Here is a 115,343-nt window from a genome sequence, read left to right on the forward strand (position 1 = left end):
GAAAGATGGCTCGCAGCGTGGGCGGCCAATCCCTTCAATTTTACTGCCCACCGCGCTGCGCAGGCTGCAATCGCGGCTTTGCCAGTAGTCCATAAATACAGAGTTTTGCGGATCGACCACGGTCAACTGAGTCGGATGGCCCTGATAACGCAAATAGCGACCAATCGTTGCGGATGTCCCGCCCGTTCCCGCACTCATGACGATATAATCCGGAACCGGATGCGGCTCATGTTCCATCTGGCGGAAAATACTGTCGGCGATATTGTTATTCCCGCGCCAGTCGGTGGCGCGTTCGGCGTAGGTGAACTGATCCATATAGTGGCCGTTCAGCTCACGCTCCAGCATTTCTGATGCGGCATAGATTTCGCACGCGCTCTCCACGAAATGGCAGCGCCCGCCGTAGAATTCAATTTGCTCCACTTTGCGTTTGGCGGTGCAGGCGGGCATCACGGCAATAAATGGCAGCCCCAACAAACGGGCGAAATAGGCTTCAGAAACCGCGGTTGAACCCGAAGAGGCTTCAATGATCGTCGTGCCTTCTTTAATCCAGCCGTTACACAAACCATAAAGGAACAACGAGCGGGCAAGGCGATGTTTCAGGCTGCCCGTTGGGTGCGTGCTTTCATCTTTTAGATAGAGCTGAATACCGGGAAAACCAGGCAGCGCCAGGCGAATCAAATGCGTATCGGCAGAGCGTTGGTAATCGGCGTTAATTTCGCTAATGGCGTGGTTTACCCAGGTACTGGTCATGATGGTGTTCCGTTTGTCTATTTGTGCTTAGGATAATGCAAAAGAAAGATAAAAAAGTTGCCTTTTAACCTTCAGTAGCGATTCAATGGAGAAAAATTTTCTCCGGTAGGCCGCCATGTTAGATAAAATTGACCGCAAGCTGCTATCCTTGCTGCAAAATGACTGCACCCTCTCTTTGCAGGCTCTCGCGGATGCCGTTAATCTGACCACCACACCCTGCTGGAAACGCCTGAAAAGGCTTGAAGACGAGGGGATCATTCGTTCAAAAGTGGCGTTGCTGGATCCAGAAAAACTTGGCCTTGGGCTGACCGCTTTTGTCCTTATCAAAACCCAGCAGCACAGCAGCGAGTGGTACTGCAAATTTGTCTCAGTCGTTGCAGATATGCCCGAAGTGCTGGGTTTCTGGCGCATGGCAGGGGAATACGACTACCTGATGCAAGTACAGGTCGAAGACATGAAACGGTATGATGATTTTTACAAACGGCTGGTGAACGGCATTCCTGGTTTAAGCGATGTGACTTCGAGTTTTGCCATGGAACAGATAAAATACACTACGGCTTTGCCATTAGAGCGTTAAGCCCTCAGCCCCACTCGTTTTTCACTTTTCTGCCAGGCCTGGCAGACAGGACTTCAGGAATCTGACTGCGTGCGATTATTTGCTCAATTAAGCTGGTACTTCACCCGCGAATGGCGACGCTATCTCGGGGCGGTCGCCTTGCTTATTATCATTGCTATCTTGCAACTCGTGCCGCCTAAACTGGTGGGCGTCATTGTGGATGGCGTCAACCAGCAGCGCCTGTCTGGAACGACCGTGCTGATGTGGATTGGTGTGATTCTGACTATCGCCATCGTGGTTTACATGCTGCGCTACGTCTGGCGCGTGCTGTTATTCGGGGCAAGCTACCAGTTAGCCGTTGAGCTGCGTGAAGATTATTATCGTCAGCTAAGCCGCCAACATCCAGAATTTTACCTGCGCCACCGCACGGGCGACCTTATGGCGCGGGCGACCAACGATGTTGACCGCGTGGTCTTTGCCGCAGGCGAGGGCGTATTAACTCTGGTGGATTCGTTGGTCATGGGCTGCGCGGTGCTGATTGTTATGTCGACGCAAATCAGTTGGGAGCTGACGCTCCTCGCGCTGCTGCCAATGCCGGTGATGGCGATAGTCATCAAGCGCTATGGCGACCAGTTGCACCAGCGCTTCAAACTCGCCCAGGCGGCGTTCTCCACGCTCAATGACCGCACCCAGGAAAGTTTATCCAGCATTCGCATGATCAAAGCTTTTGGCCTGGAAGATCGCCAGTCCGCTCTGTTTGCCGCCGAAGCCAAAGATGCCGGGGCGAAGAACATGAAGGTTGCGCGAATTGATGCGCGTTTTGACCCGACGATTTATATCACCATCGGCACGGCAAACCTGCTGGCGATTGGTGGTGGCAGTTGGATGGTGATTCAGGGCTCGTTGACGCTTGGGCAATTGACCAGTTTTGTGATGTACCTCGGCCTGATGATCTGGCCGATGCTGGCGCTGGCGTGGATGTTTAATATTGTTGAACGTGGGAGTGCGGCGTACAGCCGTATCCGCAGTATGTTAGCCGAAGCGCCGTCGGTTACCGATGGTGATAAAGAAGCGCCAGCCGGACGCGGCACGGTGGAGGCCAATATTCAGGCGTTCCACTATCCACAAACCGAGCGACCGACTCTTGAGAATGTTTCATTTGTCTTAAAACCGGGCGAAATGCTTGGCCTTTGTGGGCCAACCGGTGCCGGGAAAAGTACCGTCCTGTCGCTTCTTCAGCGCCACTTTGATATCGGCCAGGGAGAGATTTGTTTCCACGGGATTCCGCTCCCACAGATGCAGCTCGATTCCTGGCGCAGTCGTTTAGCCGTGGTGAATCAAACCCCGTTTCTGTTCTCTGACACCGTTGCCAGCAACATTGCGCTGGGTAAACCGGGCGCGACGCAGGAGGAAATCGAACATGTCGCAAGGCTTGCCAGCGTACATGACGATATTCTGCGTTTGCCGCAGGGTTACGAAACCGAAGTCGGCGAACGGGGTGTCATGCTCTCCGGCGGTCAGAAACAGCGTATTTCTATCGCGCGTGCATTGTTGCTCAATGCAGAAATTCTGATCCTCGACGATGCGCTTTCTGCGGTTGACGGGCGCACCGAGCACCAAATCCTGCATAACCTGCGCCAGTGGGGTGAAAACCGCACAGTTATCATCAGCGCGCACCGGTTATCGGCATTGACAGAAGCCAGCGAAATTCTGGTGATGCAACACGGTCATGTGGTGCAGCGTGGTAACCACGATGCGCTGGTGGGGACGCCGGGCTGGTATCGCGACATGTATCGTTATCAGCAACTGGAAGCGGCGCTGGATGATGCGCCAGAAACAACGCCAGACGAGGAACCCGCCAATGCGTAAGTCAATCCAGCAATGGCCAACCATCAAACGCCTGCTGGCTTATGGCTCTCCGTGGCGCAAACCGCTCGCCGGAGCGGTTGTAATGCTATGGATTGCCGCGGCTGCGGAAGTGAGCGGCCCGATTCTGGTGAGCTATTTCATCGATAATATGGTGTCGGAACATCGCTTGCCCATCGCCGCTGTTGCGGGGCTGGCAACAGCCTATCTGCTGCTGTCTATTTCGGCTGCGGGGCTGCATTACTGGCAGGCGCTGCTGTTTAATCAGGCCGCCGTTGGCGTGGTGCAAAAGTTGCGTACTGATGTGATGGATGCGGCATTACGTCAGCCGCTCAGCACGTTTGATACCCAACCGGTAGGGCAGCTTATTTCCCGCGTCACCAACGATACCGAAGTGATCCGTGACCTGTATGTGACGGTTGTGGCGACGGTGCTGCGCAGTGCCGCGCTGATTGGTGCCATGCTGGTGGCGATGTTTAGCCTCGACTGGCGCATGGCCTCGGTGGCGGTGACCATCTTCCCTGCGGTTATCATCGTGATGTTTATCTACCAGCGTTACAGCACTCCCATTGTGCGTCGCGTGCGTAGTTACCTGGCCGATATTAACGATGGCTTTAACGAAGTCATCAACGGTATGAGTGTTATCCAGCAGTTCCGCCAGCAGGCGCGTTTTGGCGAACGTATGGGGGCGGCGAGCCGTTCGCATTATCTGGCGCGCATGCAAACTTTGCGGCTGGATGGTTTTTTACTCCGCCCTCTGTTGAGCCTGTTTTCCGCGATGGTGCTTTGCGGCCTGCTGATGCTGTTCGGTTTTACCTCGGTCGGCACCATCGAAGTCGGCGTGCTGTACGCGTTTATCAACTATTTAGGGCGTCTCAATGAGCCGCTTATCGAACTCACAACTCAGCAATCCATGCTGCAACAGGCGGTGGTTGCCGGGGAACGCGTGTTCGAATTAATGGACGGCAAACGCCAGGATTACGGCAATGACAATCGCCCGCTGGAAAGCGGTCATATTGAAGTTGATAACGTGTCGTTTGCTTATCGGGGTGACCGTCTGGTGTTGCAGGATATTAATCTGGATGTCCCTGCGCGTAGCTTTGTTGCGCTGGTGGGCCACACCGGCAGCGGGAAAAGTACCCTCGCCAATTTGTTGATGGGCTATTACCCACTTACTCGCGGTGAAATTCGTCTTGATGGCCGCCCGTTGGACGCGTTAAGCCATAGCGTGTTGCGCCAGGGCGTGGCGATGGTGCAACAAGATCCCGTTGTGCTCGCTGATTCGTTTTTTGCGAACGTGACGCTTGGGCGTGACATCAGCGAAGAAGCGGTCTGGCAAGCACTGGAAACGGTGCAGCTCGCGGATCTGGCGCGCACCATGAGCGAAGGTATTCATACGCGCCTGGGCGAGCAGGGGAACAACCTGTCCGTCGGTCAGAAACAGCTACTCGCCCTGGCTCGTGTGCTGGTAGATGCCCCGCAGATTTTAATCCTCGATGAAGCGACGGCCAATATCGATTCCGGTACCGAACAAGCGATTCAACACGCCTTGGCAGCCGTGCGCGAGCACACCACGCTGGTGGTGATTGCTCACCGTTTATCGACTATTACCGATGCAGACACCATTCTGGTTTTGCACCGTGGACAGGCGGTGGAGCGCGGGACTCACAGCGAGTTGCTGGCAGCGCAAGGGCGTTACTGGCAAATGTATCAGCTTCAACTGGCGGGCGAAGAATTAGCCGCCACCACCCGCGAAGAACCCGCGACGGCGTGATGCACCAAAATCACGCATAAATCCAATGGTTATCGCCATTGGTGCAGAAGCGAAACGCACCATGCACTGAAATGGTGCGTTTTTCTTTTCTAAGAACTTTCTTAAACCCAGTCATCGTAATTTCTCTCTCTTGGATCCCGATTCGGCGCGGCTTAACGCGCTGAAAATAGCTGCTTTCCATTTTTGGCATGGCCTTTGCTTTATCTATCTCGTGTTGTTGAGGCAATTACCCATTTCTGACTGGAGGGGATTTATGAAGCTGGTTACCGTGGTGATCAAACCGTTCAAACTCGAAGACGTTCGCGAAGCGCTGTCTTCTATCGGTATTCAAGGGCTGACCGTCACCGAAGTGAAAGGCTTTGGTCGCCAGAAAGGTCATGCAGAGTTGTACCGCGGTGCAGAGTACAGCGTCAATTTCCTGCCTAAAGTGAAAATTGATGTGGCAATTGCCGATGATCAACTCGATGAAGTGATTGATGTCATTAGCAAAGCTGCCTACACCGGTAAGATTGGCGATGGCAAAATTTTCGTTGCTGAGTTGCAACGCGTCATCCGCATTCGTACCGGCGAAGCCGACGAAGCTGCACTCTAATCGTCTTGCCACTCGTGAAAGGGATGGAAAAAATGAAGAAATTAGCCTCTATCTTTGGCGCTGTAGCCCTGGCGGTTGCGCCATCAATTGCTCTGGCTGCACCGGCTGTGGCCGACAAAGCAGACAACGCCTTTATGATGATTAGCACCGCACTGGTGCTGTTTATGACAATTCCTGGACTGGCGCTGTTTTACGGCGGCCTGATTCGCTCCAAAAACGTGCTGTCGATGCTGACGCAAATTACGGTCACGTTTGCCCTGGTTTGCGTGCTGTGGGTGGTCTACGGCTACTCGTTGGCCTTCGGTACCGGCGGCAACTTCTTTGGTAATTTCGATTGGGTGATGCTGAAAAACATTCAACTCACCGCGTTGATGGGATCTTTCTATCAATATATCCACGTTGCGTTCCAGGGCTCTTTTGCCTGTATTACCGTCGGGCTGATTGTAGGGGCACTGGCTGAACGTATTCGCTTCTCTGCGGTACTGATCTTCGTGGTTATCTGGCTGACGCTCTCTTATATACCGATTGCGCACATGGTGTGGGGTGGTGGCTTGCTGGCAACGCACGGCGCGATGGACTTTGCGGGCGGAACAGTCGTACACATTAACGCCGCAGTAGCAGGCCTGGTTGGCGCTTACCTGATTGGCAAACGTGTGGGTTACGGTAAAGAAGCGTTCAAACCGCACAACCTGCCGATGGTCTTTACCGGCACGGCAATTCTTTACTTCGGCTGGTTTGGCTTCAACGCCGGTTCTGCCAGCGCAGCTAATGAAATTGCGGCTCTGGCCTTTGTAAACACAGTAGTTGCCACGGCGGCGGCGGTTCTCGGTTGGGTGTTTGGCGAATGGGCATTACGCGGTAAACCGTCTCTGCTGGGCGCGTGTTCTGGTGCCATTGCAGGCCTGGTCGGTATCACCCCTGCATGTGGTTATGTGGGCGTCGGCGGCGCATTGATTATCGGTATCGTTGCAGGTCTGGCGGGTTTATGGGGTGTTACGCTGCTGAAAAAATGGCTGCGTGTGGATGACCCTTGCGATGTGTTCGGTGTCCACGGCGTGTGCGGTATCGTTGGCTGCATCATGACCGGTATCTTTGCGGCGACCTCTTTGGGTGGTGTGGGGTACGCAGAAGGTGTGACTATGGGCCATCAGGTACTGGTGCAGTTAGAAAGTATCGGCGTGACGATTGTCTGGTCTGCGGTGGTTGCCTTCATCGGCTTTAAAGTTGCCGACCTGACTGTGGGTCTGCGTGTACCAGAAGAGCATGAGCGCGAAGGCCTGGATGTGAACAGCCACGGCGAAAATGCTTACAACGCATAAGTCATTCAGCAATAAAAAAGCGGAGCCGGTGCTCCGCTTTTTGCATTTAAACAGTGAGTTAACCGCGCTTGCGCATCACGCCTTCTTGCACCGTTGACGCAACTAAAACGCCATCGCGTGAATAAAATTCTCCGCGAACAAAACCCCGTGCGCTGGAAGCTGAAGTGCTCTCCACGCTATAGAGCAGCCAGTCATTCATATCGAACGGGCGGTGGAACCACATGGAGTGATCGATCGTCGCCACCTGCATACCTGGCTCGAGGAACCCGATACCGTGCGGCTGCAACGCCGTCGGCAGGAAGTTAAAATCGGACGCGTAGCCCAACAAATATTGATGAACGCGTAAATCAGCCGGCATCTGGCCGTTTGCCCGCATCCACACCTGGCGTACCGGTTCATCAACATGACCCTGCATTGGGTTATGGAAAACGACCGGGCGAATCTCCAGCGGCTTTTCGCATAAAAACTTCTCTTTGAGCGTCTGAGGTAGAAGCTTTTCAAACGCCATAGCGATTTCTGTTTCAGATTTCAGATTTTCCGGAGCAGGGGCCGCAGGCATGGTTTTTTGATGCTCAAAACCCGGTTCGGGCGCCTGGAAAGAGGCGGTCATGTAGAAAATCGGTTTGCCATTCTGGATTGCCGCCACGCGGCGAGCGCTAAAACTATTGCCATCGCGCAGTGTTTCGACGTCATAAACAATCGGTTTTTGGCTATCGCCGGGGCGCAGGAAATAACTGTGGAATGAGTGCACCAGGCGATCCACCGGCACGGTTTCTTTGGCGGCATATAACGCCTGACCCACCACCTGCCCGCCGAAAACCTGACGTAAACCTAAGTCCTCGCTCTGGCCACGAAAAATACCTTCTTCAATCTTTTCCAGATTGAGTAATGCCAACAAATTGCTGAGCGCCTGACTCATAAAAAGTCCTCAATAAAAAAATAAAAATCGGGCAATTGGCCTGATTATAACAGGTTTCTAACACATTCCACGCAGTGGCCCGACCTGACGATCTCTTCCACTTTTGGGCAAAAATCAGTGATATGTGCCACACTTAGCGTGATAAGTATGTTTAACCACTCATTACTTGTGGGCCTGCGGCCCGCTGGTGCATTGATAATAAGGAGAACAAATCAATGAAACTTGTGCACACGTTAAGTGGTTTAGCCATTGCTGTAGCGATGGTGGGATGCGCGCAGAAAAGTGCCGATATCCCAACGCCTGCCCCTGCTGCAACGACCTCATCGTCTGCAGCGACGGCGCAGTCGACTATTGCGCAGCCGAGCGTTACCGGTACGGTGTGGATTCGTCAGAAGGTCGCATTGCCACCTGATGCGGTGCTCACTGTCACCTTGTCTGATGCCTCTTTAGCGGATGCTCCGTCGCGAGTCCTTTCGCAAAAAGCGGTTCGAACCGATGGGAAACAGCCGCCGTACAGCTTTGTGCTGCCATTTAACCCAGCGGATATTCAGCCCAACGCGCGTATTATCCTTAGCGCTGCGATCAGCGTGAATAATCAGTTGATGTTTATTACCGATACTATTCAGCCGGTGGTAAACAGCGGTGGGACAAAAGCGGATCTGACATTGGTTCCCGTACAGCAAACTGCGGTGCCAGTGGCGAACAACGGTGGGGCGGCAACAACGGTTCCATTGACTTCACCGACTCAGGTGAATCCTTCCTCAGCGGTGCCTGCGCCTACGCAATTCTAATGATAAGCGCCTCTGTGGAGGCGCTTTTTAGTAATTCCAGCGATAACGTTCCATATCAATATGCCCGTCGCCAGAAACCACAATTCCTTCTGAAAGCAAGGCTTGCCGCTGGCGTTGTAAATCGGGCCCCGTCAAGGAAATCTGACCATGACGATTTACTACGCGATGCCACGGTAATTTGCTCCCCTCCGGTAAACGCTTGAGTACGCCGCCCACTTGCCTTGCTGCGCGAGGTGAACCTGCCAGATGCGCAACGTCACCATATGTCGTGACATGGCCTTCAGGAATCGCGGCAATAATCTGATAAACCCGCTGTGGAAATGAGTCTTGGGTATCCATAAAAAACTCCCTGGCACGATGCGAGTTAGAATAATCGCCATGGTCTAAACTGAAAAGAAAAACAGGGGCTGCGTAATAAAGCAACACCTGACCGCCAGCGGCTTGCAATTGCCTGGGGCAACATGGATAATGCGCCAGCGCGTTAGGTAACTAGCGCTCTCAATGGGGGCTCTGTTGGTTCTCCCGCAACACTAATTTGTGAATTCGGTCAGGTCCGGAAGGAAGCAGCCGCAGCAGATGACGTGTGTGCCGGGATGTAGCTGGCAGGGCCCCCACCCAATTCTGCCCCGTGCTAAACAACCGCTTTTCTCGCATATTCATTTCCGGCTTGCACCAAATTTTCCCAAAGCGGTTTCAATCGCTCCAGGGCGGCGCGCATTTGCGTCGGTTCAAGCGTAAACGGCAATCTCAAATAACGCTCAAATGCCCCTTCAGACCCAAACCGCGGGCCAGCGCCAATGCGGATACCAATCGATTCTGCGCTTGCGGCAAATACCGTCGCCAGAGGTTTTGGTAACTCAATCCACCAGGATAGCCCTCCTTGCGGCACTATCGTGATTTTCCAGTCCGGGAATAATTCTCGTATCGCTTCCCCGCAGGCATCCCGTTGCTGGCGAAGCATTTCGCGGCGCTGAGGCAGAAAATTTTCAGCTTCATTAAACAAATTGATAGCGGCAAGTTGTTCGAGCAGCGGCGAGCCGAGGTCTAACGAATCCCTGGTCTGAATGAGTGAGGCTATCGTGCGCGTGCTGGCGCGAATCCATCCGATACGTAAACCACCCCAGAATGTTTTCCCGGCGGAACCCAGAGTTATCACCCGTTCGTCGTTATCGAAAGCAGCCAGAGGCGGTGGGGGCGGGGTGTCGTACCACAAATCGACCATCGTTTCATCGGCAACAATCGTGGTGCGGGTGCGGGCGGCGATATCCGCAATGGTCTGGCGTGTGGCTGCATCCATACAGCGCCCGCTCGGATTATGAAAATCGGCAAGAAGATAGGCCAGGCGCGGTGAAGTTTGCGCGATCGTTGCCGCCAGGCCTTCGGGATCCCAGCCTTGTTCCGTCAGGCTTACGGGAACAGCACGACATGACGCGCCCTTAATGGCGGTGAGCGCCATCGGGTAAGTGGGATGGTCGATCACCACGCGATCGCCGGGCCCCGTCAGCATACGCAGAATCAGGCCGAAGCCGCTGAGCGCGCCATTCACGATCATTATCTGATCGGCGCTCGTCGGCAAACCACGGGCTGCGTAACGCTTTGCGATAACCTGGCGCAGTTCCGGCAAACCCTGCTGGTCGTATCCGGTGCTACCCAAATACTCTGGCAAAGCAATCAGCGCGCTGGCGTAAGCCTGATGAATTTCTGGCCCGGCGGTGAGCGCGGCGGTTGAGAGATCCAGCGTCGTTGCGCGGCCCGGCAGAGGAGACACTTTTTGCCCACCTTCCGGCAAAATAGTGACCGAGCCCGACCCTTGTCGGCTGGCGAGATAACCCTCATCCCGCAGTTGTGCCAGTGCGGTGGCGACAGTCGTGCGGCTCACGCCCAGCGCCGCAGCTAATTCACGTTCACCCGGCAGGCGGCTATCAAGCGGCAGGCGTCCATCCAAAATCAATAACCGCAAACCATCCGCCAGTTGCCGATAAACCGGCGTACGCGGTAAATCCTGATGCCAGTTTCCCAGCAGTTTTACCAGAGAAGCTGAACCCGTTCTGCGCTGTGCCATAGCAATCCACTTTTTCATAACTGGACCTTAATATCAGTGCCATTTTGCGTAAAAGTAAAGCCACAAAAGAATGTTGAGGTTAAAGATAATGATCGCTCGTCGCTTGCTGCAACTCTACACCGGGCTTGTGCTATACGGTGTTTCCACGGCTATGTTTGTGCGTGCCAATTTAGGTGCCGATCCCTGGAATGTGTTCCACCTTGGCGTTGCGCGGATATTCTCTTTGAATATTGGCATGGTGATGATTTTGGTTGGGGCGCTGGTGCTTTTGCTGTGGATCCCGCTGCGCCAGAAACCCGGTCTTGGCACGATAAGCAATGTTATTGTGCTGGGTCTTGCCGCCGATGCCGCGTTGGCGTTAATGCCGCCGCTTGAGTCGCTGGTTGCCCGCAGCTTCTTGTTATTCTGCGCAATTTTAGTGAATGCGATCGCGACCGGGATGTACATCGGGGCGGGTTTTGGCTCCGGCCCGCGTGACGGTTTAATGACCGGCATTAACGCCCGTACCGGCTGGTCAGTGCGCAGCGTGCGCACGGCGATTGAAGTCACGGTCTTACTGGCCGGTTGGTTGATGGGCGGCACATTTGGCGTGGGTACGGTGCTTTACGCGCTGGCTATTGGCCCGCTGATTCAGTTCTTTTTACCCTGGTTCCGCATTCAAAAACAGGCACAAAAAAACCTGGTTGAACCGACAATCGTGCCCTAAGGTTGAAGCCAAAACCCATGATGGATGAGGTAATGATGAACAGCACGGTCATCAGTAAAGCGGCGGCGCACTGGAGTAGTCATCAGCTAGCGGACATTCTCTCTTACTGTTTTGAAGGATATCTGGTTTCGTTCACCATTGATGGCGAAACGTTTGCCTCGCGTTTTGGGGCTGAAGACATCAGTCTTAATGACAGTAAAGTCTGGGTGCAGGACGGGGAGCCGAAAGCGCTGGCGGTTATCACCCGTCGGGGGCAAAGCAGCCGCCTGGGCGCGTTTGCGATTCGTCCGGAATTGCGCGGGCAGGGATTGGGTAAACAGTTTATGCGCCAGCTCATTGATGAAGCGCGTGCGCGTGGCGACCGAAATATGTGGCTGGAAGTGATTGTCGGGAACGATAGCGGGCAGGCGCTGTATGAGCGGATGGGATTTGTTTGCCAGCAGACGCTGGTTGGGTTTCATGCCACGGGCTCTACGCAGTTTCGTGAAACCGGCGAACTGCTGGAAATCGACCCGCTCACTATGGCTAAAAAAATGCTGGTCGATACCCATTTGCGGCTACCGTGGTTAAGTACGGCTGAAACCCTCTATAAACTACCGGGCAAAGCGTTTGTGCTTAATGATGTGGCTTACGCGATGATTATTCCGGTTCCTCATTCCCGGCAATTCCGGTTGCGCATGTTGTATGTTGATCCTGCGGCCCGTGGCAGAGGTCATGCCAAAGAGCTGCTTATCCAGTTGCAAGAACGCTTCCCCGGCCTTTCAACCGCTACGGCAATTCCTGAACAGATCGCGCCCCTTTTTCTGAGTAGCGGCTACCGTCAGGATCCCGTTACGCAATATGAAATGCTGCTTAAATTCTAAGTAAGCACTTTTCGTTCTTAACGACTAAACTTATCAATCGCAATCATCACGGGTGGAAATTATCTGCCCGTTCTCCTCACTTCGTGGAGGTTCACAATGAACTACGTTGATGGTTTTGTGGTTGCTGTACCGGCAGAAAATAAAGAGGCATATAAGCAGTTGGCTGCGAAAGCGGCACCGTTGTTTAAAGAATTTGGTGCATTACGCGTCGTGGAGTGCTGGGCGAATGATGTGCCCGACGGGAAGCTCACCGATTTTCGTATGGCGGTAAAAGCCGAAGAAAATGAAGAGGTTGTCTTTAGCTGGATTGAATATCCGTCAAAAGAAGTGCGTGACGAGGCTAATGCCAAAATGATGTCTGACCCGCGCATGAAAGAGTTTGGCGAATCCATGCCGTTTGATGGCAAACGCATGATTTATGGCGGCTTTGCGCCAATTCTGGATGAATGATTGGTGGCGGGCAAGGTCACCCTCACCCAGACCCGCTCCCTGAGGGTTAGGAGGAGAAGGTTAGGGTGAGGGTGATTGATTCAAAATCTACAGCACTAATTCCCGCAGCAAACCAAACGCCAGTTTCATATGCGCTTCACTGACAATAAATCCCCGCAACTGCTGTGCTTCATCAAAACCTTTAGCAATCAGACCCTGCGGATCTGCGGTGATTTGCCAGCTTAAATCCGCGCGCTGCGTTTCGCCTGCCAGATGCAACGGCAGTTCAGGGGTTTTCACCTTGACCAGCATTGCTGGAAGTGCCAGACCATCGGCGGCACCGAGTAGATTTTTAGCAAGCGTCATGGCACTAAACTGAATCGGCTGCAGGAACGGCAGCACTTTGCCGTCGATTTCTGCGCAATCGCCTAATGCGTAGATATTTTCATCCGACGACTGCAACTGACGGTTAACCTGAATACCGCGATTCACCGAAAGCCCGGCATGCTGCGCCAGCCCAACGTTTGGACGCAGGCCGATAGCCGCAACCACCGCATCAACTTCAACAATTCGTCCGTTGCTCAGAGTTGCGCTGACGCCCTGTTGCGTTTTAGCCAGGGACTCAAGGCGCTGATTAAACAGCAGCTCGACGCCCATTTGATTCAGGCGATGCTGAAGGCGACTGCTCACCTCTGCAGGCATCAGCGAGGCGAGCAGGCTTGAGGAGTTATCCACCACAATCACCTGTTTACCCGCGCGGCAGAAGTCCATCGCCAGCTCCGTACCAATCAGGCCGCCACCTAAAATCATCACGCGCTTCGCATCACGCAGTGACGATTCACAGGCCAGGTACTCCTGCTGGCTGTTTAGCGTCAGCATCAGCTCTTTGCCTGGGATTGGCGGAAGCAGAGCGCTTGAGCCGGTTGCCAGAACCAGTTTGTCGTAGGAGAACTGCTGTTCGCCACATTTAACCACGCGTTCACGTGGGTTGATGTCCGACACCCAGGTATTGGCGTTTAGCGTCAGATTAAACTGTTCAGCAAACTCCCCGGCACGCTGCCGGGTGAGGTCTTCTGCACGTTGATTAAGGCTGATAACGTGGCTGAGATCGGGCTTGTTGTACTCATCCATGCTATCAGCGGCAATCATGCGCACAGGAACCTGGGCGTCATGTTTACGGATGTTTTTCACCAACTGGCGGGCGGCGAAGCCCGAGCCAATGATTACAATGCCATGATTCATTTTGCCTCCGTAGCCAACACGTCAAATACGTCTTTACCGAGTGAGCATTCCGGGCACAGGAAATTATCAGGTACGTCGCTCCACGGTGTGCCAGGTGCTACATCTTGCATAGGTTCGCCGGTTTTTGGATCGTAGATCCACTGGCAAACGCTGCACTGCATGCTTGGACCAAAGTCTGCGCAGGTTTTAACTTCTGCAACGGTTTCCTGAGGTGCTGCTGCTTCCACCGTTGCCGCTGGCAGCGGTGTCAGAGCCCATTGGCGAGCAATTTCACGACCGTGCGCGCGGCAGATTTCCAGCGCGTCGCCATCCGGACGCCATTTGGCTTTCAGGCTCAGAGACATTTCAAAGCCAGCATCTTGCAAACGTGTAGACAAACGGTCTACCGCCCCGCCGCTCCAGCCGTGGGAACCAAATGCGCTACCGCGTTTGTTGCGAAAACGCAGGCCGGTCATCTCTTCAACCAGACCAGCAATTTTCGGCATCATCACGTTATTCATGGTTGAAGTACCTACCAGCACGCCTTTAGAGCGGAATACGTTGGTCAGAACTTCGTTTTTATCGCTGCGGGCGACGTTAAAGATTTTCACCGCGACACGTGGATCAACTTCGGTGATGCCCTGCGCGATGGCGTCCGCCATCATGCGGGTGTTGTTGGACATGGTGTCGTAGAAAATCGTGATGCGATCTTCCTGATAATCCGCAGCCCATTTCAGATACAGTTCAACGATTTGCGTTGGGTTTTCGCGCCATACCACACCGTGAGAGGTGGCAATCATATCCACTGGCAGATTAAAACCGAGGATTTCGGTAATTTTTGGCGTTACCAGGCGGCTGAACGGTGTCAGAATGTTGGCGTAATAGCGTTGGCACTGTTCGAACAGTTCGCCCTGATCCACTTCGTCATTAAACAGGTGTTCGTCGCAGTAGTGCTGACCAAAGGCGTCGTTACTGAACAGTACTGCGTCGCCGGTCATGTAAGTCATCATGCTGTCAGGCCAGTGCAGCATTGGGGTTTCAACGAAGATCAGTTGTTTACCGTTACCGATGTCCAGGCTGTCACCGGTTTTCACCACGTTGAAGTTCCATTCTGGATGGTGGTGGTGACCGTTGATAGAATCCACGCCGTTTGCGGTGCAGTAAATGGGTGTGTTCGGAATGTGGGACATCAGCTCGGAAAGCGCACCCGCGTGGTCTTCTTCCGCATGGTTGATGATGATGTAATCGATTTTGTTCAGATCGATTTCACGTGCCAGGTTCTGAACAAACTCGCGGCTAAATTTATGATCGACGGTGTCGATCAGCACATTTTTTTCTTCCTGAATCAAATAGCTGTTATAGCTGCTTCCGCGCAATGTTTTGTATTCGGTACCGTGAAAATCGCGTACTTCCCAGTCACGTTGACCAACCCATTGAATGTTGTTTTTAACTAAAATAGCCATTTGTCAGTACCTCAAAAAGAAATTAAAAAATGATGCTCGTACCTGACATAATACAAATGGCGTGCCAACTTTTTATTTTATTGATTTATAACGATTTTTAAAAACAACGGTCAAATGGGGTTGTCAAAAAGACAGTCTCAAATAATGTCAATTTAACAATGTCATTGTCTTTTTGACTATCGAAAGCTAGAGTGATTGCCTCTCTTTCTGGAGCTTTTTATGAGTCTTTCAATTACCTCCCTTGCCAATATTGCCATTGACCTGCAAAGCGGTATTTCTCATCAGGACCGATTTGCCCGTTTGATACGTACGCTGCGCCAGCTTTTAGGCAGCGACGCTACGGCGTTACTGCGTTATGAATCGCGTCAGTTTCGCCCGCTGGCTATAGATGGCCTGGCGGCCGATGTGCTGGGGCGGCGTTTTGATCTCGACGAACATCCGCGCCTGGAAGCCATTGCTCGTGCGGGGGACGTGGTGCGGTTCCCGGCGCAGAGTGAATTGCCCGATCCTTACGATGGCCTGATCCCCGACCATACCGATCTGAAAGTCCATGCCTGCCTGGGCCTGCCACTGTTTGCCGATCAGAACCTGATCGGGGCGCTCACGGTGGATGGTATGGACCCCGCGCAGTTCGACCATTTCAGTGATGAAGAATTGCGGTTAATCAGCGTATTAGCTGCGGGGGCGCTAAATAATGCCTTGCTAATGGAACAGCTCGAGAATCAAACCTCTGCGGTTACTGCCGCACCGATCATGGCCAAAACAGGCAGCGGCGAAATGGTCGGGTTGTCTGCGGGAATTATGCAGCTCAAGAAAGAGATAGAAATTGTTGCGGGTTCCGATCTGAACGTGCTGATCACCGGGGAAACCGGCGTGGGCAAAGAGCTGGTGGCGCGTGCGATTCACAGTGGTTCGGCCCGTGGGGCAAATCCGCTGGTCTATCTAAACTGCGCAGCACTACCGGAAAGCGTGGCGGAGAGCGAACTGTTTGGCCACGTAAAAGGGGCATTTACCGGCGCGATTCACCACCGAACCGGAAAGTTTGAAATGGCGGATAACGGCACACTCTTTTTGGATGAAATAGGGGAGTTGCCTTTAACCCTGCAAGCCAAACTGCTGCGGGTTTTGCAGTATGGCGATATTCAGCGTGTGGGCGATGACAGCAGCCAGCGTGTAAATGTCCGCGTGCTGGCGGCGACAAACCGCGATCTTAAACAGCACGTGCTGGCTGGCGAATTTCGCGCCGATTTATTCCACCGTTTAAGTGTATTTCCGCTGCACGTCCCGCCGTTGCGCGAGCGTGGGGATGACATCATCTTACTGGCTGGCTTTTTTTGCGAACAAAGCCGCGTAAAAATGGGTTTGAAGCAGGTTTCTTTGAGCGATGGCGCACGGGAATTACTGCGTCGTTACGACTGGCCGGGTAATATTCGCGAGCTGGAACATGCGCTTTATCGCGCCACGGTACTGGCTCGTTCAGGAAAGCCGGATGGCGAAATTTGGCTTCAGCCGCAACATTTCCAGCTCGCGGAAGCAGACGTTAAACCTGCGAATCCAAACCAGCAGGACGCCCCGCTGCCGTTAATTGATAATTTGCGTATCGCCACCGATGATTTCCAGCGCCAGATAATTACCCGCGCGCTAGCGGACAACAATGGAAACTGGGCGGCAACCGCGCGGCAGTTGCAACTTGATGTCGCGAATTTGCACCGCCTCGCCAAACGGTTGGCGGTGAAATAGCCCTCAGGGTTTATTTTGCGCTTTTAATCCCGAACGGCGGTCATTCGCCACCCACGCTATAAACTCCTGTTTTGCCAGGGCCTTACTGAAAAGCCAGCCCTGGCCGTACTGCACGCCTTGCTTACGCAGCCATGTGGCCTGGCCGGGCGTTTCAATGCCTTCGGCCACCATTAAAACACCCAGCGAATTTGCCATTTCAATAATGTGCGGCGTAACGTTTTTATATTCGAGCGCATCGACGAACGACTTGTCGATTTTAAGAATATCAATGTCCAGATCCTGCAAATAGCTGAGGCTTGAATAACCCGTACCAAAATCATCGATGTAGACGGGATGCCCGGCTTCACGATATTGCGCGATCATCGGAGCGGTGATTTTAGGATCGGCGAAACCGCGTTCGGTAATTTCTAAGGCGATTTGTCCCGGTTTAACGGAATAACGGGTCAGATAAGGCGCAATGACTTCAAGAATATGCAGGCTGTGCACATCACGTGCACCAAGATTAACCGAAATATGGAAGTCTGGGTGCTGGTGAAGCCACTCGCCTAGCTCAAGGAAAATAAGCTCAATGACCAGTTCAGTTAATTGCGTGACCAGCCCCGTTTGCTCCGCTAAAGGAATAAACACGTCCGGACTGAGCATGGAACCATCTTGTTGCTGCCAGCGGATTAAGGCTTCAGCGCCGACGCATTTGCTATTTTGCAGTTGCACGATGGGTTGATAGACCACACTGATTTCACGATTTTTGATCGCATCCATTAAACGATTTTGCGGCGATAACAGCCTGCGCAGGATACGAATTAAAAATCCACCAAATGCGAGGCTTATCAGCAGACCAACCGGTAGCCAAATAAATAATTGTTGATACCAGGCCGTCGTCAATGGCGTGGTAGAGGCCCAGACAATCATTGCCAGGCCAAGGTCATTGTCTCGACGAATAACGTAGAGATTATTGTCGCTTTCAAACTCTTCTAAACCTTGCTCCAGCGGCTCGCGCCACTCTTCAGAAACATACTGATTATTGCTGACGATAATCAGTTTCTTATTCAGACCGACCATAACAATATTGAGCGTGTAATTCCCCCAGGGGAGCACATCGATAAATGATATTGGATCGAGCAGGGCGAGATGGTTTTGTTTGCCGACATAGACCATTTTGCGTGGAAAACCGCGCAGCAGAGGTGTGCTATACCATGCATTAAAACCATGTGGGCCGTACCTGTCAGGCTTACCAAGTGTTTCGTTGTGGGTAAATGTTTCCAGCGAACTACAAAGAATGCGGTTATTTTGCTGGAACATCACTTCCTGCACATAGCGATATTCAAGCGCCACGCGGTGCATCGCTTCAGCGTGCGCAGGTGAGCAGGTATCATCTTTAAACCGGTTAATATCATCAATGGCGAAAATAGCCTGATCGACAACTTCCCCAGTGCGCTGCAGAGCTTGCTCGGCAAACTCTCCGAGTTCGTCATGAAATACCTGTTCGGCCTTGCGGTGCGCAAAATAGACGCTTAATAAAATGGGCAGTAAAACTGCTACCACAAGTACACCGCTGACCAGGTTGACGAGTTTTCGGGATGTCATTCTTTGTGACCCAGTGAGTGGTGAATTTTTATAAAAGATTAATGAGGTTAGTCTATCCCACCTGAACGTGGGATTATACCCGTCATATTTTAAGTGATGGCGAAAGAGTGCTAAAGCGCGTCTGGTGGGCAATACATGAAGAAAAAAGAGTTTGTTATCCAGGATCTGTTGAGCAAAATTTACCAGCATAACGATTCACAACGACGTAAATTGCCGCCTGAACGCCAGCTTGCGGTGGAATATGATGTTTCGCGTTTCACTATTCGCAAAGCGTTAGAAAAACTGGTGAGTATCGGCGTCATTGAGATTATTCAGGGTTCCGGTATTTGGATTAATCCGCAGGCGCGTAATAATCCGCTGGTTTATAACTCCATCACCGAGAAGCGTTTTGACCAGATGGCTTTTCGCATGGTGAACTTACATAAAAAATTACCCAGTCGTGAAGAGCAGCAGGTATTTGGCCTGGGGGCCGAGGAGTATATTTGGCAGTTTTGCCGGGTGCGTTATGTGGATGCTCAAAAGGTACAAATTGAAACCTCGCGCATGCCGGTGCAGGATTTCCCCGATCTTAACCAACAGGTAATTGAACGCTCTATTCAACAATATGTGCTCGGAAAAGGATTGCGGATTTCGCATTTGCTCACCAGCTATCAGGCTGTTGCGGTGAATAAAGAGCAGGCGGCGCTGCTGGAGTGTAAAAAAGGTATCCCGGCGATGCACATCATCAACCGGGGGATCCTCGAAGGGGGTCGGGTGTTTGAAATTAGCGATATCATTGATATCAATTATTCATGCACCTATGTTATCCCTTTTAATCACGACAACCTTGCCTGGCGCCAGAGTAATCAAGGGGTGTGAATCGCCCCGTTCGGCAAACGGCTTTGTGTCCATTCATGCGGGCGATATTCCACCGGGAAGGCTTCCGCTTTTTGTTGGTCGAAGCCAACGCCAATTCCGGGCCTTTCCAGCGGATAAATATAGCCTTGTTCGGCCACCGGTGCGCCGGGAAATACCGATTCGGTATTTGGTTTATTCGGGATAAACTCCTGAATCGCGGCGTTATGAAGGTGGATATTTAAATGGGTATTCACCGCAACACCAATCGGCGTCATATCACCGGGGCCGTGCCAGGCAAGACGAACGCCGAAAGCCTGGCAAAGAATGGCGAGTTTAAGCGCAGGCGTAATCCCGCCAATTTGTGATACGTGGCAGCGGATAAAATCGATCCGGCGATTTACTATCAAATCATGCCATTCCGCCGGGTTATTAAATAGCTCGCCCGTGGCGAGTGGAACGGATGAATGCGCGCGAACCTGTTCTAACCAGGCGCTTTGCTGTGGCGGTAAAATATCTTCGATAAACCACGGCTGATACGGCTCAAGCGCTTTTGCCAGTTGTACCGCCTGCTGGGGGAATAAGCGCTCATGCACGTCGTGAAGAATATGGAACTGATTGCCGTATTTTTCCCGCAAGGCCTTAAACATGGCTACGGTATTCGCCATATATTCATCCTGATCGTAATAGGCACCGGCAGTTGGCGATTTAGTGGCATGTAAGCCCTGCGGTGTGCCGCCGTAAAATCCTAACTGGCAGCGGATGTAGCGGTACCCTTGCGTCAGAAGTTTATCCACTTCCAGATACAACCCTTCCAGCGTTTCACTGGCGGCGTGGCTGTAGGCGGCAATCGCGTCTTTCGATTTCCCCCCGAAAAGCTGATACAGCGGCATTCCGGCAAGCTGGCCCTTGATATCCCAAAGCGCCATATCCACCCCGGCGATGGCATTGTTGATAACCGGGCCGTTGCGCCAGTAGGCATTGACCGTCATCATCTGCCATAAATCTTCAATGTTGTTCGCATCACGCCCGATGAGCAGGGGTTTGAGATATTCATCGACCATGGTTTTTACCGCCAGCGGACGCTGCTGGAAGGTGGCGCAGCCGAGCCCCGTCACGCCTTTATCGGTAGTGACACGCACGGTAATCAGGTTGTGCCGATCGGGGCGCGTAATAAAACATTCAATATTTTTAATAAGTGTTGGGTTCACGAGATAACTCCACAGACCGTGAGATAACAGGCTTCTGTTATTTACTATCACCTTATTTTTGAGGGTGGGTAAATCATTTTTTTTGCTTATTTTTATTGGTCAGAAAAAATCGCATTGTGAAAGTAAAAACCATACCAATTTGGGTTGTTGTGATGTTTTTGGGCTTTCTTGTCGGCTAACTGTGATGGCGTTCAAAGTTTATTGGTTTGTTTTCGTGTGTACGATTCCCTACCATGCGTTGGCATTCAACACATAATAATTAGCCATTCTTTGGGAGTGACAGATGGGGACTCGTGATGCCATTAATAATATTATTAACCTTGTAGGTGGTGCGGATAATATTAGTAAAGCCTGGCACTGTATGACGCGCTTGCGTTTCTCTTTGGTTGATGAAAATAAAATTGATCAATCGGCGATCAAAAAAATACCCGGCGTATTAGGGGCGCAAATTCAGAGCGATCAATTCCAGATTATTATTGGCCCGCAGGTAAATACCTGGTACGAACAATTGACGACGGCGCTGGGAGGTTCTGCGGCGCAACCTGCTGCGGGTAGCCAGAAGAGCGCGCGTAAAAGCTTGGTGTCGATGTTTATGGATACCGTGTCGGGCGTATTTGGGCCGATTGTTCCCGCTATTGCGGGTGCCGGGATGATTAAAGGCCTGCTGGCCGGTTTAATTGCTTTAAAAGTGGTTTCTGCGAAAAGCGATACGGTTATCGTTATCGACCTGATTGCCAGCGGCGTGTTCTATTTTTTACCGTTCTTTCTCGCCATCTCCGCCGCACGTATTTTTAAAACCAATGAATATCTGGCCGCGGCGGTGGCCGCGTGTTTGATGTATCCGTCGCTGATTGAAGCGGCGAAAGCCCTCGCAAGCCATGCGCCGGATGCGGTTGATGCATTCTATTTTCTGAATGTGATCCCGGTTTCGGTGTTCAACTACGCCTCAAGCGTTATTCCGGTCATCTTCTCGGTTCTGGCGCTCAGTTATATCCACCGTTGGGTGGACAGATTTATGCCTGACGTGCTGAAAACGGTATTCACGCCGACACTGACGCTGTTCATTGCCGCGTTAGTGGCGTTGGTGGTGATTGGGCCGCTGGGAATTTATCTGGGTAAAGCACTGGCGTGGTTTATCGAAGGGTTATTTGGTGTTTCGGCGAGCTTTGCGGGCCTGGTCGTCGGGGCGATTCGTCCGGTGGCGATTTTAACCGGCATGCATCACGCCATGACGCCAATCGCCCTGCAAAACTTTACCGATCGCGGCTACGACATGCTGATGCCGATGATGTTTATGGCGAATATGGCGATTGCGGGTTCCACTTTCGCTATCTGGAGGCAAAGCAAATCACGCGAAGAGCGTGCGGTGGTTTTGCCTGCGGCAATTTCAGCTCTGTTAGGCATTACCGAACCGGCACTGTTTGGTGTACTGACGCGCTATAAGAAAGCCTTTATTGCCGCCACGGTAGCCAGTTCCATTGCTTCCGCGTTTATTGCCTTCTTCGGCGTGCGTTTGTATGGCTATATTTTGTCGAGCATTTTTAGTTTACCGGCATATATCGGGCCGTATTTTATCTTTGCTCTGATGGGCGTTGCGCTGGCGTTGGGGTTGTCGTTTACGTTGACTACCGTGCTGGTGCGTGAAAGAACGTTGAAGTGAAGTTTTTGGATTTGGATTTGGATTTGGATGTCAAATGTCGGGTGGCGCTGCGCTTACCCGACCTACGCGCTGTTGACCCCACCCCAACCCTCCCCTGACAAGGTGAGGGAGGTTTATCCGACCCACGCGCCGGGTTTTGTAGGGTGGATAAGCGATAGCGCCATCCACCATTTTTATTAACGTCGGTGCGCCAGACGGCGTACCAGACGATCGCCAACACTTTGTACCAGTTGTACCATCGCGACCAGAATCACCACGGTGCCGATCATCACCTGATCGTTGAATCGCTGATAACCGTAGCGAATCGCCAGGTCACCTAATCCCCCGCCGCCAATCACCCCGGCCATCGATGAAAAGCCAATCAACATGACGACGGTGAGCGTGATCCCCGCCAGCAGCGCCGGGAGTGCTTCAGGTAACAGCACTTTGCCGATGATATGCCAGACATTTCCACCCATAGACAGAATGGCTTCGATACGGCCTTTATCGACTTCATCTAGCGCATTTTCAACAACGCGGGCAAAGAACGGGAAAGCGCCAATCGTAATGGGAACCACCGCCGCCGTACTGCCAAGCGTGGTGCCGATGATAATGCGGGTGAAGGGGATCAGCGCAATCAACAGCACGATAAACGGCAGCGATCGCCCAACGTTCACAATGCTGCCGATAACCTGATTAAAAACAGGAGCAGGTAAAACGCCATCGCGGCGGGTGAGAAACAGTAGCACGCCCAACGGCAAGCCGATTATCACCGTAAACAGTGCGGCAAGGCCGACCATGTACAATGTGTCCAGCGTGCCATCAAGTAGCAATGGCCATAAATCTTCCCAGGCTAAGCGACTTCGCATAACACTCTCCCTGAAACGCCGATGCGGCGTAAAAATGCTTTTTCTGCTTCGTTGCCCGGAAGTAACGCCTGGCGCAGACGGGAATAAGGTTTAACCAGTAATTCAGACAGCGCACCGCTCTCTACAAGCCTGCCGTTTTCCAGCAGCGCCGCGTGGTCGCAGATAGCTTTCACCACTTCCAACTGATGAGTGATCAGCACGATGGTGACGCCCAGTTTGCGGTTGATGTCCATTAACAGCGCCAGCACGGAGGCCGTGGTTTCACTGTCCAGCGCGCTGGTCGCTTCGTCACAAAGCAGCACATCAGGATGGGCTGCCAGGGCTCGTGCAATACCCACACGCTGCTTTTGCCCGCCGGAAAGCTGGGACGGAAATGCCTGGGCTTTATCGCTCAGCCCCACTAATTCGAGCAGTTCAGCAATGCGGGCCTGGCGCACGTCACGTGGCTGTCCGGCGATTTCCAGCGGCACGGCAATATTGTCGGCCACATTGCGGGCGTGAATCAGATTGAAATGCTGGAAGACCATGCCGGTGCGCTGGCGGTGTAGCCGCAATTCACGATGATTAAGGGTAGTGATATCCACGTCATGCATCAGGATACGGCCCGACGTGGGCCGCTCCAGCAGGTTAAGGCAGCGGATCAAGGTGCTTTTCCCGGCACCGCTGCGCCCGAGAATGCCGTAGATTGCGCCATCCGGCACCGTCAGTGAGACATCATCCAGTGCCGGTTGGCCTCCTCCGGCATACACTTTGCTCAGCCGCTCAAGGGTGATCATGATTGTGGTGTAGCAACCGGGATCACGGAGCCGTTGAACTGCTTGCGAATAAAGTCGGCAACCTGCGGGGATTGCAGATCTTTCGCCAGCTCCTTGATGCGCGGGTCGTTAGCCAGATTCGGGTTGGTGACCAGAATATTGGCGTACGGGTTATGGGTAGCGCTTTCCAGCCCCAGCGCATCTTTCGATGGCGTTAAACCGGCCTCCAGCGCGTAGTTTCCGTTAATCACAGCCAGATCCACATCATCCAGGGATCGCGGCAACTGCGGCGCTTCGATTTCGATAATTTTCAGCTTCTTCGGATTGCTGGCGATGTCTTTCGGCGTGGCCTGGTTTGTGGCGGCGTCTTTAAATTCGGCCTTCAGGGTAATCAGCCCTTTGTCCTGCAACAGATAGAGCGCCCGGCTCAGGTTGGTGACATTGTTCGGCAACGCGATAGTGGCATTTTCCGGGACGGATTTAAGGTCTTTATATTTGTGCGAATAAATCCCCAGCGGTTCGATATGCACCGTTGCGGCAACGGTGAATTTTTTCCCCAGCGCTTTTTCCTGATCTTGCAGATAAGGCACGTGCTGGAAATAGTTGGCGTCAACGTCGCCGTTTGCCAGGAGTTCGTTTGCATTCACGCCGTTACTGAGCTCAACGATTTTTAATTTCAGATTCGGATCGAGTTTTTGCACAAAGGCGAGGATCTCCGCGTGCGGAACCGGATCGGCTGCGATACGTAATGTTTCGGCGGCCTGAGCGCTGAAAGCCAGAGTCAAAGACAGCGCGATCCCTGCCAGTTTAAAAGAGGCATTTTTCATGGTGTTTTCCTTCAAAGTTTAAGCGATGAGTTCAGTGCTGTTACGCAAGACATCCGGGTAATAACGTTCCGCTACGTCAGGATGTGAACGCAGACGGCCTTTCAGGTAATTCCAACCGACATCACGCAGTAGCGGATTGTGCGGGTCGCTTTCCGGGCCATGAGCCTGTTGCGCAAGCTGTGGCGGAAGTGCGTAAATCGGGACGACGGCATCTAATTGTGCGCCGAGGAAAAATGCTACCGACTGGCGTTCCTGACCGGGCGGAGGGGAGACCACGCGGTGTACCGTGGCACGTAAATATCCATTGGTTGCCAGCTCCAGCAACTCACCGATATTCACCACAAAACTGCCGGGTAAAGGGGCGGCATCTATCCAGTTGTCAGGCGTGACTTCGACCTGCAAACCTTGCTGCTGATCTTGTAGCAAGAAGCTCAGGAAGCCGGAATCTTTGTGGGCGCCCACACCCTGATTTCCTTCAGTAGCCTGCTGACCTGGGTAACGAATCAGTTTGATATGTTCGTTAGGCTTATTGCCATACAGGTTATCGAAGCTGTTTGCCGGAAGCTCCAGCGCTTGCGCAAAAGTGCGCAACAGTTTCAAAGCGACCGCCGTCATTTCGCGCTGGAATTGCAGCAGAGTCGGTTTGAGCGTGGGTAATGAATCAGGCCAGAGATTAGGTCCTTGCAAACGCAACCAGCCGGGTTGCGATTCATTGACCGAAAGTGCAGGGCGTTCAGCGCCAATATCAAACTGTTCGCGCCAGTCTGGTTTCCCGCGGGTGAGTTCGCTGGCAGCGCGGTTGTAACCACGAAAATGGGGGGAGTGAATCATCGCAACTTTTTGTTTTTCTTCATCTGGCAAAGAGAAAAACTGTTGGGCTTCATCCTGAACGGCCTGTTGCAGTTCGGGGCTAATTCCATGATTGATCAAGTAGAAGAAACCGATATCCCGAGCAGCGTGGCGTAATTGCTCCAGAAACGCAGCGCGATCGGTGGCTGTACCTTCAAGGGCTAAAAGATCGAGTATTGGCAAGGCTTGGGTCGTTGTTCTGCTCATTTTGAACTCCGCATAATTCAGATTTTTTTTCGAAACGTTCTGATTTTTTTGCCCAACAATATGTTTCACAACGACAGCGCTGACTCATGATTTATCCCTTTTGGAATGATGTGGATTTCGTTGAAATTACATTGCCGTAACTGCGGCATGCAGCCCAATATTGTTATCTTCTAAGTTATGGCTGGAGCAGGTTCTAAGCTTTTGCAGAATTTGGATTTGCCGGTTTCTGCTTGCCTTTTACGCGTTTCTCTTTTATTTTGTTGTTATGTTATATTGTAACAATTAATAGAAATAAAAGAGGCTTAAATGAAGGTATTAAATTCGTTACGGAGCGCGAAACAACGTCACCCGGATTGCCAGATCGTAAAACGCAAAGGGCGGCTGTATGTGATTTGCAAAAGTAACCCGCGGTTTAAAGCGGTGCAGGGCAGGAAGAAGCGGCGTTAAAACAAGGGTAGATGAAGGGCAGCGGTCGGGTTTCGCTAACGCTAACCCGACCTGCAAGCAGGGTTATGCGCGGCCTAAAGAGAAGATGTCGTAAAAAGAGAGTTCGCCTTTCGTCGTTATCATTTTATGCAGCAGCGATTTTTGTTGTTCATCCACCTTTGGGGAATGGAGGATTTTCTCGATTAATGTCGCAGGCACGTTGCGCGTGTTGTACCACTCGCCGTTATAGCAAACGCGTAAATCCAGCACATCGATATCATCGTAGCGATAGCGCGGATTCACATCGAAAAAGAAGAAACCGTTCAATAGAGCAAACAGCACGACCAATAACCAGACCGAACCCGCCAACGTGTCCGATTCCAGCATTACCCATAGCGTGGCAAACCAGCCAATCCACATTCCGACAAACAACCCCGGATGTTTGCGAATAAAGCTGATGCTAAAACGCGGGCGATTATCGCGTTTTTCTTCGGCATTAAGTTGCTCGATGGTATCGGTGAGCAGACGCTGAATTTCAGTCATGATGGGCCTTCTGAACGGGAACGCGACAGGCGGAGAACTGTTATTTTAAGAAGCCCTGAGAGGGTAAAAAAGTAACAGTTCTGCCAAAAAAAACCATAACAGTTACTGAGCGGCAGCGGGAACCATTTTAATTAACCGCGCCGGGTTTCCTGCCACTACCGAATTTGCCGGAATATCTTTGGTGACCACCGAGCCTGCGCCAATCACCACGTTATCGCCAATCGTTACGCCTGGGTTTATCACCGCCCGCCCGCCAATCCAGACGTTATGGCCGATGGTAACGGGTTTGCCAAATTCCACACCGCTATTGCGGGTTTCGGCATCCAGTGGATGGGTTGCGGTATAAATATGAACGCCTGGCGCCAGCATGCAATTATCGCCGATATAAACGGGGCAAACATCGAGAATCACACAGTCAAAATTAGCGTAGAAGTTTTTGCCGAGGAAAATATTGTAGCCATAATCGCAGCGAAACGACGGTTCAATATATGCGTCCTGGCTTTGGCCTAACAGTTGCGCAAGTAATTCCGTTCGTACGGCCTTTTCATCAGGGCCTGTGTGATTAAAGCGGTGAATCAAATGACGCGCTTTAATACGGTCTTCACGAAGTTCCTGGTCGGCAGGGCGATAGAGTTCACCTGCGATCATTTTGTTTTTTTCTTCACTCATGGCGATGCCTTTAATCAATAAACAGGACACCAGTTACCCTAAGCGATTAGCGTGTTATTAATGAGAGCGCTCTTTCATTTTGTGACGTGAATCACGCAGTTATATTCAGTAATGCAATTACCGATAACCGGAATCAGTCCATAGGCGCGAAGAGCACCGTGTGTCACGCACAACTGCGCTTTTCAAGACCACACTATTCACCACACTATTTAGTGACGATAGGAATCACAGTGTGAATTGAGTGCCGTTTGAAGTAATAACTGAGTGAGGGTTTAGCGAATAAATTTCCATACAGAAGGTGGTATTTTATCGTAAAGCTTATTCATGGTCAGTTCTGCCAGACGGTGGTCTGCTGCTGAATAAAATACCGCCAATTCATTATCTGATAATTCGTATTTATTCTTTTCAATCACGCGCTCTAATGTATCAATTGTTTGGCAACGTCGCAGGCGCATCAAATAATCGGTCTTGGTTAATGGTTTTGTTGTCATAAAATCACCTTTATACATCTTGTAATAGTTCTTAGAAGGAGAGGCTTACAGGGTTAGCGCGGCTCTCTGAAACGAAACATCGGAATAATCGGTTTCCGGACTTACGCCATTTCTGTAAGTCTTGGGCATTGATGCCGTAGTTACTGAAAAGCATAAATGTATCGTCTAAATATTCATCAATCTGTTCAATCAATTTACTCTCATCATCGTACTTAATTTTGTAATTAAGTGCGAAGGCAGCTATATGCTCAATCAATTCATTTAACTGCAAGTTAATGGCTGAAGTAGGATCATTAACCCAACCATGATTACTCTCTCCAAGGTTGGCAAGGCAATCATGATACAGGTTTTCGCAGAGAAATTTAAGCTGCGCTATATCATGCCGTTTTGGTGAGTATTCGTCCATAATGCAGCCCCTTTTATCGAAGAAATTTGATAAACACAACGCGTTGGGGTGGACACACCTGGATGAGGTGGGGATCGGTACAACGATTATTCCATATGCTTTTACTATAAATCAATCTCCCCCAGATTTCCTTCCACTATTACGAAAAATTACATTTACAGCAAAGCATTTTACTCTAACGCAATGTTTATTAAGACTTTCACGTTTTTCAAAAGATTGTTCCTATAAATTAACTTATAACAGATTGTTGAGAAATAGTTTATTTTCAAACAGTTAATTTTTTGTTACAGCGCTTAATGATTTTATCTCCAGGAAATAAATATCAGGTTCAGAATAATCCTAATAAATAAGTAGAGCTGTAATCTTTTTTACCTGTAATTTAAGAAATATCTTGTCATGATATTCTGGGTTTCTTAGCCTTTTTTAGCAACATCCTGACACGTATCGTCGAAAAAATCAGCGCCCATAGTTATTCATTAATATGACAAATATGGATTAAAGATATAAAAAAGGCCGCTTGCGCGGCCTTTAGATTGTCGTATCAAGACTTACTTGTGATGCTCAACTGCGTGAGTGTGCTCGATATCTTCATTCTTACGACTGAAGCGACGGCGAACCACGACGAAGAACACCGGTACGAAGAAGATAGCCAGGATCGTCGCTGTCACCATCCCGCCCATTACGCCCGTACCTACGGCGTTCTGTGCACCGGAGCCAGCACCGGTGCTGATTACCAGCGGCATTACCCCGAGGATAAATGCCAGCGATGTCATCAGAATCGGACGCAGACGCATACGAACGGCTTCCAGCGTCGCTTCGATTAAGCCTTTACCCTCTTTTTCCATCAGGTCTTTGGCGAATTCTACGATAAGTATCGCGTTCTTCGCCGACAAGCCAATGGTTGTCAGCAGGCCTACCTGGAAGTACACGTCGTTAGTCAGACCACGGAATGTTGCGGCAAGCAGGGCGCCAACAACCCCCAATGGAACCACCAACATGACCGAGAATGGAATTGACCAGCTCTCGTAAAGCGCTGCCAGACACAGGAATACCACTATCAGGGAAATGGCATACAGGGCAGGGGCCTGGTTTCCAGACAGACGTTCCTGATATGACATGCCCGTCCAGTCATAGCCGATACCGGTAGGCAGTTTGCTGGCCAGGTCTTCCATCATGTTCATTGCTTCACCGGTACTTTTACCAGGTGCAGCCTGACCAAGGATTTCCATGGAAGGCAAGCCGTTGTAACGTTCCAGACGCGGGGAGCCATATTCCCAGTGCGCAGAAGAGAACGCAGAGAATGGCACCATTTGCCCGGAAGAGCCGCGAACATACCAGTTATTGATATCCGCTGGCAGCATACGGAATGGCGCATCAGCCATCAGGTAAACTTTCTTCACGCGACCACGGTCGATGAAGTCGTTCACATAGCTACCACCCCATGCGGCACCCAGCGTGGTGTTGATATCGCTAATAGAAACACCCAGCGCCTGCGCTTTTTCCTGGTCGATATCAACTTTAAACTGCGGCGTATCTTCCAGACCGTTTGGACGCACGCCCACTAACAGCTCAGGGTGTTTAGCAATTTCACCAAACAGTTGGTTACGCGCCTGGGTCAGCTTCTCGTGCCCAAGGTTTGCCTGGTCAATCAACTGGAAGTCGAAGCCCGTTGCCGTACCTAGTTCAACAATCGCTGGCAGGTTAAATGCAAAGACCATTGCGTCTTTGATTTTCGAGAATTCGCCGCTGGCGCGTTGTGTAATCGCCCCGACTTTATTCTCTTCACCTGGACGTTCATCCCAGTTTTTCAAGGAGACGAAGGCTAAACCGGTGTTCTGCCCACGACCCGCAAAGCCGAAGCCGTTAACGGTAAATACCGAGTTAACGTTAGCTTTTTCTTTTTCCAGGTAATATTTGGTCACATCATCAAGAACGGCTTGTGTACGCTCTTGTGTGGCACCCGCAGGCAACTGCGCCATGGTCAGGAACACGCCCTGGTCTTCATCTGGCAAGAAGGAACTTGGCAGACGAATAAACAGGAAGGCCATGCCAACCACAATCAGAAGATACAACAGCAGGTAACGACCGGTGCTACGCAAAATGTTACCGACGCTGTCGGTATAGTGATGCGTGCTCTTGTCGAACATGTTGTTAAACCAGCCGAAGAAGCCTTTCTTCTCGTGGTGTTCGCCTTTCGCAATGGGTTTGAGCATGGTGGCGCAAAGCGCTGGCGTAAGGATCATCGCGACCAGTACCGAAAGCACCATTGCCGATACGATGGTAATGGAGAACTGACGATAAATAGCCCCTGTGGAACCGCCGAAGAATGCCATCGGGATAAATACCGCTGACAGAACCATTGCGATACCCACCAAAGCGCCCTGAATCTGCTCCATGGATTTACGTGTGGCTTCTTTCGGTGGCAATCCTTCTTCCACCATCACACGCTCAACGTTTTCGACCACCACGATGGCGTCATCTACCAGCAGGCCTATCGCAAGCACCATCCCGAACATCGTTAGGGTGTTTATCGAATAGCCAAATATGGCAAGGATGGCAAACGTCCCAAGCAGTACCACCGGCACGGCAATCGTTGGAATCAGTGTGGCGCGGAAGTTCTGCAAGAACAGATACATTACCAGGAACACCAGCACGATCGCTTCAACGAGGGTTTTTACTACCTCTTTAATGGAGATTTTAACGAATGGCGTGGTGTCATACGGATAAACCACTTTCAAACCTGCCGGGAAGAACGGCTGTAGTTTTTCCACGGTGGCACGTACCGCATTTGCGGTGTCCAGGGCGTTAGCACCGGTTGCCAGTTTGATACCCAAACCTGATGCAGGCTGGCCGTTATAACGTGCGATAACGTCGTAGTTCTCGCCGCCCAGTTCAACTTTTGCCACATCTTTGAGCAGAACGCGTGAGCCATCCAGATTCACTTTCAGCAAAATTTTGCTGAATTCATCGGCAGATTTTAGACGGGTCTGCGCAATGATAGAGGCGTTAAGTTGCTGGCCTTTCACTGGCGGAGTACCGCCTAACTGACCTGCCGCAACCTGGGCGTTCTGCGCTTTGATAGCGGTAATAACATCAACCGGCGTAAGCTGGAAGTTGTTAAGTTTGTTGGGATCCATCCAGATACGCATCGCGTACTGCGCACCGAATAGCTGCACGTCACCCACGCCGGTTGTACGGCTGATTGGGTCTTTAATGGTTGCGCCAACGTAATCTGAAATATCTTCCTGCGTCATGGAACCATCGGTATTGATCATACCGAGAACCATCAGGAAGCTACTGGAAGATTTCTCAACGCTAACACCTTGCTGTTGTACTTCTTGCGGTAATAGCGGCATGGCCAGTTGCAGTTTGTTCTGCACCTGAACCTGCGCGATATCGGCATCAGTACCGGAGTTAAAGGTGATGGTAATTTGAACAGTACCAGAAGAATCACTGGTAGAAGACATGTACAGCAGGTTGTCGATGCCGTTCATGTTCTGTTCGATTACCTGCGTAACGGTATCCTGTACCGTTTTCGCATCCGCACCCGGATAGGTCGCTGTGATCGAGATTGCCGGTGGCGCAATAGTTGGATACTGCGCGATCGGTAATTTCATGATCGCAAGCCCGCCCGCCAACATAATAATGATGGCGATTACCCAGGCAAAAATCGGGCGATCGATAAAAAACTTAGCCATGTCTTAACGGCTCCTGTTTAAGTTAAGACTTCGTTTGTTCAGACTGTGCGCCAGCGGCTGCTTGATCTTGGCCTTTATTTTCTGCCGCCACTTCCTGCACTTTCACCTGAACACCGGGTTTCACTTTTTGCAAACCGGTTACAATAACGCGATCGCCATCCTTCAACCCGCTGGTTACCAGCCATTTATCGCCGATAGCTTGTGAAGCGGTTAGCTCGCGAACTTCCACTTTGTCATCTTTGCCTACAACCATCGCTGAAGCATCACCGCGCGGTGTACGAGTCACACCTTGCTGCGGTACTAACAGTGCGTTTGGATTCGTTCCTTCTTCCAACTGTGCACGAACAAACATGCCCGGCAGCAGGGTTTTATCTGGATTTGGGAAGATAGCGCGCAGAGTGATAGACCCGGTGGTCTGGTCAACTGTCACATCAGAGAACTCTAAAGAGCCTTCCTGCGGGAAAGTGATACCGTCATTGGTGACTAATTTGACTTTAGCTTTACCGTTTTCTTGCTTCAGTTTGCCTTCCGCAAGTTCTTGCTTGAGACGCAAGAAATCATTGCTGGACTGGGTCACATCAACATAAATCGGGTCGAGCTGTTGCACGGTTGCCAATGCAGCAGACTGCCCGCTGGTGACCAGCGCGCCTTCTGTTACAGAAGACTTACCGATGCGTCCGCTAATCGGGGAGGTAACTTTGGTATAAGCCAGGTTAATGCGGGCAGACTCAACCGCCGCTTTAGCCGCAACGACAGAAGCATTTGCCTGTTGAGAATCGGCAAGTGCTGTGTCGTAGTCTTGTTGACTGATGTACTTAGTACCCAAAAGTTTCTGATAACGTTTAAGCGTTAGCTGAGCAATATTTGCACTAGCCTGTGCTTTCGCGAGGTCGCCTTTAGCGCTGTCATAAGCGGCCTGGTAAGTAGCAGGATCGATTTGATACAGCGAAACGCCCGCTTTAATTTCACTTCCTTCTTCAAAGTTGCGTTTCAGAATAATACCGCTGACCTGGGGGCGAACTTCTGCAATACGATAAGCACTGGTACGGCCTGGAAGCTCTGTGGTTATCTGCAAAGGAGCACTTTTCAAAGTTACCACACCCACTTCCGGGGTATGCGGCGCACTCTGTTGTGTCTCTTTGTCATTACATCCTGTAAGCACTAAGCTGCCTGAGAGCATCAGAACGGCCGCCAGAGGCGTAAACCCTCTGTTTTTGTTCATATGTAAACCTCGAGTGTCCGATTTCAAAGTTGTTCAATGGATCACGTGTCCACAAACCCATTGCTGCGTTTATATTATCGTCGTGCTATGGTACATACATTCACAAATGTATGTAAATCTAACTACCTTACTTTCACCCACTTATGGCACGAAAAACCAAACAACAAGCACTGGAGACTCGCCAACATCTTCTTGACGTTGCAATCCGCTTGTTTTCTCAACACGGTGTCTCAGCAACTTCGCTTGCGGATATCGCAAAAGCGGCCGGCGTCACCCGTGGTGCAATCTACTGGCATTTCAAAAATAAGTCGGATTTGTTTAATGAAATCTGGGAGCTAACCGAATCCAGCATCGGTGACTTAGAAATTGAGTATCGGGCAAAATTTCCTCACGATCCACTTTCTGTTGTCAGAGAGTTACTAATTTACATACTGCAAGCAACTGTCACGGATGAACGCCGTCGGTTAATGACGGAAATCATCTTCCATAAATGTGAATTTGTTGGAGAACTTGCTGTTTTACAACAGGCTCGCCGCGAACTTTACATGGAAGGTAATGAGAGAATTGAAAGCAGTTTGCAGCGCTGTATTGATGCAGAAATGTTACCAAAGAACTTACGACTTTCCCATGCCGTTATACTTCTTCGTAGTTATATTACCGGGCTTATTGAAAACTGGCTGGTGGCGCCTGAAAGTTTTGACCTTCACGGTCAGGCGGAAGACTATGTGGCTATCTTGTTAGAAATGTTTCAGAACTGCCCAACTCTGCGTACAAACCCTCATTAGGAATATGCTTATTCAGCGAATTCCGGACATAGTTGACCAAGGATTTTCCGAAAAGACGTGCTAATCTTGCGGCACGTATTTCGTCTTTAACTCGCCACTCTTTCGGCCTGTTCTCAAACATTGTCAAACTATGCCGCAACTCTTGTGTTCACTGTATTCACGTCGCCTGTCTGCACGTTTTTTACTTATTACCTTTATTAGCCTGTTTTGCTTATTGGCCCAGCCGGTTTGGGCGCAAAAAAATGGGAGTGACCTTCCTGGTCGCGAGGAAATTCAAAACCAACTTTCTGCTCTCAATAAGCAAAAGACACTCTCATCGAACGATAAACTGACCCAGCAAGATCTTACTGAAACGCTAGAGGTTCTGGACAAAATCGATCGGGTCAAAGATGAGGCAGACAAGCTCCATCAGCAGATCGCAGAAGCTCCAAAAGCGCTTCGCAAAGCCTCAGATGCATTAAACGAGCTTAAAAACCAACAGGTAAACTCGGCCAATGAAGAAGCCGAAATTCAAGCGCTGAGTTTGCGCCAGCTTGAAGCCCGTTTGAGTGAGCTGGTAACGAATTTACAGAACGCGCAAAGCGATTTAGCGACCTGGAATAGCCAACTTATTTCCCTGCAAACGCAGCCGGAACGTGTTCAGAATGCGATGAATGCGGCATCGGCCCAGCTTGAAGCGATTCGTAATCGCCTGAATGGCGTGACGCCGGGGGCGGGGGAGCTACGCCCAAGTCAGCAAACGTTATTGCTCGCCCAACAGGCCTTGCTCAACGCCCAGCTTGAGCAGCAGAGCGACAGCCTGAAAAGCAACACGACATTGCAAGATGCGCTGCAAAAGCAACGTGACTACACCAATGCGCATATCAATCAGATGGAAATTACGCTGCAACTGTTGCAAAAAGCGGTCAGTAGCAAGCGCTTAACGCTGACGCAGCAGACCGCGCAGGATGCCATCGACTCCGAAGACACGGTTAAAATTCAGCAAAACCCGCTGGTAAAACAAGAGCTGGATATTAACCATCAGCTCAGCCAGCGCCTAATTGATGCCACTCAGCACGCCAATGAAATGGTGCCGTCGAGTATTCGTATCAAAAATACGCTGGATCGCGCCCTACAATCTGAACGTAACCTGAAAGAGCAAATTGCCGTTCTGAAAGGCAGCTTATTGTTATCGCGCATTCTTTATCAGCAGCAACAGCAAAACTTGCCGTCTGCGGAAGATACTGAAGACCTGACTAACCGCATCGCCGATATTCGTCTGGAACAGTTTGACGTTAACCAGCAGCGTGATGCGCTTTTCCAGCCGGATGCGCTGGTGGCAAAAATTGAAGACGGGCATACGGCGGATGTCACGCCGGAAGTTCACGATGCGTTATTACAAATTCTCGATACTCGCCGCGAATTGCTCGACCAACTCAACAAACAGCTCGGCATGCAGCTCATGCTGGCGATCAATTTGCAGAATAATAAACAGCAACTGCAAAACGTCACTAAGTCCCTCGACCAAATCCTGACGGAGCAAATTTTCTGGGTAACCAGTAACAAACCGATGGATTGGGAATGGCTGAAATCACTGCCTTCGTCACTGCGCGATCAATTTAAAAACGCCCACATCACTTTTAAATGGCCGGATAATTCGTTAAGGATTATTGCCGTCCTGCTGCTGATGATTCCCGCACTGCTGCTGGCAGGCGTGATTCGCTGGCGCTTTAAAGCGATAGATCGTTATCTGGAAAAACAGGCGAGCCGGGTAGGGCAACTGCGCAACGACAGCCAAATGCTGACGCCAAAAGCCATTGCACTGACGCTGGTGAAAGTTCTGCCAGGGGCGCTGGTCATCTACGCCATCGGGTTGGCTTTTGCCGCCATTGAAATGAATATCAGCGAATCGATGCTGGCGTTCTGTAAACAGCTCTCTCTGTTCTGGTTAGTCTTTGGCTTAACCTGGCAAGTGCTTTCGCCTGATGGCGTGGCCGTCAGCCACTTTAATATGCAACCGCAATTGTGCAGCCATTATCGCCGCCAGTTAGTGCGCGTCGGTTTTGCGTTGCTGCCGTTGCTATTCTGGTCGGTATTGGGTGAACGCTCGCCGCTCCATCTGGTGGAAGATGCGTTAGGCCAACTGATTATCTTCTTCAACTTATTGCTCATTGCGGCACTGGTTTTCCCGATGTGTCGCGAAAACTGGCGCAATAAAAATAACCATACCATGCAGCTCTTTACCGTGACGGTGATGGGGGTGGTGCCGGTGGTGTTAATGGTGCTAACGGCGATGGGGTATTTCTATACCACTTTGCGCCTGGCGGGCCGTTGGATTGAAACCCTTTATCTGGTGCTTATCTGGAACCTGGTTTATCAAACCATTTTACGTGGGCTGAGCGTGGCGGCGCGTCGAATGGCTTATCGCCGCGCCCTGTTGCGCCGTGAAAATCTGGTGAAAGAGGGGGCTGAAGGTGGCGAGCCGGTAGAAGAGCCGCCGCTTGCCTTGGATCAAATCAACCAGCAGACCATGCGCCTGGCCATCATTGCGTTGTTCGCGCTGTTTGCCATCGTGTTTTACACCATTTGGTCAGACTTGTTCGGGGTCTTCGGTTACCTCGATAGCATCCAGCTCTGGAGCTATAACGTCACGGAAGCGGGGGCTGCGGTGGTGAAAAATGTCACCATGGGCAGCTTGCTGTTTGCGGTGATCGCCTTTGCTATCGCCTGGGTGCTGATTCGCAACTTACCGGGTTTGCTGGAAGTGCTGGTGCTCTCGCGTCTGCAAATGCGTCAGGGGGCCTCCTACGCCATCACCACCATTCTGAACTACGTGATTATTGCCGTCGGCGCGATGACTATTTTTGGCTCGCTCGGCGTGTCATGGGATAAGTTGCAGTGGCTTGCCGCGGCGCTGTCGGTGGGTCTGGGCTTCGGTTTGCAGGAGATATTCGGTAACTTTGTTTCAGGCCTGATCATCCTGTTTGAACGCCCGGTGCGTATCGGCGATACGGTAACAATCGGTACCTTCTCCGGGAGCGTAAGCAAAATTCGTATCCGCGCCACAACGATCACTGACTTTGACCGTAAAGAAGTCATCATTCCGAACAAAGCGTTTGTTACCGAACGGTTGATCAACTGGTCGCTGACCGACACCATTACCCGCGTTGTGATTCGTCTTGGCGTGGCGTATGGTTCGGATCTGGATAAAGTGCGTGAGATTCTACTCAAAGCCGCTCACGACCATCCGAAAGTGATGCACGATCCTGAGCCGACCGTGTTCTTCACCACGTTTGGGGCCAGTACGCTGGATCATGAACTGCGTCTGTACGTGCGTGAACTGCGTGACCGCAGTTACACCGTTGATGAGCTGAACCGTAGCATCGATAAACTGTGTCGTGAAAATGACATTAATATCGCGTTCAACCAGCTTGAAGTGCATCTGCGCAATGAAAAGGGCGATGAACTGACGGAAGTGAAACGCGATAATAACGGTAAATCGAACGGCGGTGACATCGTTCCGGCGTAATAAAAATTAGCGGGAAGCGTTCTCTTCCCGCTTCCGTAAAAAATCCTGACGGACAATTTCAAGCGCGGCAAGCGCCGTTTCCGTCGGGATTTCATGTTGTTCCAGCAGCATTATCAAATCGACAGCCAGTTTCACTTCATCGGGTGCATTTTCCAGCGACATAGCGTTAATCTCGTTGATCTATATTTTGATGAAAATACCCAAAATAATTCGAGTTGTGGGGGTGTTGACTGCACTCACAAACCCCACAACTTGAAGTAGACGGGTATTAGCTTAGCCCACGTTCCCGGCGCTCAATGGCGCGTTCAATCCTCGCCAAAGCCTGGCGGCAGCGTTGCAGACGGCCCTCAAGGGCGGCAATTTCCTTCTGAATTTTTTGCTGCCCGACCAGCGTGGTTTGAATTGCAAGCTGGCTGTCACGGTCGGCGATCATGCTTTGAAGGCGGCGCTCATAATCCTGGTGAGTGGAGAGTTTTTCATACAAATTTTCGACCACCGGCGGTTGTGGGTCGTTTTTGCGCATTTGCCAGGTCGCCAGTTCACGCTGTAACGCCGCAATCTGGGCTACCAGTTTTTCGGCAAGATAAGCAACTTGCTCCGTTTTGCCGACTTTCACGCTAAGCTGTAACTGTGCAAGATTTGCCTGAACTTCGGTCAGATAATCTTTGAGTTGCGTGCTGTGAGTCGAAAAGAGCTTACGATCAAAACGTGCTTGCGAGGCGCGTTGCAACGATATTGGCGCAATAGCCTCCGCGAGTTCCGCGACGCGAACATCCAGGGCTTGTAACAGCGAAGCGGTTTTCACAAAATGACTCTCCAGTGCTGCACGTGTTTAAGTGCCAGATTATTGACGGAATAAGGAATGAAACGGACTATTTTAATCATCATTGGTTGGCTGGCGGTAGTCCTTGCCACGCTGGGTGTCGTTTTGCCTTTACTTCCCACTACGCCTTTTTTGCTGCTGGCTGCCTGGTGCTTCGCCCGTTCTTCGCCGCGCTTTCACCACTGGCTTCTGTACCGCTCATGGTTTGGCAGTTATATCCGGCACTGGCAGGATCATCGCGCGCTGCCACCGGGAGCAAAACCCAGAGCGTTGATTTTTATTGTCATTACCTTTGCGGTATCGCTCTACATGGTCAACATCCTTTGGGTCAGACTACTATTATTGCTGATGATGTGCGCGTTGCTGTTCTTCATGTGGCGCATGCCGGTCGTTGACGAAAAGCAACAAAAGCCCTAAACCGCATTTGCGGTGGTTGCAATTGTTGATGCCAGCCAGTAAATTCGACCGTTTTCGAGCACGGCATGACTGATTAATGAATCATCAGTAACTTGGTTATTAACCTGTCACGTGCTTTGTTAGAATCTTGTTTTTAGCAGGCATTAATTATGACCGCGACTGCGCAGCAGCTTGAATATCTGAAAAACAGCATCAAAAGCATTCCAGACTATCCAAAACCTGGGATCTTATTCCGTGACGTTACCAGCTTGCTTGAAGATCCGAAAGCCTACGCCACCAGCATCGAATTATTAGTTTCACGCTTTAAAGACGCCGGTATCACGAAAGTGGTTGGCACCGAAGCGCGTGGTTTCTTATTTGGCGCACCGGTTGCGCTGGAATTAGGCGTCGGATTTGTGCCGGTGCGTAAGCCAGGCAAACTGCCGCGCGAAACTATCGCTGAAAACTACGAGCTGGAATACGGCACCGATCAACTGGAAATCCACGTTGATGCTATCCAGCCTGGTGACAAAGTTTTGGTAGTGGACGATCTGCTGGCAACCGGCGGCACTATTGAAGCAACGGTAAAACTGATCCGCCGCCTCGGTGGGGAAGTGAGCGATGCCGCGTTTATCATCAATCTGTTTGATATTGGTGGTGAGCAGCGTCTGGAAAAGATGGGCGTGAAAAGCTACAGCCTCGTGCTTTTCCCTGGCCACTGAGTTTTAGGCCAAATCTGGTGGATGGCGCTTTCGCTTATCCACCCTACAACGGCTAAAAACGGGTGAATAATGCATTCGCTTTTTCACCTTACAAAGGCCTTTTGTAGGTCGGGTAAGCGCAGCGCCACCCGACATTGTCTGGGCTACACCCCTGACCCCGCATCACAGAAGCCTCGCCCATAGGGCGGGGCTTATGTTACATTATCCCTCAATTCACACCCGCGATGTAGAGCCTATCTCGAATGAGCTACCAGGTCTTAGCCCGCAAATGGCGGCCACAAACTTTTGCTGATGTCGTCGGCCAGCAACACGTGCTGACTGCGCTGGCTAATGGCTTATCCATGGGCCGAATCCACCACGCCTATCTCTTTTCCGGGACGCGCGGCGTGGGTAAAACATCCATCGCTCGCCTGCTGGCGAAAGGGTTAAATTGCGAAACGGGCATTACCGCCACCCCTTGCGGCGTGTGCGATAACTGCCGTGAAATCGAACAGGGTCGCTTTGTCGATCTGATTGAAATTGATGCCGCCTCGCGTACCAAAGTTGAAGATACCCGTGATTTGCTGGACAACGTTCAGTACGCCCCGGCGCGTGGTCGCTTTAAAGTCTATCTGATCGATGAAGTCCATATGCTCTCCCGCCATAGCTTCAACGCCCTGTTGAAGACGCTGGAAGAGCCGCCATCGCACGTTAAATTCTTGCTGGCGACCACCGACCCACAAAAACTGCCGGTCACCATTCTTTCTCGCTGCCTGCAATTCCACCTGAAAGCGCTGGATGTCGAACAGATCCGCCATCAGTTGGAACACATTCTTGGCGAAGAGAAGATCCCAAGCGAAACCCGCGCGCTGCAACTGCTGGCCCGTGCCGCAGACGGTAGCCTGCGTGATGCGCTAAGTCTCACCGATCAGGCGATTGCCAGCGGCGACGGGCAGGTGACTACCGCCGCTGTCAGCACCATGCTCGGTACCCTCGACGACGATCAGGCGCTTTCGCTGATTGAAGCAATGGTGCAGGCCGACGGCGAACGCGTGATGAGCTTACTTAATGAAGCCGCCGGGCGTGGCGTTGAGTGGGAAGCGTTGCTGGTGGAAATGCTGAGTCTGCTGCACCGCGTCGCGATGGTGCAACTTTCGCCTGCTGCATTGGGCAGCGAAATGGCCGCCATTGAACAGCGTATGCGTGAACTGGCGCGAGTCGTGCCGCCCGCTGAAGTACAGCTCTATTACCAGACGCTGCTGATTGGCCGCAAAGAACTCTCCTGGGCGCCGGATCGCCGGATGGGCATAGAAATGACGCTCTTACGGGCGCTGGCGTTCCATCCGCGCAAACCGTTACCAGAACCTGAGCAGCCGCGCAGTGCGCCGAGCATTCCGGTGGTTAATCCTGTTCCTGTTCGTCAACCTGTGGCCCCGCCGCAACGGCAAGCTGAAACACCGCTACCAGACACCACAAGCCAGGTGCTGCAAGCGCGAACCCAGCTCATGCGCCAGCAGGGAGCCAATAAAGCAAAAAAGAATGAGCCGGCAGCGCCAGATCTAGCGCGGCCGGCAAAGAGTACCGCTCTGGAACGTTTAGCTTCGGTGACCGAACGGGTGCAGTCCCGCCCGGGTGCTGTTGCCGAAGAAAAACCGGCGGCGAAGCCAGAAGCGTATCGCTGGAAATCGCAAAACGTTTCTGACGCTATCGAAGAACCTGTCGCAACGCCAAAAGCCTTAAAGCGCGCGCTGGAGCATGAAAAAACGCCTGAGCTGGCGCAGAAACTGGCGCTGGAGGCCATTGAACGCGACGGCTGGGCGGCTGAAATTAGCCAGCTTGTGTTACCAAAACTTGTGCAGCAACTGGCACTTAATGCATGGAAAGAGCAGGACGGCAGCCGGGTTTGTCTGCATTTACGCCCTGCACTGCGGCATTTGAATTCGCCATCGGCGCAGAAAACGCTGGCTGATGCGATGAGTTCTTTTAGCGGTGAAACAGTTGAGCTGACTATTATTGAAGATGATAATCTCGCACAACGCACCCCGCTTGAGTGGCGTCAGGCTATCTATGAAGAGAAGCTTGCCTGCGCGCGGGAATCCATGAGTACTGACAATAACATCCAAACGCTGCGCCGTTTCTTTGACGCCGAACTGGATGAAGACAGTATTCGACCTATTTGACAGACCGGCATATCCGGTTTGTTGTAAACCCTGATAGCCGTTAATCGTTATGTACGATTAGTCGGCCCGAGCAAAAGAGAGAAGACTATGTTTGGAAAAGGCGGTCTGGGCAACATAATGAAGCAAGCCCAGCAGATGCAGGAAAAAATGGCCCAGGTTCAGGAAGAAATCGCCCAAATGGAAGTCACTGGCGAATCTGGCGCGGGTCTGGTTAAAGTGACCATCAATGGGGCTCACAACTGCCGTCGCGTGGAAATCGATCCAAGCCTGATGGAAGACGACAAAGAGATGGTTGAAGACCTGGTTGCAGCGGCCTTCAACGATGCGGCTCGTCGTATCGGCGAAGCGCAGAAAGAGAAAATGGCTGGCGTTTCCAGCGGGATGCAGTTGCCGCCAGGCTTTAAAATGCCATTCTAATTATCCCGTCATACTTCGCGCTGCCAGGGTGTTGGCTGCACTCACAAACCCCAGTCACTTACTTTAGTAAGCTCCTGGGGATTTGCTCTCTTGCCGCCTACTTGCAGCACGAATTATTTAGGGATACAGAAGTCATGTTATTTCTTTCTCCCGTGGAGTTTAGTTCGTCGGGTAAGCGTAAGCGCCACCCGACATTTCTCTTTAACAATTTACTCCTCCTCAAACGTCCCGTAACACTCCGCAAGAAAATCAATTAATGCCCTGACCGCCGGAAGCTGGCCGCGCCGCGACGGAAACACCAGATGAATCACCTCCCGTCTCGCTCGCCATTCTGGTAACAAATTTACCAGGCTGCCGTCCGCAATCTGTTTATTCACCATCAACATCGGTAACTGAACCATCCCCACGCCTGCCAACGCCGCTGCCCGTAGCGCGGCCATATCCGTGGTCACGAAACGTGGCTTGTGGTGCAGCGTCACTTCCTGATTATCCGGCCCGAACAGGCACCAACGATAAACCTGCTGAGGCTTGGATAGCGCCAGGCTCGGCCAATGCTGAAGATCAGCGGGAGATTCAGGCCGTGAAAAACGAGTCACCAGTATTGGGCTTGCGACCAGGCACATGCCGCGGTCGGCCAGTTTACGCATCACCAGATCGCTATCTTCCAGCGGGAGCGGGCGAACCCGTATCGCGATATCAACATTTTCATTCAGCACATCAACCTGGCGATTTGTCTCTTCAAGTTGTACGGTGACCTGCGGGTAGAGCGCCATAAACCGCGCCAGCATATCGCCAATATGCACATGGAGTAGGGCAATCGGGCAGGTCAGGCGAATCAGCCCGCGCGGTTCGGCACGCAATGTATTAATGGCCTCCTGCGCGGCTTCGGCTTCAATAATCATTGCTTTGCAATGGCGATAAAAAATCTGCCCGGCCTCGGTGACCGTAAAACTCCGGGTCGAACGCTGAATCAATCGTGTTTCCAGACTCTCTTCCAGCAGGGCAATTCGCCGACTCAGGCGGGATTTCGGAATGCCGATTGCCCGGCTAGCAGGAGAAAATCCCCCGTTATCCACTACTTGCACGAAATACCACAGGTCGTTGAGATCTTGCATGGCTATTGTCCTGTTAATGGAACACTGAGTTCATTTTCACAGTCTACCGGGCGTTTCGTCTTATGCGTAAGCTCTATCTCAACAGAAATCGAGACTCAATGGAGATAACGATGAAATCAATTCTTGGCGTTTATTCCGCACCACAGTCACACTGGGTGGGGGATGGCTTCCCGGTTCGCTCCCTGTTTTCTTATTCCAAATTTGAAAAACAGCTCAGCCCATTCTTGCTGCTGGACTACGCAGGGCCCGCTGATTTTAAACCGAGCAACAACGGGCAACGCGGCGTTGATGTTCACCCGCACCGTGGTTTTGAAACGGTCACTATCGTCTACAAAGGGGAAGTGGCGCACCGCGACTCCACCGGCAGTGGCGGTGTGATTGGCCCGGGCGACGTGCAGTGGATGACCGCCGGGAGCGGTATTTTGCATGAAGAGTTCCACTCTCCGGCGTTTAGCGAGAAGGGCGGGACGCTGGAAATGGTTCAACTGTGGGTTAACTTGCCGGCTAAAGACAAGTCAACGCCACCTAACTATCAGTCCATCACCGATGCGGATATTCCGGTTGTGACCCTGCCGGATAACGCCGGTCAGGTACGCGTTATCGCCGGTGAAATGGCGGGTGAAAAAGGCCCGGCGCGCACCTTCTCGCCGCTGCGCGTGCTGGATATGCGTCTGAATGCGCACAGCATCACGCAATTGACGCTGCCAGATGGCTGGAACACCGCGCTGGTGGTGCTTAAAGGCACGGTTCAGGTCAACGGTCAGGAAGTGGTTCGCGAGGCGCAACTGGTAGTGTTGGATGCCAAAGGTGAAACCGTCACGATTGAAGCCAATAATGACGCCGTTGTGCTGGTGTTGAGCGGCGAACCGCTCAATGAGCCAGTTGTCGGTTACGGACCGTTTGTGATGAACACTCGGGAAGAGATCAAAGAAGCTATCGACGACTTTAACCAGGGGCGTTTTGGTCAGACTTTAGCGTAAAAAATTCCCCCAGTGCGAGGCATCGCGCAGGGGGAATATCTTTTTCTATACCCATCATGAGCGCTAATGTTAGGCTATGGCCCACTCTTTTTTCAGAAGTCTGAGCGATGCAAACCAGCCCTTTACTTACTGCCCTTATGGAATCCCTACGCTGCCTGCCTGGTGTTGGCCCCAAGTCAGCCCAACGTATGGCATTTGCGCTTTTACAACGCGATCGCAGTGGCGGCATGCGCCTTGCTCAGGCGCTGACTCGCGCCATGTCTGAAATTGGTCACTGTGCGGACTGCCGTACTTTTACCGAACAAGAAGTCTGTGCTATCTGCTCGAACCCTCGCCGCCAGGAAAATGGTCAGATTTGCGTGGTGGAAACGCCTGCGGATATTCACGCCATCGAAGCGACCGGTCAGTTTTCCGGGCGTTATTTTGTGCTGATGGGCCACCTTTCACCCCTCGACGGCATTGGACCGCAGGATATTGGACTCGACAGACTCGAACAGCGCCTTGAGAGCGAAACCATTAAAGAGCTTATTCTCGCGACAAACCCAACCGTTGAAGGTGAAGCCACCGCTAACTACATCGCTGAGCTATGCGGGCAATATGGCGTAGATGCCAGCCGTATCGCGCACGGTGTGCCGGTGGGTGGCGAGCTGGAAATGGTCGACGGCACCACACTGTCACATTCGCTCGCAGGGCGTCACAAGATTAATTTCTAATTTTCCCGTCATGCTTGAAGCTGCATCTGCGTTGGCTGTACTCACAAACCCCAGTCACTTACCTAAGTAAGCTCCTGGGGGGCACTCCCTTGCCGCCTTGATGCAACTCCAATTATTTAGGGTAAAGAAAAAGAGATATTCATTTCCCCGCTTGAAATCTCGCTTTCTTATCCTCATATCACTCTCAACGTTTTAAACCCCTGCGTATTTTGATTTTGTTGAGGTATCAATGACCATGAAAGGACAAGAGACCCGTGGCTTCCAGTCTGAAGTGAAACAACTTCTGCACCTGATGATCCACTCCCTCTACTCAAATAAAGAAATTTTCCTGCGTGAGCTGATCTCCAACGCCTCTGATGCGGCAGACAAATTGCGCTTCCGCGCCCTGTCTCAGGCTGATTTGTATGAAGGTGACGGTGAACTGCGCGTGCGCGTCTCTTTTGATAAAGAAAAACGCACCCTGACGATTGCCGATAACGGCATCGGTATGACGCGCGACGAAGCGATTGATCACCTCGGCACCATTGCAAAATCCGGGACCAAAGCGTTCCTGGAATCTATGGGTTCTGATCAGGCGAAAGACAGCCAGCTTATCGGCCAGTTCGGCGTGGGCTTCTACTCCGCATTTATCGTGGCGGACAAAGTCACCGTGCGCACCCGTGCTGCTGGTGTGCCGGCGGATCAAGCCGTGTTCTGGGAATCCGAAGGCGCGGGCGAATATACCGTGGCGGACATTACCAAAGCCGATCGCGGTACCGAAATCACCCTGCATCTGCGCGAAGGTGAAGACGAGTTCTTAGATGACTGGCGTGTGCGTTCCACCATCAGCAAATATTCCGATCACATTGCGCTGCCGGTTGAGATTGAAACCCGCGAAGAGAAAGATGGCGAAACCATCCTCGGCTGGGAAAAGATCAACAAAGCGCAGGCATTGTGGACGCGCAGCAAGTCTGAAATTAAAGACGAAGAGTACAACGAGTTCTACAAGCATGTAGCGCATGACTTCACCGATCCGCTGACCTACAGCCACAACCGCGTAGAAGGGAAACAGGAGTACACCAGCCTGCTGTACATCCCGTCCCAGGCGCCGTGGGATATGTGGAACCGTGACCACAAACATGGTCTGAAACTCTACGTGCAGCGCGTATTCATCATGGACGACGCTGAGCAGTTCATGCCGAACTACATGCGCTTCGTGCGCGGTCTGATAGATTCCAACGATCTGCCGCTGAACGTCTCCCGCGAAATTCTGCAAGACAGCCGCGTAACGCAAAACCTGCGTAGCGCGCTGACCAAACGTGTATTGCAGATGCTGGACAAACTGGCGAAAGATGACAGCGAAAAATACCAGACCTTCTGGAAAAACTTCGGTCTGGTACTGAAAGAAGGCCCGGCTGAAGATTCAGCTAACCAGGAAGCTATCGCCAAACTGCTGCGCTTTGCGACCACACACATCGATTCCTCTGCGCAAACCGTGTCGCTGGAAGAGTATGTGTCACGCATGAAAGAAGGGCAGGAGAAGATTTACTACATCACCGCAGACAGCTATGCCGCGGCGAAGAGCAGCCCGCATCTGGAATTGCTGCGTAAGAAAGGCATCGAAGTGCTGCTGCTTTCCGACCGCATCGACGAATGGATGATGAGCTACCTGACCGAGTTCGACGGTAAACAATTCCAGTCCGTAAGCAAAACTGACGAATCGCTGGAAAAACTGGCCGACGAAGAAACCCCGGAAGCGAAAGAAGCTGAAAAAGCGCTTGAGCCGTTTGTGGACCGTGTGAAATCTCTGCTGGGCGAGCGCGTGAAAGAAGTGCGTCTGACCCACCGTCTGACAGACACACCTGCTATCGTCACCACCGACAGCAACGACATGAGTACCCAGATGGCGAAACTGTTTGCCGCTGCGGGCCAGGCCGTGCCAGAAGTGAAATATATCTTCGAGCTGAACCCGGACCACGGGCTGGTGAAACGCGTTGCGGATACCCAGGATGAAGCGCAGTTCGGTGAATGGGTGGAATTGCTGCTCGATCAGGCGCTGCTGGCTGAACGCGGTACGCTGGAAGATCCAAACCAGTTTATCCGTCGTATGAATCAGTTGCTGGTGTCCTAACCCCTCCGGCGGATGGCGCAATGGCTTATCCGCCCTACGATTGCTTCGGTGATAGTAGGGCGGATAAACGTCCAGCTCCATCCACCTTTCTTCCCTTTCTGACCACCTCCACCGCCTTGCTTTCTTGAGATGAAGACGCCTTTAATGGTAAGGTCATCAGCTCAGATCGAAACAAAAAATCCAAACGTATGGGGAATTACGCAATGCGTATCATTCTGCTCGGTGCTCCGGGCGCAGGTAAAGGAACTCAGGCACAGTTCATCATGGAGAAATACGGTATTCCGCAAATCTCTACGGGTGACATGTTACGTGCAGCGGTTAAATCTGGTTCAGAGCTGGGTAAACAAGCCAAAGACATTATGGACGCCGGTAAACTGGTGACCGATGAACTGGTTATCGCGCTGGTAAAAGAGCGTATTACTCAGGAAGATTGCCGTAACGGTTTCCTGCTTGATGGCTTCCCGCGCACTATTCCACAGGCTGATGCGATGAAAGAAGCGGGCATCAACGTGGACGTGGTTCTGGAATTTGCCGTACCTGACGAACTGATCGTTGAACGTATTGTTGGTCGTCGCGTACATGCGCCTTCTGGCCGCGTTTATCACGTCACTTTCAATCCACCAAAAGTGGATGGCAAAGACGACGTGACTGGCGAAGAGCTGACTACCCGTAAAGACGATCAGGAAGAAACCGTGCGTAAGCGTCTGGTGGAATACCATCAGATGACAGCTCCGCTGATCTCTTACTACAGCAAAGAAGCTGAAGCCGGTAACACCAAATACGCAAAAATCGACGGCACCCGTAAAGTGACCGAAGTTAGCGCAGAGCTGGCTAAAATCCTCGGCTAAGAAGGCGCCGTAGGGCGGGTCAACGAAGTGCCATCCGCCGCGCTTACTATAAATACCAGGACACGCTCCTGGTATTTTTTTGCCCATTTTTTACCCTTTCACTGTAATCGGTTCTCCTGAAGCACTTTTACGTTACACTTATCAGCAATTTGTTGATAAGGAGTGGAAATGAATCAGGAAAAAGTGGGCATTTTACTGGCAAACCTTGGTACACCTGATGCGCCCACTCCGGCGGCGGTGAAACGCTACCTGCGCCAGTTTCTCAGCGACAAACGTGTAGTGGATACCCCGCGTTTGCTATGGTGGCCGCTGCTGCGTGGGGTGATTTTGCCGGTGCGTTCACCGCGTGTAGCAAAACTTTACCAGTCGGTATGGATGGACGAAGGCTCGCCGTTGCTGGTTTACAGCCGCCGCCAGCAGGCCGCACTTGCCGCCCAATTACCCGATACCCCCGTTGCACTGGGTATGAGCTACGGTTCCCCCTCGCTTAAAAGCGCCATCGATGAGCTGATCACACACCACGTCGACCATATTGTGGTGTTGCCGCTGTACCCGCAATTTTCCTGCTCAACCGTGGCCGCCGTTTGGGACGAGTTAGGGCGTATTTTCGCAAATTATCGCTCGCTGCCTTCGATCTCACTGATTCGAGATTACGCCGATGACACGTCGTACATCAACGCCCTGGCCGCGTCGGTAAAACGCTCTTTTGCTCAGCATGGCGAACCGGATGTTTTACTGCTTTCATACCACGGAATTCCGCAGCGTTATGCCAACGAAGGGGATGATTACCCGCAGCGTTGCCGTGACACTACGCGTGAGCTGCTTTCAGCCCTCGAATTGCCGCCGGAAAAAGTGATGATGACCTATCAGTCACGTTTTGGCCGCGAGCCGTGGCTGATGCCGTATACCGATGAAACGCTGAAAATGTTGGCTGAAAAAGGGGTAAAACATATTCAGGTGATGTGCCCTGGTTTCTCCGCCGATTGCCTGGAAACGCTTGAGGAGATGGCGGTGCAAAACCGTGAAGTGTTCCTGGAAGCGGGTGGCACGAAATATGAATATATTCCTGCCCTGAATGATGACCCGGCCCACATCGCGATGATGGTCAATCTGGTCGAGAAATATCGCTGATCTCGCTTGAGGCCGTTAATGTGCTACCATTTCCGGCCTGATTAGCTACTTCCGAACAACATCATGAAATTTCCCGGCAAACGAAAATCCAAACATTACTTCCCTGTTAGCGCGCGCGATCCATTGCTGCAACAGGTTCAGCCTGAAAACGAAACTGGCACTTCCTGGATAGTCGGGATCGATCAAACGCTTGTGGATATCGAAGCGAAAGTGGACGACGAATTTGTTCATCGCTACGGTTTGAGTTTCGGCCACTCGCTGGTGATCGAGGATGAAGTCGCGGAAGCGCTGTATCAGGAACTGGTGCAAAAAGAGCTGATTACGCATCAATTCGCGGGCGGCACCATCGGTAACACCATGCACAACTATTCAGTATTAGCCGATGACCGTTCCGTGCTGTTGGGCGTAATGTGCAGCAATATCGAAATTGGTAGCTACGCCTACCGCTACCTGTGTAACACCTCCAGCCGTACCGATCTCAACTACCTGCAAGGCGTGAATGGCCCGATTGGCCGCTGCTTTACGCTGATTGGCGAGCAGGGGGAACGTACGTTTGCTATCAGTCCTGGTCATATGAACCAGCTCCGCGCTGATAGTATTCCGGAAGAGGTGATTGCGGGTGCCTCTGCGCTGGTGCTGACTTCCTATCTGGTGCGCTGCAAAGACGGTGAACCTATGCCGGAAGCCACCATGCAAGCTATCGCTTACGCGAAAAAGCACAACGTACCGGTGGTGCTGACGCTGGGCACAAAATACGTTATCGCAGAAAACCCGGCGTGGTGGCAGGCGTTCCTCAAAGAGCACGTTTCGATTCTGGCGATGAACGAAGAAGAAGGCCTTGCGCTTACCGGCGAAAACGATCCGTTGCTGGCGGCAGATAAGGCGCTGGATTGGGTCGATTTAGTGCTATGCACCGCAGGGCCGGTTGGCCTTTATATGGCGGGCTTTACGGAAGAATCAGCCAAACGCACTACACAACATCCGTTGTTGCCCGGCGCGATTGCCGAATTTAACCAGTACGAGTTCAGCCGCGCAATGCGCCACAAAGATTGCCAGCAGCCGAAGCGTATTTTCTCGCATATCGCGCCATATATGGGCGGGCCTGAGAAAATCATGAATACCAATGGTGCGGGCGACGGTGCGCTGGCGGCGCTTCTGCATGATATTACGGCGAATAATTACCACCGTTCCAACGTGCCAAACTCCAGCAAGCACCAGTTTACCTGGCTGACCTATTCGTCTTTGGCGCAAGTGTGTAAATATGCTAACCGCGTGAGTTATCAGGTGCTGAACCAGCATTCACCGCGCCTGACGCGCGGCTTGCCTGAGCGTGAAGACAGCCTCGAAGAGTCTTACTGGGATCGTTGATCTGACCCCCTCCCGACCTCCCTCTTGCCAGGTGGAGGAGTTAAAGCTCCCTCCCCTGAAAAGGGGAGGGTTGGGGTGGGGTCAGGGTTTTCTCCCTTTTCTGAGGGAGAGGCAATCGGAACTAACGCTAACCCGTCACCGTTTCCTGAATCACCGGCGCATTTAACAGCCCCATCATGGTATTGGCAATTTCACGCTCGCCCATCACAACCTGATTTGCACCGCGTTCGGAGATGTAATCCACTTCGTCGTCATAATGAGCGCGAGCAATAATCTCAATATCCGGGCATTTTGCACGGGCAGCAGCGACAATTTCCCCCGCTTCATAGCCATTAGGAATCGTCAGCAATAACCAGCGTGCGCAATCCAAATGAGCGAGATTCATGATCTCTTCATTGGCTGCATTCCCCAGCACCGCACGAATACCGCGCTCGCGCAGTTCATCAACCCGGCTGCGCGAGGTTTCAATCACTACCAGCGGAATCCCCTGTGCCAGCAATTTCTCACCCAGCAGGCTTCCCACGCGTCCAAAACCAACCAGCAGTGCGTGGTGACAAATATCGACCGGAATTTGTTTTTCGTCTTCGATAGCTTCTTCCAGCGTCTGCTCTTCCAGCGTTTCGGTTTTGGCGAGGTAGCGCTCAAGAATCGCGAACAAAATCGGATTGAGCATAATCGACAGAATTGCCCCCGCCAGCACCAGATTTTGCCCGTTTTGCGGCAGCAAATTCAGCGCCATACCCAGACCCGCGAGGATAAAGGCGAACTCGCCGATTTGCGCAAGGCTCGTCGCAATGGTCAAGGCAGTGCGCTGCGAGTGGCCGAACAGGCGCACCAGGAAGAACGCGGCCAATGATTTACCGAAGACGATAATCGCCACCGTACCCAACACGGCGAGCGGCTCCTGAATCAAAATCATTGGGTCGAAAAGCATGCCGACGGAGACAAAGAACAGCACGGCGAATGCATCGCGCAGCGGCAGCGTGTCGTGCGCCGCACGATGGCTCAGTTCAGATTCATTAAGCACCATACCGGCGAAGAACGCGCCCAGGGCAAATGAAACATCAAACAGTTCAACGGCACCAAACGCAATGCCGAGCGCCAGCGCCAATACCGCCAGCGTAAACAGCTCGCGTGAACCGGTTGCCGCGCTGCGGGCCAGAATCCACGGCACCAGGCGACGGCCAACAATCAGCATAATCGCGATAAACGCCACCACCTTGCCGATGGTCAGGCCCATATCCAGCGACAGCGAGGCCAATCCAACGTCGCCTTTTTCCAACATCTCAGCGATGGCAGGCAGCAGAACCAGCGTCAGCACCATCACCAGATCTTCAACAATCAACCAGCCAATGGCGATTTGCCCGCGCTGGCTATCAATGAGTTGCCGTTCTTCAAGCGCACGCAGCAGCACCACGGTACTGGCGGTAGAAAGACATAAACCGAATACGATGCCGGTCATGATTGACCAACCCATCAGCGATGAAAGCGCCATTCCCAGCAGCGTCGCCACAGCAATTTGGGCGATGGCTCCGGGGATGGCGATGGCCTTTACCGCCATCAAATCCTTCAAAGAGAAATGCAGACCAACGCCAAACATCAGCAGAATGACGCCCAGTTCAGCCAATTCAGGCGCCAGTTTAGTGTCTGCGACAAAACCTGGCGTAAAAGGGCCAGCTAATACCCCTGCTAATAAATAGCCCACCAAGGGTGAAATACGCAGCTTGTTGGCGAGCATACCGAGCAAAAAGGCCAGTACGAGGCCACCAACAATGGTGGTGATAAGCGGGGTGGCATGATGCATTCCGTCTCCTTTCGTAAGTAATGGGTCCAATAAACCAGACTACGTATTTTAGTTTATGACAATTTTTTCTTTAGTTGGGTGAAAAATAAGTGAATTTTTAATAAAAAGCGCATTTGGACAAATTAATTGTCCTGAGAAGGGTTTTACACAGTTAGTGAATAAGTAATGCAGCAGAATATGGGGGAGAGGAGAGGCCAATACAATGTATTGGCCTCGATAAATCATGACTTATGTCGATTATCAGGAAGGAATATAGTCAGTATCCCGAGAAGTGGCAGGAAAGCGCATATTTTGTAGACTAACTCGATACTTGTATGATCGGCTACCAGGCCGAGCACCGCAGCGCCTAAGCCACCCATACCAAATGCGAAACCAAAGAACAGGCCAGATACCATCCCGATGCGCCCCGGCATCAGCTCCTGGGCATACACCAGAATCGCGGAAAACGCAGATGCGAGAATAAACCCGATGATCACCGTCAGAATCCCCGTCCAGTACAGCGAAACATACGGCAGGAACAGGGTGAATGGCGCAACGCCCAGAATAGAACCCCAGATCACATACTTACGACCAATTTTATCGCCAACCGGCCCGCCGATGACCGTACCTGCCGCCACAGCAAATAAGAAGGCAAACAGATGGAATTGGGCGTTCTGCACCGACAAACCAAATTTGTGCATCAGATAGAAGGTGTAGTAACTGCTGATACTCGCCATATAAAAATATTTAGAGAAAATCAGCACCAGCAAAACGGAAACCGCCTGAATCACTTTTTTACGGGGCAATGGATTGGCAATCGGGGCCGCCGTTTTGCCTTTGGTCATGCGATGTTGCGCGGCATACCAGCGGCTGATTTGCAGCAGGACAATAATTGCCAGCAACGCCGCCAGCACAAACCAGCCAACATTCCCTTTGCCATACGGCGCGATAATCAGCGCGGCCAGCAACGGGCCTAAAGAGCTACCGAAGTTACCGCCGACCTGGAATAGCGACTGCGCAAGGCCATGGCGACCGCCAGAAGCCATGCGTGCTACGCGAGAAGATTCCGGGTGGAACACCGAAGAACCGGTCCCGACAAGGGCGGCTGCCAGTAACACCATTGGGAAGCTACCCGCTAACGCCAGAATCACCAGGCCGCAAAGTGTGAAGCACATACCAATCGGCAACGACCACGGCATCGGGTATTTATCGGTGTAGTATCCTACTACCGGCTGGAGTAATGAGGAGGTGACCTGGAAGGTCAGCGTAATCATCCCAATCTGTACAAAACTTAGCGAGAACTCACTTTGTAAAAGCGGGTAGAGCGCCAGAATGAGCGACTGAATCATATCGTTGAGCAAATGGGAGAGGCTGATTGCCCCCAGAATGCCAAACGCGGTGCGAGCCTTCTGCGGCTCCTGCGATGCGAGAGTGTGTTCCGAGATTGCCATAAATACCTGTAATTAATGAATTGATTGTTTTTAGCCCAGTTCACTGATGGAACCGTAGGAAATCATTACCCAGCTAACATACCTGCAGGGAAGAGTTGAATAAAGTCACAATCATGAAAAGTTATTTGTCTATACTCGTCATACTTCAAGCTGCAGGGGCGTTGGCTGCACTCACTTACCCGAATCACTTACCTTAGTAAGCTCATCGGGATAAGTTCCCTTGCCGCCTATCTGCAACTCGAATTATTTAGAGTATATGCGAATTGGTATCTGCTATTGGTGCGGAAGTATTTATTGAATATGGAGATTTGCGATGAAGTTCGTAGTGAAAGGGGTGACCACAGCGCTGCTGATGGCAGTCAGTCTGACCAGCGCGTCAGCACTGGCCTGGGAAAAAGATAAAACCTATAACATCACCATTCTGCACACCAACGATCACCATGGTCACTTTTGGCGTAATGAACACGCTGAATATGGCCTGGCTGCACAAAAAACTCTGGTGGATAGCATTCGTAAAGAGGTTGCTGAAAAAGGCGGTAGCGTACTTTTACTTTCCGGGGGCGACATCAACACCGGCGTGCCTGAATCCGATTTACAGGATGCAGAACCCGATTTTCGCGGTATGAATCTCATCGGCTACGATGCGATGGCTATCGGCAATCACGAATTCGACAAGCCGATGACGGTATTACGTCAGCAAGAGAAATGGGCCAAATTCCCACTGCTCTCCGCTAACATTTACCAGAAAAGTACCGGTGAGCGCCTGTTTAAACCCTGGGCCATCTTCAAGCCCCAGGGCATAAAAATTGCGGTTATCGGGCTAACGACTGACGATACGGCGAAAATCGGTAATCCGGAAAACTTTACCGATATTGAATTCCGCAAACCGGCTGACGAAGCAAAACTGGTGATTCAGGAACTGCAATCGACTGAAAAACCGGACGTGCTGATCGTGGCAACGCATATGGGCCATTACGACAACGGGCAGCACGGTTCTAATGCGCCAGGCGACGTTGAAATGGCGCGCAGCTTGCCTGCCGGGGCGTTGACGATGATCGTTGGCGGTCACTCGCAAGACCCTGTTTGTATGGCTTCGGAAAATAAAAAGCAGGTTGATTACGTGCCGGGTACCCCGTGTGCACCGGATCAGCAAAACGGCATCTGGATTGTTCAGGCGCATGAGTGGGGCAAATACGTAGGCCGCGCCGATTTTGAGTTCCGCAATGGCGAGATGAAACTGGTGCATTACCAGCTAATCCCCATCAACCTGAAAAAGAAAATTACCTACGACAACGGCGAAAGCGAGCGCGTGCTCTACACGCCACAGATCCCAGAAAACCAGCAAATGCTCTCCCTGCTGACGCCTTTCCAGAATAAGGGCCAGGCGCAGTTGAATGTGAAAGTGGGTAGCGTTAACGGCCATCTGGAAGGGGATCGGAGCAAAGTGCGTTTCGTGCAAACCAATCTGGCGCGCCTGTTGCTCGCGGCGCAAATGGACCGCACCGGGGCGGATTTTGCGGTGATGAGCGGCGGTGGGGTTCGTGATTCCATTGAAGCTGGCGACATCACTTATAAAGATGTGTTGAAGGTTCAACCGTTTGGTAACACGGTTGTTTATACCGAAATGACCGGCAAAGAAGTGACGGACTACCTGAGCGCCGTCGCGCAGAAGAAACCCGATTCCGGTGCTTACCCGCAGTTCTCGAATGTGAGTTTTGTGGCAACGGCGGCTGGCCTGCAAGATCTGAAAATCAAAGGTGAGCCGGTTGATCCTGCGAAAACTTACCGTATGGCGACGTTAAACTTTAACGCCTCCGGCGGTGATGGCTATCCGGCTATCGATAAAAAACCGGGCTATGTAAACACCGGTTTTGTTGATGCGGAAGTGCTGAAACAGTATATCGAGAAGAACTCACCGCTGGATGTCAATGCTTACGAACCGAAAGGTGAGGTGAGCTGGCAGTAAGCGTGTCCCTGACCCTCCCCTTGTGTACAGTCCGGGGACATGGTAGACAGGTGTTCGGACACATGGTGAACACTTTTTAACATCCTTTACCCATCGTGATCGACCTGTTTTTCAGGTCGATCACGCCCACTCTTGTGCTGTACCACCACACTTCATATTGTCCCTCTCCTGTCTCCTTCAACCCGACATGCTCGCCGATAAACGCCTTGCCCGCCTTCAGTTGCATCCCCTTAATACTGAGTTTTCCGCTTATATCCACCTTCCTGACCATCATCCCGGCATCATACTCTGCCGCCGCCGGACGGGCCTGATACTGCCGCGATGAGGGCTGGTAGCGTGATGCCGGCACCTGCATTCCCAGGGCCTCATGAGGCCGTTCCAGGTTGTATCTGTCCCGCCAGCTGTCGAACGTCTGCTGCAGCTGCTCACTGCTGAGGAACCAGCGCCCCTGCAGCAGTTCAGCCTTCAGGCTGCGGTGAAACCGCTCCAGCTTGCCCTGGGTCTGCGGGTGATAAGGCCGTGAGTGCCCGACGCAGATACCCTGGCGCATCAGCCACAGCTCCAGCGCTGTCCACGTTCCGGTGGTATCTCCCCAGGGCGCGCCGTTGTCCATGGTCATCCGCTCCGGCAAACCGTAGCGTTCGAAGACCTGCCGCAACTGAGCCTGTACGGTCCCGCGGCGCTCGTCGGCACAATGGGCCAGGCACAGGGAGAAACGGGAGTGGTCATCGAGCAGGGTGAGTGGATGGCAGCGACCGGCGGCAAACGGAAAATGCCCTTTAAAATCCATCTGCCAGAGCTGGTTAGGGGCAGCATGTTCGAAACGCCCGGTGGCAGGAATGCCGGACGGGAGGCCGGGCAACAGCCCATGGCGTGCCATCAGGTTATGGACGGTGCTGAAGGCAGGCAGGGTGTGGCCCTGGCGCTCGAGTGCGACCTTTATCTTGCGGGCGCCCCATGCCGGATAGCGTGCGTGAGCCTGGCGTAACAGGTCGACAACAGCCTCAGGCGTGCAGTGGGGAGAATGACGGGGTGTTCGCGGGCGCTCAGTGAGGCCCGCGTGGCCTTCAGCCAGCCAGCGGCGCAGCCACTTGTAACCTGTGGCAGGCGCAATGTTAAAGCGACGACAGAGCGCCCGGATGTTGGCCCCGTCCTGCGAGGCAAAGTGAACGAACTCGGTACGTAATGACATGGTATCTCTCGCATCCCACGGCATAAGCGGCTCCTGAAAGAAGTACTCATGCCTTAGTTGTAAGTGTCTACCATGTCCCCGAACAAGTGTTCACGATGTCCCCGGACTGTACACCCTTGCCAGGGGAGGGATATTTAACTCCTCCCCCTGGCAAGGGGGAGGCTGGGAGGGGGTCATAGCACTTATTTCCATGGCAACAAAATATCCGTCTGCTGTGCGTCAGGCTGAAGGTATTTTGCTCTTTCAGGAAGAAGACCGGATAAAAGCCGTCAATCGCGGCGAGCAATCTCGGCGAAACTCGCATTCAACAACTTTGCGAGATCGGCCGCAGCCAGTTCAATGTCCAGCCCGCGTTTGCCACCGGAGACATAAATGGAGGCGAATGTTTGAGCCGGAGCGTCAATCACCGTCGGCAGGCGTTTTTTTTGCCCCAGCGGGCTAATCCCCCCCACCAGATAACCCGTAATACGTTGCGCTACCATCGGGTCAGCCATATCGACTTTCTTGGCTCCCAACGCTTTAGCCACTTTTTTTAAATCCAGTTGCCCGGAAACTGGCGTCACTGCAACCGCCAACTGTTTCATATCTCCGTTGATGGCCACGAGAAGCGTTTTATACACTTGCTCCGCATTCAGGCCGAGTTTTCGCACCACCTCATCGCCAAAGTTTGTTTCACTTGGGTCGTGATCGTAAGCATGTAACTGAAACGGAACGCGGTTTTTTTCGAGAAGTTTTACTGCGGGTGTCATGTCACCTTCTTAGTGCATTTGTCTGAAAAGCGCACAATTTAGTAATCTGCGTGATAAATTTTCCAAATATTATAATGTGGATTAATAGTGATAGCGTTAATCGTCACATTGAGCGACAATTATTTATCTGGCCGTTCATTCGGCCAGAATAATTACAACAATATACAAATTCCTCTTTGACGGGCCAATAGTGATATTGGCCGTTTTTTTACTTATTTTTCAACAACTCAGATATATTCCCTTTGCCATAAAGATGCAATGCGCCGACAGCGACGACGTAGCGACCGGCGGGCAATTGCTGCAAGAAATGTAACCATTGCCGATTACGCTGATACATAAGAACATCGTATAGCTCGTCGCCAAATGTATTAGGCAGTAGCTCTTTTTCTCTCTTTAGCGGCGAATCCAGCCACCAGCTAATCATCGTTTGCAGTAAACGCGCATTGGTATGCCAGTGGGTCAGCGTATCGGTTAACAGCGGCATTCCGCCATCGGGTAAACGGGTAAGGATCTCAACCTGATGCTCCGCTCCTTCCAGTTCAATGATCGGCACCGCCAGCGTTTTTGCCGCTTCCAGCAGTTGAAAATCAATCCCGTAATCGGCTCGCAAACCCAGGCGCTGGGCCTGATGAGCTTGCAGCACCAGGGCAATTTGCCAGGCGGGTTGGTTATCAATTTGGCTAAGAGGTATGCCTAACTCCTGGATTAGCGAAACAACTTTCGCCCAGTTTTCAGCAGACAGACGCTGCTCGAGAGGGATTTCGTCGGGATTATTTGGGAAGGGCGAACCGCCTTCAGAAATATCAGCTTCGACAATCAGCGCATCGGCGTTTCTGAGTTTATCGATAAGCTTATCGGGCAGCGGCGCCATATCGCGCGTGCCCATATGAATGCTCCCAACCAGGTGCAGCGAACGGTTGCCCGCAAGCGTGATATCAAGCGCAGGCCAGGGATATGTCGTTTTCGTTAAGCGAGAGAAAAGCGTGCTGATTCGTTGCAACAGACCCATATAGCTGATTCCTGGCTAAAAAGTCATGCTACCGCTGCGATGGGTCAGGTGCAAATTTCCCCACTCCGGTTGGAGTGGGGAAGAAGGTTAGTCTTTGGGTTTAAAGCGCAATAAACGGTTGGCGTTGCTGACCACGGTAATGGATGAGAGCGCCATTGCTGCACCCGCCACTACCGGGTTAAGCAGTGTGCCGGTCAGCGGGTACAAAATCCCTGCAGCAATCGGAATTCCCAACGTATTGTAGATAAACGCCCCGACCAGGTTCTGCTTCATATTGCTCAGCGTCGCTTTAGATATTGCCAGCGCATCAGCCACGCCAACCAGACTGTGGCGCATTAACGTAATTGCTGCGGTTTCGATAGCAACGTCGCTCCCGCCGCCCATCGCAATCCCCACTTCCGCCTGGGCTAATGCTGGCGCATCGTTGATACCATCCCCGACCATCGCCACCTGACGGCCCTGTTTTTGAAGATTTTTAATCGCTTCGGCCTTACCGTCCGGTAGCACGCCAGCAATCACCTCGTCGATACCCGCTTCTTTAGCAATCGCATTAGCGGTAGTTGGGTTATCACCGGTCAGCATCACCAGACGGTAGCCGTTACGGTGCAGGCGTTGCAGGGCGCTCACGCTATCGGCACGCAGTGGGTCACGAATAGCAAACAGGGCGACCAGTTTCCCGTCTACCGCCAGCAGAACTGGCGTTGCTCCCCGGCTGGCCTGCGCTTCAATTTCAGCCGCCATCGGGCCGGTATCCACCTTTTGCTCATCAAGCAGCGCTTTGTTACCGAGCAGCAACTGATGCCCTTCGGCTTCGCCACTCACACCCAGGCCACGTAAGGTGCGGAAGGCGTTAACCTGCGGCAAATCACTGCTTTCAGCTTTATCCAGAATCGCGCGGGCGAGCGGGTGGCTTGAGCCTTGTTCCAGCGCGCCTGCTAACCGTAACGCATCCGTTTCCGAATAATCGTTATAGATGACGACCGCCACAACCTGCGGTTTGCCTTCGGTCAGCGTGCCGGTTTTATCAAACACGATCGTATCGAGCGTGCTGGCGCGTTGCAGGGCGTCGGCATCACGCACTAAAACACCAAACTCGGCGGCACGGCCCACGCCAGAAATAATCGACATCGGCGTTGCCAGGCCCAGAGCACAAGGGCAGGCGATGATCAGCACGGTCGTGGCAATCACCAGCGTATAAACGATTTGCGGCGCAGGGCCGAAGAAATACCAGATGGCGGCACTGAACAGCGCAATCAGCACCACAACCGGCACAAATACCGCCGAGATTTTATCTGCCAGTTGGCCGATTTCAGGCTTGCTGCTTTGCGCCTGGCGCACCATGCGAATAATGCGTGACAGCGTGGTGTGGTTGCCTGTGGCGGTGGCGCGGAATAAGACGCTGCCGTCCTGCACAACAGTCCCCGCATGAATCGGTTCTTCGGTCGATTTTTGCTGCGGTACCGGCTCGCCGGTCAGCATCGCTTCATCAAACCAGGCTTCACCCTGCGTGATTTCGCCGTCGACGGGAACGCGATCCCCGGTCGTTAAACGCAAGATCATTCCGGCGGTAACTTCTGCCAGCGGTAGGGTTTTCTCACCCTCATCGGTGACGACTCGTGCGGTCGGCGGCGTTAAATCCAACAGGCGCTCCAGCGCTTTGGATGAACGCTGGCGTGCACGTTGCTCCAGCATATGCCCGAGATTGATCAGGCCGATAATCATGGCGCTGGCTTCGTAATAGAGATGGCGCGCTTCCATCGGGAAATGCTGGGGCCAAATATTCACGGTGATGGAATAAATCCACGCGGCACCGGTTCCGAGCGCGACCAGCGTATCCATGGTGGCGGTTTTATTGAGCAAGCTGCGCCAGGCGCTGCGATAGAAATGCCCGCCAGCGAACACCATCACGCCTAACGTGACGATCCCGATCGCCAGCCACAAAGAGCGGTTATCTTCGGTGACCATCATATTGTCGCCGAACATTCCCCATACCATCACCGGAATACCAACCGCAAGGGCTAAAATAGCCTGCCAGCGGAAGCGTTTAACGGCGGCGTTGGCGGTTTCTTGCTGACGTTCCCGGCGTTTCGCATCATCTTCGATGGCTTCCGCCCCGTATCCGACGCTTTCAACGGCTTTGACTAAAGATTCGGCGGAGGCAGTGCCCATAATCAGGGCGCTGCGCTCGGCAAGGTTTACCCGTGCCAGGCTGACTCCAGGGACGTTTTGCAACGCACTTTGTACCCGGGTCACACAACTGGCGCAGCTCATGCCGTTGATCAACAACTGTTGGCTATCGTCGTCATCAACGGTGGCTGCCGGAAGCGAAGGGGATGCCGCTGTCAGTGCTTCCGACGGAATTGATGACTCTGCCAGCGGATCAGACTTTGGGAGGCTGGCTGCTGTCGCGTCGTATCCGGCTTGTTTCACGGTGTTGATTAATTCTTCAACGGAAGCGGTGCCGGTTACGCTGGCGTGCGTTTGTGTTACTTCGGCCTGCTCAACGTCAGCGCGTTGCTCCAGGCTTTCTTTTACGCGTTTCACGCAATGGCCGCAGGTCAGGCCATCAAGATTTAGATCAATAATATGAGACATCATTAGACTCCTGTATGATCGTGAGGTTAAATATTGACCATCGATATTATTCCGATGGCTTGATATGAAGGTTAAACCTTCCATCAAGGGGAAGGTCAAGGAGGAAATGTGAATATTAGTGACGTAGCGAAAAAGACCGGTTTAACCAGCAAAGCGATTCGTTTTTATGAAGAAAAAGGGCTGGTGACGCCACCGTTTCGCAGTGATAACGGCTACCGGACGTACACGCAAAAACACCTCGATGAACTCACGCTGCTGCGCCAGGCACGCCAGGTAGGGTTTAATCTTGAAGAGTGCCGTGAACTGGTGAATTTGTTTAACGATCCGGCGCGTCATAGCGCGGATGTCAAAACCCGAACGCTGCAAAAAGTGGCGGATATTGAAAAACACATCAGCGAGCTACAGGCGATGCGCAAGCAATTGCTCGCGCTGGCGGAATCCTGCCCTGGTGATGACAGCGCGGATTGCCCGATTATCGATAATCTCTCGGGCTGCTGCCACCGCCAGTAATGCTCATGATTTTGTCGGTCGGATTAGCGCCGCGGCATCCGACGAAATCGCCTTAAAGTGCTTTGATTTTCAGCGTGATACCTTCAACAGCCAGAACCACTACTTCGGTACCCGCCGCTAAATCGCTATCGGCCATTACCGGCCATGAACTGTCGGCAACCCGAATGTGACCGCGCCCGTTGACCAGCGCCGTTTCCAGACGCAAGCGCCGCCCGATAAGCTGGTGGCCGCGTTGGTTGAGCACTTCGCCGGGCTCCTGCTGTTTGCGTGTTGACAGCCAACGCCACCATAAAAAAGCAGCAACCAACGTGAGCGCAGCAAAGCATACGCCTTGCCACTCCCAATCCAACGGCAGAACCCAGACCAATAAACCGGTGAGTACCGCCGCCACACCGCTCCACAGCAGATAACCGCTGGCACCGAGCATTTCAGCCGCCAGCAGCAATCCGCCAAGCGTCAGCCAGAAGATATGCGCGTGGGTAAATAGCAGGGCTATCATTTTTTACGCTCGGTACCGCTTTGCGCGATAAGTTCGCTGATACCGGCAATCGACCCCATCAGACTTGTAGCGTCGAGCGGCATCAGCACCACTTTGCTGTTATTGGCCGAACCAATCTGTTGCAGCGCGTCGGTGTATTTCTGGGCAACAAAGTAATTAATCGCCTGAATGTCACCTTTGGCGATAGCATCGGACACCATTTGCGTGGCGCGAGCTTCTGCCTCGGCGCTACGTTCACGCGCTTCCGCTTGCAGGAACGCAGACTGACGTTCGCCCTCTGCTTTCAGGATTTTCGACTGTTTGTCCCCTTCAGCCTTAACGATTTCCGCCTGACGGATCCCTTCGGCTTCCAGAATATAGGCGCGTTTGGTTCGCTCAGCTTTCATCTGCGCATTCATCGCATCAATCAGTTCAGCCGGTGGGCGCACATCGCGAATCTCGATACGCGTGATTTTGATCCCCCACGGATTGGTGGCTTCATCGACGATATGCAGCAGGCGGGTGTTGATGTTGTCGCGCTGAGAAAGCATTTCGTCCAGCTCCATCGATCCGAGCACGGTACGAATGTTTGTCATGGTGAGGTTAATGATCGCCAGCTCAAGATTGCTGACTTCATATGCCGCGCGCGGGGCGTCGACAACCTGAATAAAGCACACCGCGTCGATGGCGACGTTGGCGTTGTCTTTGGAAATAACTTCTTGGGAAGGGATGTCGAGGACTTGCTCCATCATATTGATTTTGTGGCCAATGCGGTCCATAAATGGCACCACAAGGCTCAGTCCTGGCATCAAGGTTTTGGTATAACGGCCAAAGCGCTCCACGGTCCATTGGTAGCCCTGCGGCACGATTTTTACCCCGGCACCGACGATAATTAGCGCAACGAGGATCAGTACGGGAATGACGATTAACATTAAAAAAACCTCCTGGTTGTTTTAATGTAAGTCTAACCTTTAACGCAGAAACATTCAGTGACTTCCCGGTCCTGAATCGTTCATTTATTCACTTCAAACCCGGTGGATGGCGCTATCGCTTATCCACCCTACAAGAACCGGCGTGTGGGGAGGTGTTAAAGCTCCCTCCCCTGGAAAGGGGAGGGTTGGGGTGGGGTCAACAGCGCGTAGGTCGGGTAAGCCGTAAGCCGCCACCCGACGCTCTCCAAACAACGGATCAATACAGTAGCGAATACATCTGGCGACGGTATTTTGAAGCTAACGCATCACCGGTACCTAAAGCCGCGAGGATCTCCATCAGCATCTTGCGCACCTGCCCATCGGCCGCGCCCAGGTCTTTTTTCAGATGGGTAAACAGCAGTTCCAGCGCTTCTTCGTTACGCCCAACCTGATGCAGTTGCAACGCAAGCTGGCAGGCGAGCTGTGCGTTTTGAGGATCCAGTTCAACCTGCTGTTGCAGCAGTTGAATTTCTGGCGTGTCGGCGGCTTGTTTAAGCAGATCGATTTTCGCCACCAGCCCCTGATAACGGGTGTCTTGATCCTGCAACGGAATGGTTTTCAGCACCGCTTCGGCATCTTCGCTCCGATTCAGCGCAATTTGCACTTCCGCCAGCAGCAGGCCGATTTCGCTGTTCTGATTTGAGAGCTGCCACGCATCTTTCAGCAGCGGCAGGGCTTCCGCATGTTTGCCTTCCTGCATCAGCATCATGGCTTCTTGCGCTTTCAACTCTTCTTCACGCGGCAGCACTTTTTCCAGCAACGCGCGAATCGCTTCTTCCGGCTGCGGGCCCTGGAAGCCGTCAACCGGCTGGCCATTCTGGAACAGGTAAACCGTAGGAATGCTACGCAAACCAAACTGCGAGGCGACCATTTGTTCGGCATCGCAATCCACTTTGGCAAGAATAAACTGGCCCTGATACTGCGCGGCAAGTTTATCCAGAACTGGCGTTAACTGTTCGCAGTGTTGGCTGCGTGCCGACCAGAAGTAAAACAGAATCGGGGTGGTAACGGACTGTTCCAGCGTCTGGTGCAGGTTCGCTTCGGTAATGTCGATATTATAGTGAGCAGACATAAATCAATTCCTTATAACGATTTGCTTTTACATGGGGGCAAGCAGAGGCGCTTCAACTAACCACGTAAAATTTTATCCAGCATGCGGCCCGGTAACAGGCGGCGCAACCAGCTTAACGCGTGGGCGACCAGCGTCACCGGATAGCGTAATTTTGGCTTTGGGCTCTCAAAAGCATGGCGCACTTTTTCCACTACCGCTTCCGGGCCGAGCGTAAAGCGTGCGGCAATCCCAGGATTTTCTACCGGATGGTCCGCTTGCGTCTGATTCACGTTTTGCGTGAACTGGGTACGAATTGGGCCTGGTTCAATTAAACTCACTTTAATGCCGCTGTGGTGCAGCTCCATGCGCAGCGCATCGGACCAGGCTTCCAGCGCGTATTTGCTGGCGGCGTAAGCCCCGCGCCCCGGCGTTGCCACCAGCCCCATGACAGAACTGGTCATCACAATGCGCCCTTCACGATGCGGCAGCATGGCGGGGAGCAGCAGCATAGTGAGCTGATGTGCGCCGAATAGGTTAGTGGAAAATTGTTGTTCCAACTGTGTGCGGGAAAGCGTCTGGAGTGGGCCATAAACGCCAAATCCGCCATTATTAAACAGGCCATACAGGCGGTTTCCGGTCAGGTGTATGACCTGTTCCGCCGCCGCTTGCACGCTTTCCGGGGAGTCGAGATCGAGCAACACGCCGGTAAATCCGCTTTGATTCATTCGTTCGACATCTTCAGGCTTGCGACACGCGGCCAGCACGCGATAACCCTGTTGTTTTAAATCTTGTGCGCAGGCAAGACCTATTCCGCTGGAACAACCTGTAATTAAGACGGATTTTTGCATAACTTTACCCGAGAGGTACCCCGATTGTTCATGAGTCATGTTTTACTAAAGGTGCCAGACGGGAAGACATCCAGTCGGCGATAAACGGTTGAGCATCGCTGTTCGGATGGATACCGTCATCCTGCATCCATTGCGGTTTCAAATAGACCTCCTCCATAAAAAAGGGCAGCAGAGGAATAGAAAACTCTTTGGCAAGTTGCGGATAAATAGCGCTAAACGACTCATTATAACGACGCCCGTAGTTTGCAGGCAGACGTATTTGCATAAGTAATGGTTGCGCGTTTGCCGCTTTCACGTCGTTGATTATCTGGCGCAAACTTTTTTCGATGGCCTGCGGCTGGAAACCGCGCAGACCATCGTTACCGCCAAGTTCAATTAATACCCAGCGAGGCTGATGCTGTTTCAGCAGCCCCGGTAAACGTGCCAGCCCTTGCGGCGCGGTGTCGCCACTGATACTGGCGTTCACGACTTTCGTTTTTTGTTGGTGCCATTTCGCATCCAGCAAGGCAGGCCAGGCCACTGTTGCCGACATCCGGTAACCGGCGCTCAGGCTATCGCCCAAAATCAACAACGTGTCCGCCCAGGCGGCGCGACAGGTCAATAAAGCCAGAAACAGGAAGGGCAAATGCCAGCGGAAAACATTGTTGAAGTTCATCATCTTAGTAAGTCCGTAGGAACTGGGGAGCATCAGCTCTCCATCCTTACCGGAGTTGAGCTGGTTGTCAAACCGGCGCAGACCATTGCGTTAATCGGTGAGTCAGGTTCCGGAAAGTCTACACTACTGGCGATTCTGGCAGGGCTTGATGATGGCAGCGACGGGGAAGTTCACCTCTGCGGCCAGCCGTTACACAGCATGGATGAAGAAGCGCGGGCGGCGCTGCGGGCGAAAAATGTCGGCTTTGTATTCCAGTCGTTTATGTTAGTCCCCACGCTCAACGCGCTGGAAAACGTTGAACTTCCGGCGCTGCTGCGCGGTGAAAACGATTCATCCAGCCGTGCGCAGGCCAAAGCATTGCTTGAGCAGCTTGGTTTAGGTCAACGCCTCGATCACCTTCCGGCGCAGCTTTCGGGTGGCGAACAGCAGCGTGTGGCTTTGGCTCGCGCCTTTAATGGCCGCCCTGGCGTTTTATTTGCCGATGAACCTACCGGCAACCTCGACCGCCAGACCGGCGATCGCATCGCGGATCTCCTCTTCTCCTTGAATCGTGATTTTGCCACTACGCTCATCCTCGTCACGCACGATGAACAACTCGCCGCCCGCTGCGACCGTCGCCTGCGCCTGCGTGAAGGTAAATTGTGGGAGGAAGCATGATTGCCCGCTGGTTCTGGCGTGAATGGCGCTCGCCATCGTTATTGATTGTCTGGCTGGCGTTGAGCCTGGCGGTGGCGTGCGTGCTGGCGCTGGGAAATATCAGCGACCGCATGGAACAAGGGCTCAACCAGCAAAGCCGCGACTTTATGGCGGGCGACCGCGCGTTGCGCAGCGCGCGCGAAGTGCCGCAAGAGTGGCTGGATCAGGCGAAAAAAGAGGGCCTGAAAGTCGGTAAACAACTGACCTTCGCCACCATGACGTTTGCCGGAGATACGCCGCAACTGGCATCGGTAAAAGCGGTCGATGGCGTTTACCCGATGTACGGCGAGCTGGAAACGAGTCCACCGGGGCTAAAGCCTGAGCCGGGAAGCGTTCTGCTCGCCCCGCGTTTAATGGCGCTGCTCAATCTTAACGTCGGCGACACGCTTGATGTGGGCGACACCACATTACGCATTGCGGGCGAAGTGATTCAGGAACCGGACTCAGGGTTTAACCCGTTCCAGATGGCCCCGCGTTTAATGATGAACCTGGCGGATGTGGAAAAAACCGGTGCAGTCCAGCCGGGGAGTCGCATCACCTGGCGCTATAAATTTGGCGGCACGCCGCAGCAGCTTGATAAGTATGAAAACTATCTTCTGCCTAAGCTAAAACCTGAACAGCGCTGGTACGGAATGGAGCAAGATGACGGCGCGCTGGGGAAATCTCTCGAACGCTCGCAACAATTCCTTCTGCTTTCCGCACTGCTGACGCTGCTCCTGGCCGTTGCGGCGGTCGCGGTGGCGATGAACCACTACTGCCGCAGCCGCTACGATCTCGTCGCTATCCTGAAAACGCTGGGGGCAGGGCGAGCCGCGCTGCGCAAGCTGATTATCGGCCAGTGGCTGATGGTCCTGGCCCTTGCGGCAATTACAGGTGGAGCCGCCGGGCTGGTGTTTGAAGCGGTGCTGATGCGCCTGCTAAAACCGGTTCTGCCCGCGGCACTTCCACCCGCAAGCCTGTGGCCGTGGGTGTGGGCTGTCGGTTCGATGGTGGTGATTTCCCTGCTGGTGGGTTTACGCCCTTATCGTTTATTACTGGCAACGCAGCCGCTGCGCGTGTTGCGCCGGGATGCGGTGGCAAACGTCTGGCCGCTGAAAATCTACCTGCCGATTATCGCGATAGTGGTGGTGGCGCTGTTAGCCCTGCTAATGGGCGGAAGCACGCTCTTGTGGGCTGTGCTGGCTGGCACGGTGGTGCTGGCTGCGCTGTGTGGCGTTGTCGGTTGGGGCGTGCTGAAGCTGCTGAAAAAGTTGACGCTAAAAAACCTCGCGCTGCGCCTGGCGGTAAACCGACTGCTGCGCCAGCCCTGGTCAACGTTAAGCCAGCTTGCGGCGTTCTCGCTTTCCTTTATGTTGCTGGCGTTATTGCTGGTGCTGCGCGGCGATTTACTTGACCGCTGGCAGCAGCAACTTCCGCCGGAAAGCCCGAACTATTTCCTGCTGAACATCGCTACTGAACAAGTTCAGCCTGTGAAAGAGTTTTTGGCGGAACACCAGATTATCCCGGAATCCTTCTACCCGATTGTGCGCGTGCGCATGACGGCGATAAACGGTAAATCTACCGAAGGGAATCCAGACGAAGCGCTCAACCGCGAACTGAACCTGACATGGCAAAGCCAGAAGCCAACGCATAACCCAATCCTTGCAGGCACCTGGCCGCCAAAAGCGGGCGAAGTGTCGATGGATGAAGGCGTGGCGAAACGCCTGAAGATTAAACTGGGCGATACCGTCACGTTTATGGGCGATACCCAGGATTTCTCGGCGAAAGTATCCAGCCTGCGCAAAGTCGACTGGGAAAGCCTGCGCCCGAACTTCTATTTCATCTTCCCGCCGGGCGCGCTGGATAATCAGCCGCAAAGCTGGCTGACCAGTTTCCATCTTGATGGAAAGAATGGCGTACTCACCCAGCTTAACCGCGAATTTCCAACTGTGAGTTTGCTGGATATTGGCGCGATTCTGCGGCAGGTCGGGCAGGTGCTGGAGCAGGTGAGCCGGGCGCTGGAAGTGATGGTCGTGTTGGTTACCGCTTGCGGAGTTTTGTTGCTGCTGGCGCAGGTTCAGGTCGGTATGCGGCAACGGCATCAAGAACTGGTGGTCTACCGCACGCTGGGCGCAGGGAAACGCCTGCTGCGCACCACGCTATGGTGTGAGTTTGCGGTACTGGGGTTTGTATCCGGCCTGGTGGCGGCGATTGGCGCTGAAACGGCGCTTGGCCTGCTGCAAACCCGCGTGTTTGATTTCCCGTGGGAACCTGACTGGCGCTTATGGGTGATTCTGCCGCTCACGGGCGCGGTGCTGCTTTCGGTGTGCGGCGGGTGGCTGGGCGTACGCTTGCTAAAAGGTAAGGCGCTGTTCCGCCAGTTTGTGGCCTGATTGAATTAAAATTTCTCATCGTGTGATGGCGGGTGGCGCAAGCTTACCCGCCCTACGAACTGCAACTTCGCAAAGTTTTTCATCACTCCTGCGAGCCGCCTCGAAGTCTGTAATCCTGCCTGGAATTGCACCGATTTTACTGTTGACTTATCCAGTGCCAATAGCGTAATTAGTAGGCATTCAGTTCAGTATATACCCTAAATAATTCGAGTTGTGGGTAGGCGGCATGGGAGCTTACTCCAGTAAGTGACTGGGGTAAGTGAGTGCAGCCAACACCCCCACAGCTTGAAGTATGATGGGTATAAGGCTTGAAAAAGAAACGCCCCCGAAAGGTGCGCTAACACCTTACGAGGGCTAACCACAAACGTTATCTGTCTAGGAGTAACGCTATGGCTAACGCCGATAGTAACACACACGCTCGCCCTGAAATCACCCCTCAACAGCCCGCATTTGCGGACAGCCTCGCAACCCTGCTAAAAAAACCACAGGGTGCAGCCCTGGATCTGTTCCAGACCCTCGATATTTGCCAGCAGTACGCAGATGGTTTGATCGGCAACGATAACCACATTGAATGTATGGCTCTATGCGGCCGCCTGCTTGCCGGGCTGGAAATATTGAAAAGCGTGCTGAAAGCGCCACTGCCAGATCACTTGATCGAGCAGCTAACGCTGAACGATCCCGCCGTTGATGAATACCGCAGCCCGCTTTCAATCGAATCCGAAACCCTGCGCGAATATTGCGTGGCATTAACCATTACGCTGCTAAACCACCAGGATCAGCCGGAGCAAAGAGAGCATATGATCGGGATTCTGTATGAGATGATTTTTGTGCTGTCCGAAGATTTAAAAGCACCGAGATTTGTCCGAGGTTCGGGTGGGTTGAAGATGATCGGCGGCGAGGCTTTGCCAGGGATTCATTGAGTTAGAGCATAGTTTGAAAGCCCCTTTTCCTGGGTATGGGGAGGGGGCTGGGATTTGGTTTGGCTGGGGAAAGGTAGGGCAATTGTGGGCTGTTTTGAGGGAGGAGCGGACATGGTATTCATAGTAGTATCCGCATCGGTCATAGCTCAATGGTTTTGAAAACATCAAAACATTCTTACAGTGCTATCTAGCCACGCAGGATGATTATCTCTGTACCAGTTGAGATAGAATTGAAAATCACTTTTCGGCGGATGTGCGTGACATACCGGTTCATCCTGGTTTAGTAGCCCACCGTGGTCACATGTAGGGGGACTTCTTTGAAATCCAGCACCGGAATATACCCGTTCCTGTCCATTTCACCTGATACCGGCTTGGGTAACGCCGTTCGGTTGGTGGCGTCCTTAAGAGCCTGGCAATAAGCAGGATCACCTCCTGCAGAAATATTGAGAAGAGTGCCATCTGGTTTAAAGCGCAGACGCATGCTGCATACCTTCCCCTGATACTGTTCCGCTTCTGGCAATTCCGCCCGGATGGCTTTTCCCACGGAAACTCCAAATAAATAGGCTGGAACAGAAGGCGCGGGTTTTAAGGGAATGTGTCCAACCTCGCCATTTGATTTAGGGGGTTTCGTAAAATCCATGGGATCAGCTTTATACGGGGGGTACGAGCGTGAATGTGATCTATGACATCCTGATAATATGAACACAGATAATAAGGATACGGAAAGGAGTATAACTTTGTGATTTTTCACCGCTGACTGACCTTTTGTGATTTCGGACGGTTCAGCATCTGCCAGAACTTATGGAACTGCATTGACAGCGATCATGACAATCACGGCATTCAGGTCATCCGGCTGCGAAAGAAACTCAACAAAGAACCATGCCAGCCGGAAGGGAAATGACGCGCCATCCTTCGTGTTGATTGTGTATTTGCATTCACTTGACTACCTGTTTGCAAATTACTTGATCATTACCAACTAAACCCAAGCCCTTCCAAACCACTATGACAGGCAGTTATGAGCGATCTGCGGACATTGCTAACAGCCTTCTGAGTGAATCAACGGGGAGCTGGTCACTGCCGCGATGAAGGCTGCTCAAGCAACCTTAGCTTTTCTAGGAGCACTCTGCTTATCCTCAAGTGAGCCTTCCGGACAAGATCTATGAACATGACATCCCGCCGGCGACCTTTAGCCAAGCGGGAATCTTATAGTAGGTTTAGCTAAGCATTCTCTGTTTCTAAAATTCCGCCAAACATGCGCATATTGTTAAGTTTCTCGATGCTATAAGCCTTAGAAACCCATTGTTTATCGAACTCCTCTACACCAAACCTTTCGTGGTTTATCCCGTTAATTGCTATGACACAACCATTTGGGAGTTCAACCTGATAGTTAGGCCTAACACCAGTGCCTGACATCCCGATACGGATGAAAATATTTTTATCATTCGCTTTTACATCAGAAGGGCTTATTTTCACCTCAGCTAGCGTCCGGGCTTTTGACTTCATTTTTTCGAAGTGCTCCAACGGGATATCTCGGAAATTACCGTCCCATGACTTATCCATATAGCCTCCAATCAATTTAAAAGATGTTCCCAAGCCAAAAGGAAAGTTGTGATTACGCCCGAATAATTATCTCTATACTTTCTTCAGAAACCTCATACTTTTTAGATAAAAGTATCTTAGCTTGCTGAATGGAGATTCCATCTGGATAAGATTCTTCTTTCTGTTCTATTTTTGGACTCTTGACATCAACATCAGGCATTTCATTGAAATTTAAATCATTTTCATCAATACCTAAATCAGTTAATGATGAATAAGCAACAGGGTTTCTTGCTCCATCCCACATGTTTGGGTATGCAACCTTTGCATACTCACTAACTTTAATCAGCCACCTGGTAGGACGCGAACCATCCCATTCGGGGGAAACGACCACATCGGAGATTTTGCCGATAAAAAATGCGTTTTTATGAGAGGCAGAAACACTTCCCCAGTCATCATTATGATTATCTGCAGGATCTCTGTTCTGTACACAGACTACATACTTGCAGCGAGAGGCGCGCTTCTCGCTTAGAACCCATGAGCCAGAACCTCCATCACTTAACAAACGGTCAAAACCACGTGCGGTAAAAACCACTACAGCCGAATCGTTCATGTGCATCTCCTTTGAAAGTATGAAGCACACTATATAGACATAAAATACAAAGTCAATATAAGTATTAAAAAGTATGTGAAAGTATTTTAAAGAGTGGAACTGCAACTCTCTTAGCGAAATTGAATACTGTTATCATTTAACATAAGGGTTCTTGCCCGCCCCTCCCCTGAGATCCCCTCAGCACGATTTTAAGGTGGGCGGGCTCATGCTCTGGCAAGAATCCCAAAAACGTCCTTTATATTTCCGATGCGTCTGCATGGCTATGCAGTGAGATTTGTTCTCAAAGAAGCAGACCATGCAGATGTTGGATACGTCCGCTTCTGGCACAAAGCAGCCTGTATTAATGCGCTATAGCAATTCAATAAACGCGCAGGAAGCAAAGATTAAAGAAGCACTTATCCCATCCCATCTCTCTATTTTAAGCAAGGTCGCCTTTTTGATAGGGCACACCGTACTCCCAGCGGGTTTCGAAGTGTTCCTGATAAAGTTTGATTACGCGCGGTACATGCCTGAGAACCAGAATATTTTCGCTATTGGCTCTCTCTGCGGTTGGGGTGTAGTTGAATGAACCTGTTTCGAGGATGCGGCCATCAACAATCATCACCTTGTCATGCTGAATGTGGTAATGGCTATCCACACGAATGGCTACGCCGTGGCTTGTTGCATCCGTGACAGCGGCAAGTGAAAGTTTGTTGGCCTTGTTTGCCCGATGATCGATAACGACCGAAACTTTCACGCCACGCTCAGCCGCTTTATCAAGCGCTGCGGCAATGTCCGGGGCTTTAAACTCATAGGCCATCATTTCAATTGATTTATGAGCGCCATTAATCAGGTGTAACACCATGGTTTGGGCTGAATGACCGTCTTTGCCGGATGAGAATCCAACTTCTACAGAAGGGGCGGCAGAAGCCGCGCCAGACAGGCAAATCAGCAACCCACATAACAATTTACGCATGAGAAAATCTCTGGGAAAGCCACATGAAGAGAAAAATGACAGCCAGGATACTCTCGCGCAGAAGCGTTAATATTGTCTGAAATCAAGCAGGCTATTTTGCCTGGTTAAATTTGGTATTGCTTCGCAGCCAAGCTTCCACCTGCTGGTAATCGCCGCGAAACACAATGTTGTCTGCTTTTTTGCTTAACTGATAGCGGTACATCGGGTCGTAATACTCTTCGAGCAGCGGCGCGAGCCAGGCGAGGTGCCCGTCAACGGAACCGGTTTTACGCTGCAATGCCAGCGCTTCATCCAGACGCGCGGTGAACTGCGCAAAACGTTCCATTCCCAGACGGCGGCGAATGGCGAACAGGCCGTGATGGAGATATTCACCGTAGTTTTGCCACGCCGTTTCTTCATCGTGCACCGATAAAAATGCGGCGCTCATCTGCTCAAAATATTCAGTTTTAAGGCGCTCTAAACGCTGGTCGAACGGATCGTCAATTACCACAATCGGTGAGCGTAACATCTGTTCCCGGAAGCATTCCGGAATATGGCGCGAGCCAATCATCCTGCCTTCATCTTCAATAACCCAGGTCACTTCTTCGCCTTCACTTTTCTTTAAAAGCGTTACGGCCAGGTTATTTTCAAAGTTAGTTTGCGAGGGCTGTTCCACAATGGTGCGGCCAAATGATGAACCGCGATGGTGCGCCAGCCCTTCAAGGTCAACACCGGTTGGCAGCGAGCGAATCAAAATGGTTTTGCCCCCGCCGGTGTTGCCGCTGACGAGGATCATCGGCCAGCGCGAGCGGGATTCAATCACGTCCATCGCGTAGTGGCGCAGCGCTTTATAGCCGCCTTCGACCAGCGGGTAGTCAACGCCTGCTTCGCGCAGCCATTCCTGAACGAGGTGCGAACGCATGCCGCCCCGAGCACAACAAAGGTATCCGTGAGGATTCTGGCGACATTGTTCAAGCCACTTCTGCAAACGGGCTTCGCGGATTTCGCCATTGACCAGGCTATGGCCCAATGCCACCGCCGCCTGTTGCCCACGCTGTTTGTAGCAAGTCCCCACGGCGGCACGCTCGTCATCAGACATCAGCGGTAAATTCAGCGCGGCAGGCATCGCCCCCTGGCTAAATTCAACCGGAGCACGCACGTCGATAAGCGGGATATCGGCGCGCAGCAGATGTTCATAATTTTGAGTATCAGGGCGAGCGTTTTGCATAGATAAACCTTAGAGCGAGTGAGGCCGAAACGCTGTGGATTGTGCGCCTTGCAACGAAGAAAAGAAAGTTATGCGGGGAATGAGTTGTCGGGCGGGCCTGCGTAAACGCCCGTTCGTAGGGCGGGTAAGCGTCGCGCCACCCGCCGCAAACGGGCTACTTCTGAAGTTTACTCTGTGCCCAGGCGATGCCGCTGGCGTAATCCGCTGGCAACAACGGCACGATGGCCTCAAGCGTGGCGCACAGTCTGCCAGTATCGCTGTCGTTCAGGTTGAGATGGCCCACTTTACGCCCGGCACGTACTTCTTTGTCGTACCAGTGTAAATGCACTAACGGCAGTTTGAGCCAGTCGTAATTCAGATCGGTACCGATCAGGTTGATCATCACCGAAGCGGAATTAACCACAGGCTGCGGCAACGGCAGATCGACAATCGCCCGCAGATGCAATTCAAATTGGCTGATGGATGCCCCGTTTTGCGTCCAGTGCCCGCTGTTGTGCACGCGTGGCGCGAGTTCGTTAATCAGCAAACCGTCTGGTGTGATAAAGCACTCCATCGCCATCACACCGACATAATTTAACTCATGCATGATGGCTGAAAGCATCGCTTCAGCTTGCTGCTGTTGCTCAATGTCTGCGTGGGGGAAAACCACGCTGGTGCGTAGAATGCCGTCCTGATGCAGGTTATGCGTGAGCGGGTAAAACACCGTTGTGCCGTCGTGAGCGCGGGCGCCGACAAGAGAAACTTCCCCAGAGAAATTAATGCCTTGCTCAACGATACATTCGCCGTAGCACTCATCTGGCAACTGGTGGGTATCTGCGCTGCGTAAACGCCACTGCCCGCGGCCGTCATAGCCGCCGACGCGGCGTTTAACAATCGCCAGTTCGCCCAGATTCTGGAACACATCAGCCCATTCGTCGCGGCTTGAAAGCAACTGCCACGGCGCGGTCGCCAGGTCGAGTTTATCGAACAGTTGTTTTTGCGTCAGACGGTCAGCGATGATCGGGAATACATCACGGTTTACAAAGGCATTATGACGAGCCAGTTCGCGGGTGAGGGCGGTTTCAGGCCAGCGCTCAATTTCAGCGGTGATAACGCTTTGTGCGAAGGGGACCGCTTCGGGCTCGGCATCAAGGCCAACCGGATAAACGGCGATGCCCAGCGGTTCACCTGCCTGGCGCAGCATTCTGCCTAGCTGGCCATTACCCAGCACGCAAACACGTTTCATGCGTCACCCCGTGGGTCCGGGTTGTCCAGCACTTCATCAGTCTGGCTTTGACGCCAGTTTTCCAGGCGGTGGTTGAGTTCTTTATCATGCAACGCCAGAATTTGTGCGGCGAGCAAAGCGGCATTCGCCGCGCCCGCTTTGCCGATGGCGAGCGTGCCGACCGGAATACCACGCGGCATTTGAACGATAGAGTAGAGACTGTCCACACCGCTTAATGCGGCGCTCTGAACGGGCACGCCCAAAACGGGAACCAGTGTTTTCGCCGCGATCATACCCGGTAAATGTGCCGCGCCGCCTGCGCCCGCAATAATCACCTGATAACCGTTGTCCGCCGCCTGCTCGGCAAAGCTGAAAAGTTTATCGGGAGTGCGGTGTGCGGAAACCACTTCAACGTGGTGAGGAACATCAAGGGTGGTGAGGATTTCTGCGGCAAACTGCATGGTAGCCCAGTCACTTTTGGAACCCATGACAATGGCGATACGCGCTGGGGTTTGGTTGGAGGACATGCGTCTCAAAACTCCTGTGGGTATGCAAACATCACCGAACGTCGCTCGGTCGGTCAGAAGGGCTCAGAGAATAGCATGAACATAGAGCAAGGAAAACGGTTGCGTGGTTAATCTGGTAGCGAAAACAGCCATTTTTATACGCTATTAACTCTAAATAATTTGAGTTGCAGGTAGGCGGCAAGGGAGCAAATTCCCAGGAGCTTACTTGAGTAAGTGACTGGGGTTTGTGAGTGCAGCCAACACCCCTGCGGCTCGAAGTATGACGAGTTAAAACTCAAAAGGAATAAGTTCGACGTCTTCGGCGGTCACTTTAATCATCGACCCCTGCGTATGCCATGCGCCAAGCACGCAGCGAAACGCGGGTTTGCCGTTAGCGGAAAGGGAGTGAATTTCTGGGCGATGGGTATGACCGTGGATCATCCACTGCACCTGGTGGCGTTCCAGCGCGTCAACAACGGCGTGGGAGTTCACATCCATAATCGCCATCGATTTACTGCTGTTTGAGGCTTTGCTATTGGCGCGCATTTTGGCGGCCACGCGTTTGCGGATAAACAGCGGCAGGGCGAGGAATAAACATTGCAGCCAGGGCTGGTGGACTTTCTGGCGGAAGGCCTGATACCCGTGGTCATCGGTACAAAGCGTGTCGCCATGCAGTGCCAGGATTTTGCGCCCGTAAAGATCGAGTACGTGTTCTTCCGGCAGTAACGTCATCCCGCTTAAACGCGCAAAACGTTTTCCGAGCAGGAAATCGCGGTTGCCGTGAATAAAGAAGCAGGGCACATCGGAATCCACCAGGTCTTTGATAGCTAAAGCGATTTGTCGGTGCAGCGGCTCGGGGTCGTCGTCACCAATCCAGGCTTCAAACAGATCGCCAAGAATATAGAGTGCATCGGCCTCGCGCGCGGTGCCCGCCAGAAAACGCAGAAAACCGGCGGTAATCGCCGGTTCTTCTGAACACAGATGCAAATCTGCGATAAAAAGCGTCGCCATGGGGGCGAATTATTCGCTTACGGTTACGCTTGTGATAACCACGTCTTCTTTAGGAACGTCCTGGTGCATACCGCTGCGGCCAGTAGACACGCCTTTGATTTTCTCAACGACGTCCATGCCTTCTACCACTTCTGCAAATACGCAGTAACCCCAACCTTGCATGCTTTCGCTGCTGAAGTTCAGGAAATCGTTGTCAGCTACGTTAATGAAGAACTGAGCTGTTGCAGAGTGTGGTGCCTGAGTACGCGCCATTGCCAGCGTACCACGGGTGTTTTTCAGACCGTTGTTCGCTTCGTTTTGAATGGTGTCTTTGGTCTCTTTCTGCTTCATACCCGGTTCAAAACCGCCGCCCTGGATCATAAAGCCGTTGATCACACGGTGGAAAATGGTGTTGTCGTAGAAACCTTCGCGGCAGTAGTCGAGGAAGTTTTTAACAGTTGCCGGCGCTTTATCATCAAAAGTTTTGATTACGATATCGCCGTGATTAGTATGAAAAGTAACCATGCTGTGCATCCTATATTGAGTCAGACAGTGTTCCGGCAGACGGTGCCGCGACACAAGGTGGTTGTTATAGCATAACTGCGTCCGTTACGTCAGTAAGCGATAACCTCGCAAAGCACACTGCCTCTGGGTAAAATTATGGTTTAATATAGCCAATTGCACCGTTTCGACACACTTACATGGAATCCCCTGATGTTAAAAATCTTCAATACAATGAGTCGCCAAAAAGAGGAATTCAAACCTATTCATGCCGGAGAGGTTGGCATGTACGTGTGTGGTATCACCGTTTACGATTTGTGTCATATCGGTCATGGCCGTACTTTTGTCGCCTTCGATGTTGTTGCGCGTTACCTGCGTTATCTCGGTTATAACCTGAAATATGTGCGCAATATTACCGATATCGACGATAAAATTATCAAACGTGCCAATGAAAATGGCGAAGATTTTGTTGCACTCGTTGACCGTATGGTCGCCGAAATGCATAACGATTTTGATGCGCTGAATATTTTACGCCCGGATAACGAACCCCGTGCGACCAAACATATTCCGGACATCATCGAAATTGTTGAACAGCTTATTGCGCGCAACCACGCGTATGTTGCCAGCAATGGTGACGTAATGTTCTCTGTGGAAACCGACGCTGATTACGGCAAACTTTCCCGCCAGGATCTGGAGCAATTGCAAGCCGGTGCGCGTGTAGAAGTGGCGGCTGACGTTAAGCGTAATCCAATGGACTTCGTGCTGTGGAAAATGTCCAAGCCGGGCGAGCCGAGCTGGGCTTCACCGTGGGGCGAAGGCCGTCCAGGCTGGCATATCGAATGTTCTGCCATGAACTGCAAACAACTCGGCAACCATTTTGATATTCACGGCGGCGGTTCAGACTTAATGTTCCCGCACCATGAAAACGAAATTGCGCAGTCTACCTGTGCACACGGCGGGGAGTACGTTAACACCTGGATGCATTCCGGGATGGTGATGGTCGATCGCGAGAAAATGTCCAAATCATTGGGCAACTTTTTCACCGTGCGTGACGTGCTGAAGTATTACGATGCGGAAACCATTCGCTACTTCCTGATGTCCGGTCACTATCGCAGCCAACTGAACTACAGTGAAGAGAACCTGAAACAGGCGCGTACTTCGCTTGAGCGTTTGTACACCGCTCTGCGTGGCACCGATGCAAGCGCTCAGCCAGCAGGTGGCGAAGCCTTTGAAGCGCGTTTCCGCGAAGCAATGGACGACGATTTCAACACGCCGGAAGCCTACTCCGTGCTGTTTGATATGGCGCGTGAAGTTAACCGCCTGAAAACAGAAGATTTAGCGGCAGCAAATGGCCTGGCAGCGGCGTTACGTCAGCTCTCAGCGGTATTGGGCCTGCTGGAGCAAGAGCCAGAAGCGTTCCTACAAAGCAGCGTACAAGCAGATGATGGCGAAGTTGCTGAAATCGAAGCGCTGATCAAACAGCGTAACGATGCCCGTCAGTCAAAAGATTGGGCGCTGGCAGACCAGGCACGCGATCGCCTTAATGAGATGGGGATTGTGCTGGAAGATGGCCCGCAGGGCACAACCTGGCGTAGAAAATAATCTTTATTCAGTCAGTGAGTTAGAAAGCGGCGCAAGCCGCTTTTTTTATCAGCTATTATATTGGTGACAAGAATTAAACAAGGTTAATTCATGGCTACCGTAAATAATGAAAATGCTGATGCTTCGTTTCCCTCCCCGTATCCCCCAAGACCCGCCGCTGAAATAGCGAATTTGCAGCAGGCACTTTCCACGCTTGGTACGGAGCGCTCTTTTCATCCTCAGGATGAAATTTACGCGGTACAAGAAAGCGGCAAATTCATTTACCTGTTCACCGAAGGGCATTTCTCTTTTATTCGTGCCAGCGATGGCTTAGTGCTTTCATCCGTGAGAGGGGCAATAATTTACGGCATCGCAGAGAATCTGCGGCCCAGGGGCGGTTTTTATTTGAAAGCCGAAGAATCCTGTAAAGCGCTGGTCGTTCCGGCAGAAGAGGCCTTTGCACTTTTTACGCGCGAGCATTTATGGGAATCGGTCGCCAGTTTGTTGGCCTGGTTTTTACAGATTTACTCGTTACGAGAAGAGCATCTGGTTGGCGTGACGGCTTACGTGATGATCCGTAATAAATTGATTGAGCTGTACTCTCAACCCGCTGATTTACGCGGCGAGATTAATGTGGCGGATTATATTCAGGAACGCACACAACTGGCGCGCAGCACGATTATGGCGATTCTGGGAGAATTACGGCGCGGAGATTACATCGAGATTAAGCGAGGAAAGTTATTGGATATTAAGCATTTGCCAAAAGATTATTAATAACCGTTCACTTCAAACCGGTGGATGGCGCTCGATTAACTGCAATGTGAAATGGCCCATCAAATATGGGCCATTCTGTATTACGAATTACGAATTACGAATTACGAATTACGAATCAAATAATCAAACGCACTCAATGAGGCTTTGGCACCTTCGCCGGTGGCGATAATAATTTGTTTGTACGGCACGGTGGTGCAATCGCCCGCGGCAAACACGCCTTTCACGGTCGTTTCGCACTTCGCATCAATGATAATTTCCCCCATGCGGTTGCGCTCAACGCTGCCTTCCAGCCAGTTGGTGTTTGGCAGCAGGCCAATCTGGACGAAAATCCCCGCCAGCGCGATGTCATGCACCGCTTCGGTTACGCGGTCTTTATACTGCAAACCGGTCACTTTACTGCCGTCTCCTTTCACTTCCAGCGTTTGCGCATTCAGAATAATGTCGACGTTTTTCAGGCTGCGCAGTTTGTTTTGCAGAACCTGGTCGGCCTTCATCTCTGGAGCGAATTCCAGCAGCGTCACATGCTCAACCAGGCCCGCTAAATCAATAGCCGCTTCCACGCCGGAGTTACCGCCGCCGATCACCGCCACGCGTTTGCCTTTAAACAGCGGGCCGTCGCAGTGTGGGCAGTAGGTCACGCCTTTGGTGCGGTACTGCTCTTCGCCCGGTACGTTCATGTTGCGCCATTTTGCACCGGTGGCAATGATGATGCTCCGTGCGCTCAGCGTTGCCCCTGAAGCCGTTTTAATCTGGTGCAGGCCGCCTTCGGTCTGGGCTGGAATCAATTTTCTGGCGCTTTGGGTATCAATCACATCCACATCGTAATCATCAACGTGGGCTTTCAGCGCACCCGCCAGCTTCTGGCCTTCGGTTTTCGGCACGGAAATGTAGTTTTCGATATCAACGGTATCTAATACCTGGCCGCCAAAACGTTCGCCCATCAGGCCAGTACGGATGCCTTTACGCGCGGAATAAACCGCCGCCGCCGCACCCGCCGGGCCGCTGCCGACGATCAGCACGTCGTAAGCGTCGCGTTTGTTGAGCGCTTGTGCAGCACGTTTTTCTGCGCCGGTATCAATTTTGCCGACGATTTCAGCGAGCGTCATGCGCCCCTGGCCGAACTCTTTGCCGTTCAGGAATACCGCAGGCACGCCCATCACATTGCGTTCCTGAATCTCATTCTGGTAAACGCCGCCGTCGATTGCCGTGTGGCTGATGCGCGGGTTCAACACGCTCATCAGGTTGAGCGCCTGCACCACGTCCGGGCAGTTGTGGCAGGAGAGTGAGTAATAGGTTTCAAAATGGAAATCACCGTCGATTTCACGAATCTGCTCAAGCAGATCCTGGGACTCTTTCGACGGATGTCCTCCGGTTTGCAGCAATGCCAGCACCAGAGAAGTAAATTCGTGACCGAGTGGAGAGCCAGCAAAACGCGGGCCTTTATCGGAACCTGGGTTAGTAATCAGAAACGACGGTTTGCGCACCGGCAAATCGTTATCAATGCTGAAAGAAACTTTGTCAGATAATTCAGCGATTTCTGCCAGCAGTTCCTTAATCTCAGATGACTTTGCGCTGTCATCTAAAGTGGCAATCAACTCAACAGGTTTAGTGAGTCTCTCAAGGTAGGCCTTGAGTTGGGTTTTCATGTTGTTGTCGAGCATTATTATTCTCCCACTTAAAAAACATCATCATGCAAGCTGCCTTCTTTGGGCTGCCTGGATGCAACTTGAATCATGGTGTTTGTCATAAAACGGGTGCTAAAAGCACCCGCATTTGCACTTAAATTTCCAACGTACCTGCAACTTGAAAGACGACGGGTAGGTTAGATTTTACCGACCAGGTCCAGAGACGGAGCCAGAGTCGCGTCGCCTTCTTTCCATTTAGCCGGGCAAACTTCACCTGGGTGAGAAGCCACGTACTGAGCCGCTTTCACTTTACGCAGCAGGTCAGATGCGTCACGGCCAATGCCTTCCGCAGTCACTTCGATAGCCTGGATGATGCCCTGTGGATCAACGATAAAGGTACCGCGGTCTGCCAGACCCTGGTCTTCACGCATGTTTTCGAAGTTACGGGTCAGGGCGCCAGTTGGGTCGCCGATCATCGCGTATTTGATTTTCGCGATGGTTTCAGAGCTGCTGTGCCACGCTTTGTGGGTGAAATGGGTGTCGGTGGAAACAGAGTAGATATCCACGCCCAGTTTCTGGAATTCTTCGTAGTGGTCAGCCACATCGCCCAGTTCAGTTGGGCATACAAAAGTGAAGTCAGCCGGGTAGAAGAAGAAAACGCTCCAGCGACCTTCTACGTCCTGCTCAGTAACTTCAATGAACTCACCGTTTTTAAAAGCGCTGTTTTTGAATGGTTTGATTTTTGTATTAATTAAAGACATTTGTACTTCCTCCGTTTTGCGATGGGAGAAAGGTACCGAATATTATTGATAGTCTCTAATGGGTAAGATGTATTGAATTGATAAGCGTTTCCTTACAACCGAAACGGCAGACATAAAAAAAGCCACCCGTTGCGGGGTGGCCTCTGTTTGTTGCGCGTTACAATTCCACTTTAAAAAATCATAACAGCGGCGGGATTAAATCACCGATGCGCCGCACGGGTCAATCTGCGCAATCGTTGTATTAACGATGGTTCTGATAGTCCATAACTATTAATGACTCTCTACTAATGCGTTTAAACGCGTACAATTCCGAAATGCTGCACACTTTCATGTCAGAGAAATTGCAGGAATGTGACAACAACGTTAGATTTATCCCTCAGAAATTCCTGAGCACTTATTTCGAGGGTTAGGCGTTGTCGGAAATGCTTTCAATTGTGTTGTTTGTCGCAGCCATTGCCGTTTACGCCGTTAAAGCAGGCCGTAATATTTGGTGGTTTAGCGCCATCCTGCTTATTTTAGGTCTGTACATTGTTCTGAACGTGACGTTTGTTGCCAGTAACTATTTTACCGGCGAAGGGATCAACGACGCGGTGCTTTACACCCTCACCAGCAGCCTGACAGGCGCCGGAATTGGAAAGTACATTTTGCCGGGTGTTGGCGTGGCTGTTGCGCTGGTGGCGGTTTTCGGTGGCCTGACCTGGGTTTTACGCCGCCGTAAAGGGTATCCACACCATTTCGGTTACAGCCTGCTTGCGTTGGTTTTGGCGCTGGCCTCTGTTGATGCGTCTCCCGCTTTTCGCCAGGTCACGGAACTGGTGAAATCGCAAACTCGATCCGGTGATTCTGATTTCGATGTTTATTACAAAGTCCCGCAGGGCACTATAAAAAATCCAAAACTAAACCTCGTTTATATTTATGGCGAAAGCCTTGAGCGTACTTATTTACAGCCCGAATTGTTTGCTGATTTAGCGCCAGAATTAACCGGCCTTAAAAATGAAGGCCTTGATTTTAGCCATACGGTGCAATTACCCGGCACCGATTACACCATTGCCGGAATGGTAGCCTCGCAATGTGGTATTCCTTTATTCGCGCCATTTGAAGGTAATTCATCGGCTTCGATGTCGAGCTTCTTCCCGAAAAATATCTGCCTCGGGGATATATTAAAAGCCTCGGGATATGAAAACTATTTTATGCAGGGCGCGGATTTGCGCTTTGCGGGAAAAGACATCTTTTTACAGTCGCACGGCTTTGAACATATGTACGGGGCGCAAGAGCTGAAAAGCATGGTTGCCGATCCGCAATACCGTAATAACTGGGGTTTTTACGACGACACGGTTCTGGATGAAGTGTTTGAAAAATATATGGAACTGTCGAAATCCAATAAACGCTTCTCACTCTTTACCTTGACCGTTGATACGCATCACCCCGATGGGTTTATATCGAAAACCTGTAAGCGTCGCAGCTATAAATTCGATGGAAAAGAGAACCAATCATTTAGCGCCGTGGCCTGTAGCCAGGAGCATATCGCTGCGCTTATCGAGAAAATAAAAGCCTCACCGTATTTTAAAAATACCGTAATTGTCGTGAGTTCCGATCACCTGGCGATGAACAATACGGCTTATAAATATCTCAATCAGCACGAAAGAAATAACCTGTTCTTTATTATTCGCGGTGATAAACCGCAGACGGATTTGGTTCCGGTAAAACGTAGCACCCTGGATAACGGAGCAACGGTGTTAGATGTGCTGGGCGGCGATAATTACCTTGGCTTAGGGCGCAGCAGTTTATCCGGGCAGTCGATTGCAGCGGTATTCCTTAACGTCAAAGAAAAGGTCATGGAATGGAAACCGGATGTTATCGATCTCTGGAATTTCCCGAAAACCATTACTCAATATGAGATTGACCAGCAGAAAAATACCTTCAGCTATTCGGGGGCGCATTTCAAACTGCCGCTGCTGTTGCGTATTCTGGATAAAAAAATCGAGCCGTTACCTGAAAGCGAATATTCCGCACCGCTGCGCTATCAACTGGCTGATTTTAAAGAGAGTGATAAATTCATCTGGGCCGATCGCTGCTTTAAAATGGCGCGTTTATGGGAGCCGAAACTGACACTTTCTACCGGGCTTTGTGTGGCGCAAGGGCAAGTTGGCGGGCAACCGTCAGTACGCTTAATTGAGCATCAGCAGGAACAACATGCGGTGCAATTCACCCAGCAAAACACCGATAAGGCGCGGTATAAAAAGAATGTCGCCTTATTGAAGGTGGACGAAAACGCTATTCGCTACCAGGCCGATAGTTTTATCTTCAACGTGCCGGGAGCGCCGCAAAACGTCAAAGCGTTCGCGGGGATTTCGCGCCCGGAAAACTGGGGGCGCTGGTCAAATGCCAACCTGGCTCCTGAGGTGAAAATTGAATATGCCGAGCCGCTGCCGGAGAAATTTGATCTGGTGATCACCGCCAAAGCCTTCGGGCCGAATATCGGCCAGCCAGTGCCGGTTAAAGTGGGCAACCAGCAACAGACGTTAACCCTTGGCGAAGAATTGAGTACCACGACGCTGCATTTTGATAATCCGGAGCGCAGTAATCTGCTGGAAATTATTCCGCCGCAGCCGCAGCTTTCCAACGAAGGCAATATTCTCGGCCATGAACCGCGCAAGCTGGGGATTGGGATGGAGGATATTAAAGTGGTGCCAGGGGTTTAACTATGAGTCGGATGGCGCTAACGCTTATCCGACCTACAGTTTATGGGCTGCTCCCTCCCCTGGAAAGGGGAGGGCTGGGGTGGGGTCCAACCTGAACTCAAACCTTACACAAACGCTCAGCCGCCGCGTCAAGCGTCGCTTCCTGCTTGGCGAAGCAAAGCCGAATCAATTTATGCGGGAACGGATCCGCGCAGAACACAGAAAGCGGAATCGCCGCCACGCCCACTTCTTTTGTCAGCCACTGGCAGAAACGCACATCGTCCAGGTCGGAAATCGCGCTGTAATCGGCGAGCAGGAAATAGGTCCCTTCGCACGGGAGAATTTCGAAACGGCTATCGGCCAGCGCCTGAACAAATCTGTCGCGCCGTGCGCGATAAAATTCCGGCAGCTCGCGATAATGCTCGGGCTTCGCACGTAGCATATCGGCAATCGCAAGCTGCGCCGGGGTATTGACCGCAAAAGTCAGATACTGGTGCACTTTACGCAGCTCGGCACTGATGGCGGCGGGAGCCACACAGTAGCCGACTTTCCAGCCCGTCATATGGAATGTTTTGCCAAACGAAGATGCGGCTACCGCGCGTTCACGTAGCTGCGGGTGGGTGAGCACGCTGGCATGACCCGCCTCATCGAAGCAAATATGTTCGTAAACTTCGTCGCTCAGAACATAAATTTCCTGCTCTTTAATTGCCTGCCATAGCGCGGCGAAGTCACTCTTACGCCACACGGTAGCGGAAGGGTTGTGCGGAGTATTCAGAATCACCAGGCGCGTACGCGGGCTTAGCAAGGCGGCAAATTCGTCCCAGTTGACGCGGAAATGAGGCGGCTGGAGAGCAATGCGTTTGAGCACGCCACCGGAAAGCGTCACGGCTGGTGCGTAGCTGTCATAGCTGGGATCAAAGCAGATCACTTCATCGCCGGGGCGCACCAGGGCGGTGATTGCCGCATACAAGGCCTCTGTCGCCCCGGCGGTGACGGTAATATCGCTCTTTGCATCAGGTTTATGCCCGTACAACTCGGCGGTTTTATCCGCGATCGCTTCGCGCAATGACTGCGCACCGGTCATGGGGGCGTACTGGTTTGCCCCGTTCGCCACGTGAAACGCAAGGCGCTCCTGCAAATAAAGTGGCCCGTCAAAATCGGGAAATCCCTGAGAAAGATTTATAGCCTGATGCTGCTGCGCAAGCTGGCTCATTTGCGTGAAAATAGTGGTGCCCAGAGCGGGGAGTTTGCTCTCGGGAATCAACGGTTTTTGAGTCATGATGGGGCGACCTTTGATGTGAGGCGCGTAATTCTTGTGTTGCTGGACTATAACGTTGATGTTAATTTTTGGCAATTAAGACGCTTAGACGTCTAAATCATAACGTTATAGCGGCAGGTCATTGCAAAGTATTCAAAGGATGCCGGGTCGCGTTGCGCCACCCGACATCGCCTGTTTCTCCGCGCTTACAGAACGCCCTGGCCTAACATCGCATCGGCCACTTTTACGAACCCCGCAATATTTGCCCCGCGAACATAGTGCGTTTGTTTCTCTTCGCCGCCGTAATTGACGCAGGCTTCGTGAATATCCAGCATGATGTGATGCAGGCGAATATCCACTTTCTCAGCCTTCCATCCCAGACGAGCCGCGTTCTGCGCCATCTCAAGGCCGGATGTTGCTACGCCGCCCGCGTTAGCCGCTTTGCCCGGCGCGAACAGTACCCCCGCATCAAGGAACAAATTAGTGGCCTCGATGGTGGTCGGCATATTTGCGCCTTCCGCCACCGCTTTCACACCGTTGGCAATCAGCGTGCGTGCGGCGTCAATATCCAGCTCATTTTGCGTTGCGCACGGAAGGGCGATATCAACCGGCACGCACCATGGCTGCTGGCCTTCGAGGTATTTCAGGCCAAATTCTTTCGCGTAATCGGCTACGCGTCCGTCGCGGCTGGCTTTAATTTCGCTTAAACGTGCCAGTTTCTCAACGGTGAAACCGGCTTCATCCACGACGGTGCCGTTGGAGTCAGACGCCGTAATGACGCGAGCGCCAAGCGCCAGCGCTTTTTCAATGGCGTACTGCGCCACATTCCCGGAACCGGAAACGGCCACGCGCATGCCTTCAAAACCTAAACCGTGGCGGCTTAGCATCGCATCCGTGAAGTAGATGAGGCCGTAACCGGTGGCTTCCGGGCGAATCAGGCTCCCGCCGAACGACAGCCCTTTGCCGGTGAAAACGCAGGCCGTATTGTTGGAGAGCTTTTTCATCATCCCCGCCATAAAGCCAACTTCTCGCCCGCCAACGCCGATATCACCCGCAGGAACGTCGGTATCGGGCCCCAAATGGCGGTAAAGTTCCAGCATCAACGCCTGGCAAAAACGCATGATCTCGCCTTCGCTTTTGCCTTTCGGGTTAAAGTCGCTGCCGCCTTTGCCGCCGCCCATCGGGAGCGTGGTCAGCGCATTTTTGAAGGTTTGCTCGAAGCCTAAGAATTTTAGAATCGACAAATTAACCGAGGGGTGAAAACGCATCCCGCCTTTAAATGGCCCGATTGCCGAACTGAATTGCACCCGCCATGCACGGTTAACCTGCACCTGATTATGATCGTCAACCCAGGTTACGCGGAACTGAATGACACGCTCGGGCTCCACCAGGCGTTCTAAAAGTGCTGAACGGCGGTACTGCGGATTTTGCTCCAGGAACGGCCACAGGGTCGTCATCACTTCCCGGACGGCCTGAGCAAATTCTGGCTGATGGGGGTCGCGCTGCTGTACAGAGGCGAGGAATGATTCAAGGGAGAGCGAGTTTTCCATAGATCTATAATTCCTTGTTATAAATAATGTTATATATGTGTTGTGTTGCTTCGAATATAACATTTGCTTATAACGTAGCCGCAAGCGATTTCTATTAATTATCCCCCGAGCTGGATTAGCGTAATTAATTGCCGGGCGTCACCTTTCCATAACGCTGTGAATGTCTCGCCTTTTTGAAAGGGCCCTAATGATTCATTGAGCGTCAGGCTTAGCTGTTGGCTATCTATTTCAGTGAGCGACACGGCTGAAAAATCGAAGTAACGCCCAACGTGGCGAAATAAGGCTTTGAATAAACTCTCTTTGGCGGAAAACACCAGCGTTAATGCGTAATGAAAAGGGAAGGGGGCAGCCTGGATACGTTCTTTCTCAGCGCTTTCAATAATGCCGCCGTAAATTTCCTGGGCAATTTCTGGGGTAATAATTGTTTCATAGTCGATACCCATACCTGACCGCTGTGTGGGGTCGTCAATTATTACCGCGGCCAGGGCCACATTACCGCTGTGAGTGATACTGCCGGTGAAACCTGGTGGCCAGCAGGGCTCGCGGTGTAAACCGATGCCGGGAACAAAATCCTCTATTCCGTGAAAACTCAGCGCTTCGCAAGCGGCGATTCGCCCGGCCAGATGTTCGGCTTTACGCTTATTCACGGCTTTGGATAAACGATGATGATGAGGAAGCCAAAACAGGTCTTCTGGCTTAAAGGTGGCGGCGTCAAAATCCACGCGCACCACGGGTTGCACGGTGTTGGGGAAGATGAAGTGTGCGAGATGCGTTTGCATGGCGTAAGGCCGTAGTCTTAAAGAAAACGGCGGGTGGCTCATGCGCTTACCCGCCGTACAAAAGTAGGGTGAATAAGCGAAGCGCCATCCACCGCTATATCAACTTCTTAGAAGTGTGTATTCACACTCACATAGTAAGTACGACCCGACTCGTTATAGGTTGCGGCACCCGCGCCGTACATATAACCGGTATCGCCGCCGGTGGTCTGGGCATTACCTGCGCGCCAGTGGCGTTCGTCGAAGAGATTATCGATACCCGCCGTCAGGCTGACGTTTTTCGTTGCATCCCAGGTTCCGCTCATGCCAACGATACTGTAAGGGCTAACTTCGTTGGTTTCTGAACCAGTCGCCGGTTGACCTTTGTAGTTGTATTTCTTCGGCTGTTGTTTGCCGTACCATGTAAAGGTCGATTGCAAGGAAATATCCTGACGAACCTGCCAGCTCAGCGTGGAGTTCAACGTATATTCCGGGATAACCGACAGACGTTCCCCGGTCTCCTTGTTCTTACTTTGCAGCATATAAGTGACGTTGTTAGTCCAGTTTACCGTTGTGGAAACGGGCACATTTAACGTCCCTTCCAGCCCTTCAACCACGGCCTTAGGAATATTTTCCCACTGGTAAATATCGGTTTTAACTTTGCCAGAAGCGGTCTGGCCGATAGGCGCATAACCCGCTTCGATTTTGTCGCGATAGTCGTTGCGGAACCAGGTCGCACCTGCCAGCCAGCCGTCACGTTTGAACTCAAGGCCGATCTCTTTGTTGATGCTGGTTTCGGCTTTAAGGTCGTCATTACCCATCATGTAGCAGCCGACACCGGAACCGCTGGCGTAGCAGCCCTGGCCTTTGCTGTACAGAATGTAGTTCGGGTTTGTCTGATACAGGCTTGGCGCTTTGTACGCCCGCGCAATCCCCATTTTCAGAGTGAAGTCATCGCCCAAACCTTGAGACAGGTTGAGTGACGGGCTCCAGTTGTTACCAACGATGCTGTGGTGATCAAAACGCACGCCCGGCGTCAGCATGGTGCTGTCCGTCAGCTCCATGTTGTCTTCGGCAAACAGGGAGAAAATTTCTGCCTGGGAGTATGGGCTACGGTCGGTGCTGGTGGAGCCAGGAATCGGGCCGCCCATAAAGGTCTGACCGTTCGAAGAGAGATCTTTCATCTTCTGCTGGTTCCATTCGGTACCGAGCGTCAGGTTCTGATTGAAGACAAAATCAATCGGGATATTCACTTCGCTGTGCAGCAGCACATCGCTCAGGTCAATATCGCTGAACTTATCGCTCGCGAAGATCCCTTCGGTACCACCGGCCAGGCCTTCCTTCATACGCGAGTTGCGCGTGTGTTCGTACTGCACGTAGTTGCTGGTAGTCAGGCCGTTATCCCACCCGCCGTTCCAGGTCAGGGAATAGTTCTGGCGATAGAGGCGGTTTGTCTCGTTGCCGTAGTTATCCTGAACGATTTTGTTGGTATTGGTGTTCTGCGTGTCGCCGGAATAGAGGTTGCCCTGGCGGCTATAGCCCGCTTCCAGTTCCAGCGATTGCATTGAGGCAAAGTCCCAGCGCACTACGCCGTTGACGTCTTTATTGATGACGCCTTCGCGACCCGCAGGCAGCGTGTTGGAATAAATCCCGGTACGTTGAGACTGATGGCCCTGGTTAATATCCCACGCATCGGCCTGGGTTTTATCAAGGTTACCGTACAGACGGAAGCTGAAATCCCCGCCCAGCGGGCCGTTCAGGCTAAAGTTGGTGCGCTTGGTTGACCCTTCATCTTTGTGCTCAGGGGCATTCAGATAGGTGTTCCAGGTTCCGTGCCATTCGCCGGTGCCTTTTTTGGTGATGATATTCACCACGCCACCTGCGGCACCGTTACCGTAGCGAGCCGCAGCCGGGCCACGGATAACCTCGATGCGCTCGATCATTTCAGGCGGAACCCAACTGGCATCGCCACGCGTATCACGCTCGCCGCGCCAGCCCAGACGCACTGAGTTACGGCTGGTCACCGGTTTACCGTCGATAAGAATCAGGGTGTTTTCCGGGCCCATGCCTCGAATATCAATCTGACGACCATTCCCGCGCTGGCCGCTGGTGGAGTTACCCGTCAGGTTAACGCCCGGCATGGTACGCACGATTTCGGAAATATCACGCGCCGGTGGGCGCTTTTTCAGCTCTTCAGCGGTGATGGTTGAAACGCCCGGCGCCTGCAGGTTTTGCACGGCGGCGGTAACGACCAGGGTATCTTCTTCTGCTGTGTTGTCGTTGTTAGCAGCAGCGGTCTGCGCCGTTGCTGATGCCGTCTGCTCTGCTGCAAAGGCAGGGACAGCGGCACCGTAGATTCCCAAATTGATCAACATCGCGAGGGAATAGTTAATTTTTTTATTCATTATGGCGGCCTGCTTGAACGCTGAGCCCGGTTTGATTCCATTCCCAAAGGGATCGGGGTCAGCATTGATGTCACGTGGTCATACCGAAATCTGCCCAACAATCCCCCGAAATAAGGCAACTGTGCGTTCAAATTCGGCAATTAATTGTTTTTGCACTATGGAACCCGGTAGGTCCGAGCGCGGAAATACGCTATTGCAAATGCAAATAATTATCAATAGTATTATCAATATATTTCAGGGTTGTTGATCGTTATCAGTAAATTCATAGGGTTTGGTTCGAGTGACAAATTTTCTGACAGGAAGTGAAAGCTGGTGGCAGGAAGCACAGGCTCAGGGAATCCCCGCCGTTACCGTTGAAAATAACGGCCAGTGCGCAGTGACTTTTTTGTGGCGCGACCCGCAGGGCTGCGAGCAAACCTCTCCGGTGAAACGGGTATGGATTTACGTTACGGGCGTGACCGACCATCACCAGCGCTCGCGTCCGCAAAGCCTGGTACGCGTGCCGGGAACGGATGTCTGGCAATGGCAAACGCATCTTAACGCCACCTGGCGCGGCAGTTATTGCCTGATCCCCTCGACCAATGAAGACGATTTCCCTGCCGAAGCTTTTGAGGGCATTGAGCCCGATCGAATGGCGCTGCGTGAAGGCTGGCGGAAATTATTGCCATGCGCGATTGCCGATCCGTTGAATCCAGAAAGTTGGTCAGGTGGGCGAGGGCACCCGATGTCCGGGCTTCATCTTCCCGATGCGCCAGAGCAGCCCGGCTGGGATAAACCCAAAACGCCTTATGCGCCGCCTCAGTGCATCACCTGGCACAGCCAACACCTTAAAAATCAACGCAATGCCTGGATTTTTGCGACGGGAGATAAACACCCGGAACAGCGCCCCTTAGCAATTTTGCTTGATGGGCAATTTTGGGCCGAAGGGATGCCGGCATGGCCTGCGCTACAGGCGCAAACGGATGCGGGCGTGTTACCCGCTGCGGTTTATGTCCTGATTGATGTTATCGACAACAATACCCGCAGCGAAGAACTGCCCTGTAACGCCCAGTTCTGGCTCGCGGTGCAGGAAGAGCTATTACCGCAGTTACGCACCCTTACCCAATGGAATGAAAACCCGGAAACCACCGTGGTGGCCGGGCAGAGTTTTGGCGGGCTTTCTTCGCTCTATGCCGCTCTTCACTGGCCGGAACAATTTGGCTGTGTGCTGAGCCAGTCTGGTTCCTACTGGTGGCCACGCCGCGAAATCAATCAGCAGGGCGGGCTGCTTATCAAGCAGATTGAAGAGGGGCTGACGAGCGCCAAACCGCTACGCATCTATCTTGAAGCAGGGGTCAGAGAACCGCTCATCCATCAAGTCAATCAACGTTTATATCCCTTACTACAACAAACACAGCGCGCTGTTTTCTACCGTCAGGTTGACGGTGGGCACGATGCGCTTTGCTGGCGTGGCGGGCTGATTTCTGGCTTGTCATGGCTTTGGAAAGCGTCTCTTTGACAGGAGTGGAGTATGGAATTCAGTAACCCTTTTGATTCGCCGCAGGGCCGTTTTTTCATCCTTGAGAATGCGGCCAGGCAGTTCAGCTTATGGCCCGAACATTGTGTGTTACCCGCTGGCTGGACGGTGATTTGCCAACCCGCATCAAGTGAAGAGTGCCACCGCTGGCTTCTCGACAACTGGACTGAGCTGCAACCCGTATCCTTTGCAAAACAAGAGGTAAACGGTGAGTGAATTAACCATGGCACCTGCACAAAAATTACAGATTGAATCCTTACCGCTCGTTGCGGCACAGCCCGGTATCTGGATGGCGGATCAACTTTCGCCTCAGGCAAATGCCTGGAGCGTGGCGCATTACGTTGAATTAAACGGTGACGTTAACGAGCCGCTACTTTGCCGGGCGATAGTCGCGGGAATGCAGGAGGCCGATACCCTGCGCATGCGTTTTGGCGAAGTAGACGGCGAGGCCCGCCAGTGGATTGATCCCGAAGCCGCATTTACTCAACCGCTTTGCCGCGACCTGCGTAACGAAGCTGACCCCCAGGCGTGGGCGCTGGCAATCATGCGCGACGATCTCGAGCAGGATTTACGCATCACCAGCGGGAAACCTCTTTATCACCATGCGTTACTACGCGTCAGCGAAACACGCTGGTTCTGGTATCAGCGTTTTCATCACTTAGTGGTTGATGGCTTCAGTTTCACTGCAATTACCCGCAGAATCGCCAATATTTATAGCGCGTATTGCCAGAATCAACAGCCTGAACCCAGCCCGTTTACGCCGTTTAGCGATGTTGTTGCGGAATACGATTATTACCGCAAAGCGGACGCCTGGCAGCGCGATCGCGCATATTGGGCAAACAAAGCCAAACAATTACCGCCGCCTGCGACGCTTTCAGCTAAACCGCTGACCGGCCTGGGCTCCACCACCAAATTGATTCGCCAGTCTCTGAGTTTTGAAAATACCGATTTCCACGCGCTGGTGGACGGCGCCCGCCAGCACAAGCTGACCGCCGCAGATATGGCGTTAGGCCTGGTGGCGCTGTGGCTTGGGCGTTTGAGCGGGCGGGCTGATTATTCCGCTGGTTTCATTTTTATGCGCCGCATGGGCTCTGCCGCGTTGTGTGCCACCGGGCCGGTGTTGAACGTGCTGCCCGTTGGCGTGCGCATCGACCCCGATTTTACCCTCGCCGAATTTGCCGCAAACCTTGCGAAAGAGCTAAAAAGCATGCGCCGTTACCAGCGCTACGATGCCGAACAAATCCAGCGTGACCTGGGGCAAGTTTCCAGCGGTGAACCGCTTTATGGCCCGGTACTGAACCTGAAAATGTTCGATTACCGCCTGGATTTCAACGGCATCGAAGGCATCACGCACCAGTTGGCATCCGGCCCGGTGCGAGACCTGGAAATTGCGCTCTATATCAGCGAACAGGGTGAGTTCTCCCTGGAAATTCTGGCTAATGCCGAGCGTTATGATGCGCAGACTTTGCAGCAACATATTGCTCGCCTCCCGCTTCTACTGCGCCAGTTTGCAGCTGAGCCCGCACTGCGCTGTGTAGATGCTCATTTGTTGCATGAGTCCGAAACCGCACTGATTGAAAATGTAAATGCAACGCATACGCCGGTTCCCGCGACCACATTAAGCCAGTTGATTGCAGAGCAGGCGAACCGCACGCCGGATGCGCCCGCGCTGGCTGATGAAAACTATCAGTTCAGCTACCGCGAAATGCGTGGCCAGGTACAGGCTCTGGCACTTCAGCTCATTTCTCGCGGCGTAAAACCCGGAGATGTGGTGGCCGTGGCGCTGCCTCGCTCGGTGTTTTTATCTCTGGCACTGCAGGCTATTGTTGAGGTCGGTGCGGCCTGGTTGCCGCTGGATACCGGTTATCCCGACGACCGTTTAACCATGATGTTGGAAGACGCTGCCCCGCGTTTGCTGGTGACTTCAGACGATCAACGGCCACGCTTTAGCGCGGTGAACGGCCTGCAAATCTTCTGCTATCAAAACCTGCTGGCAACGGAAAATTTGCCGCAGTTGCCAGCACGTTCTACGCCGGAACAGACTGCTTATGTGATTTTCACCTCAGGTTCTACCGGTCGCCCGAAAGGGGTGATGGTCGGGCAGCAGGCGATCGTTAACCGCCTGTTGTGGATGCAAAATCACTACCCGCTAAACGGCGAAGATGTGGTATTGCAGAAAACGCCGTGTAGTTTTGATGTGTCGGTCTGGGAATTTTTCTGGCCGTATCTCGTTGGTGCGAAGCTGGTGATGGCTCCGCCTGAGGCGCACCGTGACCCGGAAGCATTGCAGCAGCTATTTGCTCGTTTTGGCGTGACGACGACGCACTTCGTGCCGTCAATGTTAGCGGCGTTTGTTGCGGCATTAACTGACGATAACGCGATAGCGAAATGCGCCTCTTTGCGCCGGGTTTTCTGTAGCGGCGAAGCGCTGCCGACAGAATTGTGCCGCCAGTGGGAGCAACTGACTCACGCACCGCTGCACAATCTTTACGGCCCGACAGAGGCCGCCGTCGATGTGAGCTGGTATCCGGCATTTGGCGAAGCATTAGCGCGGGTTTCTGGCAGTAGCGTGCCGATTGGCTGGCCGGTGTGGAATACCGGTCTGCGTATTCTGGACTCAGCCATGCGCGCAGTTCCGGTGGGGATCGCAGGCGATCTTTATCTCACCGGCATCCAACTGGCGCAGGGGTATTTATCCCGCCCGGATCTCACCGCCAGCCGCTTTATTGCCGATCCTTTTGACGCGGGCGAGCGTATGTACCGCACCGGCGATGTGGCGCGTTGGTTTGAAGACGGAGCCGTTGAATATCTGGGGCGCAGCGACGATCAGCTAAAAATTCGCGGTCAGCGTATTGAACTAGGTGACATCGACCGCGCGTTGCAGGCGCTACCGGATGTCGCTCAGGCCGTCACTAACGCATGCGTATTAAACCAGGGCGCGGCGGCAGGCGGGGGTGATGCCCGCCAGCTTGTGGGTTATCTGGTATCGGCTTCGGGCCAGGTATTGCCTGTCGAAACAATGCGCGAACACCTTTGCGCCGTTTTACCTGCGCATATGGTGCCGGTTGCTTTAGTGCAACTGAATGATTTCCCGTTGAGCGCCAATGGCAAACTGGACAGAAAAGCGCTGCCGTTGCCAGAACTGGCGCAGCGGGGCTCTGGACGCGCACCTAAATCAGCGCTTGAAAAAACCATCGCGGCCTCTTTTGCTCAGCTTTTAGGGTGTGAAATAGCGTCGGTGGATGACGATTTCTTTGCCCTCGGCGGGCATTCGCTTTTAGCGATGCGCCTGGCGGCAGAGTTGCGCAGAACGCTTGCAAGGCCGGTCACGGTCGGGCAGGTGATGGTGGCCTCAACCGTTGGGCAGCTTGCAGAAACATTGATGCAAGAGCAAAGCGAAGAAGAGGCCAATCGCGCAGGTTTTGATGCGGTGCTCCCGCTGCGTAAAAGTAGCGGCCCCACGCTGTATTGCTTCCATCCGGCGTCGGGTTTTGCCTGGCAATTTAGCGTCTTGCAGCGCTACCTCGACCCGCGCTGGTCGATAACTGGCATTCAGTCTCCGCGCCCAACCGGCCCGATGCAGCAAGCCGAAAACCTGGCGCAGGTATGCGAGACGCATCTGCAAACCTTGCGTGAATTACAGCCCCACGGGCCGTATTACCTGATGGGCTACTCATTGGGCGGCACGCTGGCGCAGGGTATTGCTGCCCGTCTTGAAGCCGCAGGCGAAGAAGTCGCGTTCTTAGGCTTGTTGGATACCTGGCCGCCAGAAACGCAAAACTGGGCAGAAAAGGGGGCAAACGAGCTTGATACCGCAGTTCTTGACGAGATTAACCGTGAACGCGAGGCTTTTGTTGCCGCACAGCAAGGGCTGGCATCTGATGCCTTATTCCAGGCCATTGAAGGCAATTACGGGGATGCAGTCCGGTTGCTGACTACCGCGCAAAGCACGAGCTTTGGTGGCAAAGCGACACTGTTTGTAGCGGAGCGAACGTTACCGGAAGGGATGGACCCGCAAAAAACCTGGGCGCCGTGGATTGGTGAGCTTGAAGTGTTCCGGCTCGACTGCGCACATGTCGATATTATTTCTCCAAAGGCGTTTGAAGAAATAGGCCCGGTGTTACAGCGAGTATTAGCGTAAGTGTCGGATGGCGCTGCGCTTATCCCACCTACGAATCATTATTTGTAGGGTGGATGAGCGCAAGCGCAATCCACCGTTTCTCCTATGCGGTTATGCCGCTTGCGTCTTACGCTTCAGCATCTCGCTGAGAGTGATGATGCGGCTGATCTCTTCCTGCGTACGCGGGTCATTCTGGATTTCCCAGATATCCACGTTGGTTTGCAGATTTAGCCAAAATTCCACGGAGGTATCGAACACCTTCGCCAATCTAAAAGCCATGTCAGTCGTTAATTTGCTGTTGTTATTTAATAGCTTACTCACCGTATTGCGGTGCACCTGAAGCATATCGGCCAGATCGTTGATTCGCAGACCTGTTGGCTCGAGATACTCATAAAGAAGCACGTCACCGACAGCGGTGGGTTTACGTTGTGCCTGGACCATAATTCATCCTTAATTTGCTGTTACCGGGCGAATCACTTGTGCCATTTGTAGCCGTGATCATCGAGGTAAATATTGTTCGCTTTACCGTTTTGCCAGATGAAGATAAGCCTGTACTGGCTGTTGACCCTTATTGAAGAGTAACCCTCCAGTGGAGCGCTTAGCTCTTCGTAACGATTAGCGGGCGGCGAGCGCAAATCTTTATAGGTCACGGCTGCGTTAATTAAATCTAATTTGCGTGCCAGAGTGCTGACGATATGGGGCGGAATTCTACGGTGGAGCCTGGTAAATAAGAAGAAATCCTCGAGCCATGCATCTCTAAAACTGCTTATCGTACGCATCTTCTCCATGATGCCGGTTCCATCTAAGTGAGCGGATCGGCATTAGAACATAGGATGCACTCTTGCACTGTGTAAGTGTGCGCCTTTGCGAGGTGTTACGCAAACATTTTAATTATTGAGATTTATCGCCCCAGCGGCACCACCAGCGGCGTATGCGCCACTGGATCCTCAATTATCATGCAGCGCAGGCCGTAAATGGCTTCGATAAGTTCCGGCGTGACAATTTCTGTCGGTGCGCCCTGGGCAACAATTTTCCCATCCCGCAGCGCGATTAAATGTGTTGCGTACCGGCAGGCCTGATTCAAATCGTGCAGTACCGCAGCCAGCGTATATCCCTGCGTCTGGTTGAGTTCGCGCAGCAGTTCAAGCAAATCAATTTGATGGCTGATATCAAGCCAGGTTGTCGGCTCGTCGAGCAGCAGAATAGAGGTTTCCTGCGCCAGCACCATGGCAATCCACGCGCGCTGCCGCTGCCCGCCGGAAAGGGTATCGACGGGCTGATCGGCGAGATCTTCAATGTTTGTTGCTTTTAATGCGCGCTCTACCGCCAGGCTGTCTTCTTCGCGCCAGCGTGAAAACATCGGCTGGTGCGGGTAACGCCCACGCGCCACCAGCTCCGACACGCTAATATCGCCCGGCGCACTGGAGTTTTGCGCCAGCAAACCCACGCGTCGCGCTACCTCTTTGGTCGCAAAGCGGTGGATTTCATTTCCGTCGAGCCACACCTGGCCGTGCATCGGTTTCATCAGGCGGCTTAATGTGCGCAGTAGTGTCGATTTCCCGCAGCCGTTGGGGCCGATAATTGCGGTAAATTCTCCGTCAGGAATGGCAACGGTCAGGCCGTCGGCCACCACATGATTGCCATATCCCAACGTGAGCTTTTCGCCGTGCAGGCGCGATGGAGAAGAGATTTGGCTCATTTCTTACGGGACTCCTGAATCAACAACGCAATAAGGTAAATGCCGCCGAGGCTGACCGTGACCACGCCTACCGGCAACTGATACGGCATGAAAAGATGTTGGGCGCACAGGTCAGCGGCTAATAGCAACGTTCCGCCGCACAGAGCCGATTGCAGCAGGCCCCAGCGAGAAGTGCCGCTCAAACGGCGTGCGATATGCGGTGCCACCAGAGCGATAAACGAAATTGGCCCGGCCAACGCGGTGGCTGCGGCGGTGAGAATGACCGCCGTTAGCATCAGCAGCAGGCGAGAACGTTCTACGGAAACGCCAAGGGCGCAGGCGCTGTCATCCCCCATCTCCAGCAGCCGCATACGGCGTACCAGCAGGGCGGAAGCAAACAATGCCAGCAGCATTAACGGTGCTGCGGGAAGGAGTTTTCCCCAGGTTAAACCGTTCAACGAACCGGCATTCCACAGCCCTGCGGAAATGGCGGTTTCAAGCGACGCGTGGAGCAAAAGCCAGGTGTTGAACGCCACCAGCATGGCACGCACGCCAATGCCGATAATAATTAAGCGGAACGTTTCGATGCCATTGCGCCAGGCAAGCATCCAGACAACCAGCGCGGTGAGAATCCCGCCAATCATGGCGGAGGTGGCAATTGCGGTTTGATGCTGACCAAACAACACCATCGCCACCAGCACGCCGCTCCACGCTCCGGTGTTAAAGCCCATGACGTCCGGGCTGCCGAGCGGGTTGCGCATCAGCGACTGGAAAATAGCGCCGCTCACGCCCAATGCTGCACCAATCAGCAGCGCCATGACCACGCGCGGCAAACGCCACTCGACCACCACCAGCGAAATATTACGCGGTGCGGAACCGATAAGCGCGTCAATAACCTGGCCGACGGCAAGCGGCAGAGCGCCACTTCCCAGGCTCCATATTCCCAGTGAAATGCCCAGCAACAGCAAAAGCAGGCTGGTGATGATTAAACGCGGAGAAAGACGATTCATAGCCCGGCTCCTTTGCGTTGGCGGCGCACCAGATAAATCAGCATTGGCGCGCCGATAAACGCGCTCACCACTGAAACGCGCAGTTCGCCTGGCACCAGCATACGGCCAATAATATCGGCAAACAGCAGCAAGGTTGGGGTGGCGATTAAGGTCACGGGAAGTGACCAGCGATGATCGGAGCCCACCAGCCAGCGCGCCAGATGGGGTAGCATCAGGCCGATAAACGCAATCGGCCCTACGGCGGCGGTGGCACTTCCGCAAAGTAAGGTAATGGCAATCAGACCCAGCACCTGCGTGCGTGCGACTTTGCTACCTAGCGCGGTGGCGGTATCAATGCCCATGCTCAGGCTATTAAGTGAACGGCTGATAAACAGCGCGATCGTGCAGCCAGCCAGCACCGGCAGCACAATAACTTTTAACGTTTCAAGGGTGCGAATATCCAGCGATCCGGCCTGCCAGAAACGTAACTGGTCGTATACCGTTGGGTTCAGCAGGGCGATGCCGTTGCTTAACCCTTCGAGCACCGCGCCGAGCGCCACACCGGCCAGGGTTAAACGCACCGGGCTAAGCTGCCCGCCGCCCTGGCTTCCGGTAAACGCCACAAGCAATGCGGCGAACAACGCGCCGGAAAAGGCCAGGCCGAGCAGCGCGATGGGGGATGTGAGGCTCCAGACAGCGGCTCCGACAACAATGGCAAAACTGGCTCCGGCATTGACGCCAAGCAGGCCAGGGTCGGCGAGGGGATTACGGGTGAGCGTTTGCATCAGCGCCCCGGCAAGGCCGAGTGCGCCTCCGGCGAGGATTCCCGCAAGCGTTCGCGGCAGGCGCGCATCCAGCACAATTGTGCAGTCGGCACTTTGACACTGGCCGCTGAGCGCATCCATAACGACGTCGGCAGGCAGTGATTTTGCACCCAATAGCAGGCTGAGCGCCGCCATCAATAACAGCAAGAAAAACAGGATAAGCAAGACCGCAGAGCGCCTTGATAACCACGAGACTGACATAACGTTCTTTCCCTGAAAAAAATGCCCTCATCCCAACCTTCTCCCCCGGGAGAAGGAGAAAACCGTACCGTCCCCTCTCATTTGGGAGAGGCTGAGAGTGATGTGTAAATTAAATGATAGTTATTATCATTATCACTCTTATTTGTTTATGTTAGCATGAGCCGCCTCGCACCCGGAAAGAAAAATTCGCTTTAAGGCCATGTAATGAACCGCAATTCTTTGTTGCTCAATCTCAGTTTACTCAAGACTCACCCTGCTTTTCGCGCCGTCTTCCTCGCCCGTTTTATCTCCATTGTTTCACTGGGGCTGCTGGGCGTTGCGGTGCCGGTACAAATTCAAATGCTGACGGGCTCGTCGTTACAAGTGGGCCTGGCTGTAACTCTCACGGGCAGCGCCATGTTTATCGGCCTGATGATGGGCGGGGTTTTGGCTGACCGACATGAACGTCGCCGCCTGATTTTGCTGGCGCGTTCTACCTGCGGCGTCGGCTTTATTGGCCTGACGATTAACGCCGCTTTACCTGAACCGTCGCTTGCGGCGATTTATCTGCTCGGCGTATGGGACGGGTTCTTTGGCGCGCTGGGCGTGACGGCGCTCTTAGCCGCAACGCCTGCTCTGGTCGGGCGTGAGAATTTAATGCAGGCGAGCGCGATTACCATGCTCACCGTGCGCCTTGGGTCGGTCATTTCTCCGATGATTGGCGGGCTGTTGCTGGCATCCGGCGGCGTGGTATGGAACTACGCCCTGGCTTCCGTCGGGACCTTTATCACTTTGCTGCCACTGCTGAGTTTGCCGAACCTGGCTCCCCCGCCGCAGGCACGTGAAAACCCACTGCTTTCATTGTGGAACGGGTTACGTTTTCTGGTAGGGCATCCGATTATTGGCGGGATTGCGTTAGTCGGGGCGCTGCTGACGATGGCCAGCGCGGTGCGCGTGTTGTATCCGGCGCTCGCAGGGCACTGGCAAATGAGCGCGGCGCAAATTGGCCTGATGTACGCCGCCGTTCCATTAGGCGCGGCGATTGGGGCGTTAACCAGCGGGCGCATCGCTCACCACGCGCGTCCGGGCATGATCATGCTGGCGACCGGCATTGTGGCGTTTATCGCTATTGGGATTTTTAGCCTGATGCCGATGTGGGGGCTGGGGCTGGTTTTCCTTGCGCTGTTTGGTTACCTCAGCGCGATCAGCTCTTTGCTGCAATACACGTTAATTCAAACGCTTACGCCAGACGGAATGTTAGGGCGAATAAATGGTTTGTGGACCGCACAGAACGTAACGGGCGATGCGATTGGCGCGGCGATTCTCGGCGGGCTGACCGTGGCGATGACGCCCGTTGCGGCGGCAAGTTCCGGCGGCCTTGCTCTGACATTGTGCGGGGTTGTGCTGGCGATTGTTCTGGTGCAGTTACGGCGTTATGACCAAGGTGCTGCGGCGGAGGCCGTATAGTTGACCCCACCCCAACCCACCCCTTTCCTGGGGAGGGAGCAGTTCACTCCTCCACCTGGCAAGGGGAAGGTTGGGAGGGGGGCATAAATTACTTACTGGCAAATAACTTGCTCATACGCTCAAGGATCTGCGTGGCACTGTAATAATCCAGACGGAACGTTTCGGTGCCCAGCGCGTAAACCTGTTTTTTCTGCACCGCGGGCAGGTGCGCGAGCAGCGGGTTAGTTTCCAGCGCAACGCTGTCTTTCTCATCGCTGGCAAACAGGAACAAGCTCTCGCCATTCAAACCTGCGGCCAGGTTTTCACCCCCTAACTGCACGATGTCGTGGCGCTTGCCCATGCTCTGGCTGGTATGAATCGCTGGAGGCAGAGTGGATAGCGTGAAACCTAGCTGCTGAAACAATTTCCCCTGCGCGGATTCTGTCGTCCAGAGATTCGCGGAACGAGAGGCCGCCGTGTAAACCAGCGCGGTGACCGGCTGCGGCGGCAGCGTCATATGCTGTTTGGCTTCGCTCAACTGCTTATCAAAACGGGCAATTCGTTCGGCGGCCTGTTTTTCGTGACCGGTAATTTGCCCGAGCTGCGTCAGCAACTGCTGCCAGCTTTTATCGTCGTAATTGATGATAAGCGTTGGGGCGATGGCGGAAAGTTGATCATAAAGGGCGAGGGCGGAATCGCCGCCGGTGGCGCTAATCAGAATCAGGTCGGGCATTTGCGCGGCGACGGCTTCGGCGCTGGCTTCGCCAATATATAAGCGCTGTACGTTACGGGCTTTCGCCACCTCTCCCCACTGACGCAGGAAGCCTTGTGAGTCCGCCATACGGTTTCCTGGCGACGTTGCGCCGCTGGCGATAACGGGCGCATCGATGGCGAGCAGCGAGCCGGTTAACGTCACGCTGGTGGAAACAATGCGCTGCGGAGCCTGCTCAAGCGTGTGCGTCCCACGGCTATCGGCCACCGTCCGGGGCCAGTCTGCGGCGTGGGCAAGGCTGCCAAGAGCCAGCAATCCCAGCGCGGGAATTGTTAAAAAAAATTTTACCTGTGTTGACAGCATGTACATTTCTCTTTAGGTTACGACTCCGAAAAGCAAATGATAATCATTATTACTATCTTTTGTCATGTTTTAACGGAGGACGCATGGAAACGTTACTGGCGCCACAGTCACAAGAGAAATCGCTAACCCATCATGCAGATAGCTTTTTCTTTATGTCGCCTTACCGCAGTTTTACGACGAGCGGCTGTTTTACTCGCCTCGATAGCCCGGCGCAGGACGGTGCAAACCCCGCTGGTCGCCTGCAAACCCAACTGCGAGAAGCCTTCGAAAATGCCAAAAAACACGGCATTGAAAATCCAGTCGTGGTGGGTGCAATTCCGTTCGATCCCAGCCAACCCTCCGCGCTGTTTATCCCTCAACGCTGCCAGACGTTTTCTCGCGCCCAATGCCAGGATGACGCCCGCCAATTTGTGGCCGGAAAGGCGATGAATATAGCCGCACGCCAGGCGATTCCTGAGCAGGAAAAATTTATGGAAATGGTGGCGCATGCCGCCGCCGCTACCTCTAAACCGGATATCGATAAAGTGGTGCTTTCGCGCCTGATTGATATCGAAACGGATGCACCAGTCGATCTTGATGCGCTGCTCAACCGCCTGATTAGCCAGAATCCAACCAGCTATAACTTCCATGTTCCCCTGCCGGACGGCGGCGCGTTAGTCGGCGCCAGCCCGGAATTACTGCTACGCAAATCGGGCAAGAACTTTAGTTCTTTACCGCTGGCAGGCTCGGCGCGACGCGACAAAGACAACATCCAGCGTGACAGTGAAATCGGTGCACAACTCCTGCGCTCAACTAAAGATCGCCATGAACACGGCCTGGTGACGCAGGCGATGCAAACCGTATTGCAGCCGCACAGCCAGTCTTTAGTGCTTTCTGATACGCCAGAACTGATCACCACCCCGACGCTATGGCATCTCGCCACGCCAATCTATGGGCAGATTAAAGACCCGCAGGAGAATGCGCTTTCGCTTGCCTGCTTGTTGCATCCAACCCCTGCGCTGAGCGGCTTCCCGCATGATGTAGCACGAAAACTCATTGCTGAACTGGAGCCATTTGACCGCGAACTGTTTGGCGGCATTGTCGGCTGGTGTGACGCGGAAGGTAACGGCGAGTGGGTGGTGACGATTCGCTGCGCCCGCGTTGGCGGAAAGCACGTTCGCCTGTTCGCCGGAGCGGGCATCGTGCCGGCCTCATCACCGGAATCAGAGTGGCGCGAAACTGGGGTAAAACTCTCTACCATGCTTAACGTATTGGGACTTAATTAATGGCGATTCAATTCACCCGTTGGCCGGAGAGCCTGGCCGCACGCTATCGCGAAAAAGGTTACTGGGCAGATTTGCCGCTGACCGACATTCTTACGCGCCATGCCCATAACGACTCGCTTGCGCTGATAGAAGGCGAGCGGCATTACAGCTACCGCGAGCTGGAAATGGCCTCGACGCGCCTGGCCTGCGCATTACAGCGCCGTGGCCTGCGTAATGGCGAAACCGCGCTGGTGCAGTTGGGTAACGTTGCGGAGCTGTATATCACGCTGTTTGCGCTGCTGAAAATTGGCGTTGCGCCGGTTAATGCGCTATTCAGCCATCAGCGCACCGAAATGGAAGCCTACGCAAAACAGATAGAACCGGTGGTTCTCATCGCCGATCGCAAACACAATTTGTTCGCCCATGATGACTTCCTTGATGCGCTGTGCCAGCAAAATCCCTCCCTGCGCATGGCGGTATTGCTTAACGAAAGCGACCGCGAGCGTTCGCTGAGCGCCATGATCAACGAGCCGGAAGATAATTTTGTCGCCACCCCGAGTGCTGCCGATGAAGTCGCGTTCTTCCAGCTTTCCGGGGGCAGCACCGGCACGCCAAAACTCATTCCGCGCACCCATAACGACTACTACTACAGCATTCGCCGCAGCGTCGAAATCTGCCGCTTTGATACCCATACGCGTTTTCTGTGCGCTATCCCTGCGGCGCACAACTACGCCCTGAGTTCGCCGGGTTCGCTGGGGGTATTTTACGGCGGTGGCCGTGTAGTGCTGGCGAACGACCCGAGCGCCACGCTCTATTTCCCACTTATCGAACGCCACCAGATTAACGTCACCGCGCTGGTGCCGCCTGCCGTCAGCCTGTGGCTACAGGCGATTGGCGAGTGGGGCAGCAATCACTCCCTTGAATCGCTGGAACTGTTGCAAGTCGGCGGCGCGCGCCTGAGCGAAGCCCTGGCGGCACGCATTCCGGCCGAAATTGGCTGCCAGCTCCAGCAGGTTTTTGGCATGGCGGAAGGGCTGGTGAACTACACACGTCTTGACGACGACAACGAACACATCTTCAAAACCCAGGGCAAACCGATGTGCCCGGACGACGAAGTTTGGGTTGCCGATGAATACGGGAATCCGCTGCCAGCGGGTGAAGTCGGCCGCCTGATGACGCGCGGGCCTTACACCTTCCGGGGTTACTACCGCAGCCCGGAACACAACGCCCAGGCCTTTGATGCCAAAGGTTTTTACTGTTCTGGCGATCTGATTTCTATTGCCGAAGACGGCTACATCACGGTGCAAGGGCGCGAAAAAGATCAGATCAACCGCGGGGGGGAAAAGATTGCCGCCGAGGAGATCGAAAACCTGCTGTTGCGCCATGAAGAGATCGTGCATGCCGCGCTCGTTTCCATGGAAGACACCCTACTGGGGGAGAAAAGCTGCGCGTTTATTGTAGGTAGCCGCCCGTTCCGCGCTGTGGAAATTCGCCGCTATTTGCGTGAGCTGGGCATCGCCGATTTCAAACTGCCGGATCGCATTGAAATTGTTGAAAGCCTGCCGCTTACCGCCGTGGGCAAAGTGGACAAAAAACGTTTGCGCCAGTTGATTGCTGATAAGCAACTGGCTTCCTGATTGACGGAGAAATTATGGCTATTCCAAAACTGAACGCATACACCTTACCGACGGCTGCTGACATCCCGGAAAGCAAAGTGCAATGGGCTTTTGAGCCAGAGCGCGCCGCCTTGTTAATCCATGATATGCAGGAATATTTTATCGATTTTTGGGGTGATAATTGCCCGATGATCCAGCAGGTCATCGATAATATTGCCTCCCTGCGTCAGTACTGCAAAGCAAACGGTATTCCTGTTTATTACACGGCGCAGCCGAACAATCAGAGCGATGAAGATCGCGCCCTGCTAAATGACATGTGGGGCCCTGGGTTAAACAAACATCCTGAGCGCCAGAAAGTGGTCGCCGCCCTGGCACCGGACGAGCACGACACCGTGCTGACCAAATGGCGCTACAGCGCGTTTATCCGCTCGCCGCTGGAACAATCTCTGAAAGAAACCGGGCGCAACCAACTGATTATCTGCGGTGTGTACGCCCACATCGGCTGCATGACCACGGCAACCGACGCGTTTATGCGTGATATCAAACCGTTTATAGTGGCCGACGCGCTGGCGGATTTCAGCCGAGAAGAGCACATGATGGCGCTGAAATACACCGCCGGGCGCTCCGGGCGCGTGGTGATGACTCGCGATTTACTGCCGGAAGCTGCCCCGCAAAACAAACAGCAACTGCGTGAGTTAGTGCTGCCGTTGCTCGATGAATCCGACATTCCTGAAGACGACGAAAACCTGATTGATTACGGCCTGGATTCGGTGCGCATGATGGCGCTTGCGGCGAAATGGCGCAAAATCCACGCGGACATCGACTTTGTGATGCTAGCGAAAAATCCGACTATCGATGCCTGGTGGGCGCTGCTCTCAAGGGACGTTCAGGCATGAAAAATGAATTTACCGGCAAACGCGTCTGGGTGACAGGCGCGGGAAAAGGTATCGGCTATTACACCGCGCTTGCGTTCAGTGAGGCAGGGGCGAAGGTCATTGGTTTCGATCTGGCGTTTCCGCTGGAAAATTATCCTTTCGTGACCGAAGCCCTGAACGTGGCGGATGCCGGGGAAGTTGCAGCCGTCACGCAGCGTATTTTAAGCGATGAACCGCAACTGGACGTGCTGGTTAACGCGGCAGGCATTTTGCGCATGGGCGCAACAGATGCGCTTGCGCTGCAAGACTGGCAGGATACTTTTGCGGTTAACGTTGGTGGGGCGTTCAATCTGTTCCGCGCGGTGATGCCGCAATTGCGCGCGCAGAGTAGCGGGGCGATTGTGACAGTTGCTTCCGACGCCGCACACACGCCGCGTACGGGCATGTCCGCTTACGGGGCATCAAAAGCGGCGCTGAAAAGCCTGGCTTTAACCGTTGGTCTGGAATTAGCGCCGTTCGGCGTGCGCTGTAACGTGGTTTCACCGGGGTCAACCGATACCGATATGCAGCGTACGCTCTGGAAAACGCCGGATGCGGAACAGCAGCGTATTAAGGGGTTCCCGGAACAATTCAAACTGGGCATTCCGCTGGGCAAAATCGCCCGTCCGCAGGAGATCGCCAGCACCATTCTGTTCCTCGCCTCACAACACGCCAGCCACATCACTTTGCAGGATATTGTGATTGATGGCGGCGCTACGCTTGGAGCCTGAATGCGTATCTGGAAAAGAGAGTTAACGCTTGAGGCGTTAAACAAAACCAGCGAGGGAACGCTGGTTGGGCACCTCGGCATTATCTACACGCATCTGGACGATGACAGTCTGGAAGCGGAAATGCCGGTGGATCATCGCACTCATCAGCCGTTTGGTTTATTGCACGGTGGGGCATCGGTGGTGCTGGCGGAAACGCTGGGCTCGATGGCGAGTTTTCTGACGACGACAGAAGGGCAGTGCGTGGTGGGAACGGAAATTAATGCCAGCCATCATCGCGCCGTGGCGTCGGGTACGGTGCGCGGAGTGTGCAAACCGCTGCATCTTGGTAAGACATCTCAGGTCTGGGAAATTGCCATTTTTGATGCGCGCGGCAAGCGCTGCTGTACCAGTCGTTTGACGACGGCGACGCTGGGGTAACCCCACCCCCACCCAGCCTCCCCCTTGCCAGGCGGAGGAGCTAACTGCTCCCTCCCCTGAAAAGGGGAGGGCTGGGTGGGGTCCGGTTCGTAGATACCCCCCCGCAAAGTGATCCCCTTAACAAGCTGATGTAAAGACCTGGTCAAACCACTCCATTCTGCTGTTTCAATATTGTTAAATCTGCAGCCTTGTTCTAGAACAAAACGGTAACACCCTCTGCTTCTGGCCTGACACATGGAAAACAATTATGAATAACCCAGGGAAACACCTTGTCTGGGCGGTGCTTGCACTGATCGGTGCATTCGCGCTCGGCTACATCGCACTTAATCGTGGTGAACAGATAAACGCGTTGTGGATTGTGGTGGCCTCAATCTGCGTTTACCTGATCGCGTATCGTTACTATGGCCTGTTTATCGCTAAACGTGTCTTAACCGTTGATGCCACGCGTATGACGCCCGCCGTGCGCCATAACGACGGGCTTGATTACGTTCCAACCGACAAGAAAGTGTTGTTCGGTCACCATTTTGCCGCGATTGCTGGTGCAGGGCCGCTTGTGGGGCCGGTGCTTGCTGCGCAAATGGGGTATTTGCCTGGCATGCTCTGGCTACTGGCGGGGGTGGTTTTGGCCGGTGCGGTACAAGATTTTATGGTGCTGTTTGTCTCAACCCGTCGCGACGGACGCTCGCTGGGCGAACTGGTGAAAGAAGAGATGGGCAACACCGCGGGCGTTATCGCGCTGGTGGCCTGTTTTATGATCATGGTGATCATCCTTGCGGTGTTGGCGATGATCGTGGTGAAAGCCCTGACCCATAGCCCGTGGGGAACCTACACCGTCGCGTTCACCATTCCGCTGGCGCTGTTTATGGGCGTCTACATCCGCTATCTGCGCCCAGGGCGCATCGGTGAAGTGTCGGTCATCGGGCTGGTGATGTTGGTGTTCGCTATTATCTCTGGTGGATGGGTGGCGGAAAGCCCAACCTGGGCGCCGTACTTTGACTACACCGGCGTGCAACTGACGTGGATGCTGGTGGGCTATGGATTTGTCGCCGCGGTACTGCCGGTCTGGCTGCTACTGGCGCCGCGTGATTACCTCTCAACCTTCCTGAAAATCGGCACCATTATTGGGCTGGCGATCGGTATTTTGATCATGCGCCCAACCCTGCAAATGCCGTCCCTGACCAAATTTATCGATGGTAGCGGCCCGGTGTGGAGCGGCGATCTGTTCCCGTTCCTGTTTATCACCATCGCCTGTGGCGCGGTTTCTGGCTTCCATGCCCTGATTGCCTCCGGCACTACACCGAAAATGCTGGCTAACGAAAACCAGGCCTGTTTCATCGGCTACGGCGGCATGTTGATGGAGTCGTTTGTGGCGATTATGGCGCTGGTTGCGGCCTGCGTTATCGACCCGGGCGTCTACTTCGCGATGAACAGCCCGATGGCGGTTCTGGCTCCGGCTGGCACTACCGACGTTGTGGTTTCGGCGGCAAGCGTGGTCAGCAGTTGGGGCTTCCAGATAACGCCTGAAACGTTAACCAACATTGCTAACGAAGTGGGAGAGCAGAGCATTATCTCCCGTGCGGGCGGCGCCCCAACCCTTGCGGTGGGTATGGCGTACATTCTGCACGGCGCGCTGGGCGGCCTGATGGATGTCTCATTCTGGTATCACTTTGCCATTCTGTTTGAGGCGCTGTTTATCCTGACAGCGGTGGATGCCGGGACGCGTGCCGCACGCTTCATGCTGCAAGATTTGCTCGGCGTTATCTCACCGGGGCTTAAACGCACCGACTCGCTACCGGCGAACTTACTGGCAACCGCGCTTTGCGTAATGGCGTGGGGTTACTTCCTGCACCAGGGCGTTGTTGACCCACTCGGTGGGATCAACACCTTATGGCCGCTGTTTGGTATCGCCAACCAAATGCTGGCGGGCATGGCGCTGATGCTTTGCGCGGTGGTTCTGTTCAAAATGAAGAGACAAAAATACGCCTGGGTGGCGCTGGTGCCAACGGCCTGGCTGCTGATCTGTACCCTGACAGCAGGCTGGCAAAAAGCGTTCAGCGCGGATGCGAAAGTGGGCTTCCTGGCTATCGCGAATAAATTCCAGGCGATGATCGACAGCGGCAATATTCCTGCGCAATACACCAAATCGCAGCTTTCTCAGCTAGTGTTTAATAACCGTCTGGATGCCGGGCTGACCATCTTCTTCATGGTGGTTGTGGTGGTGATTGGTCTGTTCGCGATTAAAACGGCGCTTAAAGCGCTGAAATCGGACAATCCAACCGCGAAGGAAACCCCTTACGAGAAAATGCCTGAAAACTACGAAGATATAGTGGCGCAGGCGAAGAGCGTGCATTAATCGGTAGCTGTAGCTGGGAATTAGGGCCGGCTTAAATGACCCCCACCCAACCTCCCCCTTGTCAGGGGGAGGAGCAAATACTCCCTCCCCTGGAAAGGGGAGGGCTGGGGTGGGGTCTGTCTGAACCCAAACTAAACACTGGAGTCACCATGTTCGACACTCTCGCAAAAGCCGGAAAATACCTCGGGCAGGCCGCAAAACTGATGGTCGGCGTGCCGGATTACGACAACTACGTGCAGCATATGCGGCTGACTCACCCTGAGCAGATGCCGATGACGTACGAAGAGTTTTTCCGCGAGCGTCAGGATGCGCGCTACGGCGGCAAAGGCGGCGCTCGCTGCTGTTAATCTAAGGAATCTGACATGAATCAAGCGGTATCTGTCACTTTGTTAACCGGTTTTCTTGGCTCAGGCAAAACCACGCTTCTTAACTATTTTCTCGCACATTCCGACAATCAGCCCGTCGCCATTCTTGAAAACGAATTTGGTGCGGTTAACATCGACGGTGCGCTGCTCAGAGGCGGGGAAAACGTCAACGTTGTGGAACTCAGTAACGGTTGCGTGTGTTGCAGCGTGCGCGGGGAATTTACCGCCGCACTCAGAGAAATGCTCGAACAACGCGCAGCAGGCCAGCTAAATTTTGAGCGCTTAATCGTTGAAACCACCGGCCTTGCTGACCCCGCACCCATCGTCCAAACCTTTTTTGTTGATGAACATTTGCGAGACGCATTGCGCCTGGATGCGGTCATCGCTCTGGCAGATGCGGAGCATATTTCTCGCCAGTTGGACGAACATGCCGTTGCGGCATCGCAGCTTGGTTTTGCCGATCGAATCTTGCTAACCAAGGCCGATCGTGTAGACGAAGAAACAAAACAGCAGGCGCTGGAACGGATCCATCGAATCAACAGCAAAGCGGATCTTTTTGAGATCGTGAACGGGGAGTGCCCGGCGGATCTCTGGCTCGATCAGAATGCTTTTGAACTCACCGATACTATCGACCTGGCGGCGGGTTTACGTGTGATCCGGGCGGATAACAACCATCCCGTCAGTTTTCAGCCCTTCCGAAAAGCCTCGGCAAAACGCTCCTGGGACGATGCGATTCAGGCGCATGTTTTCGACGCCGGAATGCTGGACGTGAAAAAAATTGGGGCGTTTATGGAAAGCGCAATCGCGCGTTTTGGTAATGACATGCTGCGCTACAAAGGCGTGCTGGCGATTGCCGACCATCCGCAGCGCCTTATCGTACAAGGCGTGCATAAAGTGGTGGGGTTTGATTACGGCTCGGCGTGGCATCCCTCTGAATCACGCGTTTCCCGGCTGGTGATCATTGGCCGCTACTTGCCGATTGACGAGCTGCGCCGGGAATTTGCTGCAACGGCAATTTGATTGATGTGATCTCAAACACGTTTTTTATTTCTCATGCATAAAGCGGTTGTGCGAAACGAAACAGTGTGTTTGTATAAATTTCGACGTAAAAACGCGTAACTCATATTCAGGACCCAAATGACTACATTCACTCGCAACACTGGCCTACTACTAACCGCGCTACCAGCCGCGGTGGTCGTCGTGCGTGTGGTGGTGGTCGTCGGCAATGCGCCGTAGGGTCTGAATCAACGCATCGATTCCAAAACCCCGCCGGCGCAAACCGGGCGGGGTTTCTTGTTTTAGTCCCTCCGGCCAAAAGCGAAACGGCATAAGAAGAAGGACTGGAGCATGGCAATCTCGGAAAACCCACCGCAAGCACACCGTATTACGGGGGCGCAGTTAATTCTGCAACTGCTTGAGCAGCATGGCATTACCACCATCAGCGGTATTCCCGGTGGCACGGTTCTCCCGCTCTACAACGCACTCAGCCAAAGCAAAAAGATCCGCCATATTCTGGCGCGCCACGAACAGGGCGCGGGCTTTATGGCGCAGGGCATGGCTCGTACGCAGGGTAAAGCGGCGGTCTGTATTGCCTGTAGCGGTCCTGGGGCAACAAACCTGGTAACTGCCATCGCCGACGCGCGTCTCGACTCCATTCCGCTGGTGTGCATTACCGGCCAGGTGCCTAAATCAATGATTGGCACCGATGCGTTCCAGGAAGTCGACACCTACGGCATCTCCATTCCCATCACCAAACACAACTACCTGGTCCGCGATATTAGTGAGCTGCCGCAGGTTATTTGCGACGCGTTCCGCATTGCCGAGTCTGGCCGCCCAGGCCCGGTATGGATTGATATTCCAAAAGATGTGCAAACCGCTGAAATCGACATCAGCGAACTGCCGCCCGTTTCTGCACTGACACCTGCGCCACAATTTGACGCCCAACAAATTGCCGATGCTGCCGCCATGATTAACCAGGCGCAGCGCCCGGTGCTGTACCTCGGCGGCGGGGTTATCAATGCTCACGCCAACGCTCGTGTTCTGGCTGAAAAAGCCAACCTGCCAACGACCATGACGCTGATGGCGCTCGGCACCATTCCCGCTAAACACCCGCTGTCACTGGGTATGCTGGGTATGCACGGCGCACGTAGTACTAACTTTATTTTGCATGAAGTCGATTTGCTGATTGTTCTGGGGGCACGTTTTGACGACCGGGCGATCGGTAAAACCGAAGAATTTTGCCCGAATGCGAAAATTATTCATGTCGATATCGACCGCGCTGAGCTGGGTAAAATCAAGCAGGCCCATATCGCTATTCGCGGTGATGTCGGCGAAGTTCTCGAACAGTTACTGCCAAAAATCGACGCCCAGCCACGCGCAGCCTGGCTGCAACAGGTGGCGGGTTTGCAGCAAGAATTCCCGTTCAGCATGCCTGGCGTTGACGATCCTTTAACCCCGTACGGTTTGATTCGCGCAACGGCCGAATGCGTGGATGACAGCGCGATTATCACCACCGATGTGGGCCAGCATCAAATGTGGGTCGCGCAAGCATATCCGCTGAACCGCCCGCGCCAGTGGCTGACATCGGGTGGGCTGGGCACCATGGGCTTCGGGCTGCCCGCGGCTGTAGGGGCCGCTCTGGCAGAACCGAATCGCAAAGTGCTCTGTTTTACCGGCGACGGCAGCATCCTGATGAACATTCAGGAAATGGCGACCGCGGCGGAACATAATCTGGATGTAAAAATCATCCTCCTGAACAACCAGGCGCTGGGGCTGGTGCATCAGCAACAAACGCTGTTCTATCAACAAAATGTCTTTGCAGCGACCTACTCCGGGCAGACGAATTTCCTGAAAATTGCCGAAGGTTTTGGCCTGGAAACCTGCGATCTGAATGGTGCAGAAAACCCGCAGGCGGCGCTGCAAGAAGCGATTTCACGCCCTGGCCCTTGCCTGATTCACGTGCGCATTGACGCCGGTGAAAAAGTATTCCCGATGGTGCCACCAGGCGCTGCCAACATTGAGATGATTGGAGAGTAATCCATGCAACAACTAACCGTTATTCTGGAACTTACGGTGCGCAACCATCCGGGCGTGATGTCTCACATTTGTGGCCTGTTTGCCCGCCGCGCATTTAACGTAGAGGGCATTCTCTGCCTTCCATTACCCCAGGGCGACCAGAGCCGCATCTGGCTACAGGTGGCCGACGACCAGCGTCTTGAACAAATGATCAGCCAAATCGACAAACTCGAAGATGTGGTGCAAATCAAGCGCGATGCCGATGGGGCGGGGGTATTCGGGAAGCTGACGGCGTTGGTTCAATAGAGAATATGTGATGGTGGATAAACGGCCTGGTTTATCCACCTCATTTGTAATGTCTGACGCACTCTTTCCTGCAACGTTTCTTCATTTTTTCACAATTCTGAAAGCATCTCGCAAAACAATAAGTTGATTAAAAAAAAGACATTCCATTTTCAGGAATTCAGGGTAGATTTGCCTGCGTAGCGATAAAACGCATAAAAAGTGAGCTTGGCGGATGCGTTCCTGTGGCATATGCTATGGCATAGGCCATTCAATGCCAGGAGGGATTATGGAACGTATCGCAAAGCTTTTTAAAAACGGCAGGAACCAGGCGGTGAGGTTGCCCGTGGAGTTTGAGTTTGATACCGACAGGGTTTATATCCGTAAAGACAAGGAGGGAAACGTGATTCTTTCGAAAAACCCAGCTAAACCAGAAGGATGGGACAATGTTTTCGCTTTAGTGAAGAAAGCGAAAGTCCCTGAGACATTCCTTGATGAACAGGAACGTAACCAGGGTATTGAGCAGCGAGATCCCTTTGCAGGAATGGACTGATCATGTACATGCTTGATACCAATACGGTGAGCTATCTTTTCCGTCAGCACCCTAAAGTGATGGAAAATCTCGCCCAAACGCGGCCTTTGGAAGTCTGCATTTCAAGTGTTACGCAAGCCGAGTTGTTGTATGGCGTGGCTAAGCGTCAGAGCAAGAAGTTAAATGCCGCAGTGCAAAGTTTTCTGGAAACAGTCTCGGTCTATCCGTGGGATAGCGAAGCGGCAAAAAGCTACGGCCAGTTACGAGCCGCGATGGAAAAGAAAGGCAAAGTGATGGGGCATCTTGATCAGCTTATTGCGGCACATGCCCTAAGCCGAAACGCGACACTTATCACCAGCGATCGTGCCTTCACTATGGTAACGCGTTTGCGAGTCGAGGACTGGACGCACTAGCTTAGCTTTTGAAGCTGCACTCCATGTGTTCGGTAGGGTGCAGACGATGTGCATCGATTTATTCATTTTATTTTTTTCGCCACAAGGATTGTTCTGAGTTGCCAGGCAAGCCCGTATTCAACTTCTATACTTGATGTTCGTGTCAATAAATAGGAGCGATTACATGACCATTCATAAGAAAGGACAGGCTCACTGGGAAGGTGACATTAAACGCGGCAAAGGGACTGTTTCCACCGAGAGTGGCGCGTTAAAAGAACAGCCTTATGGTTTTAACACGCGTTTTGAAGGTGTTCCTGGCACCAATCCTGAAGAGTTAATCGGTGCGGCACACGCAGCTTGCTTCTCAATGGCGCTCTCGCTAATGCTTGGCGAAGAGGGCTACACGGCGGAAAGTATCGATACCACAGCCGATGTCTCGCTGGATAAGACTGACGGTGGTTTTGCTATTACCAAAATTGCGCTAACCAGTAACGTTAAAGTTCCGAATGCGGATAGCGCGGCGTTCGATAAAATTATTCAGAAAGCCAAAGCCGGTTGCCCGGTATCGCAACTGCTTAAAGCTGAAATTACCCTCGACTACAAACTCAACTAATCCCATTCCCCGGCAAACGCTGTCTCCGGTGCATTCCGGCGGCAGCGCTGCGCCTTTGACAGGGTAATCCTGGCTGGTCAGAAGCCTGATGCCATGGCCTGCGGGGAAAGCATCTCTTTCAGCCCTTCGCGTACCAGCAACTCAGGGCTGATGTCCGCAATAGATTTCGCGCCGGTTAGCGTCATCGCAACGCGCATCTCTTTTTCGATTAAGTTCAGCAGATGGGTAACGCCGGCCTGGCCATGAGTGGCCAGAGCGTACAGATAAGCGCGGCCCAGCAGGCAGGTGTCGGCGCCGAGCGCAATCATGCGTACCACATCCAGCCCGTTGCGAATGCCACTGTCGGCAAGAATAGCGATATCGCCTTTCACCGCGTCGGCAATGGCGGGCAGGGCGCGGCACGATGACAGCACGCCATCAAGCTGGCGACCACCGTGGTTTGACACCACAATTCCATCCGCCCCAAAACGCACCGCATCTTTAGCATCTTCCGGGTCGAGAATGCCTTTGATGATCATCGGGCCATCCCAGAATTCG

105 protein-coding genes, 1 other RNA gene, 1 pseudogene and 1 other annotated feature (2 of these 108 only partly in view) are annotated in these 115,343 nt (G+C 52.9%); of the genes and pseudogenes, 52 read left to right on the plus strand and 55 right to left on the minus strand.

Annotation, left to right across the window (positions count from 1 at the left end; genetic code table 11):
* Window positions 1-750, minus strand: partial view of a PLP-dependent cysteine synthase family protein gene (locus AB1E22_RS14245; RefSeq protein WP_367595890.1) — the 5' portion only. 297 nt of this gene lie to the left of the window's left edge; only the first 750 of its 1,047 coding nucleotides appear in the window; it begins with the start codon at window positions 748-750; its stop codon lies beyond the left edge, outside the window.
* Window positions 751-865: 115 nt separating this feature from the next.
* Between AB1E22_RS14245 and AB1E22_RS14250 the strand changes: the two genes are divergently transcribed.
* The 3 genes from AB1E22_RS14250 (at window position 866) to AB1E22_RS14260 (ending at window position 4,946) form a co-directional block, all read left to right on the plus strand.
* Window positions 866-1,327: an Lrp/AsnC family transcriptional regulator gene (locus AB1E22_RS14250; protein ID WP_367595891.1), complete on the plus strand. Its 462-nt coding sequence runs from the start codon at window positions 866-868 to the stop codon at window positions 1,325-1,327.
* A 69-nt stretch (window positions 1,328-1,396) separates the two neighbouring features.
* Window positions 1,397-3,175, plus strand: a complete 1,779-nt coding sequence (locus AB1E22_RS14255; protein WP_367595892.1) for a SmdA family multidrug ABC transporter permease/ATP-binding protein — start codon at window positions 1,397-1,399, stop codon at window positions 3,173-3,175.
* The gene (locus AB1E22_RS14260; protein ID WP_367595893.1) at window positions 3,168-4,946 is read left to right on the plus strand and encodes a SmdB family multidrug efflux ABC transporter permease/ATP-binding protein; all 1,779 of its coding nucleotides are present in this window, start codon (window positions 3,168-3,170) and stop codon (window positions 4,944-4,946) included. Before AB1E22_RS14255 ends, AB1E22_RS14260 begins: the two co-directional genes overlap by 8 nt.
* Window positions 4,947-4,956: 10 nt before the next feature.
* Here AB1E22_RS14260 and AB1E22_RS14265 read toward each other — a convergent pair whose 3' ends face one another.
* Complete coding sequence (locus tag AB1E22_RS14265) at window positions 4,957-5,172, minus strand: hypothetical protein (protein ID WP_367595894.1); 216 nt, start codon at window positions 5,170-5,172, stop codon at window positions 4,957-4,959.
* Between the two features lie 27 nt (window positions 5,173-5,199).
* On the opposite strand from AB1E22_RS14265, the gene glnK reads away from it, so the two are divergent.
* Window positions 5,200-5,538, plus strand: coding sequence for a P-II family nitrogen regulator (gene glnK, locus AB1E22_RS14270; RefSeq protein ID WP_002891893.1), 339 nt, complete (start codon window positions 5,200-5,202; stop codon window positions 5,536-5,538).
* Between the two features lie 32 nt (window positions 5,539-5,570).
* The gene (gene amtB, locus AB1E22_RS14275) at window positions 5,571-6,857 is read left to right on the plus strand and encodes an ammonium transporter AmtB (RefSeq protein WP_367595899.1); all 1,287 of its coding nucleotides are present in this window, start codon (window positions 5,571-5,573) and stop codon (window positions 6,855-6,857) included.
* A gap of 58 nt (window positions 6,858-6,915) precedes the next feature.
* On the opposite strand, the gene tesB is transcribed toward amtB, so the two are convergent.
* Entirely contained in the window at window positions 6,916-7,776 is an 861-nt protein-coding gene (tesB, locus tag AB1E22_RS14280) for an acyl-CoA thioesterase II (RefSeq protein ID WP_367595900.1), read from the minus strand.
* Window positions 7,777-7,991: 215 nt separating this feature from the next.
* Here tesB and AB1E22_RS14285 point away from each other — a divergent pair, with 215 nt between their 5' ends.
* Window positions 7,992-8,567 (plus strand): YbaY family lipoprotein, encoded by a 576-nt coding sequence (locus AB1E22_RS14285; RefSeq protein WP_367595902.1) that lies wholly within the window; start codon window positions 7,992-7,994, stop codon window positions 8,565-8,567.
* Between the two features lie 27 nt (window positions 8,568-8,594).
* Here the strand turns inward: AB1E22_RS14285 and AB1E22_RS14290 are convergent, their stop codons facing one another.
* Window positions 8,595-8,906, minus strand: coding sequence for an MGMT family protein (locus AB1E22_RS14290; RefSeq protein WP_367595903.1), 312 nt, complete (start codon window positions 8,904-8,906; stop codon window positions 8,595-8,597).
* Between the two features lie 172 nt (window positions 8,907-9,078).
* Between AB1E22_RS14290 and ffs the strand changes: the two genes are divergently transcribed.
* Window positions 9,079-9,175, plus strand: an RNA gene (gene ffs / locus AB1E22_RS14295) — signal recognition particle sRNA small type.
* A gap of 23 nt (window positions 9,176-9,198) precedes the next feature.
* On the opposite strand, the gene AB1E22_RS14300 is transcribed toward ffs, so the two are convergent.
* Entirely contained in the window at window positions 9,199-10,629 is a 1,431-nt protein-coding gene (locus tag AB1E22_RS14300) for a PLP-dependent aminotransferase family protein (protein WP_367597379.1), read from the minus strand.
* Window positions 10,630-10,720: 91 nt separating this feature from the next.
* Between AB1E22_RS14300 and AB1E22_RS14305 the strand changes: the two genes are divergently transcribed.
* From AB1E22_RS14305 to AB1E22_RS14315, 3 genes are all read left to right on the plus strand, one after another.
* The gene (locus AB1E22_RS14305; protein WP_367597380.1) at window positions 10,721-11,335 is read left to right on the plus strand and encodes a YczE/YyaS/YitT family protein; all 615 of its coding nucleotides are present in this window, start codon (window positions 10,721-10,723) and stop codon (window positions 11,333-11,335) included.
* Window positions 11,336-11,367: 32 nt separating this feature from the next.
* A complete protein-coding gene (locus AB1E22_RS14310; protein WP_367595904.1) occupies window positions 11,368-12,198 on the plus strand; it encodes a GNAT family N-acetyltransferase in 831 nt (276 codons plus the stop codon).
* A 96-nt stretch (window positions 12,199-12,294) separates the two neighbouring features.
* Window positions 12,295-12,648, plus strand: a complete 354-nt coding sequence (locus tag AB1E22_RS14315) for a DUF1428 domain-containing protein (protein WP_367595905.1) — start codon at window positions 12,295-12,297, stop codon at window positions 12,646-12,648.
* 87 nt (window positions 12,649-12,735) lie between these two features.
* Here the strand turns inward: AB1E22_RS14315 and norW are convergent, their stop codons facing one another.
* Entirely contained in the window at window positions 12,736-13,869 is a 1,134-nt protein-coding gene (gene norW, locus AB1E22_RS14320; protein WP_367595906.1) for an NADH:flavorubredoxin reductase NorW, read from the minus strand.
* The gene (norV, locus tag AB1E22_RS14325; protein WP_367595907.1) at window positions 13,866-15,311 is read right to left on the minus strand and encodes an anaerobic nitric oxide reductase flavorubredoxin; all 1,446 of its coding nucleotides are present in this window, start codon (window positions 15,309-15,311) and stop codon (window positions 13,866-13,868) included. Before norV ends, norW begins: the two co-directional genes overlap by 4 nt.
* A 219-nt stretch (window positions 15,312-15,530) precedes the next feature.
* On the opposite strand from norV, the gene norR reads away from it, so the two are divergent.
* Window positions 15,531-17,051 carry a nitric oxide reductase transcriptional regulator NorR gene (gene norR / locus AB1E22_RS14330; RefSeq protein WP_367595909.1) on the plus strand — a complete coding sequence of 507 codons (1,521 nt, stop codon included), beginning with the start codon at window positions 15,531-15,533 and terminating at the stop codon, window positions 17,049-17,051.
* Window positions 17,052-17,054: 3 nt separating this feature from the next.
* On the opposite strand, the gene AB1E22_RS14335 is transcribed toward norR, so the two are convergent.
* Complete coding sequence (locus AB1E22_RS14335) at window positions 17,055-18,635, minus strand: EAL domain-containing protein (protein ID WP_367595910.1); 1,581 nt, start codon at window positions 18,633-18,635, stop codon at window positions 17,055-17,057.
* Between the two features lie 135 nt (window positions 18,636-18,770).
* On the opposite strand from AB1E22_RS14335, the gene AB1E22_RS14340 reads away from it, so the two are divergent.
* Window positions 18,771-19,493 carry a GntR family transcriptional regulator gene (locus tag AB1E22_RS14340; protein WP_367595911.1) on the plus strand — a complete coding sequence of 241 codons (723 nt, stop codon included), beginning with the start codon at window positions 18,771-18,773 and terminating at the stop codon, window positions 19,491-19,493.
* Here AB1E22_RS14340 and AB1E22_RS14345 read toward each other — a convergent pair.
* Complete coding sequence (locus AB1E22_RS14345) at window positions 19,481-20,680, minus strand: enolase C-terminal domain-like protein (protein ID WP_367595912.1); 1,200 nt, start codon at window positions 20,678-20,680, stop codon at window positions 19,481-19,483. The two genes, AB1E22_RS14340 and AB1E22_RS14345, sit on opposite strands and share 13 nt — an antisense overlap.
* A 283-nt stretch (window positions 20,681-20,963) precedes the next feature.
* Between AB1E22_RS14345 and AB1E22_RS14350 the strand changes: the two genes are divergently transcribed.
* Window positions 20,964-22,340: a PTS transporter subunit EIIC gene (locus AB1E22_RS14350; protein ID WP_367595913.1), complete on the plus strand. Its 1,377-nt coding sequence runs from the start codon at window positions 20,964-20,966 to the stop codon at window positions 22,338-22,340.
* 176 nt (window positions 22,341-22,516) lie between these two features.
* Here the strand turns inward: AB1E22_RS14350 and AB1E22_RS14355 are convergent, their stop codons facing one another.
* From AB1E22_RS14355 to AB1E22_RS14370, 4 genes are read right to left on the minus strand one after another with little or no spacing between them, the layout of a single operon-like run.
* Complete coding sequence (locus AB1E22_RS14355; RefSeq protein WP_367595914.1) at window positions 22,517-23,188, minus strand: methionine ABC transporter permease; 672 nt, start codon at window positions 23,186-23,188, stop codon at window positions 22,517-22,519.
* Window positions 23,173-23,964 (minus strand): methionine ABC transporter ATP-binding protein, encoded by a 792-nt coding sequence (locus AB1E22_RS14360; RefSeq protein ID WP_367595915.1) that lies wholly within the window; start codon window positions 23,962-23,964, stop codon window positions 23,173-23,175. Before AB1E22_RS14360 ends, AB1E22_RS14355 begins: the two co-directional genes overlap by 16 nt.
* Entirely contained in the window at window positions 23,961-24,770 is an 810-nt protein-coding gene (locus AB1E22_RS14365; protein ID WP_367595916.1) for a MetQ/NlpA family ABC transporter substrate-binding protein, read from the minus strand. Before AB1E22_RS14365 ends, AB1E22_RS14360 begins: the two co-directional genes overlap by 4 nt.
* An 18-nt stretch (window positions 24,771-24,788) precedes the next feature.
* Complete coding sequence (locus AB1E22_RS14370) at window positions 24,789-25,826, minus strand: isopenicillin N synthase family dioxygenase (protein ID WP_367595917.1); 1,038 nt, start codon at window positions 25,824-25,826, stop codon at window positions 24,789-24,791.
* 306 nt (window positions 25,827-26,132) lie between these two features.
* Between AB1E22_RS14370 and ykgO the strand changes: the two genes are divergently transcribed.
* The gene (ykgO, locus tag AB1E22_RS14375; protein ID WP_072011136.1) at window positions 26,133-26,273 is read left to right on the plus strand and encodes a type B 50S ribosomal protein L36; all 141 of its coding nucleotides are present in this window, start codon (window positions 26,133-26,135) and stop codon (window positions 26,271-26,273) included.
* Window positions 26,274-26,336: 63 nt separating this feature from the next.
* Here the strand turns inward: ykgO and AB1E22_RS14380 are convergent, their stop codons facing one another.
* The 6 genes from AB1E22_RS14380 to acrA all read right to left on the minus strand — a co-directional run bounded on the left by AB1E22_RS14380 (window position 26,337) and on the right by acrA (window position 33,281).
* Window positions 26,337-26,795, minus strand: coding sequence for a YlaC family protein (locus AB1E22_RS14380; protein WP_367595918.1), 459 nt, complete (start codon window positions 26,793-26,795; stop codon window positions 26,337-26,339).
* A gap of 102 nt (window positions 26,796-26,897) precedes the next feature.
* A complete protein-coding gene (gene maa / locus AB1E22_RS14385) occupies window positions 26,898-27,464 on the minus strand; it encodes a maltose O-acetyltransferase (protein ID WP_367595919.1) in 567 nt (188 codons plus the stop codon).
* 272 nt (window positions 27,465-27,736) lie between these two features.
* On the minus strand, window positions 27,737-27,955 hold the full coding sequence (locus AB1E22_RS14390) for an HHA domain-containing protein (RefSeq protein ID WP_121265420.1): 219 nt from the start codon (window positions 27,953-27,955) through the stop codon (window positions 27,737-27,739).
* A gap of 31 nt (window positions 27,956-27,986) precedes the next feature.
* On the minus strand, window positions 27,987-28,361 hold the full coding sequence (gene tomB / locus AB1E22_RS14395; protein ID WP_367595920.1) for an Hha toxicity modulator TomB: 375 nt from the start codon (window positions 28,359-28,361) through the stop codon (window positions 27,987-27,989).
* Window positions 28,362-28,909: 548 nt separating this feature from the next.
* Window positions 28,910-32,059 carry a multidrug efflux RND transporter permease subunit AcrB gene (gene acrB / locus AB1E22_RS14400; RefSeq protein ID WP_367595921.1) on the minus strand — a complete coding sequence of 1,050 codons (3,150 nt, stop codon included), beginning with the start codon at window positions 32,057-32,059 and terminating at the stop codon, window positions 28,910-28,912.
* Window positions 32,060-32,081: 22 nt separating this feature from the next.
* On the minus strand, window positions 32,082-33,281 hold the full coding sequence (gene acrA / locus AB1E22_RS14405) for a multidrug efflux RND transporter periplasmic adaptor subunit AcrA (protein ID WP_367595922.1): 1,200 nt from the start codon (window positions 33,279-33,281) through the stop codon (window positions 32,082-32,084).
* A gap of 143 nt (window positions 33,282-33,424) precedes the next feature.
* Between acrA and acrR the strand changes: the two genes are divergently transcribed.
* Complete coding sequence (gene acrR, locus AB1E22_RS14410) at window positions 33,425-34,066, plus strand: multidrug efflux transporter transcriptional repressor AcrR (RefSeq protein ID WP_367595923.1); 642 nt, start codon at window positions 33,425-33,427, stop codon at window positions 34,064-34,066.
* A gap of 130 nt (window positions 34,067-34,196) precedes the next feature.
* Window positions 34,197-37,574 (plus strand): mechanosensitive channel MscK, encoded by a 3,378-nt coding sequence (mscK, locus tag AB1E22_RS14415; RefSeq protein WP_367595924.1) that lies wholly within the window; start codon window positions 34,197-34,199, stop codon window positions 37,572-37,574.
* A 6-nt stretch (window positions 37,575-37,580) separates the two neighbouring features.
* Here the strand turns inward: mscK and rsmS are convergent, their stop codons facing one another.
* Both rsmS and priC read right to left on the minus strand, forming a co-directional pair.
* Window positions 37,581-37,736 carry a pleiotropic regulatory protein RsmS gene (rsmS, locus tag AB1E22_RS14420; RefSeq protein WP_183271287.1) on the minus strand — a complete coding sequence of 52 codons (156 nt, stop codon included), beginning with the start codon at window positions 37,734-37,736 and terminating at the stop codon, window positions 37,581-37,583.
* Between the two features lie 106 nt (window positions 37,737-37,842).
* Entirely contained in the window at window positions 37,843-38,379 is a 537-nt protein-coding gene (priC, locus tag AB1E22_RS14425; RefSeq protein ID WP_367595925.1) for a primosomal replication protein PriC, read from the minus strand.
* 57 nt (window positions 38,380-38,436) lie between these two features.
* On the opposite strand from priC, the gene AB1E22_RS14430 reads away from it, so the two are divergent.
* The 4 genes from AB1E22_RS14430 to AB1E22_RS14445 all read left to right on the plus strand — a co-directional run bounded on the left by AB1E22_RS14430 (window position 38,437) and on the right by AB1E22_RS14445 (window position 42,091).
* Window positions 38,437-38,814 (plus strand): DUF454 family protein, encoded by a 378-nt coding sequence (locus AB1E22_RS14430; protein WP_367595926.1) that lies wholly within the window; start codon window positions 38,437-38,439, stop codon window positions 38,812-38,814.
* 149 nt (window positions 38,815-38,963) lie between these two features.
* Window positions 38,964-39,515, plus strand: a complete 552-nt coding sequence (gene apt / locus AB1E22_RS14435) for an adenine phosphoribosyltransferase (RefSeq protein WP_367595927.1) — start codon at window positions 38,964-38,966, stop codon at window positions 39,513-39,515.
* A gap of 242 nt (window positions 39,516-39,757) precedes the next feature.
* Entirely contained in the window at window positions 39,758-41,674 is a 1,917-nt protein-coding gene (gene dnaX, locus AB1E22_RS14440; protein ID WP_367595928.1) for a DNA polymerase III subunit gamma/tau, read from the plus strand.
* Window positions 41,007-41,071 (plus strand) — a sequence feature (DnaX frameshifting element). Its footprint overlaps the gene before it by 65 nt.
* A gap of 87 nt (window positions 41,675-41,761) precedes the next feature.
* On the plus strand, window positions 41,762-42,091 hold the full coding sequence (locus AB1E22_RS14445; protein WP_034458087.1) for a YbaB/EbfC family nucleoid-associated protein: 330 nt from the start codon (window positions 41,762-41,764) through the stop codon (window positions 42,089-42,091).
* 209 nt (window positions 42,092-42,300) lie between these two features.
* Here the strand turns inward: AB1E22_RS14445 and AB1E22_RS14450 are convergent, their stop codons facing one another.
* Entirely contained in the window at window positions 42,301-43,206 is a 906-nt protein-coding gene (locus tag AB1E22_RS14450) for a LysR family transcriptional regulator (protein WP_367595929.1), read from the minus strand.
* 110 nt (window positions 43,207-43,316) lie between these two features.
* Here AB1E22_RS14450 and AB1E22_RS14455 point away from each other — a divergent pair, with 110 nt between their 5' ends.
* From AB1E22_RS14455 to AB1E22_RS14480, 6 genes are all read left to right on the plus strand, one after another.
* Entirely contained in the window at window positions 43,317-44,186 is an 870-nt protein-coding gene (locus AB1E22_RS14455; RefSeq protein WP_367595930.1) for a pirin family protein, read from the plus strand.
* Between the two features lie 107 nt (window positions 44,187-44,293).
* Window positions 44,294-44,899, plus strand: a complete 606-nt coding sequence (recR, locus tag AB1E22_RS14460; protein ID WP_367595931.1) for a recombination mediator RecR — start codon at window positions 44,294-44,296, stop codon at window positions 44,897-44,899.
* Window positions 44,900-45,134: 235 nt separating this feature from the next.
* On the plus strand, window positions 45,135-47,009 hold the full coding sequence (gene htpG / locus AB1E22_RS14465; protein ID WP_367595932.1) for a molecular chaperone HtpG: 1,875 nt from the start codon (window positions 45,135-45,137) through the stop codon (window positions 47,007-47,009).
* Between the two features lie 203 nt (window positions 47,010-47,212).
* Entirely contained in the window at window positions 47,213-47,857 is a 645-nt protein-coding gene (gene adk, locus AB1E22_RS14470; protein WP_367595933.1) for an adenylate kinase, read from the plus strand.
* A gap of 168 nt (window positions 47,858-48,025) precedes the next feature.
* Window positions 48,026-48,988, plus strand: coding sequence for a ferrochelatase (gene hemH / locus AB1E22_RS14475; protein ID WP_367595934.1), 963 nt, complete (start codon window positions 48,026-48,028; stop codon window positions 48,986-48,988).
* Window positions 48,989-49,051: 63 nt separating this feature from the next.
* Window positions 49,052-50,356, plus strand: a complete 1,305-nt coding sequence (locus tag AB1E22_RS14480; RefSeq protein WP_367595935.1) for an inosine/guanosine kinase — start codon at window positions 49,052-49,054, stop codon at window positions 50,354-50,356.
* A 127-nt stretch (window positions 50,357-50,483) separates the two neighbouring features.
* Here the strand turns inward: AB1E22_RS14480 and ybaL are convergent, their stop codons facing one another.
* Together ybaL and AB1E22_RS14490 are read right to left on the minus strand one after the other, a co-directional pair.
* Window positions 50,484-52,160: a YbaL family putative K(+) efflux transporter gene (gene ybaL, locus AB1E22_RS14485; RefSeq protein WP_367595936.1), complete on the minus strand. Its 1,677-nt coding sequence runs from the start codon at window positions 52,158-52,160 to the stop codon at window positions 50,484-50,486.
* 221 nt (window positions 52,161-52,381) lie between these two features.
* Window positions 52,382-53,590: an MFS transporter gene (locus tag AB1E22_RS14490; RefSeq protein ID WP_367595937.1), complete on the minus strand. Its 1,209-nt coding sequence runs from the start codon at window positions 53,588-53,590 to the stop codon at window positions 52,382-52,384.
* Window positions 53,591-53,903: 313 nt separating this feature from the next.
* On the opposite strand from AB1E22_RS14490, the gene ushA reads away from it, so the two are divergent.
* Window positions 53,904-55,556 (plus strand): bifunctional UDP-sugar hydrolase/5'-nucleotidase UshA, encoded by a 1,653-nt coding sequence (gene ushA / locus AB1E22_RS14495; protein WP_367595938.1) that lies wholly within the window; start codon window positions 53,904-53,906, stop codon window positions 55,554-55,556.
* A gap of 79 nt (window positions 55,557-55,635) precedes the next feature.
* Here the strand turns inward: ushA and AB1E22_RS14500 are convergent.
* The 4 genes and pseudogenes from AB1E22_RS14500 to copA all read right to left on the minus strand — a co-directional run.
* Window positions 55,636-56,772, minus strand: a pseudogene (locus AB1E22_RS14500) (IS481 family transposase); the annotation flags it as partial.
* 245 nt (window positions 56,773-57,017) lie between these two features.
* Window positions 57,018-57,497 (minus strand): Cys-tRNA(Pro)/Cys-tRNA(Cys) deacylase YbaK, encoded by a 480-nt coding sequence (gene ybaK / locus AB1E22_RS14505; protein ID WP_367595939.1) that lies wholly within the window; start codon window positions 57,495-57,497, stop codon window positions 57,018-57,020.
* A 208-nt stretch (window positions 57,498-57,705) separates the two neighbouring features.
* Complete coding sequence (locus AB1E22_RS14510; RefSeq protein ID WP_367595940.1) at window positions 57,706-58,506, minus strand: TraB/GumN family protein; 801 nt, start codon at window positions 58,504-58,506, stop codon at window positions 57,706-57,708.
* A gap of 87 nt (window positions 58,507-58,593) precedes the next feature.
* Window positions 58,594-61,101, minus strand: a complete 2,508-nt coding sequence (copA, locus tag AB1E22_RS14515; protein WP_367595941.1) for a copper-exporting P-type ATPase CopA — start codon at window positions 61,099-61,101, stop codon at window positions 58,594-58,596.
* A 108-nt stretch (window positions 61,102-61,209) separates the two neighbouring features.
* On the opposite strand from copA, the gene cueR reads away from it, so the two are divergent.
* On the plus strand, window positions 61,210-61,611 hold the full coding sequence (gene cueR / locus AB1E22_RS14520) for a Cu(I)-responsive transcriptional regulator (RefSeq protein WP_367595942.1): 402 nt from the start codon (window positions 61,210-61,212) through the stop codon (window positions 61,609-61,611).
* 52 nt (window positions 61,612-61,663) lie between these two features.
* On the opposite strand, the gene AB1E22_RS14525 is transcribed toward cueR, so the two are convergent.
* The 5 genes from AB1E22_RS14525 to tesA form a co-directional block, all read right to left on the minus strand.
* On the minus strand, window positions 61,664-62,110 hold the full coding sequence (locus tag AB1E22_RS14525) for an NfeD family protein (RefSeq protein WP_367595943.1): 447 nt from the start codon (window positions 62,108-62,110) through the stop codon (window positions 61,664-61,666).
* Window positions 62,107-63,021 carry an SPFH domain-containing protein gene (locus tag AB1E22_RS14530; protein WP_367595944.1) on the minus strand — a complete coding sequence of 305 codons (915 nt, stop codon included), beginning with the start codon at window positions 63,019-63,021 and terminating at the stop codon, window positions 62,107-62,109. Before AB1E22_RS14530 ends, AB1E22_RS14525 begins: the two co-directional genes overlap by 4 nt.
* A 256-nt stretch (window positions 63,022-63,277) precedes the next feature.
* Window positions 63,278-64,132: a co-chaperone YbbN gene (locus tag AB1E22_RS14535; protein WP_367595945.1), complete on the minus strand. Its 855-nt coding sequence runs from the start codon at window positions 64,130-64,132 to the stop codon at window positions 63,278-63,280.
* A gap of 56 nt (window positions 64,133-64,188) precedes the next feature.
* The gene (locus AB1E22_RS14540) at window positions 64,189-64,998 is read right to left on the minus strand and encodes an SDR family oxidoreductase (protein WP_367595946.1); all 810 of its coding nucleotides are present in this window, start codon (window positions 64,996-64,998) and stop codon (window positions 64,189-64,191) included.
* Window positions 64,988-65,617 carry a multifunctional acyl-CoA thioesterase I/protease I/lysophospholipase L1 gene (tesA, locus tag AB1E22_RS14545; RefSeq protein WP_367595948.1) on the minus strand — a complete coding sequence of 210 codons (630 nt, stop codon included), beginning with the start codon at window positions 65,615-65,617 and terminating at the stop codon, window positions 64,988-64,990. The genes AB1E22_RS14540 and tesA overlap by 11 nt, the downstream gene beginning before the upstream one ends.
* Here tesA and ybbA point away from each other — a divergent pair.
* The 3 genes from ybbA (at window position 65,585) to AB1E22_RS14560 (ending at window position 69,602) form a co-directional block, all read left to right on the plus strand.
* A complete protein-coding gene (ybbA, locus tag AB1E22_RS14550; protein WP_367595949.1) occupies window positions 65,585-66,271 on the plus strand; it encodes a putative ABC transporter ATP-binding protein YbbA in 687 nt (228 codons plus the stop codon). The two genes, tesA and ybbA, sit on opposite strands and share 33 nt — an antisense overlap.
* Window positions 66,268-68,682 carry a putative ABC transporter permease subunit YbbP gene (ybbP, locus tag AB1E22_RS14555; RefSeq protein ID WP_367595950.1) on the plus strand — a complete coding sequence of 805 codons (2,415 nt, stop codon included), beginning with the start codon at window positions 66,268-66,270 and terminating at the stop codon, window positions 68,680-68,682. Before ybbA ends, ybbP begins: the two co-directional genes overlap by 4 nt.
* Before the next feature lie 389 nt (window positions 68,683-69,071).
* Window positions 69,072-69,602 (plus strand): hypothetical protein, encoded by a 531-nt coding sequence (locus tag AB1E22_RS14560; RefSeq protein ID WP_367595951.1) that lies wholly within the window; start codon window positions 69,072-69,074, stop codon window positions 69,600-69,602.
* A gap of 280 nt (window positions 69,603-69,882) precedes the next feature.
* On the opposite strand, the gene AB1E22_RS14565 is transcribed toward AB1E22_RS14560, so the two are convergent.
* The 9 genes from AB1E22_RS14565 to ppiB all read right to left on the minus strand — a co-directional run bounded on the left by AB1E22_RS14565 (window position 69,883) and on the right by ppiB (window position 77,138).
* Complete coding sequence (locus AB1E22_RS14565; protein WP_367595952.1) at window positions 69,883-70,242, minus strand: cell envelope integrity TolA C-terminal domain-containing protein; 360 nt, start codon at window positions 70,240-70,242, stop codon at window positions 69,883-69,885.
* 578 nt (window positions 70,243-70,820) lie between these two features.
* Entirely contained in the window at window positions 70,821-71,162 is a 342-nt protein-coding gene (locus AB1E22_RS14570) for a hypothetical protein (RefSeq protein ID WP_063929715.1), read from the minus strand.
* 52 nt (window positions 71,163-71,214) lie between these two features.
* Complete coding sequence (locus AB1E22_RS14575) at window positions 71,215-71,751, minus strand: hypothetical protein (RefSeq protein ID WP_279115741.1); 537 nt, start codon at window positions 71,749-71,751, stop codon at window positions 71,215-71,217.
* A gap of 418 nt (window positions 71,752-72,169) precedes the next feature.
* Window positions 72,170-72,706 (minus strand): phospholipase D family protein, encoded by a 537-nt coding sequence (locus AB1E22_RS14580; RefSeq protein WP_367595953.1) that lies wholly within the window; start codon window positions 72,704-72,706, stop codon window positions 72,170-72,172.
* A gap of 91 nt (window positions 72,707-72,797) precedes the next feature.
* Window positions 72,798-73,913 (minus strand): tRNA 2-selenouridine(34) synthase MnmH, encoded by a 1,116-nt coding sequence (gene mnmH / locus AB1E22_RS14585; protein ID WP_367595954.1) that lies wholly within the window; start codon window positions 73,911-73,913, stop codon window positions 72,798-72,800.
* 154 nt (window positions 73,914-74,067) lie between these two features.
* Window positions 74,068-75,138, minus strand: a complete 1,071-nt coding sequence (gene purK / locus AB1E22_RS14590) for a 5-(carboxyamino)imidazole ribonucleotide synthase (protein WP_367595955.1) — start codon at window positions 75,136-75,138, stop codon at window positions 74,068-74,070.
* On the minus strand, window positions 75,135-75,644 hold the full coding sequence (gene purE / locus AB1E22_RS14595; RefSeq protein ID WP_367595956.1) for a 5-(carboxyamino)imidazole ribonucleotide mutase: 510 nt from the start codon (window positions 75,642-75,644) through the stop codon (window positions 75,135-75,137). The genes purK and purE overlap by 4 nt, the downstream gene beginning before the upstream one ends.
* Window positions 75,645-75,911: 267 nt before the next feature.
* Complete coding sequence (gene lpxH, locus AB1E22_RS14600; protein WP_367595957.1) at window positions 75,912-76,634, minus strand: UDP-2,3-diacylglucosamine diphosphatase; 723 nt, start codon at window positions 76,632-76,634, stop codon at window positions 75,912-75,914.
* Between the two features lie 9 nt (window positions 76,635-76,643).
* Window positions 76,644-77,138: a peptidylprolyl isomerase B gene (gene ppiB / locus AB1E22_RS14605; RefSeq protein WP_367595958.1), complete on the minus strand. Its 495-nt coding sequence runs from the start codon at window positions 77,136-77,138 to the stop codon at window positions 76,644-76,646.
* A gap of 189 nt (window positions 77,139-77,327) precedes the next feature.
* On the opposite strand from ppiB, the gene cysS reads away from it, so the two are divergent.
* Together cysS and AB1E22_RS14615 are read left to right on the plus strand one after the other, a co-directional pair.
* On the plus strand, window positions 77,328-78,716 hold the full coding sequence (gene cysS / locus AB1E22_RS14610; RefSeq protein ID WP_367595959.1) for a cysteine--tRNA ligase: 1,389 nt from the start codon (window positions 77,328-77,330) through the stop codon (window positions 78,714-78,716).
* Between the two features lie 90 nt (window positions 78,717-78,806).
* The gene (locus tag AB1E22_RS14615) at window positions 78,807-79,469 is read left to right on the plus strand and encodes a helix-turn-helix domain-containing protein (protein WP_367595960.1); all 663 of its coding nucleotides are present in this window, start codon (window positions 78,807-78,809) and stop codon (window positions 79,467-79,469) included.
* A 101-nt stretch (window positions 79,470-79,570) separates the two neighbouring features.
* Here the strand turns inward: AB1E22_RS14615 and ahpF are convergent, their stop codons facing one another.
* A complete protein-coding gene (gene ahpF / locus AB1E22_RS14620; RefSeq protein WP_367595961.1) occupies window positions 79,571-81,130 on the minus strand; it encodes an alkyl hydroperoxide reductase subunit F in 1,560 nt (519 codons plus the stop codon).
* A 161-nt stretch (window positions 81,131-81,291) separates the two neighbouring features.
* Window positions 81,292-81,855, minus strand: coding sequence for an alkyl hydroperoxide reductase subunit C (gene ahpC, locus AB1E22_RS14625; protein ID WP_367595962.1), 564 nt, complete (start codon window positions 81,853-81,855; stop codon window positions 81,292-81,294).
* Window positions 81,856-82,268: 413 nt separating this feature from the next.
* On the opposite strand from ahpC, the gene opgB reads away from it, so the two are divergent.
* Entirely contained in the window at window positions 82,269-84,557 is a 2,289-nt protein-coding gene (opgB, locus tag AB1E22_RS14630; RefSeq protein ID WP_367595963.1) for a phosphatidylglycerol--membrane-oligosaccharide glycerophosphotransferase, read from the plus strand.
* 97 nt (window positions 84,558-84,654) lie between these two features.
* Here opgB and AB1E22_RS14635 read toward each other — a convergent pair whose 3' ends face one another.
* The 4 genes from AB1E22_RS14635 to AB1E22_RS14650 form a co-directional block, all read right to left on the minus strand.
* Window positions 84,655-85,815, minus strand: coding sequence for a pyridoxal phosphate-dependent aminotransferase (locus tag AB1E22_RS14635; RefSeq protein ID WP_367595964.1), 1,161 nt, complete (start codon window positions 85,813-85,815; stop codon window positions 84,655-84,657).
* Window positions 85,816-86,000: 185 nt separating this feature from the next.
* Entirely contained in the window at window positions 86,001-87,344 is a 1,344-nt protein-coding gene (gene gdhA, locus AB1E22_RS14640; protein WP_367595965.1) for an NADP-specific glutamate dehydrogenase, read from the minus strand.
* 98 nt (window positions 87,345-87,442) lie between these two features.
* Entirely contained in the window at window positions 87,443-88,123 is a 681-nt protein-coding gene (gene entD / locus AB1E22_RS14645) for an enterobactin synthase subunit EntD (protein WP_367595966.1), read from the minus strand.
* Window positions 88,124-88,230: 107 nt separating this feature from the next.
* Window positions 88,231-90,504 (minus strand): TonB-dependent siderophore receptor, encoded by a 2,274-nt coding sequence (locus AB1E22_RS14650; RefSeq protein ID WP_367595967.1) that lies wholly within the window; start codon window positions 90,502-90,504, stop codon window positions 88,231-88,233.
* 280 nt (window positions 90,505-90,784) lie between these two features.
* Here AB1E22_RS14650 and fes point away from each other — a divergent pair, with 280 nt between their 5' ends.
* From fes to AB1E22_RS14665, 3 genes are read left to right on the plus strand one after another with little or no spacing between them, the layout of a single operon-like run.
* On the plus strand, window positions 90,785-92,002 hold the full coding sequence (fes, locus tag AB1E22_RS14655; RefSeq protein WP_367595968.1) for an enterochelin esterase: 1,218 nt from the start codon (window positions 90,785-90,787) through the stop codon (window positions 92,000-92,002).
* Between the two features lie 12 nt (window positions 92,003-92,014).
* Window positions 92,015-92,236 (plus strand): MbtH family protein, encoded by a 222-nt coding sequence (locus AB1E22_RS14660; RefSeq protein WP_367595969.1) that lies wholly within the window; start codon window positions 92,015-92,017, stop codon window positions 92,234-92,236.
* A gap of 7 nt (window positions 92,237-92,243) precedes the next feature.
* Entirely contained in the window at window positions 92,244-96,161 is a 3,918-nt protein-coding gene (locus AB1E22_RS14665) for an enterobactin synthase subunit F (RefSeq protein ID WP_367597381.1), read from the plus strand.
* A 90-nt stretch (window positions 96,162-96,251) separates the two neighbouring features.
* Here the strand turns inward: AB1E22_RS14665 and AB1E22_RS14670 are convergent, their stop codons facing one another.
* The 5 genes from AB1E22_RS14670 to fepD form a co-directional block, all read right to left on the minus strand.
* Complete coding sequence (locus tag AB1E22_RS14670) at window positions 96,252-96,581, minus strand: HigA family addiction module antitoxin (RefSeq protein WP_367595970.1); 330 nt, start codon at window positions 96,579-96,581, stop codon at window positions 96,252-96,254.
* 32 nt (window positions 96,582-96,613) lie between these two features.
* Entirely contained in the window at window positions 96,614-96,928 is a 315-nt protein-coding gene (locus AB1E22_RS14675; protein WP_367595971.1) for a type II toxin-antitoxin system RelE/ParE family toxin, read from the minus strand.
* A 113-nt stretch (window positions 96,929-97,041) separates the two neighbouring features.
* Entirely contained in the window at window positions 97,042-97,839 is a 798-nt protein-coding gene (gene fepC, locus AB1E22_RS14680) for an iron-enterobactin ABC transporter ATP-binding protein (protein ID WP_367595972.1), read from the minus strand.
* On the minus strand, window positions 97,836-98,828 hold the full coding sequence (gene fepG, locus AB1E22_RS14685; protein WP_367595973.1) for an iron-enterobactin ABC transporter permease: 993 nt from the start codon (window positions 98,826-98,828) through the stop codon (window positions 97,836-97,838). Before fepG ends, fepC begins: the two co-directional genes overlap by 4 nt.
* The gene (gene fepD / locus AB1E22_RS14690) at window positions 98,825-99,832 is read right to left on the minus strand and encodes a Fe(3+)-siderophore ABC transporter permease (protein ID WP_367595974.1); all 1,008 of its coding nucleotides are present in this window, start codon (window positions 99,830-99,832) and stop codon (window positions 98,825-98,827) included. Before fepD ends, fepG begins: the two co-directional genes overlap by 4 nt.
* Before the next feature lie 204 nt (window positions 99,833-100,036).
* On the opposite strand from fepD, the gene entS reads away from it, so the two are divergent.
* Window positions 100,037-101,278, plus strand: coding sequence for an enterobactin transporter EntS (gene entS / locus AB1E22_RS14695; protein WP_367595975.1), 1,242 nt, complete (start codon window positions 100,037-100,039; stop codon window positions 101,276-101,278).
* 88 nt (window positions 101,279-101,366) lie between these two features.
* Here the strand turns inward: entS and fepB are convergent, their stop codons facing one another.
* On the minus strand, window positions 101,367-102,332 hold the full coding sequence (gene fepB, locus AB1E22_RS14700) for a Fe2+-enterobactin ABC transporter substrate-binding protein (RefSeq protein WP_367595976.1): 966 nt from the start codon (window positions 102,330-102,332) through the stop codon (window positions 101,367-101,369).
* Window positions 102,333-102,415: 83 nt separating this feature from the next.
* On the opposite strand from fepB, the gene entC reads away from it, so the two are divergent.
* The 14 genes from entC (at window position 102,416) to AB1E22_RS14770 (ending at window position 114,806) form a co-directional block, all read left to right on the plus strand.
* The gene (entC, locus tag AB1E22_RS14705; RefSeq protein ID WP_367595977.1) at window positions 102,416-103,597 is read left to right on the plus strand and encodes an isochorismate synthase EntC; all 1,182 of its coding nucleotides are present in this window, start codon (window positions 102,416-102,418) and stop codon (window positions 103,595-103,597) included.
* Entirely contained in the window at window positions 103,597-105,213 is a 1,617-nt protein-coding gene (locus tag AB1E22_RS14710) for a (2,3-dihydroxybenzoyl)adenylate synthase (RefSeq protein WP_367595978.1), read from the plus strand. Before entC ends, AB1E22_RS14710 begins: the two co-directional genes overlap by 1 nt.
* A 14-nt stretch (window positions 105,214-105,227) precedes the next feature.
* Window positions 105,228-106,088 (plus strand): isochorismatase family protein, encoded by an 861-nt coding sequence (locus AB1E22_RS14715; protein ID WP_367595979.1) that lies wholly within the window; start codon window positions 105,228-105,230, stop codon window positions 106,086-106,088.
* A complete protein-coding gene (gene dhbA, locus AB1E22_RS14720; protein WP_367595980.1) occupies window positions 106,085-106,837 on the plus strand; it encodes a 2,3-dihydro-2,3-dihydroxybenzoate dehydrogenase in 753 nt (250 codons plus the stop codon). The genes AB1E22_RS14715 and dhbA overlap by 4 nt, the downstream gene beginning before the upstream one ends.
* Window positions 106,838-107,254 (plus strand): proofreading thioesterase EntH, encoded by a 417-nt coding sequence (gene entH, locus AB1E22_RS14725; RefSeq protein ID WP_367595981.1) that lies wholly within the window; start codon window positions 106,838-106,840, stop codon window positions 107,252-107,254.
* A gap of 247 nt (window positions 107,255-107,501) precedes the next feature.
* Window positions 107,502-109,607: a pyruvate/proton symporter CstA gene (cstA, locus tag AB1E22_RS14730; RefSeq protein ID WP_367595983.1), complete on the plus strand. Its 2,106-nt coding sequence runs from the start codon at window positions 107,502-107,504 to the stop codon at window positions 109,605-109,607.
* Between the two features lie 149 nt (window positions 109,608-109,756).
* Entirely contained in the window at window positions 109,757-109,954 is a 198-nt protein-coding gene (locus tag AB1E22_RS14735; protein WP_367595984.1) for a YbdD/YjiX family protein, read from the plus strand.
* A 15-nt stretch (window positions 109,955-109,969) separates the two neighbouring features.
* Entirely contained in the window at window positions 109,970-110,992 is a 1,023-nt protein-coding gene (locus AB1E22_RS14740; protein ID WP_367595985.1) for a CobW family GTP-binding protein, read from the plus strand.
* 117 nt (window positions 110,993-111,109) lie between these two features.
* Entirely contained in the window at window positions 111,110-111,208 is a 99-nt protein-coding gene (gene ivbL / locus AB1E22_RS14745) for an ilvB operon leader peptide IvbL (RefSeq protein ID WP_074388597.1), read from the plus strand.
* Window positions 111,209-111,319: 111 nt separating this feature from the next.
* The gene (ilvB, locus tag AB1E22_RS14750; RefSeq protein ID WP_367595986.1) at window positions 111,320-113,008 is read left to right on the plus strand and encodes an acetolactate synthase large subunit; all 1,689 of its coding nucleotides are present in this window, start codon (window positions 111,320-111,322) and stop codon (window positions 113,006-113,008) included.
* 3 nt (window positions 113,009-113,011) lie between these two features.
* Window positions 113,012-113,293: an acetolactate synthase small subunit gene (gene ilvN / locus AB1E22_RS14755; RefSeq protein WP_367595987.1), complete on the plus strand. Its 282-nt coding sequence runs from the start codon at window positions 113,012-113,014 to the stop codon at window positions 113,291-113,293.
* 265 nt (window positions 113,294-113,558) lie between these two features.
* Window positions 113,559-113,822 carry an antitoxin gene (locus AB1E22_RS14760; protein ID WP_367595988.1) on the plus strand — a complete coding sequence of 88 codons (264 nt, stop codon included), beginning with the start codon at window positions 113,559-113,561 and terminating at the stop codon, window positions 113,820-113,822.
* Between the two features lie 2 nt (window positions 113,823-113,824).
* Complete coding sequence (locus AB1E22_RS14765; RefSeq protein ID WP_367595989.1) at window positions 113,825-114,214, plus strand: type II toxin-antitoxin system VapC family toxin; 390 nt, start codon at window positions 113,825-113,827, stop codon at window positions 114,212-114,214.
* Between the two features lie 163 nt (window positions 114,215-114,377).
* Window positions 114,378-114,806 carry an OsmC family protein gene (locus AB1E22_RS14770; protein WP_367595990.1) on the plus strand — a complete coding sequence of 143 codons (429 nt, stop codon included), beginning with the start codon at window positions 114,378-114,380 and terminating at the stop codon, window positions 114,804-114,806.
* A gap of 77 nt (window positions 114,807-114,883) precedes the next feature.
* Here the strand turns inward: AB1E22_RS14770 and lldD are convergent, their stop codons facing one another.
* On the minus strand, window positions 114,884-115,343 hold the 3' end of the coding sequence (gene lldD, locus AB1E22_RS14775; RefSeq protein WP_367595991.1) for an FMN-dependent L-lactate dehydrogenase LldD. Its footprint extends 722 nt past the window's final position; the window shows 460 of its 1,182 coding nt (coding positions 723-1,182); its start codon lies beyond the right edge, outside the window; it ends in the stop codon at window positions 114,884-114,886.

The organism is Buttiauxella gaviniae (assembly GCF_040786275.1).
Classification (GTDB): domain Bacteria; phylum Pseudomonadota; class Gammaproteobacteria; order Enterobacterales; family Enterobacteriaceae; genus Buttiauxella; species Buttiauxella gaviniae_A.

What these genes read in the sequence shown, in the direction of transcription:
- AB1E22_RS14525 (WP_367595943.1), bottom strand. Translation starts at nt 62,110, where the DNA reads ATGATAGCCCTGCTATTTACCCACGCGCATATCTTCTGGCTGACGCTT.
- AB1E22_RS14380 (WP_367595918.1), bottom strand. Translation starts at nt 26,795, where the DNA reads ATGACTGAAATTCAGCGTCTGCTCACCGATACCATCGAGCAACTTAAT.
- norR (WP_367595909.1), top strand. Translation starts at nt 15,531, where the DNA reads ATGAGTCTTTCAATTACCTCCCTTGCCAATATTGCCATTGACCTGCAA.
- fepC (WP_367595972.1), bottom strand. Translation starts at nt 97,839, where the DNA reads ATGAGCCAAATCTCTTCTCCATCGCGCCTGCACGGCGAAAAGCTCACG.
- AB1E22_RS14310 (WP_367595904.1), top strand. Translation starts at nt 11,368, where the DNA reads ATGATGAACAGCACGGTCATCAGTAAAGCGGCGGCGCACTGGAGTAGT.
- AB1E22_RS14535 (WP_367595945.1), bottom strand. Translation starts at nt 64,132, where the DNA reads ATGTCTGCTCACTATAATATCGACATTACCGAAGCGAACCTGCACCAG.
- AB1E22_RS14665 (WP_367597381.1), top strand. Translation starts at nt 92,244, where the DNA reads ATGGCACCTGCACAAAAATTACAGATTGAATCCTTACCGCTCGTTGCG.
- AB1E22_RS14740 (WP_367595985.1), top strand. Translation starts at nt 109,970, where the DNA reads ATGAATCAAGCGGTATCTGTCACTTTGTTAACCGGTTTTCTTGGCTCA.
- tesB (WP_367595900.1), bottom strand. Translation starts at nt 7,776, where the DNA reads ATGAGTCAGGCGCTCAGCAATTTGTTGGCATTACTCAATCTGGAAAAG.
- AB1E22_RS14365 (WP_367595916.1), bottom strand. Translation starts at nt 24,770, where the DNA reads ATGAAAAATGCCTCTTTTAAACTGGCAGGGATCGCGCTGTCTTTGACT.
- entC (WP_367595977.1), top strand. Translation starts at nt 102,416, where the DNA reads ATGGAAACGTTACTGGCGCCACAGTCACAAGAGAAATCGCTAACCCAT.
- AB1E22_RS14560 (WP_367595951.1), top strand. Translation starts at nt 69,072, where the DNA reads ATGGCTAACGCCGATAGTAACACACACGCTCGCCCTGAAATCACCCCT.
- htpG (WP_367595932.1), top strand. Translation starts at nt 45,135, where the DNA reads ATGAAAGGACAAGAGACCCGTGGCTTCCAGTCTGAAGTGAAACAACTT.
- mscK (WP_367595924.1), top strand. Translation starts at nt 34,197, where the DNA reads ATGCCGCAACTCTTGTGTTCACTGTATTCACGTCGCCTGTCTGCACGT.
- AB1E22_RS14650 (WP_367595967.1), bottom strand. Translation starts at nt 90,504, where the DNA reads ATGAATAAAAAAATTAACTATTCCCTCGCGATGTTGATCAATTTGGGA.
- AB1E22_RS14455 (WP_367595930.1), top strand. Translation starts at nt 43,317, where the DNA reads ATGAAATCAATTCTTGGCGTTTATTCCGCACCACAGTCACACTGGGTG.
- hemH (WP_367595934.1), top strand. Translation starts at nt 48,026, where the DNA reads ATGAATCAGGAAAAAGTGGGCATTTTACTGGCAAACCTTGGTACACCT.
- entS (WP_367595975.1), top strand. Translation starts at nt 100,037, where the DNA reads ATGAACCGCAATTCTTTGTTGCTCAATCTCAGTTTACTCAAGACTCAC.
- AB1E22_RS14540 (WP_367595946.1), bottom strand. Translation starts at nt 64,998, where the DNA reads ATGACTCATGAACAATCGGGGTACCTCTCGGGTAAAGTTATGCAAAAA.
- norV (WP_367595907.1), bottom strand. Translation starts at nt 15,311, where the DNA reads ATGGCTATTTTAGTTAAAAACAACATTCAATGGGTTGGTCAACGTGAC.
- purK (WP_367595955.1), bottom strand. Translation starts at nt 75,138, where the DNA reads ATGAAACGTGTTTGCGTGCTGGGTAATGGCCAGCTAGGCAGAATGCTG.
- ybbP (WP_367595950.1), top strand. Translation starts at nt 66,268, where the DNA reads ATGATTGCCCGCTGGTTCTGGCGTGAATGGCGCTCGCCATCGTTATTG.
- ilvB (WP_367595986.1), top strand. Translation starts at nt 111,320, where the DNA reads ATGGCAATCTCGGAAAACCCACCGCAAGCACACCGTATTACGGGGGCG.
- ivbL (WP_074388597.1), top strand. Translation starts at nt 111,110, where the DNA reads ATGACTACATTCACTCGCAACACTGGCCTACTACTAACCGCGCTACCA.
- AB1E22_RS14355 (WP_367595914.1), bottom strand. Translation starts at nt 23,188, where the DNA reads ATGCGAAGTCGCTTAGCCTGGGAAGATTTATGGCCATTGCTACTTGAT.
- AB1E22_RS14575 (WP_279115741.1), bottom strand. Translation starts at nt 71,751, where the DNA reads ATGAACGATTCGGCTGTAGTGGTTTTTACCGCACGTGGTTTTGACCGT.
- cysS (WP_367595959.1), top strand. Translation starts at nt 77,328, where the DNA reads ATGTTAAAAATCTTCAATACAATGAGTCGCCAAAAAGAGGAATTCAAA.
- AB1E22_RS14370 (WP_367595917.1), bottom strand. Translation starts at nt 25,826, where the DNA reads ATGAGCAGAACAACGACCCAAGCCTTGCCAATACTCGATCTTTTAGCC.
- maa (WP_367595919.1), bottom strand. Translation starts at nt 27,464, where the DNA reads ATGAGTGAAGAAAAAAACAAAATGATCGCAGGTGAACTCTATCGCCCT.
- AB1E22_RS14735 (WP_367595984.1), top strand. Translation starts at nt 109,757, where the DNA reads ATGTTCGACACTCTCGCAAAAGCCGGAAAATACCTCGGGCAGGCCGCA.
- AB1E22_RS14360 (WP_367595915.1), bottom strand. Translation starts at nt 23,964, where the DNA reads ATGATCACCCTTGAGCGGCTGAGCAAAGTGTATGCCGGAGGAGGCCAA.
- glnK (WP_002891893.1), top strand. Translation starts at nt 5,200, where the DNA reads ATGAAGCTGGTTACCGTGGTGATCAAACCGTTCAAACTCGAAGACGTT.
- ykgO (WP_072011136.1), top strand. Translation starts at nt 26,133, where the DNA reads ATGAAGGTATTAAATTCGTTACGGAGCGCGAAACAACGTCACCCGGAT.
- lpxH (WP_367595957.1), bottom strand. Translation starts at nt 76,634, where the DNA reads ATGGCGACGCTTTTTATCGCAGATTTGCATCTGTGTTCAGAAGAACCG.
- ybaK (WP_367595939.1), bottom strand. Translation starts at nt 57,497, where the DNA reads ATGACACCCGCAGTAAAACTTCTCGAAAAAAACCGCGTTCCGTTTCAG.
- ushA (WP_367595938.1), top strand. Translation starts at nt 53,904, where the DNA reads ATGAAGTTCGTAGTGAAAGGGGTGACCACAGCGCTGCTGATGGCAGTC.
- AB1E22_RS14315 (WP_367595905.1), top strand. Translation starts at nt 12,295, where the DNA reads ATGAACTACGTTGATGGTTTTGTGGTTGCTGTACCGGCAGAAAATAAA.
- AB1E22_RS14445 (WP_034458087.1), top strand. Translation starts at nt 41,762, where the DNA reads ATGTTTGGAAAAGGCGGTCTGGGCAACATAATGAAGCAAGCCCAGCAG.
- AB1E22_RS14480 (WP_367595935.1), top strand. Translation starts at nt 49,052, where the DNA reads ATGAAATTTCCCGGCAAACGAAAATCCAAACATTACTTCCCTGTTAGC.
- apt (WP_367595927.1), top strand. Translation starts at nt 38,964, where the DNA reads ATGACCGCGACTGCGCAGCAGCTTGAATATCTGAAAAACAGCATCAAA.
- AB1E22_RS14390 (WP_121265420.1), bottom strand. Translation starts at nt 27,955, where the DNA reads ATGACAACAAAACCATTAACCAAGACCGATTATTTGATGCGCCTGCGA.
- AB1E22_RS14430 (WP_367595926.1), top strand. Translation starts at nt 38,437, where the DNA reads ATGAAACGGACTATTTTAATCATCATTGGTTGGCTGGCGGTAGTCCTT.
- AB1E22_RS14340 (WP_367595911.1), top strand. Translation starts at nt 18,771, where the DNA reads ATGAAGAAAAAAGAGTTTGTTATCCAGGATCTGTTGAGCAAAATTTAC.
- AB1E22_RS14710 (WP_367595978.1), top strand. Translation starts at nt 103,597, where the DNA reads ATGGCGATTCAATTCACCCGTTGGCCGGAGAGCCTGGCCGCACGCTAT.
- AB1E22_RS14670 (WP_367595970.1), bottom strand. Translation starts at nt 96,581, where the DNA reads ATGGTCCAGGCACAACGTAAACCCACCGCTGTCGGTGACGTGCTTCTT.
- dhbA (WP_367595980.1), top strand. Translation starts at nt 106,085, where the DNA reads ATGAAAAATGAATTTACCGGCAAACGCGTCTGGGTGACAGGCGCGGGA.
- tomB (WP_367595920.1), bottom strand. Translation starts at nt 28,361, where the DNA reads ATGGACGAATACTCACCAAAACGGCATGATATAGCGCAGCTTAAATTT.
- amtB (WP_367595899.1), top strand. Translation starts at nt 5,571, where the DNA reads ATGAAGAAATTAGCCTCTATCTTTGGCGCTGTAGCCCTGGCGGTTGCG.
- AB1E22_RS14350 (WP_367595913.1), top strand. Translation starts at nt 20,964, where the DNA reads ATGGGGACTCGTGATGCCATTAATAATATTATTAACCTTGTAGGTGGT.
- AB1E22_RS14615 (WP_367595960.1), top strand. Translation starts at nt 78,807, where the DNA reads ATGGCTACCGTAAATAATGAAAATGCTGATGCTTCGTTTCCCTCCCCG.
- entH (WP_367595981.1), top strand. Translation starts at nt 106,838, where the DNA reads ATGCGTATCTGGAAAAGAGAGTTAACGCTTGAGGCGTTAAACAAAACC.
- dnaX (WP_367595928.1), top strand. Translation starts at nt 39,758, where the DNA reads ATGAGCTACCAGGTCTTAGCCCGCAAATGGCGGCCACAAACTTTTGCT.
- entD (WP_367595966.1), bottom strand. Translation starts at nt 88,123, where the DNA reads ATGCAAACGCATCTCGCACACTTCATCTTCCCCAACACCGTGCAACCC.
- AB1E22_RS14290 (WP_367595903.1), bottom strand. Translation starts at nt 8,906, where the DNA reads ATGGATACCCAAGACTCATTTCCACAGCGGGTTTATCAGATTATTGCC.
- AB1E22_RS14760 (WP_367595988.1), top strand. Translation starts at nt 113,559, where the DNA reads ATGGAACGTATCGCAAAGCTTTTTAAAAACGGCAGGAACCAGGCGGTG.
- AB1E22_RS14530 (WP_367595944.1), bottom strand. Translation starts at nt 63,021, where the DNA reads ATGTTAATCGTCATTCCCGTACTGATCCTCGTTGCGCTAATTATCGTC.
- AB1E22_RS14635 (WP_367595964.1), bottom strand. Translation starts at nt 85,815, where the DNA reads ATGACTCAAAAACCGTTGATTCCCGAGAGCAAACTCCCCGCTCTGGGC.
- AB1E22_RS14765 (WP_367595989.1), top strand. Translation starts at nt 113,825, where the DNA reads ATGTACATGCTTGATACCAATACGGTGAGCTATCTTTTCCGTCAGCAC.
- AB1E22_RS14715 (WP_367595979.1), top strand. Translation starts at nt 105,228, where the DNA reads ATGGCTATTCCAAAACTGAACGCATACACCTTACCGACGGCTGCTGAC.
- AB1E22_RS14565 (WP_367595952.1), bottom strand. Translation starts at nt 70,242, where the DNA reads ATGGATTTTACGAAACCCCCTAAATCAAATGGCGAGGTTGGACACATT.
- acrB (WP_367595921.1), bottom strand. Translation starts at nt 32,059, where the DNA reads ATGGCTAAGTTTTTTATCGATCGCCCGATTTTTGCCTGGGTAATCGCC.
- rsmS (WP_183271287.1), bottom strand. Translation starts at nt 37,736, where the DNA reads ATGTCGCTGGAAAATGCACCCGATGAAGTGAAACTGGCTGTCGATTTG.
- AB1E22_RS14450 (WP_367595929.1), bottom strand. Translation starts at nt 43,206, where the DNA reads ATGCAAGATCTCAACGACCTGTGGTATTTCGTGCAAGTAGTGGATAAC.
- ahpC (WP_367595962.1), bottom strand. Translation starts at nt 81,855, where the DNA reads ATGTCTTTAATTAATACAAAAATCAAACCATTCAAAAACAGCGCTTTT.
- AB1E22_RS14510 (WP_367595940.1), bottom strand. Translation starts at nt 58,506, where the DNA reads ATGGGTCTGTTGCAACGAATCAGCACGCTTTTCTCTCGCTTAACGAAA.
- ybaL (WP_367595936.1), bottom strand. Translation starts at nt 52,160, where the DNA reads ATGCATCATGCCACCCCGCTTATCACCACCATTGTTGGTGGCCTCGTA.
- AB1E22_RS14335 (WP_367595910.1), bottom strand. Translation starts at nt 18,635, where the DNA reads ATGACATCCCGAAAACTCGTCAACCTGGTCAGCGGTGTACTTGTGGTA.
- purE (WP_367595956.1), bottom strand. Translation starts at nt 75,644, where the DNA reads ATGTCCTCCAACCAAACCCCAGCGCGTATCGCCATTGTCATGGGTTCC.
- adk (WP_367595933.1), top strand. Translation starts at nt 47,213, where the DNA reads ATGCGTATCATTCTGCTCGGTGCTCCGGGCGCAGGTAAAGGAACTCAG.
- AB1E22_RS14300 (WP_367597379.1), bottom strand. Translation starts at nt 10,629, where the DNA reads ATGGCACAGCGCAGAACGGGTTCAGCTTCTCTGGTAAAACTGCTGGGA.
- norW (WP_367595906.1), bottom strand. Translation starts at nt 13,869, where the DNA reads ATGAATCATGGCATTGTAATCATTGGCTCGGGCTTCGCCGCCCGCCAG.
- AB1E22_RS14285 (WP_367595902.1), top strand. Translation starts at nt 7,992, where the DNA reads ATGAAACTTGTGCACACGTTAAGTGGTTTAGCCATTGCTGTAGCGATG.
- AB1E22_RS14260 (WP_367595893.1), top strand. Translation starts at nt 3,168, where the DNA reads ATGCGTAAGTCAATCCAGCAATGGCCAACCATCAAACGCCTGCTGGCT.
- cstA (WP_367595983.1), top strand. Translation starts at nt 107,502, where the DNA reads ATGAATAACCCAGGGAAACACCTTGTCTGGGCGGTGCTTGCACTGATC.
- recR (WP_367595931.1), top strand. Translation starts at nt 44,294, where the DNA reads ATGCAAACCAGCCCTTTACTTACTGCCCTTATGGAATCCCTACGCTGC.
- copA (WP_367595941.1), bottom strand. Translation starts at nt 61,101, where the DNA reads ATGTCTCATATTATTGATCTAAATCTTGATGGCCTGACCTGCGGCCAT.
- fepB (WP_367595976.1), bottom strand. Translation starts at nt 102,332, where the DNA reads ATGCTGTCAACACAGGTAAAATTTTTTTTAACAATTCCCGCGCTGGGA.
- ppiB (WP_367595958.1), bottom strand. Translation starts at nt 77,138, where the DNA reads ATGGTTACTTTTCATACTAATCACGGCGATATCGTAATCAAAACTTTT.
- ahpF (WP_367595961.1), bottom strand. Translation starts at nt 81,130, where the DNA reads ATGCTCGACAACAACATGAAAACCCAACTCAAGGCCTACCTTGAGAGA.
- AB1E22_RS14570 (WP_063929715.1), bottom strand. Translation starts at nt 71,162, where the DNA reads ATGGATAAGTCATGGGACGGTAATTTCCGAGATATCCCGTTGGAGCAC.
- AB1E22_RS14580 (WP_367595953.1), bottom strand. Translation starts at nt 72,706, where the DNA reads ATGCGTAAATTGTTATGTGGGTTGCTGATTTGCCTGTCTGGCGCGGCT.
- AB1E22_RS14770 (WP_367595990.1), top strand. Translation starts at nt 114,378, where the DNA reads ATGACCATTCATAAGAAAGGACAGGCTCACTGGGAAGGTGACATTAAA.
- fepG (WP_367595973.1), bottom strand. Translation starts at nt 98,828, where the DNA reads ATGAATCGTCTTTCTCCGCGTTTAATCATCACCAGCCTGCTTTTGCTG.
- AB1E22_RS14675 (WP_367595971.1), bottom strand. Translation starts at nt 96,928, where the DNA reads ATGGAGAAGATGCGTACGATAAGCAGTTTTAGAGATGCATGGCTCGAG.
- mnmH (WP_367595954.1), bottom strand. Translation starts at nt 73,913, where the DNA reads ATGCAAAACGCTCGCCCTGATACTCAAAATTATGAACATCTGCTGCGC.
- AB1E22_RS14250 (WP_367595891.1), top strand. Translation starts at nt 866, where the DNA reads ATGTTAGATAAAATTGACCGCAAGCTGCTATCCTTGCTGCAAAATGAC.
- fepD (WP_367595974.1), bottom strand. Translation starts at nt 99,832, where the DNA reads ATGTCAGTCTCGTGGTTATCAAGGCGCTCTGCGGTCTTGCTTATCCTG.
- ilvN (WP_367595987.1), top strand. Translation starts at nt 113,012, where the DNA reads ATGCAACAACTAACCGTTATTCTGGAACTTACGGTGCGCAACCATCCG.
- tesA (WP_367595948.1), bottom strand. Translation starts at nt 65,617, where the DNA reads ATGATGAACTTCAACAATGTTTTCCGCTGGCATTTGCCCTTCCTGTTT.
- acrA (WP_367595922.1), bottom strand. Translation starts at nt 33,281, where the DNA reads ATGAACAAAAACAGAGGGTTTACGCCTCTGGCGGCCGTTCTGATGCTC.
- gdhA (WP_367595965.1), bottom strand. Translation starts at nt 87,344, where the DNA reads ATGGAAAACTCGCTCTCCCTTGAATCATTCCTCGCCTCTGTACAGCAG.
- AB1E22_RS14660 (WP_367595969.1), top strand. Translation starts at nt 92,015, where the DNA reads ATGGAATTCAGTAACCCTTTTGATTCGCCGCAGGGCCGTTTTTTCATC.
- AB1E22_RS14490 (WP_367595937.1), bottom strand. Translation starts at nt 53,590, where the DNA reads ATGGCAATCTCGGAACACACTCTCGCATCGCAGGAGCCGCAGAAGGCT.
- acrR (WP_367595923.1), top strand. Translation starts at nt 33,425, where the DNA reads ATGGCACGAAAAACCAAACAACAAGCACTGGAGACTCGCCAACATCTT.
- ybbA (WP_367595949.1), top strand. Translation starts at nt 65,585, where the DNA reads ATGCCAGCGGAAAACATTGTTGAAGTTCATCATCTTAGTAAGTCCGTA.